Annotated in this window: 102 protein-coding genes, 2 tRNA genes and 5 pseudogenes (2 of these 109 cut by a window edge); 53 read left to right on the top strand and 56 right to left on the bottom strand. The window is 52.8% G+C overall.

What is annotated here, in order from left to right:
- On the bottom strand, window positions 1-1,512 hold the 5' portion of the coding sequence (locus tag JDW22_RS03840) for a DUF2339 domain-containing protein (protein ID WP_200521777.1). 1,800 nt of this gene lie to the left of the window's left edge; the window shows 1,512 of its 3,312 coding nt (coding positions 1-1,512); its start codon is at window positions 1,510-1,512; its stop codon lies beyond the left edge, outside the window.
- Between the two features lie 205 nt (window positions 1,513-1,717).
- Here JDW22_RS03840 and JDW22_RS03835 point away from each other — a divergent pair, with 205 nt between their 5' ends.
- From JDW22_RS03835 to JDW22_RS03820, 4 genes are all read left to right on the top strand, one after another.
- The gene (locus JDW22_RS03835; protein WP_200521776.1) at window positions 1,718-1,891 is read left to right on the top strand and encodes a hypothetical protein; all 174 of its coding nucleotides are present in this window, start codon (window positions 1,718-1,720) and stop codon (window positions 1,889-1,891) included.
- A gap of 33 nt (window positions 1,892-1,924) precedes the next feature.
- On the top strand, window positions 1,925-2,959 hold the full coding sequence (gene pyrC / locus JDW22_RS03830) for a dihydroorotase (protein WP_200521775.1): 1,035 nt from the start codon (window positions 1,925-1,927) through the stop codon (window positions 2,957-2,959).
- Between the two features lie 121 nt (window positions 2,960-3,080).
- Window positions 3,081-4,295: a pyridoxal phosphate-dependent aminotransferase gene (locus JDW22_RS03825; protein WP_200521774.1), complete on the top strand. Its 1,215-nt coding sequence runs from the start codon at window positions 3,081-3,083 to the stop codon at window positions 4,293-4,295.
- Between the two features lie 128 nt (window positions 4,296-4,423).
- Entirely contained in the window at window positions 4,424-4,564 is a 141-nt protein-coding gene (locus JDW22_RS03820; RefSeq protein ID WP_200521773.1) for an entericidin A/B family lipoprotein, read from the top strand.
- A gap of 204 nt (window positions 4,565-4,768) precedes the next feature.
- On the opposite strand, the gene recO is transcribed toward JDW22_RS03820, so the two are convergent.
- Complete coding sequence (gene recO, locus JDW22_RS03815; protein WP_407929577.1) at window positions 4,769-5,512, bottom strand: DNA repair protein RecO; 744 nt, start codon at window positions 5,510-5,512, stop codon at window positions 4,769-4,771.
- A 268-nt stretch (window positions 5,513-5,780) separates the two neighbouring features.
- Between recO and JDW22_RS03810 the strand changes: the two genes are divergently transcribed.
- The 11 genes from JDW22_RS03810 to JDW22_RS03760 all read left to right on the top strand — a co-directional run bounded on the left by JDW22_RS03810 (window position 5,781) and on the right by JDW22_RS03760 (window position 14,631).
- On the top strand, window positions 5,781-7,043 hold the full coding sequence (locus JDW22_RS03810; RefSeq protein ID WP_200521771.1) for a lipoprotein-releasing ABC transporter permease subunit: 1,263 nt from the start codon (window positions 5,781-5,783) through the stop codon (window positions 7,041-7,043).
- Window positions 7,036-7,725 (top strand): lipoprotein-releasing ABC transporter ATP-binding protein LolD, encoded by a 690-nt coding sequence (gene lolD, locus JDW22_RS03805; protein WP_003794493.1) that lies wholly within the window; start codon window positions 7,036-7,038, stop codon window positions 7,723-7,725. Before JDW22_RS03810 ends, lolD begins: the two co-directional genes overlap by 8 nt.
- A gap of 95 nt (window positions 7,726-7,820) precedes the next feature.
- Window positions 7,821-7,896: transfer RNA gene (locus tag JDW22_RS03800), tRNA-Thr, on the top strand.
- Window positions 7,897-7,913: 17 nt separating this feature from the next.
- Window positions 7,914-7,989: transfer RNA gene (locus JDW22_RS03795), tRNA-Thr, on the top strand.
- A 209-nt stretch (window positions 7,990-8,198) separates the two neighbouring features.
- Window positions 8,199-9,884, top strand: a complete 1,686-nt coding sequence (gene pilB / locus JDW22_RS03790; RefSeq protein ID WP_200521770.1) for a type IV-A pilus assembly ATPase PilB — start codon at window positions 8,199-8,201, stop codon at window positions 9,882-9,884.
- Window positions 9,885-9,907: 23 nt separating this feature from the next.
- Window positions 9,908-11,191 carry a type II secretion system F family protein gene (locus tag JDW22_RS03785; protein ID WP_003794498.1) on the top strand — a complete coding sequence of 428 codons (1,284 nt, stop codon included), beginning with the start codon at window positions 9,908-9,910 and terminating at the stop codon, window positions 11,189-11,191.
- Between the two features lie 10 nt (window positions 11,192-11,201).
- Window positions 11,202-12,035, top strand: coding sequence for a prepilin peptidase (locus JDW22_RS03780; protein WP_200521769.1), 834 nt, complete (start codon window positions 11,202-11,204; stop codon window positions 12,033-12,035).
- A 1-nt stretch (window position 12,036) separates the two neighbouring features.
- On the top strand, window positions 12,037-12,645 hold the full coding sequence (coaE, locus tag JDW22_RS03775; RefSeq protein WP_200521768.1) for a dephospho-CoA kinase: 609 nt from the start codon (window positions 12,037-12,039) through the stop codon (window positions 12,643-12,645).
- 40 nt (window positions 12,646-12,685) lie between these two features.
- The gene (zapD, locus tag JDW22_RS03770) at window positions 12,686-13,447 is read left to right on the top strand and encodes a cell division protein ZapD (protein ID WP_200521767.1); all 762 of its coding nucleotides are present in this window, start codon (window positions 12,686-12,688) and stop codon (window positions 13,445-13,447) included.
- Between the two features lie 26 nt (window positions 13,448-13,473).
- Complete coding sequence (gene pncC / locus JDW22_RS03765; RefSeq protein WP_003794506.1) at window positions 13,474-13,950, top strand: nicotinamide-nucleotide amidase; 477 nt, start codon at window positions 13,474-13,476, stop codon at window positions 13,948-13,950.
- 60 nt (window positions 13,951-14,010) lie between these two features.
- Entirely contained in the window at window positions 14,011-14,631 is a 621-nt protein-coding gene (locus JDW22_RS03760; protein WP_200521766.1) for an L-threonylcarbamoyladenylate synthase, read from the top strand.
- 73 nt (window positions 14,632-14,704) lie between these two features.
- On the opposite strand, the gene JDW22_RS03755 is transcribed toward JDW22_RS03760, so the two are convergent.
- From JDW22_RS03755 to gdhA, 5 genes are all read right to left on the bottom strand, one after another.
- Window positions 14,705-15,151, bottom strand: a complete 447-nt coding sequence (locus JDW22_RS03755; RefSeq protein WP_200521765.1) for an META domain-containing protein — start codon at window positions 15,149-15,151, stop codon at window positions 14,705-14,707.
- A gap of 60 nt (window positions 15,152-15,211) precedes the next feature.
- A complete protein-coding gene (locus JDW22_RS03750) occupies window positions 15,212-16,216 on the bottom strand; it encodes a hypothetical protein (RefSeq protein WP_235964724.1) in 1,005 nt (334 codons plus the stop codon).
- Window positions 16,217-16,304: 88 nt separating this feature from the next.
- Window positions 16,305-17,636 (bottom strand): UDP-N-acetylmuramoyl-L-alanine--D-glutamate ligase, encoded by a 1,332-nt coding sequence (gene murD, locus JDW22_RS03745; protein WP_200521764.1) that lies wholly within the window; start codon window positions 17,634-17,636, stop codon window positions 16,305-16,307.
- Window positions 17,633-18,475: a hypothetical protein gene (locus JDW22_RS03740; protein ID WP_200521763.1), complete on the bottom strand. Its 843-nt coding sequence runs from the start codon at window positions 18,473-18,475 to the stop codon at window positions 17,633-17,635. Before JDW22_RS03740 ends, murD begins: the two co-directional genes overlap by 4 nt.
- Before the next feature lie 114 nt (window positions 18,476-18,589).
- Window positions 18,590-19,930, bottom strand: a complete 1,341-nt coding sequence (gene gdhA / locus JDW22_RS03735) for an NADP-specific glutamate dehydrogenase (protein ID WP_200521762.1) — start codon at window positions 19,928-19,930, stop codon at window positions 18,590-18,592.
- A 259-nt stretch (window positions 19,931-20,189) separates the two neighbouring features.
- Between gdhA and JDW22_RS03730 the strand changes: the two genes are divergently transcribed.
- Window positions 20,190-21,506: a replication-associated recombination protein A gene (locus tag JDW22_RS03730; RefSeq protein WP_200521761.1), complete on the top strand. Its 1,317-nt coding sequence runs from the start codon at window positions 20,190-20,192 to the stop codon at window positions 21,504-21,506.
- Between the two features lie 338 nt (window positions 21,507-21,844).
- Here the strand turns inward: JDW22_RS03730 and JDW22_RS03725 are convergent, their stop codons facing one another.
- The 8 genes from JDW22_RS03725 to metZ form a co-directional block, all read right to left on the bottom strand.
- Complete coding sequence (locus tag JDW22_RS03725) at window positions 21,845-24,304, bottom strand: heavy metal translocating P-type ATPase (RefSeq protein WP_200521760.1); 2,460 nt, start codon at window positions 24,302-24,304, stop codon at window positions 21,845-21,847.
- A 183-nt stretch (window positions 24,305-24,487) separates the two neighbouring features.
- A complete protein-coding gene (locus tag JDW22_RS03720) occupies window positions 24,488-25,360 on the bottom strand; it encodes a peptidyl-prolyl cis-trans isomerase (protein WP_200521759.1) in 873 nt (290 codons plus the stop codon).
- A complete protein-coding gene (locus JDW22_RS13860; protein ID WP_268884207.1) occupies window positions 25,357-25,488 on the bottom strand; it encodes a hypothetical protein in 132 nt (43 codons plus the stop codon). The genes JDW22_RS03720 and JDW22_RS13860 overlap by 4 nt, the downstream gene beginning before the upstream one ends.
- Window positions 25,488-25,757 (bottom strand): BolA family protein, encoded by a 270-nt coding sequence (locus tag JDW22_RS03715; RefSeq protein WP_200521758.1) that lies wholly within the window; start codon window positions 25,755-25,757, stop codon window positions 25,488-25,490. Before JDW22_RS03715 ends, JDW22_RS13860 begins: the two co-directional genes overlap by 1 nt.
- Window positions 25,757-26,047, bottom strand: a complete 291-nt coding sequence (locus tag JDW22_RS03710; RefSeq protein WP_200521987.1) for a YciI family protein — start codon at window positions 26,045-26,047, stop codon at window positions 25,757-25,759. The genes JDW22_RS03715 and JDW22_RS03710 overlap by 1 nt, the downstream gene beginning before the upstream one ends.
- A gap of 4 nt (window positions 26,048-26,051) precedes the next feature.
- Window positions 26,052-26,597 carry a septation protein A gene (locus tag JDW22_RS03705; RefSeq protein WP_200521757.1) on the bottom strand — a complete coding sequence of 182 codons (546 nt, stop codon included), beginning with the start codon at window positions 26,595-26,597 and terminating at the stop codon, window positions 26,052-26,054.
- Window positions 26,598-26,698: 101 nt separating this feature from the next.
- Window positions 26,699-26,905, bottom strand: coding sequence for a DUF2788 domain-containing protein (locus JDW22_RS03700; RefSeq protein ID WP_200521756.1), 207 nt, complete (start codon window positions 26,903-26,905; stop codon window positions 26,699-26,701).
- Window positions 26,906-27,019: 114 nt separating this feature from the next.
- Window positions 27,020-28,195 carry an O-succinylhomoserine sulfhydrylase gene (gene metZ, locus JDW22_RS03695; RefSeq protein ID WP_200521755.1) on the bottom strand — a complete coding sequence of 392 codons (1,176 nt, stop codon included), beginning with the start codon at window positions 28,193-28,195 and terminating at the stop codon, window positions 27,020-27,022.
- Between the two features lie 108 nt (window positions 28,196-28,303).
- On the opposite strand from metZ, the gene iscX reads away from it, so the two are divergent.
- Both iscX and mutY read left to right on the top strand, forming a co-directional pair.
- Window positions 28,304-28,501 carry a Fe-S cluster assembly protein IscX gene (gene iscX / locus JDW22_RS03690; protein ID WP_003794547.1) on the top strand — a complete coding sequence of 66 codons (198 nt, stop codon included), beginning with the start codon at window positions 28,304-28,306 and terminating at the stop codon, window positions 28,499-28,501.
- Window positions 28,502-28,709: 208 nt separating this feature from the next.
- The gene (gene mutY, locus JDW22_RS03685) at window positions 28,710-29,756 is read left to right on the top strand and encodes an A/G-specific adenine glycosylase (RefSeq protein ID WP_200521754.1); all 1,047 of its coding nucleotides are present in this window, start codon (window positions 28,710-28,712) and stop codon (window positions 29,754-29,756) included.
- Window positions 29,757-30,128: 372 nt separating this feature from the next.
- On the opposite strand, the gene JDW22_RS03680 is transcribed toward mutY, so the two are convergent.
- The 3 genes from JDW22_RS03680 to aceE all read right to left on the bottom strand — a co-directional run bounded on the left by JDW22_RS03680 (window position 30,129) and on the right by aceE (window position 34,863).
- Complete coding sequence (locus tag JDW22_RS03680; protein WP_200521753.1) at window positions 30,129-30,596, bottom strand: DMP19 family protein; 468 nt, start codon at window positions 30,594-30,596, stop codon at window positions 30,129-30,131.
- Window positions 30,597-30,800: 204 nt separating this feature from the next.
- On the bottom strand, window positions 30,801-32,087 hold the full coding sequence (gene aceF / locus JDW22_RS03675) for a dihydrolipoyllysine-residue acetyltransferase (protein WP_200521752.1): 1,287 nt from the start codon (window positions 32,085-32,087) through the stop codon (window positions 30,801-30,803).
- A gap of 91 nt (window positions 32,088-32,178) precedes the next feature.
- On the bottom strand, window positions 32,179-34,863 hold the full coding sequence (gene aceE, locus JDW22_RS03670) for a pyruvate dehydrogenase (acetyl-transferring), homodimeric type (protein ID WP_200521751.1): 2,685 nt from the start codon (window positions 34,861-34,863) through the stop codon (window positions 32,179-32,181).
- 285 nt (window positions 34,864-35,148) lie between these two features.
- Here aceE and JDW22_RS03665 point away from each other — a divergent pair, with 285 nt between their 5' ends.
- Window positions 35,149-36,600, top strand: a complete 1,452-nt coding sequence (locus JDW22_RS03665; RefSeq protein ID WP_200521750.1) for a TrkH family potassium uptake protein — start codon at window positions 35,149-35,151, stop codon at window positions 36,598-36,600.
- Between the two features lie 219 nt (window positions 36,601-36,819).
- Window positions 36,820-37,020 (top strand): hypothetical protein, encoded by a 201-nt coding sequence (locus JDW22_RS03660; protein WP_200521749.1) that lies wholly within the window; start codon window positions 36,820-36,822, stop codon window positions 37,018-37,020.
- A 168-nt stretch (window positions 37,021-37,188) separates the two neighbouring features.
- Here the strand turns inward: JDW22_RS03660 and JDW22_RS03655 are convergent, their stop codons facing one another.
- From JDW22_RS03655 to JDW22_RS03630, 6 genes are all read right to left on the bottom strand, one after another.
- Complete coding sequence (locus JDW22_RS03655) at window positions 37,189-37,806, bottom strand: riboflavin synthase subunit alpha (protein WP_200521748.1); 618 nt, start codon at window positions 37,804-37,806, stop codon at window positions 37,189-37,191.
- A 169-nt stretch (window positions 37,807-37,975) separates the two neighbouring features.
- Complete coding sequence (locus tag JDW22_RS03650) at window positions 37,976-38,293, bottom strand: hypothetical protein (protein WP_200521747.1); 318 nt, start codon at window positions 38,291-38,293, stop codon at window positions 37,976-37,978.
- A gap of 71 nt (window positions 38,294-38,364) precedes the next feature.
- Entirely contained in the window at window positions 38,365-39,174 is an 810-nt protein-coding gene (locus JDW22_RS03645) for an NUDIX domain-containing protein (RefSeq protein WP_200521746.1), read from the bottom strand.
- A gap of 417 nt (window positions 39,175-39,591) precedes the next feature.
- On the bottom strand, window positions 39,592-40,899 hold the full coding sequence (locus tag JDW22_RS03640; RefSeq protein ID WP_200521745.1) for a homoserine dehydrogenase: 1,308 nt from the start codon (window positions 40,897-40,899) through the stop codon (window positions 39,592-39,594).
- 225 nt (window positions 40,900-41,124) lie between these two features.
- On the bottom strand, window positions 41,125-41,466 hold the full coding sequence (locus JDW22_RS03635) for a helix-turn-helix domain-containing protein (protein ID WP_200521744.1): 342 nt from the start codon (window positions 41,464-41,466) through the stop codon (window positions 41,125-41,127).
- Window positions 41,463-42,806 carry a type II toxin-antitoxin system HipA family toxin gene (locus tag JDW22_RS03630; RefSeq protein ID WP_200521743.1) on the bottom strand — a complete coding sequence of 448 codons (1,344 nt, stop codon included), beginning with the start codon at window positions 42,804-42,806 and terminating at the stop codon, window positions 41,463-41,465. The genes JDW22_RS03635 and JDW22_RS03630 overlap by 4 nt, the downstream gene beginning before the upstream one ends.
- Window positions 42,807-42,943: 137 nt before the next feature.
- Here JDW22_RS03630 and JDW22_RS03625 point away from each other — a divergent pair, with 137 nt between their 5' ends.
- From JDW22_RS03625 to JDW22_RS03590, 8 genes are all read left to right on the top strand, one after another.
- Window positions 42,944-43,306: an Mth938-like domain-containing protein gene (locus tag JDW22_RS03625; protein ID WP_200521742.1), complete on the top strand. Its 363-nt coding sequence runs from the start codon at window positions 42,944-42,946 to the stop codon at window positions 43,304-43,306.
- Window positions 43,307-43,592: 286 nt separating this feature from the next.
- A complete protein-coding gene (rlmN, locus tag JDW22_RS03620; protein WP_200521741.1) occupies window positions 43,593-44,693 on the top strand; it encodes a 23S rRNA (adenine(2503)-C(2))-methyltransferase RlmN in 1,101 nt (366 codons plus the stop codon).
- Entirely contained in the window at window positions 44,686-45,483 is a 798-nt protein-coding gene (pilW, locus tag JDW22_RS03615) for a type IV pilus biogenesis/stability protein PilW (RefSeq protein ID WP_003794592.1), read from the top strand. The genes rlmN and pilW overlap by 8 nt, the downstream gene beginning before the upstream one ends.
- Complete coding sequence (locus JDW22_RS03610) at window positions 45,483-46,325, top strand: helix-turn-helix domain-containing protein (protein WP_003794594.1); 843 nt, start codon at window positions 45,483-45,485, stop codon at window positions 46,323-46,325. Before pilW ends, JDW22_RS03610 begins: the two co-directional genes overlap by 1 nt.
- Before the next feature lie 32 nt (window positions 46,326-46,357).
- Window positions 46,358-46,543, top strand: a complete 186-nt coding sequence (locus JDW22_RS03605) for a hypothetical protein (RefSeq protein WP_200521740.1) — start codon at window positions 46,358-46,360, stop codon at window positions 46,541-46,543.
- 18 nt (window positions 46,544-46,561) lie between these two features.
- On the top strand, window positions 46,562-47,824 hold the full coding sequence (gene ispG / locus JDW22_RS03600; protein WP_200521739.1) for a flavodoxin-dependent (E)-4-hydroxy-3-methylbut-2-enyl-diphosphate synthase: 1,263 nt from the start codon (window positions 46,562-46,564) through the stop codon (window positions 47,822-47,824).
- A 15-nt stretch (window positions 47,825-47,839) separates the two neighbouring features.
- Window positions 47,840-48,256 (top strand): hypothetical protein, encoded by a 417-nt coding sequence (locus tag JDW22_RS03595; RefSeq protein WP_003794599.1) that lies wholly within the window; start codon window positions 47,840-47,842, stop codon window positions 48,254-48,256.
- 452 nt (window positions 48,257-48,708) lie between these two features.
- The gene (locus tag JDW22_RS03590; RefSeq protein WP_200521738.1) at window positions 48,709-51,051 is read left to right on the top strand and encodes a DNA internalization-related competence protein ComEC/Rec2; all 2,343 of its coding nucleotides are present in this window, start codon (window positions 48,709-48,711) and stop codon (window positions 51,049-51,051) included.
- 49 nt (window positions 51,052-51,100) lie between these two features.
- On the opposite strand, the gene folP is transcribed toward JDW22_RS03590, so the two are convergent.
- On the bottom strand, window positions 51,101-51,943 hold the full coding sequence (folP, locus tag JDW22_RS03585) for a dihydropteroate synthase (RefSeq protein ID WP_200521737.1): 843 nt from the start codon (window positions 51,941-51,943) through the stop codon (window positions 51,101-51,103).
- A 124-nt stretch (window positions 51,944-52,067) separates the two neighbouring features.
- Between folP and JDW22_RS03580 the strand changes: the two genes are divergently transcribed.
- Complete coding sequence (locus JDW22_RS03580) at window positions 52,068-52,568, top strand: cytochrome b (protein ID WP_200521736.1); 501 nt, start codon at window positions 52,068-52,070, stop codon at window positions 52,566-52,568.
- Here the strand turns inward: JDW22_RS03580 and JDW22_RS03575 are convergent.
- Window positions 52,546-52,743: a hypothetical protein gene (locus JDW22_RS03575; RefSeq protein WP_200521735.1), complete on the bottom strand. Its 198-nt coding sequence runs from the start codon at window positions 52,741-52,743 to the stop codon at window positions 52,546-52,548. The two genes, JDW22_RS03580 and JDW22_RS03575, sit on opposite strands and share 23 nt — an antisense overlap.
- A 198-nt stretch (window positions 52,744-52,941) precedes the next feature.
- Here JDW22_RS03575 and tilS point away from each other — a divergent pair, with 198 nt between their 5' ends.
- The 4 genes from tilS to JDW22_RS03555 all read left to right on the top strand — a co-directional run bounded on the left by tilS (window position 52,942) and on the right by JDW22_RS03555 (window position 58,006).
- The gene (gene tilS / locus JDW22_RS03570; protein WP_235964722.1) at window positions 52,942-54,300 is read left to right on the top strand and encodes a tRNA lysidine(34) synthetase TilS; all 1,359 of its coding nucleotides are present in this window, start codon (window positions 52,942-52,944) and stop codon (window positions 54,298-54,300) included.
- 512 nt (window positions 54,301-54,812) lie between these two features.
- The gene (gene htpX, locus JDW22_RS03565) at window positions 54,813-55,661 is read left to right on the top strand and encodes a protease HtpX (RefSeq protein ID WP_200521734.1); all 849 of its coding nucleotides are present in this window, start codon (window positions 54,813-54,815) and stop codon (window positions 55,659-55,661) included.
- A gap of 282 nt (window positions 55,662-55,943) precedes the next feature.
- On the top strand, window positions 55,944-57,425 hold the full coding sequence (gene ccoG / locus JDW22_RS03560) for a cytochrome c oxidase accessory protein CcoG (RefSeq protein WP_200521733.1): 1,482 nt from the start codon (window positions 55,944-55,946) through the stop codon (window positions 57,423-57,425).
- A gap of 2 nt (window positions 57,426-57,427) precedes the next feature.
- Complete coding sequence (locus JDW22_RS03555) at window positions 57,428-58,006, top strand: FixH family protein (protein WP_200521732.1); 579 nt, start codon at window positions 57,428-57,430, stop codon at window positions 58,004-58,006.
- Between the two features lie 452 nt (window positions 58,007-58,458).
- On the opposite strand, the gene pepN is transcribed toward JDW22_RS03555, so the two are convergent.
- Both pepN and JDW22_RS03545 read right to left on the bottom strand, forming a co-directional pair.
- The gene (pepN, locus tag JDW22_RS03550; RefSeq protein ID WP_200521731.1) at window positions 58,459-61,167 is read right to left on the bottom strand and encodes an aminopeptidase N; all 2,709 of its coding nucleotides are present in this window, start codon (window positions 61,165-61,167) and stop codon (window positions 58,459-58,461) included.
- 130 nt (window positions 61,168-61,297) lie between these two features.
- The gene (locus JDW22_RS03545) at window positions 61,298-62,149 is read right to left on the bottom strand and encodes a PHP domain-containing protein (protein WP_200521730.1); all 852 of its coding nucleotides are present in this window, start codon (window positions 62,147-62,149) and stop codon (window positions 61,298-61,300) included.
- Between the two features lie 195 nt (window positions 62,150-62,344).
- Here JDW22_RS03545 and JDW22_RS03540 point away from each other — a divergent pair, with 195 nt between their 5' ends.
- A complete protein-coding gene (locus JDW22_RS03540) occupies window positions 62,345-62,647 on the top strand; it encodes a hypothetical protein (protein ID WP_200521729.1) in 303 nt (100 codons plus the stop codon).
- A gap of 153 nt (window positions 62,648-62,800) precedes the next feature.
- On the opposite strand, the gene JDW22_RS03535 is transcribed toward JDW22_RS03540, so the two are convergent.
- The 5 genes from JDW22_RS03535 to JDW22_RS03515 all read right to left on the bottom strand — a co-directional run bounded on the left by JDW22_RS03535 (window position 62,801) and on the right by JDW22_RS03515 (window position 67,333).
- Window positions 62,801-62,992, bottom strand: coding sequence for a hypothetical protein (locus JDW22_RS03535; RefSeq protein ID WP_200521728.1), 192 nt, complete (start codon window positions 62,990-62,992; stop codon window positions 62,801-62,803).
- A 42-nt stretch (window positions 62,993-63,034) separates the two neighbouring features.
- Window positions 63,035-63,235, bottom strand: a complete 201-nt coding sequence (locus tag JDW22_RS03530; protein ID WP_200521727.1) for a hypothetical protein — start codon at window positions 63,233-63,235, stop codon at window positions 63,035-63,037.
- Entirely contained in the window at window positions 63,204-64,421 is a 1,218-nt protein-coding gene (locus JDW22_RS03525; RefSeq protein ID WP_200521726.1) for a sugar transporter, read from the bottom strand. The genes JDW22_RS03530 and JDW22_RS03525 overlap by 32 nt, the downstream gene beginning before the upstream one ends.
- Before the next feature lie 528 nt (window positions 64,422-64,949).
- Window positions 64,950-65,972 carry a 2Fe-2S iron-sulfur cluster-binding protein gene (locus JDW22_RS03520; RefSeq protein WP_200521725.1) on the bottom strand — a complete coding sequence of 341 codons (1,023 nt, stop codon included), beginning with the start codon at window positions 65,970-65,972 and terminating at the stop codon, window positions 64,950-64,952.
- Window positions 65,973-66,385: 413 nt separating this feature from the next.
- Window positions 66,386-67,333: a dihydroorotate oxidase gene (locus JDW22_RS03515; RefSeq protein WP_200521724.1), complete on the bottom strand. Its 948-nt coding sequence runs from the start codon at window positions 67,331-67,333 to the stop codon at window positions 66,386-66,388.
- Window positions 67,334-67,531: 198 nt separating this feature from the next.
- On the opposite strand from JDW22_RS03515, the gene yccS reads away from it, so the two are divergent.
- A complete protein-coding gene (gene yccS, locus JDW22_RS03510) occupies window positions 67,532-69,754 on the top strand; it encodes a YccS family putative transporter (protein ID WP_200521723.1) in 2,223 nt (740 codons plus the stop codon).
- Here yccS and JDW22_RS03505 read toward each other — a convergent pair.
- Window positions 69,735-69,938, bottom strand: coding sequence for a hypothetical protein (locus JDW22_RS03505; RefSeq protein ID WP_200521722.1), 204 nt, complete (start codon window positions 69,936-69,938; stop codon window positions 69,735-69,737). The genes yccS and JDW22_RS03505 overlap by 20 nt on opposite strands.
- Window positions 69,939-69,971: 33 nt before the next feature.
- Here JDW22_RS03505 and JDW22_RS03500 point away from each other — a divergent pair, with 33 nt between their 5' ends.
- The 4 genes from JDW22_RS03500 to JDW22_RS03485 all read left to right on the top strand — a co-directional run bounded on the left by JDW22_RS03500 (window position 69,972) and on the right by JDW22_RS03485 (window position 73,964).
- The gene (locus JDW22_RS03500) at window positions 69,972-70,340 is read left to right on the top strand and encodes a hypothetical protein (protein WP_200521721.1); all 369 of its coding nucleotides are present in this window, start codon (window positions 69,972-69,974) and stop codon (window positions 70,338-70,340) included.
- 336 nt (window positions 70,341-70,676) lie between these two features.
- On the top strand, window positions 70,677-71,045 hold the full coding sequence (locus tag JDW22_RS03495; protein WP_200521720.1) for a TIGR02328 family protein: 369 nt from the start codon (window positions 70,677-70,679) through the stop codon (window positions 71,043-71,045).
- Window positions 71,046-71,289: 244 nt separating this feature from the next.
- On the top strand, window positions 71,290-72,204 hold the full coding sequence (locus JDW22_RS03490; RefSeq protein ID WP_200521719.1) for a bestrophin family protein: 915 nt from the start codon (window positions 71,290-71,292) through the stop codon (window positions 72,202-72,204).
- Window positions 72,205-72,335: 131 nt separating this feature from the next.
- Window positions 72,336-73,964 (top strand): malolactic enzyme, encoded by a 1,629-nt coding sequence (locus tag JDW22_RS03485; protein ID WP_200521718.1) that lies wholly within the window; start codon window positions 72,336-72,338, stop codon window positions 73,962-73,964.
- A 408-nt stretch (window positions 73,965-74,372) separates the two neighbouring features.
- On the opposite strand, the gene JDW22_RS13610 is transcribed toward JDW22_RS03485, so the two are convergent.
- The 5 genes and pseudogenes from JDW22_RS13610 to JDW22_RS03460 all read right to left on the bottom strand — a co-directional run bounded on the left by JDW22_RS13610 (window position 74,373) and on the right by JDW22_RS03460 (window position 78,774).
- On the bottom strand, window positions 74,373-74,540 hold the full coding sequence (locus JDW22_RS13610) for a VENN motif pre-toxin domain-containing protein (protein WP_289005368.1): 168 nt from the start codon (window positions 74,538-74,540) through the stop codon (window positions 74,373-74,375).
- A gap of 43 nt (window positions 74,541-74,583) precedes the next feature.
- The gene (locus tag JDW22_RS13605) at window positions 74,584-74,964 is read right to left on the bottom strand and encodes a hypothetical protein (protein WP_200521717.1); all 381 of its coding nucleotides are present in this window, start codon (window positions 74,962-74,964) and stop codon (window positions 74,584-74,586) included.
- Between the two features lie 341 nt (window positions 74,965-75,305).
- Window positions 75,306-75,461: pseudogene (locus tag JDW22_RS13600) on the bottom strand (hemagglutinin repeat-containing protein); the annotation flags it as partial.
- Window positions 75,462-75,873: 412 nt separating this feature from the next.
- Window positions 75,874-77,277 carry a TolC family protein gene (locus JDW22_RS03465; RefSeq protein ID WP_200521716.1) on the bottom strand — a complete coding sequence of 468 codons (1,404 nt, stop codon included), beginning with the start codon at window positions 77,275-77,277 and terminating at the stop codon, window positions 75,874-75,876.
- A gap of 69 nt (window positions 77,278-77,346) precedes the next feature.
- Window positions 77,347-78,774: an HlyD family type I secretion periplasmic adaptor subunit gene (locus JDW22_RS03460; RefSeq protein ID WP_200521715.1), complete on the bottom strand. Its 1,428-nt coding sequence runs from the start codon at window positions 78,772-78,774 to the stop codon at window positions 77,347-77,349.
- Between the two features lie 234 nt (window positions 78,775-79,008).
- On the opposite strand from JDW22_RS03460, the gene JDW22_RS13595 reads away from it, so the two are divergent.
- The 10 genes and pseudogenes from JDW22_RS13595 to JDW22_RS03400 all read left to right on the top strand — a co-directional run.
- Window positions 79,009-79,878 (top strand): hypothetical protein, encoded by an 870-nt coding sequence (locus JDW22_RS13595; protein WP_235964719.1) that lies wholly within the window; start codon window positions 79,009-79,011, stop codon window positions 79,876-79,878.
- Window positions 79,865-80,092 (top strand): hypothetical protein, encoded by a 228-nt coding sequence (locus JDW22_RS03445; protein WP_200521714.1) that lies wholly within the window; start codon window positions 79,865-79,867, stop codon window positions 80,090-80,092. The genes JDW22_RS13595 and JDW22_RS03445 overlap by 14 nt, the downstream gene beginning before the upstream one ends.
- Window positions 80,059-80,994 carry a hypothetical protein gene (locus JDW22_RS13590; protein WP_235964701.1) on the top strand — a complete coding sequence of 312 codons (936 nt, stop codon included), beginning with the start codon at window positions 80,059-80,061 and terminating at the stop codon, window positions 80,992-80,994. The genes JDW22_RS03445 and JDW22_RS13590 overlap by 34 nt, the downstream gene beginning before the upstream one ends.
- Window positions 80,984-81,298, top strand: coding sequence for a hypothetical protein (locus JDW22_RS03430; RefSeq protein WP_200521712.1), 315 nt, complete (start codon window positions 80,984-80,986; stop codon window positions 81,296-81,298). The genes JDW22_RS13590 and JDW22_RS03430 overlap by 11 nt, the downstream gene beginning before the upstream one ends.
- A 46-nt stretch (window positions 81,299-81,344) precedes the next feature.
- Window positions 81,345-81,836 (top strand): hypothetical protein, encoded by a 492-nt coding sequence (locus JDW22_RS03425; RefSeq protein ID WP_200521711.1) that lies wholly within the window; start codon window positions 81,345-81,347, stop codon window positions 81,834-81,836.
- A gap of 2 nt (window positions 81,837-81,838) precedes the next feature.
- On the top strand, window positions 81,839-81,994 hold the full coding sequence (locus tag JDW22_RS03420; protein ID WP_200521710.1) for a hypothetical protein: 156 nt from the start codon (window positions 81,839-81,841) through the stop codon (window positions 81,992-81,994).
- A gap of 206 nt (window positions 81,995-82,200) precedes the next feature.
- A complete protein-coding gene (locus JDW22_RS03415) occupies window positions 82,201-82,656 on the top strand; it encodes a hypothetical protein (RefSeq protein WP_200521709.1) in 456 nt (151 codons plus the stop codon).
- Window positions 82,653-83,144 (top strand): hypothetical protein, encoded by a 492-nt coding sequence (locus JDW22_RS03410; protein ID WP_200521708.1) that lies wholly within the window; start codon window positions 82,653-82,655, stop codon window positions 83,142-83,144. Before JDW22_RS03415 ends, JDW22_RS03410 begins: the two co-directional genes overlap by 4 nt.
- Window positions 83,095-87,957, top strand: coding sequence for a calcium-binding protein (locus tag JDW22_RS13855; protein WP_200521707.1), 4,863 nt, complete (start codon window positions 83,095-83,097; stop codon window positions 87,955-87,957). Before JDW22_RS03410 ends, JDW22_RS13855 begins: the two co-directional genes overlap by 50 nt.
- A 395-nt stretch (window positions 87,958-88,352) precedes the next feature.
- Window positions 88,353-88,721 (top strand): annotated as a pseudogene (locus JDW22_RS03400) (transposase); the annotation flags it as partial.
- 39 nt (window positions 88,722-88,760) lie between these two features.
- Here the strand turns inward: JDW22_RS03400 and JDW22_RS03395 are convergent.
- From JDW22_RS03395 to JDW22_RS14065, 5 genes and pseudogenes are all read right to left on the bottom strand, one after another.
- A protein-coding gene (locus JDW22_RS03395) for an IS1 family transposase (protein WP_456237522.1) occupies window positions 88,761-89,473 on the bottom strand; the annotation gives its coding sequence in 2 pieces (ribosomal slippage) (window positions 88,761-89,257 and window positions 89,257-89,473; 714 coding nt in all).
- A gap of 222 nt (window positions 89,474-89,695) precedes the next feature.
- Window positions 89,696-91,834: a type I secretion system permease/ATPase gene (locus JDW22_RS03390; protein WP_200521706.1), complete on the bottom strand. Its 2,139-nt coding sequence runs from the start codon at window positions 91,832-91,834 to the stop codon at window positions 89,696-89,698.
- A 331-nt stretch (window positions 91,835-92,165) separates the two neighbouring features.
- A complete protein-coding gene (locus JDW22_RS14150) occupies window positions 92,166-92,465 on the bottom strand; it encodes an IS1 family transposase (RefSeq protein ID WP_200521705.1) in 300 nt (99 codons plus the stop codon).
- A complete protein-coding gene (locus tag JDW22_RS03380) occupies window positions 92,411-92,692 on the bottom strand; it encodes an IS1 family transposase (protein ID WP_200521704.1) in 282 nt (93 codons plus the stop codon). Before JDW22_RS03380 ends, JDW22_RS14150 begins: the two co-directional genes overlap by 55 nt.
- Window positions 92,693-92,847: 155 nt before the next feature.
- Window positions 92,848-93,024, bottom strand: a pseudogene (locus tag JDW22_RS14065) (IS1/IS1595 family N-terminal zinc-binding domain-containing protein); the annotation flags it as partial.
- A 406-nt stretch (window positions 93,025-93,430) separates the two neighbouring features.
- On the opposite strand from JDW22_RS14065, the gene JDW22_RS13565 reads away from it, so the two are divergent.
- From JDW22_RS13565 to JDW22_RS03340, 3 genes and pseudogenes are all read left to right on the top strand, one after another.
- Window positions 93,431-98,620: a calcium-binding protein gene (locus JDW22_RS13565; protein WP_235964696.1), complete on the top strand. Its 5,190-nt coding sequence runs from the start codon at window positions 93,431-93,433 to the stop codon at window positions 98,618-98,620.
- Between the two features lie 181 nt (window positions 98,621-98,801).
- A pseudogene (locus JDW22_RS03345) lies at window positions 98,802-98,969 on the top strand (tRNA-guanine transglycosylase); the annotation flags it as partial.
- A gap of 183 nt (window positions 98,970-99,152) precedes the next feature.
- Window positions 99,153-99,488, top strand: a pseudogene (locus JDW22_RS03340) (ShlB/FhaC/HecB family hemolysin secretion/activation protein); the annotation flags it as partial.
- A 332-nt stretch (window positions 99,489-99,820) separates the two neighbouring features.
- Here the strand turns inward: JDW22_RS03340 and JDW22_RS03335 are convergent.
- From JDW22_RS03335 to JDW22_RS03325, 3 genes are read right to left on the bottom strand one after another with little or no spacing between them, the layout of a single operon-like run.
- A complete protein-coding gene (locus JDW22_RS03335) occupies window positions 99,821-100,549 on the bottom strand; it encodes an AAA family ATPase (RefSeq protein ID WP_200521703.1) in 729 nt (242 codons plus the stop codon).
- A gap of 34 nt (window positions 100,550-100,583) precedes the next feature.
- Window positions 100,584-102,809: a Mu transposase C-terminal domain-containing protein gene (locus tag JDW22_RS03330; RefSeq protein ID WP_200521702.1), complete on the bottom strand. Its 2,226-nt coding sequence runs from the start codon at window positions 102,807-102,809 to the stop codon at window positions 100,584-100,586.
- Between the two features lie 4 nt (window positions 102,810-102,813).
- Window positions 102,814-103,053 (bottom strand): helix-turn-helix domain-containing protein, encoded by a 240-nt coding sequence (locus JDW22_RS03325; protein WP_200521701.1) that lies wholly within the window; start codon window positions 103,051-103,053, stop codon window positions 102,814-102,816.
- 331 nt (window positions 103,054-103,384) lie between these two features.
- On the opposite strand from JDW22_RS03325, the gene JDW22_RS03320 reads away from it, so the two are divergent.
- Window positions 103,385-104,176, top strand: a complete 792-nt coding sequence (locus JDW22_RS03320; RefSeq protein ID WP_200521700.1) for a S24 family peptidase — start codon at window positions 103,385-103,387, stop codon at window positions 104,174-104,176.
- A 229-nt stretch (window positions 104,177-104,405) separates the two neighbouring features.
- Here JDW22_RS03320 and JDW22_RS03315 read toward each other — a convergent pair whose 3' ends face one another.
- From JDW22_RS03315 to trpS, 9 genes are all read right to left on the bottom strand, one after another.
- Window positions 104,406-105,161, bottom strand: coding sequence for a hypothetical protein (locus tag JDW22_RS03315; RefSeq protein WP_200521699.1), 756 nt, complete (start codon window positions 105,159-105,161; stop codon window positions 104,406-104,408).
- Window positions 105,162-105,192: 31 nt separating this feature from the next.
- Window positions 105,193-105,483 (bottom strand): DNA translocase FtsK, encoded by a 291-nt coding sequence (locus JDW22_RS03310; RefSeq protein ID WP_200521698.1) that lies wholly within the window; start codon window positions 105,481-105,483, stop codon window positions 105,193-105,195.
- Window positions 105,484-105,597: 114 nt separating this feature from the next.
- On the bottom strand, window positions 105,598-108,492 hold the full coding sequence (locus JDW22_RS03305; protein ID WP_200521697.1) for a DNA translocase FtsK: 2,895 nt from the start codon (window positions 108,490-108,492) through the stop codon (window positions 105,598-105,600).
- A 656-nt stretch (window positions 108,493-109,148) separates the two neighbouring features.
- Window positions 109,149-109,400: a recombinase RecA gene (locus tag JDW22_RS03300; protein ID WP_200521970.1), complete on the bottom strand. Its 252-nt coding sequence runs from the start codon at window positions 109,398-109,400 to the stop codon at window positions 109,149-109,151.
- Window positions 109,401-109,604: 204 nt separating this feature from the next.
- Entirely contained in the window at window positions 109,605-110,183 is a 579-nt protein-coding gene (gene pth, locus JDW22_RS03295) for an aminoacyl-tRNA hydrolase (RefSeq protein WP_200521696.1), read from the bottom strand.
- Between the two features lie 284 nt (window positions 110,184-110,467).
- Window positions 110,468-112,483: an LTA synthase family protein gene (locus JDW22_RS03290; RefSeq protein ID WP_200521695.1), complete on the bottom strand. Its 2,016-nt coding sequence runs from the start codon at window positions 112,481-112,483 to the stop codon at window positions 110,468-110,470.
- Between the two features lie 97 nt (window positions 112,484-112,580).
- A complete protein-coding gene (gene serB, locus JDW22_RS03285; RefSeq protein WP_329610692.1) occupies window positions 112,581-113,507 on the bottom strand; it encodes a phosphoserine phosphatase SerB in 927 nt (308 codons plus the stop codon).
- 234 nt (window positions 113,508-113,741) lie between these two features.
- Window positions 113,742-114,689, bottom strand: coding sequence for a thioredoxin-disulfide reductase (gene trxB, locus JDW22_RS03280; protein ID WP_200521694.1), 948 nt, complete (start codon window positions 114,687-114,689; stop codon window positions 113,742-113,744).
- A 123-nt stretch (window positions 114,690-114,812) separates the two neighbouring features.
- Window positions 114,813-115,343 carry the 3' portion of a tryptophan--tRNA ligase gene (gene trpS, locus JDW22_RS03275; protein ID WP_200521693.1) on the bottom strand. 477 nt of this gene lie beyond the right edge of the window, so the window shows 531 of its 1,008 coding nt (coding positions 478-1,008); the start codon falls outside the window, past its right edge — the gene reads right to left on this strand; it ends in the stop codon at window positions 114,813-114,815.

The raw sequence follows: 115,343 nt of genomic DNA, 5'->3' as shown, positions 1-115,343 counted from the left end.
GCCCAGCGCCGAAACCGCCGTCGCGTGTTGCCAATGCGCCACCATCTGATATTGCATGGAAAACGCTGCCACCGCCGTGCCAAACAGCAACGTGCTGTCCAAGCCGCGAATATGGCTGGCATAGACGGCAAACGTTGCCATGATGCGTTCCAGCGGCGCATCGTTCGGAATGCGTTTCAGGCTGCCTGACAACGGCTGCTGCGCCAAAGTCCGCCGCGCGAAAAAGCACGCCACCGCCGTGTACAGCAGCCAGTGATACAGCAAAAACGGCTCGGTTGTCGCAAAATGCGCCGCCGTGTAATCGCGCAGCCCCCAAGACAGCGCGATGGCAAACGTGCCCGCAAAGCCCGTGATGTTCAGCCCGCGCCACGCCTTGTGCCACGCAATCCACGCCACCGCCGTGTTGAGCAACGCCAAATAACTAAACAAAACCAAATAGTTGCCCGAGCCATCCGACGTTAAAACCGGCGCAGCCAAGCCGCCCACCAGCGCAAATTGCGCCATGATTTTGGCATCGCGCCGCACTGCCAACGCCGCCATCAACGCCACCGCGCTCAGCATCGCGGCAAACACCATCGGCGCGGGTGCAATGCGGTGCAGCTTCAACGCCGCCAGCGCGGTTAAATACATCACGCCAAAGCCAAACCCTTGCAGCACCAAGCCGTATTCGCGGTTCTTGGTGTGCAATTTTTCGCCCGCCAACGCCGCCGCAATCCCCGCGCCAAACACGGCTAAATATTTGAACCACAACGGCAAATGGCTGCCCACATAGCGCAGCAAAAACGCCAAGCCGAAAAACAGCACCACCACGCCGATTTTCAACAGCGGATTGCCGCGCACAAACCACGCGATAAGCGGGTTGGGGGCGGCTTCGGCTTCATTGTTTTGCCAAGCGGTTTCAGGCTGCCGATGGGGCAGGGGGGATTGAGATTTTTTGCGAACAGGCGTTTGGGCGGCGGTTGCCGTTTCAGGCTGCCGATGGGCGGCGGAAGCGGGTTGCGCCGTAGATTGAGAAAGGGACGGGGCGACGGCGGGGCGGTTATCCAACGTGTCTAAATTGAATTCGTCGTCTTGATTTTCAGGCTGCCCAAGGGCGGCGGGCGCGTGAACGGTTGGTTGAATAGTTTGCTGAACGGTTGGTTGAACGGCAACCGGCGCAGGCTGCGTTTCAGGCTGCCTTGCGGTTTGCCGCGGCACGGCTAAATGGTTTTCAGGCTGCTCATTTTCAGGCTGCCTAAGGGGTTCGCGCGTGATGGCGTTTTCAGGCTGCCGCAACAAAGCCTGAATGGTTTGGTTTTGCTGATTGATGCGCTGGTGCAAAATGTCCAGCTCGTTTTGTAAATCGCGCAGCTTGTTGTCTTGCTGCTTGCGCGCTTGCTCGTGTTGGTTGTCGCGCATCCGATTTTGCAGCCACACCGCGCATAAAATCAAAAAGGCGGTTACGCCCGAATGAAAATCGGCCGCTTGGCCCACAACCAGCGCGGGCAACACCGTGAACAACAAGAAATTCATAGCAAACCGCCTGTTCTTTTTGTTGATGCGAATGAAGCGCAATTATAGCCGCAAGCACAGGAGTTCGGCAGCCTGCGTAGCGCAGCGGAGTTGCGAAGCTAAAACCAGAAATGCCGTGTGTGAATTTAGCTAAGATTGCCGCCTGCGCGGGAATGACGGCGGGTGGAGATATCGGGCGTTTTACAAAGATTTCAGGCTGCCTCAAATGGCGTGGCGACGGCTCGTCGCCAAAATGCCGAATAAATCAAGCCAAGCCAATCATCCCGCAATACGCTTTTCAGGCTGCCTTGCGCAAACGAAATCCCGCCAACAAGCCCCGCACAAATTGTTAAAATCGCATCCGTCCCCCAGCCGCCCCAAACCCCAAAAGGCAGCCTGAAATCCCCAAAATCCACTCGTCAAAGGAACGCCCATGCAAACCCTTACCCTTATCCAACCCGACGACCTCCACGTCCACTTCCGCGACGGCGCAGCCTTGCAATCCGTCGTGCCGCACACCGCCCGCCAAATGGCGCGCGCGCTGGTGATGCCGAACCTTAAACCGCCCGTTACCACAGTAGAACAAGCGCTTGCCTACCGCGCCCGAATTCAGGCTGCCGTGCCGCAGGGCAATCCGTTTGAGCCGCTGATGTCGCTCTATCTCACCGACCACGCCACGCCCGAGCTGGTGCGCCAAGCCAAAGCCGCAGGCATCGTCGCCTTCAAGCTCTACCCCGCAGGCGCAACCACCAATTCCGACAGCGGCGTAACCGACCTGTTCAAGCTCTTGCCCGTGTTGCACGAAATGGCGGCGCAAAACATCCTGCTGCTGGCGCACGGCGAAGTAACCGACCCCGCCATTGATATTTTTGACCGCGAAGCCGCCTTTATCGAGCGCGTGATGCAGCCCGTGATGGCGCAAGTGCCGCAGCTCAAAATCGTGTTTGAACACATTACCACCGCCGAAGCGGCGAAACTGGTGAGCCAAGCGGGCGACAACATCGCCGCCACGGTAACCCCGCAGCATCTGATGTACAACCGCAACCACCTGCTGGTGGGCGGCGTGCGCCCGCATTTTTACTGCCTGCCGATTATCAAGCGCGAAAGCCACCGCCAAGCGCTGATTGCCGCCGTAACGGGCGCGGCATCGCACAAATTCTTCTTGGGCACCGATTCTGCCCCCCATGCCCAAACCGCCAAGGAAAACGCCTGCGGCTGCGCGGGGATGTTCAGCGCGGCGCACGCCATCGAGCTTTACGCGCAAATTTTTGAAGACGCAGGCGCGTTGCACAAGCTGGAAGCCTTTGCCGCCCGAAACGGCGCGCGCTTTTACGGGCTGCCTGAAAACACCCGCACCATCACGCTGGAAAAACGCGAACAGCGCGTACCCGACAGCTTCGCCTTCGGCGATGCGCGCGTGGTGCCGATGTGCGCGGGCGAAATCCTGCGCTGGACGCTGGCGGCATAGCCCCAAGGCAGCCTGAAAACGGATAAGCGCGTTTCAGGCTGCTGTTTGAAGCATCTTTCCAAGCCATGCAAAACCGAGTACATTCATCTTTTCCTTAACCCCTCTTAACGAAAGCGCCATCATGGAACACTTCCCCAAATCCCACCGCTTAGAAAACGTCCGCTACGAAATCCGCGGCCCCGTGTTGCAAGAAGCCATGAAAATGGAAGAAGCAGGGCACCAAATCATCAAGCTCAACATTGGCAACCCCGCGCCCTTCGGCTTCGAAGCCCCCGACGAAATTGTGATGGACATCATCCGCAACCTGCCCACCTCGCAAGGCTATTGCGACAGTAAAGGGCTGTATTCCGCCCGCAAAGCCATCGTGCAATATTACCAATCGCATGGCATCCGCAATTTAGACGTAAACGACGTGTATATCGGCAACGGCGTGTCCGAGCTTATTTTGATGACCATGCAGGCCTTGCTCAACGACGGCGATGAAATCCTGATTCCCGCGCCCGACTATCCGCTGTGGACAGCCGCCGCCACGCTGTCGGGCGGCAACGTGCGCCATTATCTGTGCGACGAATCATCCGACTGGTTTCCCGACATTGCCGACATCAAAGCCAAAATCACCGAAAAAACCAAAGCCATCGTCATCATCAACCCCAACAACCCCACCGGCGCGGTATACAGCCAAGCCGTGCTGGAAGAAATCGCCGAAATCGCCCGCCAACACAGCCTGATGATTTTCGCCGACGAAATCTACGAAAAAATCGTGTACGACGGCGCAATCCACCACCACATGGCAGCCGTTGCACCCGACGTGTTCTGCGTAACCTTCAACGGCTTGTCCAAAGCCTACCGCGTGGCGGGCTTCCGCCAAGGCTGGATGATACTCACGGGCAACAAAAAAGCCGCCGCGGGCTTTATCGACGGGCTGAACACCCTTTCTTCCATGCGGCTCTGCGCCAACACCCCCATGCAGCACGGCATCCAAGCCGCATTGGGCGGCTACCAAAGCATCGACGAGCTTATCGTTCCCGGCGGGCGGCTCTACGACCAAAGCATCATCGCCGCCGAAATGCTCAACGACATCGACGGCGTAAGCTGCGTGCGCCCCAAAGGCTCGCTCTACGTTTTCCCCAAGCTGGACATTCAAAAATTCAACATCCGCGACGACGTGCAATTTGCCCGCGATTTTCTCGCGCAGGAAAAAGTGCTCATCGTGCAAGGCACGGGCTTCAACTGGATACGCCCCGACCACTTCCGCGTGGTTACCTTGCCGCACCAAAGCCAAATTGAAGAAGCGATTGAACGCCTTGCCCGCTTCCTGCACGGCTATCGGCAATAAGCGTTTTCAGGCTGCCTAGGCGCGGGCGGTGCGCTTGCCAAGCCAAAGTGATTGCGTGGGCGCGGTAAAAAGCAGTATGATAGCGGCGCAGCGCTTGCTGTATAAATCCATTCTTAGGGAGACTAACCATGAAAAAACTCGTACTCATCGCCATCACATCCATGCTTGCCCTTTCCGCTTGCAACACCATTTCAGGCGCAGGCAAAGACGTGAGCGCAGCAGGCAACGCCGTAAGCCATGCCGCTCAGGATGTGAAAGACAAAATGTAAGACATTCGGCAGTTCGCAAAAACAAAACCGCCCAAGTTTATCGCTTGGGCGGTTTTGTATTGCATGGCTGCGGCATGATTGCTTTCAGGCTGCCTTTGCAAAACCCGCAACCAATGGAGCGTCGGCGGCTCGCCGACATGATTGCAACAAGTTCCATGTGATGAACGCACGATGATGGGTATTCAATGACAAGCCATCGCCGTTTCAGGCTGCCTTCAACCCCCGCTTCAACCCATTCAGCTGCTGCAACACCTTGCGGCTGTGCAGTTCGTCAGGCAGCTTGAAATCCAACAGCAGGCGCGTTGCCGCCCGCGCGCTCGCCCAATCCACCGCCGCGCGTTCATCGCCCGCGCCCAACGCCAGCAACACATCGCCGCGCACCAGCACCGCATCGCCCCAGCCGTCCGCGTCGCCATCGCCCACCGCTTGCACCGCCGTTTCAGGCTGCACCGCATACCAGCCCTCCGCCGCCACGCGCCGCCCATCCGCATCGCGCGCCCAATCAGGCGCAAAGCCCAGCAGCGTGAGCAAGCGCCATTCAAAGCAACGCAGCGCGCTGGCAAAATGCGGCGCGGTGCAAATTGCCCGCAACACATCGTGCAGCGCCGTAAACAATTCAGGCTGCCCATCCTCCCGCGCGGTCAGTTTCAACACCAATTCGTTCACATACAGCGCGCTCATCAGCCGCTGCCCGACCGGCTGCGCCCAACCGCCGCGCCATTCCGCCCGATGCACCGTTTTCAATTCCTCCTTGCCGAACCACGAAGCCGAAATCGGCACAAACGGCAGCAGCACCCCGCGCAGTTCCGAACCGCGCGTCCGTGCACTGCGCGCCAGCAGCGACACGCGCCCGAAATCGCGGCTGAACGCTTCCACGCGCAAGCTGTTTTCGCGCCACGGCAACGCCGTCAGCAAAAAAATCGGTTGATGATTCACGCGGCCAGACATACCCAAACCTGTTGCAACAAAAGCGCGGATTATAGTTGAGGCAGCCTGAAAACGGAAAACGATGTAGGCAGGTGCATAGAGCGGCATGGCAAGCGGTAACGAAACAGGCAGCCTGAAAACGCCAAGCAGTTTTTCAGGCTGCCTATCCGCTCCCGCCATTCAACAAACATCCCACGCATAAGCCTTCTGAAAATTCCTTAACATTTTTAATGATACAATCGCCCCCTTTTCATCCCCACCAACCCCAGCAAAGGCAGCCTGAAAACAAATGGCATCACTAGAAATATGGATTGGCTTGCGCTACCTACGCGCCAAAAAACGCAGCGGCTTCATGTCGTTTATCTCCGCAATCTCCATCGTGGGCATCGCGCTTGGCGTGATTGCCCTGATTACCGTCTTATCCGTGGTCAACGGCTTTCAAAAAGAAATTCGCGGGCAACTGCTCAACATCGCCCCACACGCCATGGTGAGCTATCTGCCCAGCGAAACCGATGCCGCCAGCGCGCCCACATGGCAGCAATTGCAAACCCAGCTTGCCAACAAAACCGAAATCATCGCCACCGCCCCCCTGTTATCAGGGCAAGCCCTGCTGGCGAACGCAGGCGAAGTGCGCGGCGTGCAACTGGATGGCATCCTGCCAGAGCAAGAGCGCAAAGTGGTGGATTACGCCAACAACCTAGAAGCAGGCAGCCTGAACGACCTCAAACCCGACGAATTTAACATCATTCTTGGCTCCGCCCTAGCTAAAACACTAGACGTAACCATCGGCAACAAAGTAACCGTCATCACCCCCGAAGGCAACGTAACCCCCGCAGGCGTAGCTCCACGGCTCAAACAGTTCAACGTAGTTGGCATTGTGAAAACAGGCGTAGAAGATGCCGACAACGTTAAAGCATTGATTCACCTAGAAGATGCCAAAAAACTCTATCGCCAAGACGAAAGCAGCGTGCTGTTGCGCCTGCGCCTTGCCGACCCGCAAAACGCCCCCGCCGTGATGCAACGGCTTATCCCCGAAAACCAGCGCAACACCATCTGGGTGCAAGATTGGACAGATAACAACCGCAGCTATTTTTCCGCCGTAGAAATGGAAAAACGGATGCTTTCCCTGCTGCTTACCTGCATCATTATTGTTGCCGCGTTTAACCTTGTCTCCTCGCTAGTGATGGCCGTAACCGAAAAACAATCCGACATTGCCATCCTGCGTACGCTCGGTTTGTCGCCACGCGGCGTGATGAAAATCTTTGTGGTGCAAGGCATGGTGGCAGGCATACTCGGCACGCTATTCGGGCTGGTTTTCGGCTTGCTGCTGGCGTGGAAAATCGGCAGCATCATCAAATGGATAGAAATGCAAACAGGCACGCATCTCATCTCCGCCAAAGTCTATTTTATTGACTACCTGCCCAGCGACATCCAAGCCCCCGATGTCATCACCGTTGTCCTGATTTCGCTGCTTTTATCCTTTCTTGCCACGCTCTACCCAAGCTGGCGCGCCGCCCGAACCCAACCTGCAGAAGCCCTACGCTATGAATAAGCCCATTATAGAAGCCCAACACATCGCCAAAACCTACCACGACGGCGCGCTCAACGTTGAAGTGCTGCGCGACCTCAATTTCAGCATCAACGAAAACGAAAGCGTGAGCATTATCGGCGCATCAGGCAGCGGCAAATCCACCCTGCTGCACATTCTAGGCGGATTAGACAAACCCGATTCAGGCAGCCTGAAAATCATCGGGCAAGACCTCAAAACACTCAGCCAAGCCAAACTCGGCGCATTGCGTAACCAAAATCTAGGCTTTGTGTACCAATTCCACCACCTGCTTGCCGAGTTCACCGCGCTGGAAAACGTGATGATGCCGCTGCTTATCGGGAAAACACCCCGCAAGGAAGCAGAAGCCCGCGCCACAGCCATGCTGGAAAAAGTTGGTCTTGCCCAGCGCATCCAGCACCGCCCAGCCGAGCTATCAGGCGGTGAACGACAACGCGCCGCCATCGCCCGCGCCCTTGTTAATCATCCCAAATGCCTGCTCGCCGACGAGCCCACAGGCAATCTAGACCGCAAAAATGCACGGCTCGTGCTAGACCTGATGCTGGAACTGCAAGCCGAGCTGGGCACAGCACTCATCGTCGTTACCCACGACGACGAACTCGCCCAACGCTTCAACCGCGTGCTCACCGTGCAAGATGGGGGCGTTTTCCCCTTTCAGGCAGCCTGAAAATAATTTATCAATAAAAAACAAAACTCTGATTGCCACGCCCCGTTCAATACTTGTCAAACTTAAAAATAGCCGTATAATGTGCGTCTTTCCGTGCCGGTGTAGCTCAGTTGGTAGAGCACCTGACTTGTAATCAGGGGGTCGCGAGTTCGATTCCTGCCGCCGGCACCACAATTCACTCCTTTAACGCCGGTGTAGCTCAGTTGGTAGAGCACCTGACTTGTAATCAGGGGGTCGCGAGTTCGATTCCTGCCGCCGGCACCAAATAAAAAAGCAGCTAAATTTAGCTGCTTTTTTTCATTTGTCGCACAAATAAAACGCTTTTCCCTAAAAAACTTTACATTTGCTAAGATAAAGCAACACTTAAAGCGAGATTTGGTATAATTGCCCGAGAAATTTTACAGTTTAATGCGCAAGGCAGCCCAAGATTTTCAGGCTGTCTAATTAAGCATAAAGAATAAACAGGAAGCAGTATGAGTATTGGTTTATTGCGTATTTTGGTACAGCAAAAACTTGTTCCACAAGAGAATATTGAAAAATATCAAGCAGCCGTAAAAGCAGAAAAACCCGTTATGCCCTTGCTTTTTGGCGACAAAGTCATTACGCCAGAATCGTTGGCAGAATTATGCGCCCGCTTGTTTAATTACCCTGTTTTGGATTTGAATTACTATCCGCGCAGCCGCGTAATTAAAGACGTGATGACATCGGAACAAATGAAAGAATTTCGTTGCATCCCATTGTTGAAGCGCGGACGTTCTTTGTATGTGGGCGTTTCCGACCCCACGCAAATCCAAAATGTGCAAAAACTGGCGTTTGCATCAGGCTTGCAAGTTGAGCTGGTGGTGGTGCGCGATGACCAATTAACCAATGTGTTGGACTGGTTTGGTCAAAGCAACAACGAATTGTTAAAAGAAATGGACGTTGCTGCCACGCAACTGGAAAACGGTCAAGCTCCCGCCATGATTGTGGATGGCGTGGAAGAAGAAGATGGGCCTGTTGCGCGGTTTATTCAAAAAATTCTGGCCGATGCGGTTCAATCAGGCGCATCCGATATTCACTTTGAATTTTACGAATTTATGGCGCGTGTTCGCTTTCGTGCCGACGGGCAGTTGCGCGAGGTGGTGCAACCACCGCTTTCTGTGCGCAACCAGCTGGCATCGCGTATCAAAGTGATGGCAAAAATGGATATTTCCGAAAAGCGTGTTCCACAAGACGGTCGTATCCAATTGCAATTTTCCAAAAACGCCAAAGCCATTGACTTTCGTGTGAACACCATGCCCTGCTTGTTTGGTGAAAAAGTGGTGATGCGTATTTTGAACTCAGACGCGGCTAGCTTGAATATTGACCAATTGGGCTTTGAAGACTTCCAAAAAGAACTGATTATGGAAGCCATCAATCGCCCATACGGCATGGTGTTGGTAACAGGACCAACAGGTTCGGGTAAGACGGTATCGCTTTATACTTGCTTAAATATTCTCAATACCGAAGATATCAATATTTCCACCGCAGAAGACCCCGCCGAGATTAACTTACCAGGGATTAACCAAGTAAACGTAAATGATAAGCAAGGCTTAACGTTTGAAGCGGCACTAAAAGCATTCCTGCGGCAAGACCCGGATGTTATCATGATTGGTGAGATTCGTGATTTGGGCACGGCGGATATTGCGATTAAAGCGGCACAAACGGGGCACATGGTGTTCTCAACCTTGCATACCAATAATGCACCCGCAACATTGTCTCGTATGCTCAATATGGGGGTTGCGCCTTTTAATATTGCCAGTGCGGTAAACTTGATTATGGCGCAACGCTTGGCGCGTCGTTTGTGCGTGGCGTGTAAACAACCGATGGAGCGTCCGCCCAAAGAAGCATTATTGGATGTGGGGTTTACGGAAGAAGATTTGGCAAAAGAATGGACTATGTATCGCCCTGTTGGTTGCGATGCTTGCAAAGGCAAGGGTTATAAAGGGCGTGCTGGTTTATATGAAGTGATGCCGATGACCGAAAAAATGAAAGAAATCATTATGAAGGGCGGTACGGAAGTAGATATTGCCAACATTGCCTACGAAGAAGGATTGGTGGATTTGCGTCGTTCTGGATTGTTGAAAGTTATGCAAGGCATTACTTCGTTAGAGGAAGTAATCGCAACAACAAATGAATAATTGTCTAAATTGAAGGAATTATTATGGCATCTCTAGCAAAACCTGCTAAAAAAGCAGCTCCTAAGAAATTAGTAGCAAAAAAGCCTGCTGCAAATGTTAAGAAAGTAGAAAAAGGCAATCGCTATCAGTTTGAAGGAAAAAGTCTACAAAGTGATTCGATTGTGCGCGGTGAGGTGGTGGCGAAAACAGAAGATGAAGCACGTCAGAAATTAGCCCGCCGCCAAATCAAAATCATCCAACTGACAAAAATGAAAAAACAACGCCAGAAGAAGATTACTTCTGCGGATATTGCAGTGTTTACACGTCAGTTATCTACTATGATGAAAGCGGGTTTGCCGCTGATGCAAGCATTTGATATTGTGGCGAAAGGTCATTCTAATGCAGCAATGACCAATTTGCTGCTGGATGTAAAAAATAGCGTTGAGCAAGGTAATTCCTTGGCAAGTTCTTTTTCACAACATCCTAAATATTTTGATAAATTTTATTGCAACTTGGTTGCTGCTGGCGAAGCGGGTGGTGTATTGGAAGGTTTGCTAGATAAATTAGCAACCTATATGGAAAAAACGCAAGCCATTAAGAAAAAAGTAAAAAGTGCGCTCACTTATCCGATTGCTGTGATTGTGGTGGCGATTGTTTTAATCTTGGTCATGATGATGTTTGTATTGCCATCCTTTAAGAAAATTTATGAGGGACTTGGTGCAGAATTACCAGGTTTGACGCAATGGATGATGAATTTGTCTGATTTTTTTGTAACTCAAGGATGGATAATTATTCCAATATTGATTGGTGCGATAGTTGGCTTAGTTCAATTTCATAAACGTTCTCCTGCATTCCAAAAACGAGTAGATGGATGGTTATTAAAAATGCCGATTTTTGGTGAAATTGTACGCAAAGCAACAGTTGCACGTTGGGCGCGTACAACAGCAACTCTGTTTACTGCGGGTGTGCCGTTGGTTGAAGTGTTGGATTCTGTTGCGGGCGCATCAGGCAATATTATCTACGAAGAAGCTACTTATGAAATCCGCGGTAAAGTAAATCAAGGTATTTCGCTCACATCTGGTATGCAAGCATCGGGCGTTTTTCCTAACATGGTGGTGCAGATGGCATCCATTGGTGAAGAATCAGGTGCGCTGGACGATATGTTAAATAAAGTGGCTGAATTCTATGAAGATGAGGTGGATGCGGCAGTAGCGACACTTTCATCCTTAATGGAACCCATCATCATGGTTGTTTTAGGCGGTATCGTAGGTGTAATTTTGATTGCGATGTATCTGCCATTATTCAGCATTGGTGATGCAATCGGTTAAGGAATAAACATTGGATATTATTATTGTCTTTGCTGTTATCTTTGGTCTAGCAGTTGGCAGTTTTCTCAATGTGGTCATTTATCGCTTGCCCGTGTGGCTGAATAATACGTGGACACGGGCAGCGAGAGAACATTTGGAACTGGAAGCTATTGAGCAGCCGACTTTCAACTTAATTACGCCGCCATCGCGTTGCGAAAATTGCGGGGCTGGCGTTAAGCCTTGGCAAAATATTCCTGTGATTAGTTGGTTGATTTTGCGTGGTAAATGCTATTCTTGTCATACACCGATTAGTATCCGCTATCCCTTGGTGGAATTGTTAACGGGCGTGTTGTTTGGGCTGATGGCATGGCAATATGGCTATTCGCTGGAAACCATCGGCGCGTGTGTGTTTACGGCATATGTGATTGCGATGACGTTTATTGATGCGGATACGCAATTATTGCCTGACGAGCTGACCTTGCCATTGATATGGTTCGGGTTGCTGTTTAACTTGAAAACAGGTTTTGTGTCATTGGAACAAGCAGTTATCGGTGCAATGGTGGGCTATATGAGCCTGTGGACATTGTATTGGGCATTTAAGCTGCTCACAGGCAAAGAGGGCATGGGCTATGGCGACTTCAAATTGCTGGCGGCAATCGGAGCGTGGCTGGGTGTTGCTGTTATACCGATTACCTTACTTGTTGCTTCGTTTGTGGGCATTGCGGCGTTTTTGGTCAAACGCATTGCGCGAAATACGCCGATGGCATTTGGTCCATGCTTGGCAATTGCGGGTTGGTTTGTGTTTTTATTTCACGGCTCGGTGGGCGATTTTGTGCGCTGGTGGCTGATGAAATCAGGCTTTTAAGATGACTGTTTGGATTGGACTAACAGGTGGAATCGGTAGTGGCAAAAGTCAAGTCGCTGCCGATTTTTCTGCTTTGGGCGTGCCGCGAATTGATGCAGATGCGATTTCGCGGCAGCTGACGCAAACAGCGGGCAGTATGGCATTGCAGCAGATTTGCCACCGGTTTGGTGATGATGTGCTCACGGTTTCAGGCTGCCTCAATCGTGCGTATATGCGCGAACGGGTGTTTGCGGACGTGCAGGCAAAGGCTCAGTTAGAGGCGATTTTGCATCCGCTGATTTTTGCGGAAATTGAGCGGCAGCAACAGGATTTTCAGGCTGCCTATGGTGTGGTGGAAATTCCGACTTTGGTGGAACATCCTATTTTTCAATCGCTTGTGGAACGGATTTTAGTGGTTACTTGCCCTGAAAATATTCGTGTGCAGCGTGTGATGACGCGCAATGGTTTGACAGAAGCCACTGTTCGCGCCATTATGGCTACCCAAGCGAGCGATGAGGCGCGTTTGCGTGTTGCGGATGATGTGATTGCCAATACAGGCAGTCTGCAAGATTTGCAGCAGGCGGTCGAGATGCAGCATCGCGCGTATTTAGCGTTGTTTCAGGCTGCCTGAAACGATGTTTTGCCAGTGAAACACAAGGAAAATCATATAGATGTTGAATTTTGACCACCCATTGACCGAGCGCGTTCGCAGCTTGATTCGCATTGAGCATTTGTTCAACCGCTTCAACCATGCCACCTCTGGCGATGATAAATGGTCGCACCATATTGCGTTGAGCACGTTGTTTGAGATTATGGAAAGCTCGTCGCGTGCGGAATTGAAGTTGGATATTTTGCAGGAGCTGGAACGCCAGCGGCAAAGTGAAAAATATCAAAATGATGTGCCGATGTTGGAGCGTTTAAACCAAACGGCGCAGAATTTGCAGGAAGTGCAGCAAAAATTTGGGCAGCATATTCGCGAAAATGAATGGCTGATGGCGGTGAAACAGCGCATATTGGTGGCGGGGGGGACCACGCCTGTTGAGCTGCCGAGTTATTATTTTTGGCAAAAGGTGGATGCGAGAAAACGCAGGCAGGATTTGCAGCGTTGGAGCCAATTTATGATGCCGACGTATCATGCCGTGCATTTGCTGCTGGAAATTTTGCGCAGCAATCAAATTGTTGTGCAATGCCATGCTGAGGCGGGGCATTATGAACACAGCAAAATGGAGCAAAACATTCATTTGCTGACAATTGAAATTCCGCAAAGTTTGGGGGCGTTGCCCGAGGTGTCGGCGAATAAGTATTTCACGCATATTCGTTTTGTGCGGGCGAGCCAAGAAGGGATGCGGGGCGAGGTTATCCCGCATGATATTGATTTTAAAATGATTGTGTGCAGTTTTGATGGTGATTCTGCCATACGGCAGGCAGCCTGAAAACGGCGTTGCGAACCGAGAACATCATGACACGACTTGAATACATCGCATCTGAATTGATTGCGCGTAAACAAAAAATTACCTGTGCCGAATCGTGCACAGGCGGGCTGCTGGCGGCGGAATTGACCAGCATTGCGGGCAGCTCGGCGTTTTTTGAGCGCGCGTATATCACATATTCCAACCAAGCCAAGGAGCAGCTGGTGAATGTGAACAGCGATACGCTGCGGCATTATGGTGCGGTGAGCGAGGAGGTGGTGCGCGAGATGGCGTTGGGCGCGTTGATTGCGGCGAAAAGCGATTATGCGTTGAGCATTTCAGGCATTGCGGGCCCTGATGGCGGCACGGCGGATAAGCCTGTGGGCACGGTGTGGTTTGGCTTTGCTACCAAGCAGCGCATTTGGGCGAAGCAGTATCATTTTAAGGGCGACCGCAAAATGGTGCGCGAACAGGCGGTGCAGTATGCGCTGGCGATTTTGGAACATTATTTAAAAACAACGAAATAGTTTTTCAGGCTGCCTAATATGTAAAGGCAGCCTGAAAACATTTTTTTTAAGGAATAAGCCATGTCTCAATTTTTTGCTATTCATCCCGAAAACCCGCAAGAACGGTTGATTAAACAGGCGGTGGAGATTGTGCGCAAGGGTGGGGTGATTGTGTATCCCACCGATTCGTGTTACGCGATTGGCTGCGCGCTGGGCGATAAGACGGCGATGGAGCGAATTTTGGCGATTCGCAAGATTGATTTGAAGCATCATTTAACGCTGATGTGCGCGGATTTGAGCGATTTGGGCACATACGCCAAGGTGGACAATAGCCAGTTTCGCCAACTGAAAGCGGCGACCCCCGGTAGTTATACGTTTATTTTGCAGGCGACCAAGGAAGTGCCCAATCGCACGCTGCATCCGAAGCGCAAAACGATTGGGCTACGCGTGCCTGATAATGCGATTGCGCTGGCGTTGCTGAAAGAATTGGGTGAGCCGATGTTGAGCAGCACGCTGATGCTGCCCGAGGATGATGAACCACTGACCGACCCGTATGAAATCCGCGACCGTTTGGAACATGCGGTGGATTTGGTGATTGACGGCGGCTGGTGCGGCACGGAGCCGACCACGGTGATTGATATGACGGATGGGGTGGAATTGGTGCGGCAGGGCAAGGGGGATGCGGGGTTGTTTGGGTTGTGATGGGATGAGCTGAACGATAAAAGGCAGCCTGAAAATGGGTTTAACCGTTTTCAGGCTGCCTTTTATAGGCGGACTACTGCGCAGGCGCGAATTTTATTTGCACGCCGTTTTTACCGCGCAAAATCAGCGTTTGCCCATTTACTTCATAGCGCGACACGCGCTTCATGGCGGTGGCGAACGCATCTTCTAGCTGATTGTTTTCGCACAGCATGATGGTGGAAGTCATCTCGCCCAGTTTCAGGCTGCCTGATGTGGCTTGGGCATGGAAGTTCATGTGGTTGCAGCCCATGTAGGCATAGGCGTTGGGCAGTTTTGTCCAATCCATTTTGGCGTTGGCGGGGATGTCGCCTTTAAAGCCGCTTAATTCGGTTAAGTGCCACACTTGGTGGATGGATGCGGGCGCAGCCGATTGCACGGCGGGCGCGGCTTGGGCTGGCGTGGCGGGCTTGGACTGTGCGGTGCTGTTGCACGCGGCGAGCAGCAAGGTTGCGCTGAATAATGTCATGGTTTTGGTTAGCATGATGTTTCTCCTTATTGATTGATGCTTTCAGGCAGCCTGAAAGCGGTGGGTTGAAATTTTTTACATCACTTTTTTCAACTGTTCTATTAAGCCAGTTAGCGTAGCGAAGGTGAGTTGATACATACTGCTTAGTGATTTGGCTTGCGCTTCATTTATGTTAGTAACCAACAGAATAAAATTGTCAGCAGGAATATTCAAGCGTTTTCTTAAATTCAAATATTTATCTAAATTTTGACGGTATTCTCCTGTTTTGCATTCAATCACAATGAGCTGTTTATTTTTTGGTAAAAATAACACGTCCAATTCGTGCAAATCTTCGTTGGTAAAACGAATTTTCGCGCTACGGGCGCAAGAGAAGTTGTAATTTTTACCATATTGTTTAGCTAGGGTAAGTATTTCGTTGAGTGCAAACCATTCTAACCATGTACCGTTAAAAAATTGACGAATGGGTGTTGCGGCTTGCAGTTTTAGGTGTATCAACTTGTCTTGTTTTTGGTAGGTATAACGAGAAAATAATGTATGGCTATAAAATTCACGACAGATGTTGTTGATTTGTTGCGCTTCTTTTTGACTGTATTTTTTTAAGTCTAGGTTTAAGCCACTATGGTTATTACGGTAGTTCCACGCAATTTTGTTGAGAATATCTTGGAATATGGCGAAGTTTTTGCCAATCTTTGCAGCAGCTTCGTCAAAATAACCACTCATATCTATGGCAGCGCAATCAAATTCGGGAGTAATTTGTTTATTTTTAAACCAATCAGTTAGCGGCTGGTGCTGCTCAATATTAGCAAGAATATTGGTGTCGGATAGTTTTACATTGTCCAAAGGGTTGCTTTGATTGTATTCCTGCGTTTGTTGCTGTTCGGTTGGTTCTTTATCTTGATTTTTCAAGACATTGAGTTCACGCACAGCGCTTGCCCAACGGTCAATAATGTGTTGGATAAATGGCGCAGTCTCGTACACCGTTACATCTTGCCCGCAGTTGGCACATTTTGTTGGCGGCATACTGCGATGAATAATGTGTTCACTAATGAATTTGCAATGATTACAACGATATACACCCATTTGGTATTTCCTTATTTAGTTGAGAAATTAGTGTGATTGAAGTTCGGACATCATAAAGTTAAACCTGTTTTCAGGCTGCCTCAAAGATTTACAGCTGCTCAAACGCTTCTTTAAACACTTGCGCGCGATGGGCGTAGCCTTTGAACATATCGTAGCTGGCGCAGGCGGGGGAAAGCAGCACAATGTCGCCTGCTTGTGCGGCGGCGTGGGCGGCGGCAACGGCTTGTGGCAGCGTGTCGCAGAACTGATACGGCACGTTACGCGCGGCGAGTTCGGCGGCGATTTTGGGCGCGTCCACGCCAATCAGGAACACGGCGCGGGCTTTGTCTTGCAACACGGCGGCAAGCGAGGCGAAGTCTTGCCCTTTGCCTTGCCCGCCTGCGATAAGCACGATTTTTTGCGGCAGCCCTGCAATGGCGGCAACGGTTGCGCCCACGTTGGTACCTTTGCTGTCATCAATGTACGCAATGCCGTCTTTTTCGCCGATTTTTTCTACGCGGTGGGGCAAGCCTTGGAAGGTTTGGATGTGTTGAACCAGCTCGCTGCGCGGGATGCCGATGGCTTCGCATAGGGCGATGGCGGCGAGCGCGTTGGCGGTGTTGTGGCTGCCTTGCAATGGGATTTGGCTTTGTACCATCAAGTCGCTATCTTGTTGTTTCAGGCTGCCTGAAACGGAGTCCAGCCAATAATCGGCGGATTGCGCGAGCGAGAAATAACGGGTTTGCTGCGCGGGGCGGTGCATGGCGCGGCAGAAAAGGTCGTCGGCGTTGAGGATTTGCGTGCGGCAGCCGTTGAAGATTTGGTCTTTGGTGCGGGCGTAGTCCAGCAGGTCGTCGTAGCGGTTGAGATGGTCTTCGGAGATGTTGAGGCAGGCGGCGGCGGCGGCGGCAAGGCAGGGCGTGGTTTCCAGTTGGAAGCTGGATAGTTCCAGCACCCACACATCGGCGCTTTTGCCTTGCCGTTGCAGCCATGCGTCTAACACGGGCGTGCCGATGTTGCCCGCGACAACGGTATCCAAGCCGCTTTGTTGGCAAAGATGCCCGACCAGGCTGGTGGTGGTGGTTTTGCCGTTGCTGCCGGTGATGGCGATGATTTGGTCGCGTTGGTGGCGCAGCAGGTCGGCAAGGATGGCAACATCGCCTGTTACCACGCCGCCGCGTTGTTCAAATTCGCGGATTTCAGGCTGCCTGCGGCTGATGCCGGGGCTGAGGATAAGCATGGTTCGGTCTGCCAACGCGGTTTTCAGGCTGCCTGAAAGGGCGGGGAAGCGGGGGAACAGCGCGGCGAGTTCGGCTTGGCGCTCGGCGGTGAGGTTTTCATCGTAGGCGGCGACTTGGCTTGCGCCGATGTGGTCAAGATAGCGGAGGATGGAGATGCCTGTGCTACCCAGCCCTGCCACGAGGATTTTTTGATTGTTCATTTGGTGCCTCTTGTGCGTTCGTATGAAATTACGCCTGCTTCGCCTGTGGGCATTTCTTCCATGCCCAGCTCTTCTTTGATGCTGCGCGGTTTTTCGCGCTTGGCGGGCGCGGGCGGTTCGGTTTCCTGAGGGGCGAGCTCTTGTTCGGCGGGGGCGATGCGCGGCTCGTCGGATTCGTTTGCGTTGCGCTCGTTTTCAGGCTGCGTGGGCGGTTTGGGTGGGGCTGCGGGCACGTCGTCGGGGCTGGGCACTTGGGTGAGCCATTTGCCCGCGCTGCTTTGCGAATAGGCAATGTCGCTTTGCGCTTCGTCGCTTACGCCGACGATTTGGGCGAGGATTTTGCGCGTTTTGGCAGCCTGAACCGCCTCGCTGCGCCATGTTACGCCGTCGGCCGGCACGCCGAGCACCACTTTGCCGCCCGCTTCCAGCGGGGTGTCGAGCGTGATGGGGATGCTTTTGCTTTCGGCTACGGCTTGGTTGCCATCGTTGATGTAGAGCGCGAGATTGATGTAAACGGTGGAAACGGTGAATTTGCCTTTGTTGGTGAGCGATACGCGGATATTCGGCTCGCCGGCGGCATAGGAAAAATCGCCCGCTTGGATGACCACATCTTCGCCTGTGCTGACGGAATCGTTTGCATCGCTGGCGGGCAAGGGCAGCAGCGGCGCGGAGGCTTCTAGGCTGATTTCGGGCAGGGCAACGGGCGAGGCGGTGTTTTGGATGCCCGCCGCGCCCTCGCTCACGGCTTGGATGAAGCGGTAGCCGCCGTAGCCCATTGCGCCGAACAGCACAACGGCGATAGCGGCGACGACTTTGGTGTAAACGGATTTTTCTGCCATGTTGGACTCGCTTTCAGGCTGCGTGGGAAAAGGGGATTTTAACAAACGCAAAGGCAGCCTGAAACCCGATTTCTGGGTTTTCAGGCTGCCTATTTGTTTGCAGGATGCTGCCGGTTATACCACCCCTTGCGCCAACATGGCATCGGCGACTTTGCGGAAGCCCGCGATGTTCGCGCCGTTCACATAGTTCACATAGCCGTCGGCGGCGGCGCCGTTTTCCACGCAGTTTTCATGGATGTTCGCCATGATGTCAAACAGGCGTTTGTCCACTTCTTCCGCGCTCCACGACAAGCGGATGGCGTTTTGGCTCATTTCCAAGCCCGATGTTGCCACGCCGCCTGCGTTGGACGCTTTGCCCGGCGCGTAGAGAATTTTGGCTTGGATAAACGCTTCCACCGCACCCAAAGTGGAGGGCATGTTCGCGCCTTCGGCAACGCATTGCACGCCGTTTGCCAGCAGGGTTTTGGCAGCGGCTTCGTCCAATTCGTTTTGGGTGGCGCAAGGCAGCGCGATGTCGCAGGGCACGCCCCACGGTTTTTGGTCGGCGAAGTATGCCAAGCCTTGTTCTTTGGCATACACCGACAGGCGTTCGCGGCGTTCGTTTTTCAGTTCCAGCAGCGCGGCAACGTGCACTTCGGTCATGCCGCTGTCGGGGAATTTCACAAAGCCGTTGGAATCGGACACGGTGAGCACTTTTGCGCCCAGTTGGATGGCTTTTTCGCAGGCGTATTGGGCAACGTTGCCGCTGCCTGAAATCACCACACGCTTGCCGGCAAACTGCTCGCCGCGTGTGTGCAGCATGGATTGGGCGAAATACACGCAGCCGTAGCCCGTGGCTTCGGGGCGAATCAGGCTGCCGCCGTATGCCAAGCCTTTGCCGGTGAGCACGGAAGCAAATTCGTTGCGCACGCGTTTGTATTGCCCAAACAGGAAGCCGATTTCGCGCCCGCCCACGCCGATGTCGCCTGCGGGCACGTCCAAATCTGCGCCGATGTGGCGGGAAAGCTCGGTCATAAAGGCTTGGCAAAAGCGCATCACTTCGGCATCGGATTTGCCTTTGGGGTCAAAATCGGAACCGCCTTTGCCGCCGCCCATGGGCAGGGTGGTGAGCGCATTTTTGAACACTTGCTCAAAGGCGAGGAATTTCAACACGCCCAAATCCACGGTGGGGTGAAAGCGCAAGCCGCCTTTGTAGGGCCCGATGGCGGAGTTCATTTGCACGCGGTAGCCGCGGTTTACCTGCACGTTGCCCTTGTCGTCCACCCAAGACACGCGGAACATCACCACGCGCTCGGGCTCGACGATGCGTTCCAGCAAGCCTTGCTGGGTGTATTTGGGGTTCTTTTCCAAAAACGGTTTCAGGCTGCCAAACACTTCTTCAACGGCTTGGTGGAACACGGCTTGATTGGGGTCGCGTTGTTTAATTGTTTGAAATAGCGTATTTAAATCGCTCATCGAGGTCTCCTTACTAGCAGGGTTGGAAAAGCTGCCACTATACTAGCGTTTAAAATTGTTTGCAATTTTTAACGATATGCTTACATTTGTTGATGATGTTGCGCGGCAGGGGCGGGCGCGGCAAAGGCAGCCTGAAAACGGGCAGCGCAGGCATCAAGCGATGCGCCGCGCTGCCTGTCGCTTATCGTTTTCAGGCTGCCTAACCTTGCCGCCCGCAATGTTAAAATAGCCGCTTTCAACCCAAAGGCAGCCTGAAACCATGTCTGACTTATTCTCCCAAGCCCCCAGCGCCCCGCTTGCCGAACGGCTGCGCCCGCACACGCTTGCCGAAGTGCTCGGGCAGGAACACCTGACGGGCGCGGGCAAGCCGCTTGCCGTTGCGCTGGCGAGCGGCGAGCCGCATTCGATGATTTTGTGGGGCAGCGCGGGCATCGGCAAAACCACGCTGGCGCGGATTGTGGCGCAGGGGTTTGACGCGCAGTTTCTGCCGATTTCCGCCGTGTTTTCGGGCGTGAAAGATATCCGCGAAGCCATCACCCAAGCCGAAATGGCGTGGCAGCGCGGCAAGCGCACCATTTTGTTTGTGGACGAAGTGCACCGCTTCAACAAAGCCCAGCAGGATGCCTTTTTGCCGCACGTTGAAAGCGGGCTGATTACCTTTATCGGCGCCACCACCGAAAACCCCTCGTTTGAAGTGAACGCCGCGCTGCTCTCACGCGCCCAAGTCTATACGCTCAAACCGCTCAACCCCGAATCGCTCGCCCAACTGTGCGACAAGGTTTTCAGGCTGCCTGAAAACGCCACCGTGCGCATCGCGCCCGAAGCGCAAACGCTGATTATCCAACACGCCGACGGCGATGCGCGGCGATTGCTCAACACGCTGGAACAAATCATCCGCGCCGCGCACACACAAAACATCGCCGAAATCGGCAGCGAGCTGGTGGCGCAAACGCTGGGCAGCCAGCTGCGGCGGTTTGATAAAGGCGGCGAAGCGTTTTACAACCAAATCTCCGCCCTGCACAAATCGGTGCGCGGCTCGCATCCCAACGCCGCGCTGTATTGGTTCACCCGCATGCTCGACGGCGGCGCCGACCCGCGCTACCTCGCCCGCCGCATCGTGCGCATGGCGTGGGAAGACATCGGGCTTGCCGACCCGCGCGCCATGCAAATCGCCAACGATGCGGCGGCGACTTTTGAACGGCTGGGCAGCCCCGAGGGCGAATTGGCGTTGGCGCAGGCGGTGCTGTATCTGGCGGCGGCAGCAAAGTCCAACGCAGGCTACACCGCGTTTAACCAAATGCGCCAGTTTGTGCGCGAACACGGCAGCGCAGCCGTGCCCGTGCATCTGTGCAACGCGCCCACCAAGCTGATGAAAGAACTGGGCTACGGGCGCGACTACCGCTACGCCCACGACGAACCCCATGCCTACGCCGCAGGCGAAAGCTATATGCCCGACGGCATGGACGAGCCCGATTTTTATCAGCCGACGAATAGGGGCTTGGAGATTAAGATTGCGGAGAAACTGGCTTGGCTGCGCGGGTTGGATGAAGCGGCGCAGGGCGAAGATGGCGAATAAACGTTTTAGCTTCGCAGAAGCTCGTAAACTCGCTTTCAGGCTGCCTTTGTTGGTTGAGGCAGCCTGAAAAAGGAGAACGCGATGAAACGAAAACCAAACCATGACGACACAGACCCGCTGTATCTGCGGGTTGTGCTGTTTTTATGCGGCTTAACGGTGGGCTGAGGGCTTTTGCTGCTGGGCATAGTTGTTGTAGGTCGGACATTGATGCCCGACAAACGCGGATATATTTATCTTAATGCGGCACAAAAACTAAAAACATCGGGCATAAATGCCTGACCTACTTGGGCTTTGTAAAGGTTTCAGGCTGCCTCTGATGATTTGAGGCAGCCTGAAATTCATTTGCGCAACCGCAACGCATTGCCCACCACAATCAGCGAACTCGCGCTCATGCCGATGGCGGCAATCCACGGCGTAACCCAGCCTGCCACCGCCAGCGGCACAACAATCAGGTTATACACGCTTGCCCAAATCAGGTTTTGGCGGATGACGCGGCGCGTGCGGCGGGCTTGGCGCAGCAGGCGAGGGATAAGCGCAAGGTCGTCTTGCAGCAGAATCACATCCGCGCCTTCGCGGGCAACATCCGCGCTGCCCGCCACCGCCAGCGATACATTGGCGGCGGCGAGCACGGGCGCGTCGTTGATGCCGTCGCCCAGCATCAGTACGCGCTTGCCTTGATTTTGCAGGGCTTGCACATAGGCGAGCTTGTCTTCGGGCGTGGCTTGGGCGCGGCGGTGGGCGATGGCGAGCTGGTCGGCAAGCTGGTTCACGGCGTTGGGGTGGTCGCCGCTCAAAACGTGGGTGGCGATGCCGCGCGCGTGCAATTCGGCGAGCATGGCGGCGGCGTGCGGCTTGGTTTCGTCGCGCAGGATAAAGGCAGCCTGAAAACCGTGTTCGTTGCCCAGTATGATGATGCTGCCCGTGGGCAAGCCGTCGGGCAGGTTTTCAGGCTGCCTTTGTGGCGCGCTGGGGGCGATTTGGGCAACAAAGTCGGCGCGCCCAATCGCCCATGTTTGCTGCGCGATTTGGGCGGTGATGCCTTGCCCTATATGGTTTTGCCGTTGCGTAACCGCCAGCGGCGCATCATGCGGCAGCCTGAAAAACGCTTGGGCGATGGGATGCTCGGATTGGTGTTCTAGGGCTTGGGCGATGGCAATCAGCTCGCCGGGGCAGCCTGAAAACGTGGTTTCATCGTATAACTGCTTGTCGGCAAAGGCGTAAATATGGCTAATCGCCAGCTTGCCTTGGGTGAGCGTACCCGTTTTGTCAAACACGGCATCGGTGATTTGCGCCAAGTTTTCCAACGCCTGCCCGTGCGCAATCAACACGCCTTCGCTGGCGAGCTTGCCTGTGGACGCAGCCAGCGCGGCGGGCGTGGCAAGCGAAAGGGCGCACGGGCAGGTAATCACCAGCAGCGACACGGTTACCCACAAGGCGCGGGCGGCATCGGCATACCACCACCACGCCAAAAAAGTCGGCACCGCCATGATAATCAGCGATAGCGTGAAGCCCGAGGCATAGCGTTCGGCCAGCTCGGCAAGGCGCGGCTTTTGCGCTAGGGCTTTGTCTAACAGCTTCACAATATGCGCCAAGCGCGTTTGGTTGCCCACTTCGGTGGCGCGGATGATGATGGGGCTGGCAACGTTGAGCGTGCCTGCGGTTACAAGGCAGCCTGAAAACTTGGCAACGGGCAGATGTTCGCCCGTGAGCATGGCTTCGTTGATTTCGCTCTCGCCACTTAACACCACGCCATCCACAGGCACGACTTCGCCCGCGCGCACCAGCAGCACATCGCCCACCGCCAGCGACACCACCGCCTCTTCTTCGCTGCTTTCATCGGGATAACGCGGCAAGCGATGGCAAAACGCAGGCACCAGCTTCACCAAACGCTCCGCCGCATCGCCCGCCTTGCGCCGTGCGCTGTGTTCCATAAACCGCCCCAGCAGCAAAAAGAACACAAACATGGCGATGCTTTCAAAATACAAGCCTTGCTGCGATTGCACCGCCAACGCGCCCACGCCTGCGATAAACGTGAGCGAAATCGCCAGCGCAACAGGCGTGTCCATGCCCGTGCGCCCGTTTTTCAAATCGCGCCACGCGCCTTGGTAAAACGGCAACGCTGCGTAAAACATGGCAGGCAGCACCATAAAAAACGCGCCCCAATGCAGCATGGCAAGGTAGGGCGGCTCAATGTCGCCGAAGAGGTAAGTGGGCAGCGCAAACATCATGGTTTGCATGCTGGCAAAGGCGGCGATGGCAAGGCGAATCAGCATGGATTTACGCTCACGCTGGGTTTGCGCTTCCATTTTTTGCGCGTCATACGGCGCGGCGGTGTAGCCCGTTTTTTGGATCAGCGACAAAATATTGGAAAGCTGCACGCGTGTTTCATCCCAGCGCACGCGGGCGCGTTGCGTGCTGTAATTCAGCTCCACTTGGCTAATGCCCGCTTGGCGCATCAGCCGCTGCTCAATCAGCCACACGCAGGCGGCGCAAGTGATGCCGCCCAGCATCAACGTGGCTTCGCGCTGGTTTTCAGGCAGCGTTTCCACAAATTCGGCTTGCACTTCGGGCAGGTCGTAGAGTTTGAGCTGCGCCATGATTTCATCGGGCGGCAACTCCGCTTTTTCGGCTTGGGCGGTGCGGTTTTTGTAGTAGCTGCCCAGCCCGGCATCGATGATGCCTTGGGCAACGGCTTGGCAACCCACGCAGCAGGTGGGCTGCTCTTGGTTGTTGTAAACAATGGGCAGATGGGTGTGTTCGGGGACGGGGAGTCCGCAGTGGAAGCAAGGTTGAGACATGGGGGGATAGAGAGTGTGTGGATGGTTTTTAAAAGGCAGCCTGAAAATGGGAAATAGGCGTTTCAGGCTGCCTTTGGGCTTGCGGATAACATCAAAGGCAGCCTGAAAACCTAATCTATCATCAATCAGTATCCGCCCAAAAAAACAGCCGCCCCACGCAGAGCGGCTTGTTTCATCATGTGATTACTGCGCGGGCACAATGCTGGCGTTTTGCATCAAATTGCCCACCGCTTCTTGCACACGCTCGTTGGCTAGACCGGCGCGCAAGCCTTCTTTGATTTTGTCTAACGGCTCAACGCTGATTTTGCGCTTGTCGTTGATGTAGTAAACCGCGTGTAGCTTGTCGCCTGAAATCGGCTTGCTGTATTGCCCTTTTTTCAGGCTGCCGATGGCTTGGTAGATGGTGGGGCGGGCTTCTTGCAAATCGCGCAGGGAAATATAGTCGCTAAACACGCTGCCGCCTGCTTTGATGTTGGGGTCTATGCTGTATTTGCGGGCGACTTCGGCGAAACTTTTTTTCGCTTTCAAATCGCGCTCGGCGGCTTTGATTTGCTCGGCGTTATCGGTGATGATTTCGCCGATTTGCACTTCGTCGGTGTTGTCGTAGCGCTGTTTGATTTCGTTGTAACGCTGTTGCACTTGGGCATCGGTTACGGGGTTTTTGTTGATAACGTTTCGCGCGTAAACCTGCATCAGCAGCTGGTTTTGGTAATCCGCCCATTGCTGTTTGAAGTCGGCTTGTTTGTCTGCGCCTTGGGCTTTGGCTTGCTTCATGCTTTCGCTTTCGGCATCTTTGTATTCTTTGCTTTTGTCTAAGCCTTGTTTTTTGGCGGCTTGCGTTACCACGGTTTCCACCACGGTTTGTTGCGCGATAAATTGGCGCAGCTCGGGGCTGTCTTGCACTTGCCCTTGGCTGCCGGCAACCACGGCTTGCACGCGGCGGTCCAGCTCGCTGCTGTCAATTTTTGTGCCGTTTACGGTTACCACGGTTTGGGCAAACAGGCTGCCCGAAATTAGGGCGGCGGATAGGGCGGCGGCGATATAAGTGGGTTTCATGGGGTTTCCTTTCGGTTGGGGGATGGGATATGCTCGGTTGTGAAGTGAACGGTTTTTGCTGCGCGGAACTTTGTTTCAGGCTGCCTTTGCGCTTGCGTTTGCGCGGCAGACGACGCTGTTCTGAGCATTAGGCAGCCTGAAAATACTCGTCAGGCGTTTGCGCGATGATGCTGAGCGCGTGGATTTGCTTGCTGGTAAACAGGTCTTGCAGCAGGGTTTGCACTTGTCGTTGCCGCGCTACGCGACTCATGCCGTTGAATGCGTTGCTCACCACCAAGATGGCGTAATGCCCGCCGCCTTTGTTGCCTGCGTGTCCGATGTGCAAATGGCTTTCGTCGGCAAACTCGTACACATCGGGGGCAAGCGGGGCGAGTCGGCTGGCTATTTGGTCGCGCATTATTTGGGGAACACTTGTTTAAAGGGGCGAATCAGCATTTCGGCATACACGCCTGCGTGCACATAAGGGTCTTCGCCCGCCCATGCTTCGGCGGCGTCCAAATCGGGGAAGTCGGCAACAATCAGGCTGCCGGACATCACGCTGGGGTTATCGGGCAGCGGGTTGGGGCCGGCGCAGAGCAGGCGGTTTTCCCGGTGCAACGCTTCCAAGCGTTCCAAATGGGCGGGGCGGGCGGCGGCGCGCGCTTCGCCGGTGTTTTCGGCATCGGTGGCTAGGAACATAAACAGCATGGGCTTACTCGCTTTCTTTGGGGAGGTGTTTGACAAGGTAAATGCCTTGCGCAATGGAAAAGGCAATGGAAATGGGCAGGTAGCCCCATAGTTTGAAGTTCATCCAAACGGGTTCGCGCTCGGCGGTAAAAGGGTAGGCAATGGCGAGGTTGAGCGCGCCGAGAAACAGGAAAAAGCCTATCCATGCGTAGCCGAGTTTGTGCCAAACGTGGTCGGGCAGGGTGAGCTCTTTGCCCAGCAGTAGGCGTAGACTGTTTTGCCCGCGCAGTTGCATGGCAACCATAATGATGGCGAGCAGCCACGGCAAAATGGTGGTTTTGAGCATGATGAAGGTGCGGTCGTTCAGCGCGATGGTTAAGCCGCCAAACACGACAACCAAAATAAAGCTGAGCCATTGGGTTGGTTCTAGCTTGCGGTGTTTCCAATAGGTGTAGCCTGCTTGGGCAACGCCTGTTACCACGGCAACGGCGGTGGCGAGAATGATGTTTTTGGTGGCGGTGTAGGTGGCGAAAAATAAAATGATGGCGATGAAATCGCTAAGTGCTTTCATGTGGCGGCTGGTGTGTTAAAAGGTGGCTATCATAACCGAAAATAGCGGGTTTGGGCGTAAAAGGTTGGGCTTGGCGGGGTTTTCAGGCTGCCTATTCTTGTTTACTCGGTAAGCAAGAAAAATTCTACCAACACGTTTTTAAACAAAAAGCCCATCACACCCAAGCCGAGCACAAAAAACAGGATAAACATCCCCCATTTGCCCGCTTTGGATTCTTTGCCCAGTTGCCATACGATAAAGCCGAGCATAATTACCAAACCGCCGATGCCCAGCCGCATACCCCATAGGGCGAATTGTTCTTCTGACATGATTGTTCCTTTGTGTGTGTGTGTTGAATATTTTTACGCTTTAGTGCATACGCACTATTATGAGGCAGCCTGAAAACGTGTTTGCAATGCGTTTCAGGCTGCCTTTAAGCCTTGTTATGCCGCCAATGCTTGCGCCAAATCATCAATCAAATCATCCGTATATTCCAAGCCAATGGACAAGCGCAGCAAGCCTTCGGTGATGCCTGCGGCTAATTTATCTTCGGGCGGCATTCTGCCGTGCGTGGTTGTCCACGGATGCGCGATGGTGGAGCGCACGTCGCCAAAGTTTGCTGTTTTGGAAAAAATATTCACGTTATCAATCACTTTCCAAGCCGCTGCCGTGTCGCCTTTCACTTCAAACGCCAACACCGTGCCGCCCGTGCTTTGCTGTTTTTTCACCAACGCCGCTTGTGGGTTTTCAGGCAGCCCCGAGTAATACACCTTGCCCACTTGCGGTTGCTGTTGCAGCCATTGCGCGATTTTCAGCGCAGAAGCCGCCGCCGCATCGGTGCGCAGCATCAAAGTTTCCATGCCGCCGAGCAGCATCCAAGCATTAAACGGCGAAAGGCTTAGCCCCATCGTGTTCACATACATGCCGATTTGGGTAATCAAATCCTGCTTGCCGCACACAATACCACCCAACACGCGCCCTTGCCCGTCAATGGATTTGGTGCCCGATTGCACGCTTAAATCCGCGCCCAAGCGCAGCGGTTGTTGCACCGCAGGCGAGCAAAAACAATTATCTACCACCAGCAACGCATTGATTTCATGCGCGATTTGCGCCAAGGCTTCAATATCCGCCACTTCGCCCAAAGGGTTGGACGGCGTTTCCAAGAAAAACATTTTGGTGTTCGGGCGGATTGCCTTGCGCCATTCGTTTGCATCGGTTTGCGAAACCAGCGTCACTTCAATGCCAAAGCGCGGCAGCGTGCCGATTAAGCCCGCCGTTGTGCCAAACAGGCTGCGGCTGCTGATTAAATGGTCGCCCGCGCTCAGAAAGGTGAGCAGGGCAGCCTGAATCGCGCTCATGCCGGTTGCCGTTGCCATGCCCGCTTCCGCGCCCTCCATAATGGCAACGCGCTGTTGGAACGCCGCCACCGTGGGGTTGTTGGTGCGCGAATAAGTGTAGCCCGCTTGGCGTTTGGCAAACACATCGGCGCATTCTTCCGCGCTGTCAAACATAAAACTGCTGGTTAAAAACAAGGCTTGATGATGTTCTTTAAACTGGGTTTGCGTTTTGCTGCCGCGAATCGCTAGCGTTTGCGGATGAAGTTTTTTGGCGTTATTCATGTTTGCATTCTTTTACAAAAACGGGAAACCGCTATTTTGCGCCTTTTCAGGCTGCCTTTCAATGCTTATAATTTGCCGTCTTAACACTCGTTTACAAGGACGCACACCATGAAATGGACCGACATCCAACGCATCGCCGAAGAACTTTACGACACCCACGGCGACAGCATCAACCCCGCCACCGTGCGCTTTACCCAGCTGCGCGATTTGATTTTGGCGCTGCCCGATTTTGACGACGACCCCAACCGCTGCGGCGAAAAAATCTTGGAAGCGGTGCAACAGGCTTGGATAAACGAAGCGGAGTAGGGCGGGCGCATACGGCAAACCGTGCGGCATAGCGATTGCCCAATCGCCCTGCGGATTGCCCCGCTGTTTTCAGGCTGCCTATCAAGGTTGAATAGGCAGCCTGAAAATTTGTTGTGCCCATTGCGAATAAAACCCGCAGCCGCCCAAACGCATCTTATCCTTTTTAACCCATAGGCAGCCTGAAACGCCGTTTCGTAAAGTTAAAACCATGTCCACATTCTCCACCCGCCTTATCCGATGGCAACGCCAACACGGGCGCAACAGCCTGCCGTGGCAAACGCGCGACCCCTACCGCGTCTGGCTCTCCGAAATCATGCTGCAACAAACCCAAGTGGCGACCGTGCTGGATTACTACCCGCGCTTTCTCGCCGCGTTTCCCACCGTGCAAGCCCTTGCCGCCGCCAGCCAAGACCAAGTGTTAAGCCTGTGGGCGGGACTGGGCTATTACAGCCGCGCCCGCAATCTACACGCCGCCGCGCAGCAAATCGTGCAACAACACGGCGGTGCATTCCCATCAACACGCGCCGAATTAGAAACCCTAAAAGGCGTAGGGCGCAGCACCGCCGCCGCCATCGCCGCCTTTGCCTACCACCAGCGCGAAGCCATATTAGACGGCAACGTGAAGCGCGTGCTCTGCCGCGTCTTCGCCCAAGACGGCGACCCCGCCAACAAAGCCTTTGAACGCCAACTGTGGGCGCTTGCCGAAAGCCTGCTGCCCAGCCAACCCGGCGATATGCCCGCCTACACCCAAGGCTTGATGGATTTGGGCGCAACCCTGTGCACCCGCAGCAAGCCCCATTGCCACGAATGCCCCATGCAAAGCCTCTGCCAAGCCCACGCCCAAAACCGCACCGCCGAACTGCCGCGCAAAAAATCCCCCGCCGCCGTCCAACAGCAAACGCTCTATTGGCTTATCATTGAGCAAAACCACGCCGTCTGGCTGCACAAACGCCCGCAGCGCGGCATCTGGGCAGGCTTGTGGTGCGCCCCCACATTCGACAGCCTAGCCGAGCTGCAACGCTTCGCCGCGCAGCACCGCATCCCATTCCACCACGCCACCGAACTGCCCGCCATCCAGCACCGCCTTACCCACCGCCAGCTAGAAATCATCCCCTATCGCATCGCCGCCGATTTAGGCAGCCTGAAAGCCGAAGGCTGCAACGAAATGCAAACCGCAACCGGCGAATGGGTAACGCCGCAAAAATTCGCGCAATACGGCATGCCCAAACCCTTGGCAAAATTATTGGCAGAGTAAGCAAGATAACCGTTTTCAGGCTGCCCAACAGGGTTGCCCATCAGCAGCCTGAAAACGCATCAAACACACATTTTGGCTTTTGCTTACGCCAACCCACGGTTCAGCCCAAGCTAAAATCTTATCCACAAAACCTGTGCATAATTCCCCGCCCGCCGCGCTGAAAAAATAAAAAAACCGTGTTAAATCATGGCTTATGTTAAGATTGCTGAAAAAATAAGCAAAACAATAAAAATTCAAAATAATCAAAAAGATAAAATAAAAAATTAACTGTCAAGCTGTGGGCAAAAATATTTTTCTTTACAAAAAACGCGCAATAATATTTCCCCAAACAGCAAAAAAGCAAACCGCAAAGTCCGCTGATTGCCCAACCATTTAGGCAGCCTGAAAATCCAACAGCGGCGCAAACGCATCAAAATGCCGCCGCACATGGTTATACACCTTCGAAAAAATCTCCTCGCACTCCATAAAATACCATTCGTCCAACGTCGCAAACTGCGGAAATGACTCGCGCACCGTTGCCGCATCGCCATGCTGCCCAATCGCCGCGCCCAGCTCGCGATACAAGCCCCGCGCCTGCAACACAATATCGGGCAACACAGGCACGCCCCACGCCGCAAGCTGTTCCGCCAGCTGGCCACACAACAATTCCTCGCCATAGCCCAGCGCGATTAACATCGCAAAACCCTCGTCCTCCGCAATCTTGTCCAAGCGCAAATACGCCAGCAACGCATTTTGCGCGTCCGACAAACGCGGCGAAGTGGTCGCAGCATGCTGTTCCAACTGCTCCAAACAATGCGTAAACAACCGATTCACCCGCGCCGCCGCAATTTTGTGTTCCATAGCCAATCCCATTAAAAAACAACGATTTTACTTTTTAGGAAGCCTGAAAACAATATGGCACAGCAACAGCAGGCTGCCAAATAGCATATTGAGTTGATGGACTGTACCCAAATTTCAGGCTGCCTCACCATAAGGCAGCCTGAAAACAAAAAACAGCCGGCTGCAAAAACAACCGGCTGTTATTCATCTATTCACATTAAAAGATTACAACACCACGCGGCGGAAATCTTTCAACAAGTTTGCCAAGAACACGGTAAAGCGCATACCTGCCGCGCCATCAATCACACGGTGGTCAAATGACAAGCTCAATGGGCACATCAAGCGTGGTTCAAACTCTTTACCATTCCAAACAGGTTTGATTTGAGATTTGCACACGCCCAAAATAGCCACCTCAGGCGCATTCACGATAGGCGTAAAGCCGGTACCGCCGATGCCGCCCAAGCTGGAAATGGTAAAGCAAGCGCCTTGCATTTCTTGTGGTTTCAATTTGCCTTCGCGGGCTTTTTTGCTCAATTCAGTCAATTCTTGGCTGATTTCTTTCAAGCCTTTTTTGTCCACATCTTTGATTACAGGCACAACCAAACCGTTTGGCGTATCTGCCGCAAAGCCGATGTTGTAGTATTTTTTCAATACTAAGTTATCGCCGTCCAAAGAAGAATTGAACTCTGGGAACGCTTTAAGCGCGGTAACAGACGCTTTAATGATAAATGCCAAAGGAGACACTTTCACGCCTGCTTTTTCCCATTCTTTGTTCAATGCTTTGCGGAATTCTTCCAGCTCGGTCATGTCGGCTTCTTCGTTCACGGTAACGTGAGGAATCATCACCCAGTTGCGAGACAGGTTTTGACCCGAGATTTTTTTGATGCGAGAAAGCTCTTTAACTTCCACTTCACCAAATTTGCTGAAATCCACTTTGGGCCATGGCAACAAGTTCAAACCGCCGCCCAAAGAAGCGCCTGCGCCGGATTGCAGCACGCCTTTAACGAATGATTTAACGTCTTCCGCAGTAATACGGCCTTTTTGACCAGAGCCTTTAACCGAACCCAAATCCACGCCCAATTCGCGTGCCAATTTGCGTGTTGAAGGACCGGCGTGTGCTTTGGAGAATGCCGCTTCGTTAACAGCAGAAGATACAGCAGGAGCAGGTTTAGCCGCAGGCGCAGGTGCTGCTGGGGCAGCAGGTGCAGGCGCAGCAGCGGCGGGAGCGGGCGCAGCAGCAGGAGCGGCTTGTGCGGGCACTTCTGCGGCAGCAGCACCCGTTTCAACCGTTAGAATCACCGAACCTTCGGAAACTTTGTCGCCCACTTTAATTTTCACTTCTTGCACTACACCAGCCGCATCCGCAGGCACATCCATCGTGGCTTTGTCTGTTTCCAGTGTAATCAAAGTTTGGTCTAATGCGATGGTGTCGCCCGCTTTTACTTCAACGGCAATCACATCTACATTATCGTGTCCGCCAATATCGGGGACTTTAATTTCTACAATGCTCATGAGTTTTCCTTGAATGAGTCTATTTAAGATTGAAAAATGGTTTTCAGACTGCCTGAAAACCGTGTTTCAGGCTGCCTGAATCAAACGCTAATTACAGATTCCAGCTCGCTTCGCGGTTAGCGTCAATACCGTATTTTTCAATGGCTTGTTGAACCACTTTCGCATCAACTTTGCCTTCTTTTGCCAAACCGCTCAATGCAGCAACCACAACGTTGTAGCGGTCCACTTCAAAGAATTTACGCAAGTTAGCACGGCTATCACTACGACCAAAGCCATCAGTACCCAACACGGTGAACGATTGACCAGCAGGGATGCCTGGGCGGATGCGTTCAGCAAAGGCGCGAACATAGTCGGTAGAGGCTACAACTGGACCAGTATGACCTTGCAATTGACGGGTAACAAATGGAACTTTTTGTTCTTTGGTTGGGTTCAAACGGTTGAAGCGTTCAACTTCCATGATGTCGCGGTGCATTTGGTTGAATGATGGGCAAGACCATACATTGGCTTCTACACCGAAGTCATCTTTCAACAATTGAGCGGCGGCAATCACTTCTTGCAAGATTACGCCAGAACCCAACAGTTGAACTTTCTTGTCGCTCTTACCGCCTTCTTGCAGCAAGTACATACCGTTCAAGATTTCTTGCTCAATGCCTTTGCGAGCAGGCATAGCAGGGTGAGCGTAGTTTTGGTTCATCACGGTTATATAGTAGAACACGTTTTCATGTTCCACATACATACGGCGCAAACCATCATGCAAGATAACAGCCAATTCGTATTGGAAGGTTGGGTCATAAGTGTGGCAGTTTGGAATCAAATCTGCTTGGATGTGGCTATGACCATCTTGGTGTTGCAAGCCTTCGCCGTTCAATGTGGTGCGACCAGAAGTACCGCCCAACAAGAAGCCGCGTGCATTCATATCACCTGCTGCCCAAGCCAAATCGCCAACACGTTGGAAACCGAACATTGAGTAGTAAATATAGAATGGGATGGTGGTGTAACGGCTGTTGGCGTAAGAAGTTGCAGACGCAATCCATGAAGAAATTGCACCAGGCTCGTTAATACCTTCTTGCAAGATTTGACCATCAGTTGATTCTTTGTAGAACATCAACTGTTCTTTATCTTGTGGAACGTAGTGTTGACCTTGGGTGTTCCAAATACCAATTTGGCGGAACATACCTTCCATACCGAATGTGCGGCTTTCATCAGGCACGATTGGCACAATGCGTTTGCCCAATTCTTTGTCTTTAATCAGCGTGTTCAAGATGCGAACGAATGCCATAGTGGTAGAGAATTCGCGATCACCGCTTGATTCCAATTGAGTTTGGAATGCGCTCAATTCTGGGATAGGCAAGGTTTCGTTGTTTGGATTGCGCGATGGCAAGTAACCGCCCAATGCTTTGCGCTGACCGTGTAGATAGTTGTATTCAGGCGTGCCTTCTGCAAAGCGAACGTATGGCAAATGACCGCTTTCAATTTGCTCGTCGGTTACAGGGATGCTGTGGCGCGTACGGAATTGTTTCAATGAAGGAACATCCATTTTTTTCGCTTGGTGAACGGTATTTTGTGCTTCACCTGCTGCGCCCATGCCGTAACCTTTAACGGTTTTAGTCAAGATTACAGTAGGTTTGCCGTTGGCGTGGTTCACGGCTTCGTAGTAAGCGTTGTACACTTTAACGGGGTCGTGTCCACCAAATTCTAGGTTGTAGATTTGTTCATCAGTCAAATCAGCAACCAATGCTTTCAATTCTGGGGTGTTGAACATGTGTTCGCGAATGTAGGCACCATCTTTTGAGTGGAAGTTTTGGTAGTCGCCGTCCACAATTTCTTCCATGCGTGCTTTCAATGCACCCGTGGTGTCTTTTGCCAGTATGGCATCCCAGCTACCGCCCCAAATCACTTTAATTGCATTCCAGCCTGCGCCACGGAAGATACCTTCGTATTCTTGCATGATTTTGCCGTTGCCGTTTACGGGGCCGTCCAAACGTTGCAAGTTACAGTTAATCACGAAAATCAGGTTGTCCAATTTTTCGCGCGCTGCCAATGCGATGGCACCTTGTGCTTCCGGCTCGGTCATTTCGCCGTCGCCACAGAAACACCATACTTTACGACCCGCAGTTTTAGTCAAACCGCGTGAATCCAAGTATTTCAAGAAGCGTGCTTGGTAGATTGCCATGAGCGGGCCAAGACCCATAGACACGGTTGGAAATTGCCAGAAATCAGGCATTAAATGTGGGTGTGGATAAGAAGACAAACCATCGGTAAAGGCTTCTTGGCGCAAGTTGTCTAGTTGCGCATCGCTCAAACGACCTTCAACATAAGCGCGGGCGTAGATACCTGGGGCAGAGTGCCCTTGCATAAATACCAAGTCGCCTTCTACGCCATCGCCTTTGGCTTTCCAGAAATGGTTGAAACCTACGTCATACAATGTTGCGGCAGACAGGAACGAACCGATGTGCCCACCAAGTTCCAAACCTTTGTGTTGCGCATTGATAACCATTGCCGCGTTGTTCCAGCGAACAGCGGCGCGGATGGCGTGTTCTAGATTATGGTCACCAGGCATAGCAACTTGCTTGCTTGTTGGGATGGTGTTTTGGTAAGGGGTATTGATACCTGCGGGTACATTTACGCCTTCATTTTTTGATGTGCCCAAAAGCTGTTCCAACAAGAAACGTGCGCGCTCAACGCCTTCGTTTTCCACCACTGAGCGAATTGCATCAACCCATTCCTTGGTTTCAATGGGATCGACGTCGTTTACTGCGTTGTAGGTTTGAGACATGGTGTCTATCCTTCCTGTTATGAAGTTAAAACTTCGGTTGTGAAATCGTCATTCAATGCAAAGATGCCGCGAAAAAGCATCCTTTCATGACACGAAAGAAAACACTAGAATTGTAGCGTTAATGGGGTTGAATAGCAAACTTGGGCAGCCTGAAAGTTTGTTTTGCGTCATAAAACGATGGATATATTTTTCAGGCTGCCCGAATGGGGAATTTTTGTTGCTATTGTGCTGTGAGGCGTGGCAAAATTTTCGCCTTTTTTAGCGGGCGCGATGGGCGTTGTTTTCATGAATAAGCTGGTTCCTACTTTTCATATTTTGTCCAAATTGGGCATGTTTTTTGCCTTGTTGATTTTGATACCGACGATTGTGTCGTATGTGTATGACGATGACGCATTTCCTGTGTTTTGGCACACGGCGGCGATTTCCGAATTATTGTTTTTCCTGATTTGGCTGTTATGCCGCAAACGGCAGCATGAATTGCGCCCGCGCGACGGGTTTTCGCTGGTGGTGATGCTGTGGCTGGGTTTTGCCTGCATTGCGGCGTTGCCGTTTTATTATTATTTCTCGGAAATATCGTTTACCGATGCATTTTTTGAAGCGATGAGCGGGCTGACGACAACGGGGGCGACGGTGATTTCGGATTTGGACGATTTGCCGCCGTCTATTAATTTTTGGCGGCACATGCTCAACTGGCTGGGGGGCATGGGGATTATCGTGCTGGCGGTGGCGATTTTGCCGATGCTGGGCGTGGGGGGGACGCAGCTGTTTAAGGCGGAGATTGCGGGGGTGCACAAAGACAAAACCTCGCCGCGCATTTCGCAAACGGCAAAACAGCTTTGGCAGTTTTATTTGGCTTGCACGCTGTGGATTGCGATTGCGCTGCATTGGGCGGGGATGAACTGGTTTGATGCGATGTGCCATGCGATGTCGTCTTTTGCGCTGGGGGGCTTTTCCACGCATGACAGCAACATTGCGTTTTTTAATTCGCCTGCGATTGAATGGGTGATTATTGGGGCGACGCTGTTGGGCGGCATCAATTTTGCCAACCATTTTGCGGCATTGCGGCAAAAATCGTTGCGCCATTATTGGCAGGATGAAGAAGTGCGCACCATGATTTTGCTGCTTTCAGGCAGCATTGTGGTGGTTGCTTTGTATTTGACTTATAAGGATTTTTATTCGCTGCCCGATGCGTTTCGGTATGTTACGTTTAATTATGTTTCCATTGGGTTGGCGAGTGGTTTTTCTAATGCGGATTTTGCCACTTGGCCTTTAATTGCTTCGTTGTGGATGTTTTTTTTGGCGAATATTTTGGCGAATACGGGCTCAATGGGCGGCGGCGTGAAATTGGTGCGAATTTTGGCGTTATCCAAAATTTTGAAGCGCGAGATGACGCTGTTGCAGCATCCGAATGCGGTTCATGTGGTGAAGGTGAACGGGCATAAGCTGTCGGACCATGTGGCGATGGCGATTGCGGCGTTTGTGTTTGTGTATTTTTGCACGGTTACGCTATTTACGTTTGCCTTGATGATTTCGGGGCTGGATTTGGTGAGCGCGCTCACGGCGGTGATTGCGTGCATTACCAATGCGGGTCCGGGGTTGGGCGTGGTTGGTCCGAGCCATGATTACACGGTGTTGAGCACGGCGCAAAAGTGGATTTGCGCGGTGGTGATGCTGCTGGGGCGGTTGGAAATTTTTACGGTGTTGATGCTGTTTACGCCGGCTTATTGGCGCAAGTGATGGCACGCTGTAAATGCGGTGGTTGTGCGCTTTTGGGGCGTGGGCGTGCGTTGTGCAAATCCAACATTGTTATTTGGCGCGCGGAATGTTTGCCGGGTTTCGTATAATTTTGCTAGACGGCAAATGTAAACATGGGCAGAATACGTTGGGTTGGCGTTGTCTGATGGTTTGAAACAACGTTCATTTTTTGTAAAACATATATCTGATGAGGTGAAACAAATGGCTCAATCTAAAATTGATGTTGGCGGCATGAGCAGCAAACAAGACGGCGACCGCTTGGTGGAAGCCACCAGCAATGTGGCGGGGGTGCGTTTTGTGAATGCGAACCATGAGGGCGGTTATGTGGTGGTTACGCATACGGATGATTTTGACCCTGCGGCTTATAAGGCTGCGGTGAATGCGGCCGGGTTTAGCGCGTAATGTTTGAATGATAAAAACGGTTTCAGGTTGCCTGAGACCGTTTTTTTGTTGGGGGTAGGGCAGCCTGAAATCTTATCTGTCCCGCTCGCAAAAAAACCGTTTGTCGGGATGGCAAACGGTTTTGTTTTTCAGGCTGCTTTTGGGTTGGGCGATGTTCCAACAACGTTTTCAGGCTGCCTTTCTCTGCGCCAGCACGCGTTCTACGGTATCCACGATGGCTTGCGTTTGCGCGTCAATTTCAATGTTGATGCTGTCGCCCGCTTGGCGGCTGCCAAATAGGGTGCGTTGCAGGGTTTCGGGGATAAGGTGGACGTTAAATTCGTGTGCGGTTACGTCGCCGATGGTGAGGCTGCATCCGTCTAGTCCGATAAAGCCTTTGGGTAGGATGTAGGCGGCAAGCTGTGGTGGCAGCCTGAAATAGAGGGTGCGGTTGTGTGCGCTGTGTTCTATGCGGCTGATGGGGGTGGTGGCGATGATGTGCCCGCTCATGGGGTGCCCGCCGATTTCGTCGCCAAAGCGGGCGGCGCGTTCTAGGTTTACGCTGTCGCCTGTTTTCAGGCTGCCTAGGTTGGTTTTGGCGAGGGTTTCTGCCATTAGGTCAAAGGTGGCTTGGTTGCCGTTGATTTGGGTGATGGTGAGGCAGCAGCCGTTGTGGGCGATGGATGCACCGATTTGTAGGTTGTGTGCCATGTGTTCGGGTAGGGCGACGGTGTGGCTGCGGAAGTCTGCGCTGGGTTGGTGGATGTGGACGATTTTACCTGTGCCTTGCACGATGCCTGTAAACATGGGGGTTCCTTGTGATGGGGTGGGGGATGGCGGGATTTTAGCATTTTTGTGGATGAGGTTTTAGGCGCTGGCTTGTTGGTGGGCGATTAGGCAGCTTGAAACGCAATCCAATCCGTAAAAAGCCGTTTGGTGCAACACCAAACGGTTTTGTTTTCAGGCTGCCTTTGGGCTACGGGGCAGCCTGAAAAGCCATTTGTTCCAGCGCGTGAACGAACGCGGTCAAATCGCGCTGCCATTGGGCGGGGTTGTTTTTGGCGAAATACAGCGAAATATGCGGGGCGTGTTCAACATGGCAGCCGTAGCTTTGCGCCAGCGGCAAAACGGCTAAATCGCCCATGCCTTCAAACGCCAACCGAATGGGGGTAGGCGCGGCGGGGTGGCGCAGCGGCCAAACGGCGGAGATGTCTAGTTCGTTGCCCTCGTGTTTGGCAATCTGCCAGTGATGCGCGGTAAGCAGGCGGGATAGGTCGTTGAGATGTCGTTGCATGGTAGTTCCCCAATATTGAGGCAGCCTGAAAACAGGTGAGACGGGTTTCAGGCTGCCTATGGTCGGATGATTCACGCCACGCCCATTTCATTATCGCCAACCACCGCCTGCACGCCATTCGCCCGCCACGCATCTTGCCAACACGCCACCACATCCGCACTCGCCGCCGCCACAATCGGCATTGCCGCGCCCGCGCGCAACACCTCCGCCAGCGCCTGCGCCATCGCGTTATCGTTCACGCGCCAAATAATCGCATCGGCATCTTGCGCCGCGTGAAACTGCGCCGCATCGTCCACCGCCAGCCACACGCTGGGGGCGTTTTCAGGCTGCCTATTGCGTTGCTGCCAAGCATCCAGCGGCATCCACACGGCTTCGTGCGGCGCTTCTGCCATCGCGTGCGGCGCAACAGTATGCGGCATAACGCGATATTCGCCCGAGGCATTGCTGCCCAGCAAACCCGTTTTCAGGCTGCCTGAAAATGCGCTGGGGATGGCTAACTGCGCCAGCAACGCCGTATTGGCGGGCAGCATCGGCGACACGGTGAAATCGCCCGCCTTTTGCCACGCCCATTGCTGTTGCTCGCGCGCTTGCAGTTTGCCGCGCCATTCATGCGCTGCCACGCGGAAAAAGCGCAGGTTCACATGGGCGTGTTCGTAGCGATAAAACTTCGCCAGCCACGGCGTGGCGTGGGTAATCTCAATGCCCAGCTCTTCCATAAACTCGCGTTGCAGCGCGGCAAATTCCGTTTCGCCCGCTTCCACTTTGCCACCCGCAAATTCCCAGTAGCCCGCATACGGCTTGCCTTCGGGGCGCGATGAAAGCAGAAATTCGCCGCGTTCGTTAAATAAAATGCCTGCAACAACGTGGATTTTAGGGGGCATGGGGATTCCTTTTTGTGATTATTGGAGGGCGATGGTGGGGCGATAAAGGCAGCCTGAAACGGCTAAAACAGCTTTTCAGGCTGCCTTATTGGTTCACAAAAGACTGTTTAGAAAACGGTTCACAAAAAACAAGCGCGTAGTGTGTGAACCTGTTTAGGCGCCATTTATTAAGCATCGCTAAACGGTGCGTGGCATAGCCATACACCCTACTTGTGCCGTTGTGATTTTGGCTGGCGATAGTTTGAAAAAGCGCGGATAGGACAATAGTTGGGCGATAAAGGCAGCCTGAAAACAGCTAAAACAGCTTTTCAGGCTGCCTATTTGTTCAAAAAAGACTGTTCACAAAATATTGTTCACAAGACGGTTTACAAAAAACAAACAGCGCGAAATCTCACGCTGCTTGTTTAACCAACACGGCTAGCCGTGCAAACTTTCCATCCGAATCATCACCACAGGCGCGGCAACGGTTTCTTGCGCTTCAATTTCCGCAATCGCCGCCTTGATGTTTTTCTCAATGGTGGAGTGCGTCAAAATCACAATTTCGGCGTGGGTGCTGTCCAGCACGCTTTTTTGAATCAACGCTTCAATAGAAATATCGTATTTTGCCAACACCGCCGCCACCGCCGCCAACACGCCCGCTTGGTCTTGCGTGTACATCCGCAGATAATAGCTGCTGGTGATTTCGTCGATGGACAAGAAATTTTGCGCTTGCACCTTGTCGGATTGGAAGCCCAGCAGCGGCACGCGGTTCTCGCTGTCGGCATCCAGCAGGCGGCAAATGTCAATAATATCCGCCACCACCGCGCTGGCAGTGGGCAACGCGCCCGCGCCCGCGCCGTAATACAGCGTTTCGCCCACCATGTCCGCTTTCACGCGCACCGCGTTCATCACGCCGTTCACATTCGCCAGCAAGCGGCTTTCAGGCAGCAGGGTAGGGTGCACGCGCAGCTCAATGCCTTTTTCGGTGCGGCGCGTGATGCCGAGCAGCTTGATGCGGTAGCCCAGTTCTTCGGCGTATTGAATATCGCGGCTGTCCAGCTTGCTGATGCCTTCCAGATAGCACGCGCCAAAGTTCACGGGCGTGCCAAATGCCAGCGCCGACATAATGGTGATTTTATGCCCTGCGTCGTGTCCTTCCACGTCAAACGTGGGGTCGGCTTCGGCGTAGCCCAATTCTTGCGCCTGCTTCAACACATCGGCAAACGCCGCGCCTTTTTCGCGCATTTCGCTCAAAATAAAATTGCTGGTGCCGTTGATGATGCCTGCGATGCTGTGAATGCGGTTTGCCGCCAAGCCTTCGCGCAGCGTTTTGATGATGGGAATGCCGCCTGCCACCGCCGCTTCAAAGTGAACCATCACATTATTTTGCTCGGCAAGGGCGAAGATTTTGTTGCCGTATTCGGCGAGCAGTTTTTTGTTGGCGGTAACAATATGTTTACCATTTTCAATGGCTTGCAACACGGCATCTTTGGCGATGTCTGTGCCGCCGTAAAGCTCTACCACAATGTCCACATCGTCGCGTTGCACCAATTCGGTGGGCTCGGTTACCACCGCCGCTTGTGGGCAAAGCTGCCGCGCCCGCACGGTGTTGCGCGTGCACACGGCGGTTACGCGTACTTCGCGCCCCAAACGCCTGCTGATTTCCGCCGCGTTGTCTTGCAGCACTTGCGCGGTGCCGCCGCCGACTGTGCCCAAACCCAAAATGCCAATGTTTACTGCTTGCATAAAAGTTGCCCCTATTGATTGAGAAAGTAATTGAAGTTATGAAAAATTTGAAAACGCGCGATGGTAAACCATTTCAGGCAGCCTGAAAACCGATAAGCGCGATAAATCCTAACAAATCAACCGGGTTGATGAATGGGATTTTTGAATTGGGCTTAATGGTTGGATACGGTGAAAAATGGTTTCAGGCTGCCTCAATCGCTTATCCCCAAAGGCAGCCTGAAAACGTTAAAACATCGCTTCCATCTCATCAAACCGCATCGGCACAAGGCTTAATGCCACGCCAAACGGCTTAAACGCCTTGTTGATGAGTTCCGCCGACACCGCGCGGTCGTTTTCCACATTGCTCAACGATGGAAGGGAAATGCCCACCAGCTTGGCAAACTGCGCTTGCTTTAAGCCCAGCATTTCAATGCGCAGGCGTTTGAGGGCTTGCCCTTGCGTGAGCTTGCCTTGCCACAGCTCGCGCAGGATTTGGTTGCGAAATTCGCTGCGCTGTTGGGCGGAGAGTGTGGTTTTGTTTTTGGTGGCGCGCGGTTGTTTGGGTGTGGGTGGTGTGGGTGTGGTCATAGCAAGCCCCAGCGTTGGAATTTTTCGGGTAGATAATCGTAGCCTAAGCCTGCCATTTCTAGGATGCGCGATGGCACGCCGCGTTGGCGCAGGTTGTGTTTTAAATCCAGCAGTTTTGCGGCGGTGGATTGCAGCTCTGCCAGCAAAGCATCGGGGTCGGCTAAATCGGCAAAGGATTGGGCGATGGCGGAGAAATCGTATTCGCCGCCGTTTTCCAAGGGTGCGCCCCAAGTGGTGCTGCGGATGATGCCCTCGGGGTCGGCTTTCATTGGCGCAAAATCGTAAACAGGGGCAAATTCTATGCTGCCTGCGCGGCGAATAAAGGCGGTGTTGCGCCCGTGGTTGTCACTGTTGCCAAACGCAATATTGAGCAAATCGCGCTGCAACCATTGGCTAATCCACGCGCCCGCATCAAGCTGAAAGCCTTGCGCCTGCACCAAATGGCTGTGTTGAATTTTGCGCACAATGGCGCGGAGAGTTTCGCCGTGGTTTAAATAGCTGCCTGCGCCGCGTTCCAACAGGGAATACACGCTTTCCATCGCCAGCCGCACGGTTTGCCCTTGCGCCTGCTCCACATCAAAGCGCGGCAACCACAAAGACGGATAATGCTCGCCTTCTTCCAGCTTCATCTGGCGGGTGTTGATGGTGGCAAAGCCCAACGCGGCTAATTCGTGATAAAAATAAAACTCGGCGCGCAAAATATCGCAATCAATCGGTGTGCGCTGGTTGCGCGGGTATTTCACCAAATAATACGCATCGGCAGATTTGCCATCCTGCTGATTATCAATCCACACTTCGCCGCTTGGCGTTTGGCGCAGCAGCAATTTGGGCGCTTCGCCGCCTGCGCCCGTTGCGCCGCCTGCAATTGCGCCGTGTTCCTGCGCGTATTCCAAAAAATCGGCTTGGCGGTTAATCGCTTCGGCAGCCTGAAAACGTCGTGTGGCGGCTTCGTGTGGCACGGCTTGTTTGATACGCACGTTGCCAATCGGCGCAATCGTGCCGCGTTGCAGCAAGGTGTAGTTTTGCTGGTTTTCAGGCTGCCTGCCAATGCCCAAATGCCGTATCCAATAACGGCGGCTTGCGCCCGCTGGGATGATGTCGTCCAAAAAGGTAAACGGCTGGTTTTGATAACCCATGATGTTCACAGGATAATTGAGCCCAAGCGCATAGCTATCGTCTTTTTCCCAGCAGAGAAAATCGCCGTTTTCGTCTTGGCAAAAGGCGTAGTCGTTTAGATAATCCAAATGCGTGCACACGAAATTTTCGTTAAACGATAATTCGGCGGCATCGTGCCATTGCTGATGATGGAAAATTTGGAGCGTCAGGTTTTCAGGCTGCATGGTAAATACGAAATGAAAAAATAAGAAACCCGAGTATTATAGTGAAAATTGGCGGATAATTTATAAAATTTTAAAAATTATTTTTCAGGCTGCCTTTTTCAGGCTGCCGCTGTTAGGAATATTTAGGAACATTAAAAATGCAATTTAACGACCAAACCCCGCTCGCCCCCATCGCCATCGACAGCTACACCGCAGGCGAAATCATCATCAACCAAACCGCCTACACGCATAATGTTCAATTGGGCGACAGTGTTGCCCCTTGCCCGCATGCCTCGCCGCACGATTTAACGCTTGCCGATTTTCAGGCTGCCTTAAACGCGGGCGCGCAAATTATTCTGGTTGGCACGGGCGCAAAGCAGCAATTCTTGTCGCCCAAGCTGGCGGCGCAATTATCCGCGCACGGCGCGGCGTTGGAGTGCATGACCACCGCCGCCGCGTGCCGTACTTATGCGCTGTTGGCCAGCGAAGGGCGCAGGGTTTGGGCTTGGCTGTGGGTGTAGCGCGGTTCAGCTATAGAGGCAGCCTGAAACGCGGTTCAGCGTGGTTCAAACGGCTTGCGCTGCGGTTATACCAATGCACATTCAAAATGAACGGCTGCGCCAGATAAACACCAATCAATCTGTTTGAGCTGCGCTGAACTGCGTTTCAGGCTGCCTTATCCCGCATCATCGGCAGCCTGAAAATCCAACGTTCAATTAGGTAAAAACCCAAAACCTTGTTAAAATGCGCCACTTTGCATTTTCAGGCTGCCTCAGCCGTTCATTATTCCAAAATCCAACGCACACTATGAAGACCAACCTACTCAACTACAACCTAAACGGCTTAACCGACCATTTCGCGCAAATGGGCGAAAAACCCTTTCGCGCCAAGCAAGTGATGCGTTGGATACACCAAAGCGGCGCGCAAACCTTCGACGAAATGACCGACCTTGCCAAAGCCCTGCGTGCCAAGCTGCAAGACAACGCCGTTATTGGCATCCCCGCCCTGATGGCGGCGCAAGAAAGCCGCGACGGCACGCGCAAATGGCTGCTGGACGTGGGCACAGGCAACGGCGTGGAAACCGTGTTTATCCCCGAAGCCGAGCGTGGCACGCTGTGCATCTCGTCGCAAGTGGGCTGCGCGCTGGAATGCACGTTTTGCTCCACGGGGCGGCAAGGCTTCAACCGCAACCTCACCGCCGCCGAAATCATCGGGCAGCTTTGGTGGGCAAACAAAGCGCTCGGCGTAACGCCGAAAAACGAGCGCGTGATTTCCAATGTGGTGATGATGGGCATGGGCGAGCCGATGGCGAATTATGACAACGTCATCACCGCGCTTTCCATTATGCTCGACGACCACGGCTACGGATTGAGCCGCCGCCGCGTAACCGTGTCCACATCGGGCATGGTGCCGCAGATGGACAGATTGAAAGACGACATGCCCGTTGCCCTTGCCGTGTCGCTGCACGCGTCTAACGACAAAGTGCGCGACGAAATCGTGCCGCTCAACAAAAAATATCCGCTCAAAGAACTGATGGCCGCCTGCAACCGCTATCTTGCCAAAGCCCCGCGCGATTTCATCACGTTTGAATATGTGATGCTGGATGGCATCAACGATAAGCCCGAGCACGCCCGCGAGCTGGTGCAGTTGGTAAAAGACACGCCGTGCAAATTCAATCTGATTCCGTTCAATCCGTTCCCCAATTCGGGCTACGAGCGGTCTAGCAACAAAAATATCAATATTTTCAAAGAAATTTTAATGGAAGCCGACTTGGTTACCACTGTTCGCAAAACACGCGGCGACGACATCGATGCCGCGTGTGGGCAGTTGGCGGGTCAGGTGCAAGACAAAACCAAACGCCAAGCAAAATGGCAACAAATTTATGTGGAGACCAATAATCATGTTTAAACAACGTTTATCACGCTTTGTGGTGATGTGCGCGGCAGCTTGCGTGCTTGCGGGCTGCGTGTCCGAAAATCCGCAGTTCACCGAATTTAAACCCGAAAGCAAAAGCGAAAAACGCAAAAATAACGCCCGCATCAAAACCGAGCTGGCGATTCAATACACCCAAAACCGCGACTATCGCTCGGCGGTGCAAGCCATTGATGGCGCGATTCAAGACGACCCCAACTTTGAAATTGCTTGGCTGATTCGCGCCCAAGTGTATCAACACCTGAAAGTGTACGACAAAGCCGAAGAAAACTTCCGCCACGCGCTGTCTATGAAGCCCGATAGCGCGGAAATCAACAACAACTATGGCTGGTTCATCTGCGACGCGCTCAAACGCCCCAACGATGCGATTGCCTATTTTGACAAAGCCCTAGCCGACCCCACTTACCCCAGCCCCGAAATCGCTAATATGAACAAAGGCATTTGCTCGGCGCGCGCGGGGCAAATTGCGATGGCAGAAACCTATTTTGAACGCGCCTTGCAGTTGAATCCTGATTTTGTGCCTGTGTTTAAAGAACGCGCCCGCGCGCATTTGCAACAGCATAAAAATGCGGTGGCAGATAAAGAGTTCCGCCGCTATCAAAGCCGCGTGGATAGATTAAGCGCGGATGATTTGCTGCTGGGCTGGAAAATCGCCAAAGCCAACAACGAAATGCAGGCTGCCTCTGAATACGAGGCGCAACTGCGCATGAATTATCCCTATTCCCCAGAATTGGAAGCCGTTGGCGGCAAAGGGGATGACGAATAATGAGCAAAGCGAAAAAACAAACCGAAGCCCCAACCACCAACAAAGCCACCGAATTAGGCATTTTGCTGCGCGCCAAACGCGAGCAAAAACAGCTTTCTATCGGCGAAGTGTCCGAACGCTTGAAACTGCCTGCGCGGCAAATTGAAGCCTTGGAAAATGGCGATTACAACAGCTTGCCCGAGCCTGTGTTTGTGCGTGGATTTTTGCGCAGCTATGGGCGGTTTTTAGATTTAGACGAATCCACGCTCAACGATGCGCTGGAAAACGTTGTGCCCAGCGAGAAAGTGCGCAAAGCCATTCAACACGATGGCAGCCTGAATTTTGCCAACGAAACGCCCAAACGCCCGTTCCCCACTTGGATTTTTGGCATTATCGGTGTCGCCATCATTGGCTTTGGCGTTTACAAATGGCAAACCAAATCGCAAACGGAACACGCCAACGCCAAGCAAGAAGCGGAAAGCAAACCGCTGATTGCCAGCGAAACCGCCAAGCCCGCGTTGGATAACCCCAATGTGGTGGTGAAACCGATGACCGCCAGCGACACGCAAACGCAAACCGCCACCCCAGCCAGCGCGCCCGCAGGCGTGGCAGGCGAATTGGTGATTAACGCGCGTTATCGCACCATGCTCACGGTTACCAACGCCAAGGGCGAAGTGTTGATTAACGAGATTGTGCCCGCGCGCAGCGAGCATCGTTTCCAAAATGGTGCGCCGTTTGAAGTGCGGCTGGGCTATGCCAGCGGCTCAACGGCAACGTTTGGCGGCGAGCCGATTGACATGAACGCCGCGCGTAAAAACGGCAAAACGGCGACCTTTACTGCTGGGGCTTCTGCGCCGCAGTAAAGTTTGCGCCGATAAGGCAGCCTGAAAAACTGTTGCGCTGTTGCTGGCGTGGGATGCGTTTTCAGGCTGCCTTTGCTGAAAAAGCCGTTCATCCGCGCATCCATAGGCAGCCTGAAAACTTGAAACGACCTTTTCCATTCAATCCGCATTATTCTCACCACCCTTTTCAGGCTGCCTTCTCCATCATAGGCAGCCTGAAACCCAGTTCAACCAAGTAAACATCACGCACACACACCATGAAACCCATCCGCCGCACCACCCATCAAGTTCAAATTGACCACATCACCGTGGGTTCAGACCACCCCGTTGTTATCCAATCCATGACCAACACCGACACTGCCGATGCGTCCGCCACCGCGCAGCAAGTGAAAGAGCTGGCAGACGCAGGTTCGGAAATGGTGCGGATTACCGTGAACTCGCCCGAAGCCGCCAGCCAAGTTGCCGAAATCCGCCAACGGCTGGACGACATGGGCTGCGCCGTGCCGCTGATTGGCGATTTCCACTTCAACGGCGAACGCTTGCTGGCGGAGTTTCCCGATTGCGCCCGCGCGTTGTCCAAATACCGCATCAACCCCGGCAACGTGGGCAAGGGCGCGAAAGGCGACGAAAAATTCGCCTATCTGATTCGCACCGCCGCCGAACACAACAAAGCCGTGCGCATCGGCGTGAACTGGGGTTCGCTCGACCAAAGCCTCGCCAAAAAAATGATGGACGAAAACCTTGCCACCGCCGCGCCGAAAACGCCCGAAGAAGTGATGAAAGAAGCGTTGATTGTGTCGGCGTTGCAATCGGCGCAAAAAGCGGTGGATTTGGGGCTGCCTGAAAACAAGATTATTTTGTCGTGCAAGGTGTCTAATGTGCAGGATTTGATTACCGTGTACCGCGATTTGGCGGCGCGTTGCCGTTACCCCTTGCATCTGGGGCTTACCGAGGCGGGCATGGGCAGCAAGGGCATTGTGGCGAGTACCGCCGCGCTGTCGGTGCTGCTGCAAGAGGGCATTGGCGACACCATTCGCATCTCGCTTACGCCCGAGCCCAATAGTTCGCGCACGCAGGAAGTGATTGTGGCGCAAGAGATTTTGCAAACCATGGGCTTGCGCTCGTTCACGCCGCTGGTTACGGCTTGCCCTGGTTGCGGGCGCACCACCAGCACGGTGTTTCAGGAATTGGCGCGCGATATTCAGCAATATTTGCGCGAGCAGATGAGCGTGTGGCGTTGGCAATACCCAGGGGTGGAGAATTTGAATGTGGCGGTGATGGGCTGCGTCGTCAATGGGCCGGGCGAAAGCAAGCTGGCGGACATCGGTATCAGTTTACCCGGTACGGGCGAAACGCCTGTTGCGCCTGTGTATGTGGATGGCGAGCGCAAAGTTACGCTTAAAGGCGACAATATGGCGGCGGAATTTTTGGCGATTGTGAAAGAATATGTGGAGGCGAATTATGGCGAGGGCGGCAAAAAACGCAGTCAAAACAAAATCATCCCGATTCAACCGTGTTAAAGAGGCAGCCTGAAAATGAAAAAAACGATTAGCGAGCAACAGGCAGACAACCGCGATTTGCGCGTTTTGCTGCTGCAACTGTATATGAAAAACAACCCGAAAATGGAACACCAAGTGTTTATTTACAGCTTTCGCGGGGTGTTGAACGCGCAAGCAAATCCGTTTCATTATGTGTATAGCGCGATACCGCCGAGCGTGCGCAAAAGCATTGTGCTGCAAAACTTGGCTTCGGGCGAGATGATGCAGGCGTTTATTTCGTCCATCCGCATGGAGGGCGGGCAAATGGGCTGGCAGATTGAGAACACGGTGATTTACGCCAACCGCAGCGGGGTGTTGATGCAGATTGGGCTGGACGGCGAGAAAACGGCGAAAACGGATAAATATCGCCAGTTCTTGAATTTGGCGCAGTCGTTTATGTATCAGTTTCAGTAGTGTGCCCGATAAACCGTTTCAGGCTGCCTTGCTTAGATGAGGCAGCCTGAAAAGTATTTTCAAGATGGAATTTTGGCGAGACCGGTAAGTGATGGGGCATTAGAGAATTGCCGATGTTGCCCATCTGAAACCTTTGCGAAACCGATAACCGATGGCGCGTCGGCGGCTCGCCGACAGGGTTTCAAACCGTAAGTCCTGTTGAACACGCTATTTGGGCGATGAGCCGTTGCCGCGCCATTTTAAGTTTCAGGCTGCCCTACACGCTGTTTTTATTTTGCATGACATTTAAGATTTCAGGCTGCCTCATCAGTTTGGCAAAGCCGCACTTGCCAACAACCAACGCAATCTCGTTCAACACGCGATTTTGGCAACAAACCATCGCTGCTCCATTTTAATTTTAACTCCGCCCAACGCCATTTCAGGCTGCCTCATCATCACACCCATCCCCCACCATGCCCGCATTCCTTTTCCCATCCACCCTTTATCTCGCCGCGTTGTGCCTTGGCATCATCGCCAGTTTCAGGCTGCCTGCTGTTGGGGCGTGGTGGCTTTGGGTGGCGGCGTTGTTGGCATTATCAACATGGGCGGTTTGCAGCGCGAAACGCCATCGCCTTGCCCAATTTCAGGCTGCCTTTGCGCTCGCTTGTGCGCTGGCGGGCGCGGCGTATGGCATGGTGCGCACGCAAAATGCGCTTAATCATCAATGGACTGTTGCCGATTCGGCGCAGTCCGTTTTATTGCGTGTGGCGGTTACGGGGCTGCCCGAGCGCGATGAGTTGGGCAGAACGCGCTTTGTGGGCATGGCACAGGCGGATGATGGGCGCTCGTATCGGCTGTTGTTTGCGGATTATGCGGCGCGGGATTGGCGCGTGGGCGAAGTGTGGCAGGTAAAGGCGCGGGTGAAGGCGGCGGTGGGGATGCGCAATGCGATGGGGTTTGACAGCGAAGCGTGGGCGTTGGCAAATGGTTTGGATGGCACGGCTTCGTTGGCAAAGGAGCGTTTCAGGCTGCCTCAGCAGGCGCGGTGGACGTGGTTTAACCGGCAGCGCGAGGCGGTGGTGCGCGCTTGGCAGGGCGCGGCGGCGCGTTATCCGCATGGGGCGGGGCTGATGCGCGCGCTGGCGGTGGGCGATAAAAGCGGCGTGTCGGCGCAAACTTGGGCGGCGGTGCGCCCGCTGGGGCTGAACCATTTGTTGAGCATTTCGGGCTTGCACGTGGGCATGGTGGGGTGGATGGCGGCTTGGCTGGCAACGCTGTTGCTGCGCGTGTTGCCGCGTGTACCGCAATCGCCGCGCGTGTGGGCTTCGGCGGCGGGCTGGGCGGCGGCGGTAGTTTATGCGGGGCTGGCAGGGTTTGATGTGCCTGCGCTGCGCAGCGTGTTGATGATTGGCGTGTTTGCGTGGGCATGGGCGCGGCAGCAGCGGGCGGGCTCGTGGCACACTTGGTGGACGGCGATGGCGGTGGTGTTGCTGTGGCAGCCTGCGGCGGCGTTGTCGGCGGGATTTTGGCTGTCGTTTGGGCTAGTGGGCGCGTTGATTTGGGCAACGGCGGGGCGCAAAACGCCGCGCGATGTGCTGGACTACATCCATAACGATGATTTCAGGCTGCCGCAATTAACGTGGCGCGACAAGCTGCGGCTGGCGGCGCAGGCGCAATGGGCGGCGACGCTGCTGGGCGGGGTGGCGACTATTGCGCTGTTTGGTTTGCTGCCTGTGTTTTCGCCACTTGCCAACGCGCTGGCGATTCCGCTGTTTTCGTGGCTACTCGCGCCGCTGGCGTTATTGGCATCCGCCTTGCCGTTTGACGCGCCCAAGCTGGCGGCGGCTTGGCTGGGCGAAAACGTGGTGGCGGCGATTCAATGGGCGGGGGCGCGGCTGCCCGAAATGGCGTTTGCCCACGCGCCTGCGCCGTTGCTGGCATTGGCGGCGGCGAGCGCACTGGTGTTGCTGTTGCCCCAAGGCACGCACCTCAAACCGCTGGCGTGTTGCGCTTTGGCGGCGTTTGCGCTGTATCGCCCGCCCCAGTCTGCCGCCCAAGGCAGCCTGAAAATCACCGTGTGGGATGTGGGGCAGGGCTTATCCGTGTTGCTGCAAACCCAGTCGCACAATATTTTGTATGACAGCGGCACCGCCTACGCCGCCGAAATGGCGTTGTTGCCCAACCTACGCGCCGCAGGCATCACGCGCTTGGATGCCCTTATCGCCTCGCACCACGACGACGACCACGATGGCGGTTTGCCCGCCGTGCAACAGCGTTACCCCGCCGCCGCGCTATGGGCAGGGCAGCCTGAAAACTACCCCCGCGCCCAATACTGCCAAAGCGGCAAAACATGGACGGCAGACGGCGTGTATTTTGAATGGCTCACCCTGCCGCGCACGCCCAGCACGCCCGACAACGACGCAAGCTGCGTGCTGCGCGCCATCGCAGGCAAACACGCGCTGCTGATTACAGGCGATTTGAGCGCGCGCGGCGAAGCGCAACTGCTCGCCCAGTACGGCGACGCGCTGCAAAGCGACGTGCTGATTTTGGGACACCACGGCAGCCGGTCATCCAGCAGCAGCGCGTTTATCAACCGCGTTGCCCCGCGCTGGGCGATTGCCAGCAGCGGCTTTGCCAACGCCTATCATCATCCGCATCCCGATGTCATCAACCGCCTCGCTGCGCATGGCGTAACCCTGCTGCGCACCGACACCCAGGGCGCGTGGGTGATTACGCTGGCAGGCGATGAAGCGAGCGTGGCGCAATTAGCGCGGGGGAAATATTGGTGGCAGAAAAAGCCGTTTGACGGCGCGTAAACGTTTTCAGGCAACAGCATAGAGGCAGCCTGAAAACCAACAATCCGCATCACCCCGCGCTTAACGCCTGCCACACCCGCAGCGCATCGCGCGTTTCCTTCACATCGTGCACGCGCACAATCTTCGCCCCCTGCCGCACGGCAAACAGCGCGGCGGCAACGCTGCCCGCCACGCGCTCGGCGGGCACTTCGCGCCCCGTTAGCGCGCCAATCATGCTCTTGCGCGACACGCCCACCAGCTGCGGCAAATCGTGCCGCAAGGGCAAACGGTTCAGCTGCTGCATCAGCGCGATGTTGTGCGCCAGCGTTTTGCCAAAGCCAAAGCCCACGTCCAACACCAGCCGCTCGGCGGCGATGCCCGCCGCAAGGCAAGCCGCCGCCCGCGCATCCAGATACTGCGCCACCTCCGCCGCGATGTCGCCGTATTGCGGATTGTTTTGCATGTTTTCAGGCAGCCCTTTCATGTGCATCAAACACACGCCCGCCCGCGACTGCGCCACAATCTCCACCGCGCCCGCATCCTCCAAGCCCTGCACATCGTTGATGATGTCCGCCCAGCCGCGTTCCAGCGCCGCCCGCATCACGCCGGCGCGGCGCGTGTCCAAGCTAACCGGCACATTCCAACGCGCCAGCTCCGCCAAAATCGGCTGCACGCGCTGCCATTCCGCCTCGGGCGGCACATAATCCGCATTCGGGCGCGTGGATTCGCCGCCAATGTCCAAAATATCCGCCCCGTCTTCAAGCAGCTGCTCGGCGTGCTTTAAGGCAGCCTGAACGCTTTGCGAATACGTTCCCCCGTCGGAAAACGAATCGGGCGTGATGTTGATGATGCCCATGATTTTGGGCGCGCTCAGGTCTAGCGTGAAACGGGCGGTTTGCCAAATGGTGTGCATGGTTACTCCTCAAAAAACGCGCATGATAGCGCAGGAAAGGCTGTTTTTCATGCCAAGAAACGGCGCGGCAAGCCGATTCGGCTATAATCCGCGCTTTTTTAACAACAAACGATAAGGAACACTCATGGATAACACCCAATACTACGGCGCGGTAAGCCGCTTTTTCCACTGGACGATGGCGGCGGCGTTTGCCTTTATGCTGTTTACGGCGATTCAATTCAAACAAGAAAATTACAGCTGGATGGGCGCGCACAAAACGACAGGCTTCGTGCTCACCATTTTGGTGGCGCTGCGCGTGATTTGGGCGGCGATGAACGCGAAAAACCGTCCGCACGGCACGCTGCCGGTGAAACTGGGACACGCTGCCATTTACGCGCTGATGATTGCCGTGCCCGCGATTGCTCTGATTCGTCAAGCAGGCTCAACGCGCGGCGATTTGGTTGTGTTCGGCATGACCATCATGCAAAAAGCCCCCGTGCAAGTGGACTGGATGACCAACTTAGGCAACGCGCTGCATGGCAAGCTCGGCTTTTTGCTGTTCGCGCTGGCGCTGGGGCATATCGTGATGGCGGTTGTGCATCAGGCGAAAGGCGAAAAAATCATCAACCGCATGATTGGAAAATAACTGAGGCAGCCTGAAACGGCTGTTGCGCTAGAAAACACGTTTTGCCGGCAAGCGAAGCGTGTTTTTTGTTTTCAGGCTGCCTAATGCTGCGCCAAGTCTTTACCTTTATACGTTGCGCCAACGCAATCTGCGTCCACACCGTTTGCTTGCCCGCGCTGCGCCAACAAAATTCCACATCCCTCAAATTTCGCTTGCGCAAAACCCCCCGCTTCACTATAATCCGCCGCAGATTTAAGCCCTACCCCCCAACCACCGGGGCTTAAATTTAGAAACGCCGCAAGCCCGCCCATCCCCGCTTGCGGCGTTTCGCCGTTTGTGCGTTTTATAAACGTAAAAAAAATGGGCTGTATTGGATAAGCAGTCATATCGCCCATTGGAACTTGACACAACATTTTTAGCGCTGAACTCCGTTTCAGGCTGCCTTGAACCCTCCTTTTTCTATTGCGAAACCATGCCGCTCACCCCCCAAGCCATCGCCCCGCACATCCCCGCGCATCAACGCATCTGCCTCGCCCTCAGCGGCGGCGTGGATTCCATCGTGCTGCTGCATCTACTCGCCGGTTTGCGCGCCAGCCACCCGTTCACCCTATCCGCGGTACACGTTCACCACGGCTTAAACCCCGATGCCGACCAATGGCTAGACTTTTGCCGCGAAGCCTGCGCCCGATTAAGCGTTCCGTTTGCCGCCGAGCGCGTGCGCGTCCGGCCCAAAGGGCAGGGCATAGAAGCCGCCGCCCGCGCCGCCCGCTATGCCGTGTTCGCCGCGCAGCCCTGCGATGTCGTCGCGCTGGCGCATCATCAAGACGACCAAATCGAAACCTTTTTCCTTGCCGCCCTGCGCGGCGGCGGCATCCGCGCCCTAGCCGCCATGCCGCCCAGCCGCGAGTGGCAAGGCAAAACCCTGCTGCGCCCGCTGCTGGCTTACAGCCGCGCTGAAATCGAAGCCTACGCCGCCGCGCACGGTCTCGCCCATGTGAACGACAGCAGCAACCAAGACCCCGGCCTGCTGCGCAACTGGCTGCGCCACCAAATGCTGCCGCAACTCGTTTTCAGGCTGCCGCACGCCGCCGCCCATATCCAAACCACCATCGCCACGCTGCAAGACGAACACGCGCTGTTAAACGAAATTATCGCCGAAGACTGGCAGCGCATCCACACGCCCGCTCGCCAATTCTCCCGCCCCGCATGGCAGCAACTCAGCCCGCTGCGCCGCCGCCAAATGCTGCACCGCTTCGCCCATGCGCACAACCTAGGCACGCCCGGCAAACGCAGCCTTGCCGACTTCGCCCGAGTGCTAGACCAAGCCGCCCACAGCGCCACATGGCAGCTGCCGCACGGCAAAGCGCTGTTGCACCGCCAAATCCTGTTTCCGCTGCCCAACCGTCTGTTCAGCAGCCTTGCATGGCAGCAGCCACAAATCGGCAGCCTGAAAACCATTGCCGCACAAGCAGACTTGACATGGCAGCCTGAAAACGATGCCGTGCGCACGCTTTCAGGCTGCCTCCGATGCGCCAGCAAACACGACAGCATCGCCCTGCCGCATGGGCGCGGGCATAAAAACGTGTTCCAACTGCTGCAAGAACACGGCGTTCCGCCCGCCCTGCGCCCCGCATGGGCAGTCATCGCCGACAGCCAAAACCGCTGCATTGCCGTGGCCAACATCCGCTCCGATGCCTGCCTGCAAGGCGCGATGCTGCACAGCGAAGTGTTGGCACGCTTTCAGGCAGCCTGAAAACGAAAATGCTCGCCGATGTTGCCAAGCTGAAACCTTTGGCAAACCTGCAACCGATGGCGCGTCGGCGACCCGCTTTAATAGAATAGGCTGAACGCTTTGCAAAACCCTAGTGGCAGCCTGAAAAACAAAAAATGCCGTCATTCCCGCGCAGGCGGGAATGACGTTGGATAAGTTGAAGCGTTTTATAAAGGTTTCAGGCTATTTTGATTGCGAGCCGCTGCCGTTTCCCTTTTAGATTTCAGGCTGCCTTAGAGGTTTTGCAAAGGGCTCAACCTGTGCCGTTTTAATACACCATTTGGTAACGAACTCTCGCCGCTCCATCGATTGCGTTTCAGGCTGCCTCAATCCATCCCGCTCTTTGCATAGTTTTTCACATCCCCCCACTTTGACAAACGCCGCATATCCATTACTATCCGCCCTTTTTACACCGCACCCGAACAAGCCACCCAAGGCAGCCTGAAACCCAAGGCGCCAACGAAGTTAAAACCACCACCCACAAAGGAACACACATGAAACGCATCGCCCTTTTTCTTGCCACCAACCTTGCCGTCATCCTCGTTATCAGCATCGTGTTAAGCGTGCTGGGCATCAACTCCCGCAGCGGCGGCATGGGACAAATGCTCGCCTACGCCGCCGTAGTCGGCTTCACCGGCTCCATCATCTCCCTACTGCTGTCCAAAACCATGGCGAAGCACTCCGTGGGCGCGCAAGTCATCACCACGCCGCGCAGCGAAGTGGAAGCATGGCTGCTGCAAACCGTGCAAAACCAAGCCCAGCAATGGAACTTGAAAACGCCCGAAGTCGCCATCTACCAATCGCCCGAACCCAACGCCTTCGCCACAGGCGCAACCCGCAACAGCTCGCTGGTTGCCGTGTCCACAGGCTTGCTCAACAGCATGACGCGCGACGAAGTGGAAGCCGTGTTGGCGCACGAAATGGCACACGTCGGCAACGGTGACATGGTAACGCTCACGCTGATTCAAGGCGTGGTGAACACGTTTGTTGTCTTCTTCGCCCGCATCATCGCCAGCATGGTGGCGCAAGGGCGCAACGACAGCGAATCGAGTAACAACGGCATCTATATGCTGGTGAACTTCGTGCTGCAAATCCTGTTCGGCTTCCTGGCCAGCTTTATCGTGATGTGGTTCAGCCGCCAGCGCGAATACCGCGCCGACGCAGGCGCAGCCAAACTGGTGGGCGCGCCCAAAATGATTGCCGCCCTGCAACGCCTGAAAGGGCACAGCAGCGACCTGCCGCAAGACATGACCGCCATGGGCATCGCCAGCGAAGCCAAAGATTCGCTGCTCAGCACCCACCCCAGCTTAGACAACCGCATCGCACGGCTGAAAATGATGTAACCATCCGCGTAAACCGTTTTCAGGCTGCCTATTGGGGATAACCGATAGGCAGCCTGAAAAGTTTGTAGGTCGGGCATTTATGCCCAACAAACGCTAATCTATTTTACATACGGCACAACCAAAAACGTCGGGCATAAATGCCCGACCTACTTATACGGTTTCAGCCCTATTTTTAGGCTACCTTTTGTCAAAAGCTATTCCCCCCGCAAACCCCATCAATCACATTTCCCCGTATAATCAAAAGCCACATAAAACCACCAAAAACCCCAAAAGGAACACACCATGCCATCTACCCCCCAAGGGCAGCCTGAAACGCCCCAGCCCGCGCCTAAACCCAATCCCAAGCCCGCCGCTAAGCCCGCAGTCAAAGAGCAAGTCATCCAATTTCACAGCAGCAAACGCATTCATCCCAAGCGCGCCATCGGCAAATTTGCCAACCTGCGTGTGTTGATGATTGTCGCCACCCAGCTTTTTTTCTACGGCATGCCGTGGATTATGTGGCACGGGCGGCAAGCCGTGTTGTTCAACATCGAAGAGCGCCATTTTTACCTGTTCAGCATGGTGCTGGAACCCGCCGATATGCTTTATCTGGCGGGCTTGATGATTGTATCCGCCTTCGGGCTGTTTTGGTGGACCACCATCGCGGGGCGGCTGTGGTGCGGCTATTCTTGCCCGCAAACCGTCTATACCGAAATCATGCTGTGGATAGACCACTTGGTTGAAGGCGACCGCAACAAACGCCTGAAACTGGACAAAGAACCGTGGCATTTCCACAAAATCCGCATCAAAGCGTTGAAATACCTCATTATCTTTATCGTTGCCGCGTGGACGGGGATTACCTTTGCAGGCTGGTTTGTGCCGATTCGCCAATTTGTGCCCGCCATTTTCGCGGGCACGGCAGGCAGCGTTGCGCTGGGCACTGCCGCTTTTTACGGTTTCGTAACCTGGCTGTTCGGGCATATTTTGCGCGAAAAAGTGTGCCTGCACATGTGCCCCTACGCCCGCTTCCAAAGCGCGATGTTTGACCACGACACGCTGGTAATTTCCTACGACGCGGAACGCGGCGAACCACGCGGCGCGCGCAAAAAAACCGCCAGCAAAGAAGATACCCAGCTGGGCGATTGCATCAACTGCACCATGTGCGTGCAAGTGTGCCCCACCGGCATCGACATCCGCGACGGCCTGCAATACCAATGCATCGGTTGCGCCGCCTGCATTGATGCCTGCGACGAAATCATGGACAAAATGGGTTACCCGCGCGGCTTAATCCGCTACACCACCGAAGCCGTGCTCAAACACGAATACACCGATGCCGATGTGAAAAAACGCCTGCTGCGCCCCAAAGTGGTGGGCTACGGCGTTGTGTTGCTGGTGGCGGTAATTGGTCTATGTGTGGGGCTAGCAACCCGCGCCACCGTGCAAATTGACGTGATTAAAGACCGTGGCGTGATGGTGCGCGAAAACAAAGAAGGCTTGCTGGAAAACAGCTACAACCTGAGCATCAGCAACGCCAGCGAACAAACGCAAATCATCCAAGCCAGCGTGTCGGGGCTGGACGACATCCGCCTCACAGGGCTGCCTGAAAACGGCATCAGCATCAAAGGCGGCGACATCATCACCATCCCCGTGCAAGTGGCAACGCAGCCTGAATACGCCGAAAAAGGCAGCCATCCCATCCAGTTCACTTTCAAATACCGCGTGGCAGGGCAGCCTGAAAACGAAGCGCGCGTGTTGCAGGAAAAATCCATTTTCATCGGAGAATAAGCATGACCGGTCCACAGCAAACCATCACGCCGCAGCCCACCAAACCCGCCCCGTGGTACAAACACCGCTGGCCGTGGATACTGATGAGCGGGCCTGCCGCCGTAGTCGTGGCAGGGTTTTACACCTTTTACCTTGCCAAAACCCACGCCGACGAAATGGTAACCGACGATTACTACAAAGAAGGCAAATACATCAATATGCAGATTGAGCGCGATGAAGCCGCCGCCCAACGCCATATTCAAGCGCAAGTGTTGTTTAACCAAGATGGCACCGCCGCCAAAATCTTTATCAGCGGCGATTTTGACAAAAACGTGCCCATGCAACTGCTGCTGCTGCATCCCGCCAAAAAAGCCTACGACCAAACCGTGCCACTGAAAGCCAGCAACGCGCCGCAATCGGGAGACAAAACCGAATACACCGCCACCTTCAACGCCTTGCCGCCCGCCGTGCATTGGTATTTGCGGCTGGAAGACACGCAAGGCAAATGGCGCGTGGAAAGCAAATGGGAGCCGAAAGCGGGCAATGCTGCCATGCTGATGCCGAAGTTTGATGAGATGGCGGCGAGTGGGGCAGGGCGGTAATTTGCTGATTAGAGGCAGCCTGAAAACGTGCGGTTCAACACGTTTCAGGCTGCTCATTCATTGCAACAGGCAGCCTGAAAATGCTTAGCCAGCGCACGGCTTGCCAGCAAGCCGTAGAAAGCGCGGATACAGTTTTCAGGCTGCCTCAGCATCCCGCCCGCGTTGAGGCAGCCAGAAAAGCAAAATAGAACGGCAGTGGCTCGTCGCTAACGGCTTATTAAACATCGCATCACGGGTTCGTCAAAATATCGGCGAGCCGCCGATGCGCCATCGGTTGCCGTTTTGCAAAGATTTCCGCCCGACAAACCAAACCGTTTGGTGTTAAGCCAAACGGTTTTTATTGGGCGGATAAGGTTTCAGGCTGCCTTTGCAAAAGCGATTAGGCAGCCTGAAAATGAGCGAAGCGAGTTTCAGCAAAGCTAAAACGTGCAGTTCAACATGTTTCTGGCTGTCTAGCCCAAAATTTTCTCCACAATTTCGCGCACGTCTTTGGACAAACTTTCCATGGCGGCGAGCTTGGCGAGTTCGTTGCGCATCAGGTTTTGGCGGTGCGGTTCTAGGCGTTTCATCAGGTTAAACGCGCGTGCCAGCCCTGCGGCGATTTGTGGGTTGAAGGCGTTGATTTCGCAGATTTTTTGCGCCACAAAGGCGTAGCCCGAGCCATCGGCGGCGTGAAAATGCGGGGTGTTGCGGGCGAATGTGCCGATGAGGGCGCGCACTTTGTTGGGGTTGGTGAGGGCAAACTGGGGGTGGTGCAGGGCAGCTTGAACTTGGGCGAGCGTGTCGCTGCGGCGGCTGGATGCGATGAGGCTGAAATATTTGTCCATCACAAGGGGTTGGTCGGCGAATTTGGCGGCGAAGCGGGCGAGCAGTTGGTTGCGTTTGTCATCGGGGTTGTGGTTGATGGCGGAGAGGATGCCCCATTCGTGGGTCATGTTTTTGCGTGCCATTTCGTCATAGTGTTCAAACACTTGCTCTATGGTGGCTTGCTCGTCGTAGCGACAGATGAGGTTGAAGCTGGCGTATTGCAGGGCGCGTTGGGCGGCATCTTCGGGGGTGTATTCGTACACGGCGATGTGTTTGCCGCGTTTATCGGCTTGCTCGGCTTCGCGGGCGTTGAGGGCGGCGGCAAGCAGTTCGCCGTGCAGGGCTTGGGCGAGGGCATCCAGCAGGGCTTCGCGGGCGGCGGTGGTTTGCACGGGGTTGATGTGGTCGCGCTCGCTCCATAGTTCGCTTTCGGCGGGGACTTTGAGCAGCAGGGCTTTGAAGGCGGGGTCTAGCGCGGTATCGCTGATGGCTTGGCGCAGGGCGTTGATGAGGGCGGTGGGCTGGGCGGGCGGTATGCCGTTTGCTAGCGCGGCTTCGTTGGCGGCGATGGCGCGGCGGTATAGGGTTTGCGCGGCTTCCCAGCGGGCGTAGGGGTCGGTGTCGTGGGCAAGCAGCAGGGCGAGTTGGTCGTCGGTGTAGTCAAAATTGAGGTGCACGGGGGCGGAGAAGCCGCGCAGCAGGGAGGGGGTGATGCTTTGGGCGGGCGTTTTAGGCTGCAACACGAAGGTTTGCTCGGCTTGGGTGAGGATTAGGACGGTTTCAGGCTGCCCTTGTGTGCCCGCTGTGTTGAGGCAGCCTGAAATATTGGTTTGACTATTTTCAGGCTGCCTAAACGCCACCTGCTCGCCGTGTTCGTTAAACAGGGCGGTTTTGACGGGTATCATCATCGGCTGTTTGGCGGTGGCGGGCATATCGGAGGTATCAGGCAGGGTTTGCTTGATGTGCAAAACGTAGTCGCCGTTGGCTTTCAGGCTGCCTGAAACGTCGAGCGTGGGCGTGCCGGCTTGGCTGTACCACAGGGTAAATTGGTCTAGGTTCACGCCGTTGGCATCCGCCATCGCGGCGCGGAAGTCGTCGCAGGTTACGGCTTGCCCGTCGTGGCGGGCAAAATAGAGCTTCATGCCGCGCTGGAAGCCCGCTTCGCCCAACAGGGTGTGATACATGCGCACCACTTCCGCGCCTTTTTCATACACGGTGGCGGTGTAAAAATTGTTCATTTCCACATAGCTGGCAGGGCGCACGGGGTGTGCCATCGGGCTGGCATCTTCGGCGAATTGGAATTGGCGCAGGGCTTGCACGTTTTCTATGCGGCGCACGGCGCGGCTGGCTCTATCGCCCGAAAATTCTTGGTCGCGGAACACGGTTAAGCCTTCTTTTAAAGACAACTGAAACCAGTCGCGGCAGGTTACGCGGTTGCCCGTCCAGTTGTGGAAGTATTCGTGTCCGATGACGCTTTCTACGCCTTCAAAGTCGGCATCGGTGGCGGTGTGCGCGTCCGCCAGCACATATTTGGTGTTGAAGATGTTTAAGCCTTTGTTTTCCATCGCGCCCATGTTGAAGTCGCCTACGGCAACGACCATGAACACGTCTAAATCGTATTCCAAGCCAAAGCGGGTTTCGTCCCAGCGCATCGCGTGTTTGAGCGATTGCATGGCGTGGGCGACTTTGTGGGCATCTTCGGCGCGGGTGTAGAACTGGATGGCGACTTCGCGCCCGCTTTGGGTGGTGAAGGTGTCGCGGTTGACGGCTAAATCGCCTGCCACCAGCGCAAAAAGGTAGGAGGGCTTGGCGAATGGGTCGTGCCAGATGGCGTAGTGTTGCCCGTTTTTCAGGCTGCCTGAATCGACCAGATTGCCATTGGACAGCAACACGGGGTATTGCGCGGCATCGGCGATGATTTTGGTGGTAAACACCGCCATGTTGTCGGGGCGGTCTAGGTAGTACGTTATTGTGCGAAAGCCTTCGGGTTCGCATTGGGTGTAGAGATTGCCGCCTGAGGCGTAGAGTCCGTTGAGGGTTTGGTTGGCTTCGGGGTTGATTTGGGTGGTGATGTGAAGCGTGAACGGCTCGGATGGCACGCGGTGGAGGGTGAGGCTTTCGGCGGTTTGGGTGTAGGCGGTTTCAGGCTGCGCTTCGCCGTTGAGCGATAGGGATAACAGCGTTGCGCTGCCATCAAGCGTGAGGCTTTGCGGGGCGTTGGGCTGTGGGACAACGTGTAGCTCGGCTTCTACGGTGGTGGCGGTGGGGGAGAGGTGGAAGGTGAGGTGTACTTGGGGGATGCGGTGGGCGAGGGGGCGGTAATCGGTGAGGTGTTTGACGGTTTGGGTGGACATGGTGGGGCTTTCTGTTGGGGATGTTGAGTGGAAAAGGTGATTATAGGGGATTGGGCGGCGGGCTGAATGGGTTTTCAGGCTGCCTTTGGCGTTGCGCGGTTACCCGTTTTAGCTTCGCAACGCCGCTTCGCTACGCAGGCTGCCGAAACGGCTGTTTGAAGTGTTCCCAAACGGGTTGGCAGATGCCCGGCAATTCGGGGCACGCGCCCAGCACGCCGCCGCTGTAATCGTGTGGGCGATGAAAATCGCTGCCTGCGCTGGCGAGCAAGCCGTGGCGCGCGGCGGCTTGGGCGTAGTTGAGGCGGTCGTTTGCGCTGCATGAGCCGTTGTGCACTTCCATGCCGTGCCCGCCGAGGGCGCGAAATTCGTCAAACAGGTTGCGCCGTGCGGTGGCGGAGAGGTTGTAGCGCATGGGGTGGGCGATGACGGTGATGCCGCCTGCATCTTGGATGGCGGCGATGGCGGCGGGGAGTTCCGCCCATTGGTGGCGCACGGATGCGCTTTTGCCATCGCCCAAATAGCGCGTGAAGGCTTGTTGTTTGTTGCGGGCGTGCCCTTGTTGCACCAGCCAGTCGGCGATGTGGGTGCGCGAGACCATTTCGGGGTTGGCGGCGAGGGCGAGCGCGCCTTCGGCTGCGCCTGAAATGCCGTGTTTAGCGAGCTTGGCGGCGATTTGGTGCAGGCGTGCTATGCGCCCTTGGCGCACTTGGGCGAGCAGGGTTTGCAGGCTGTTGTTGTGTTCGTCAAAGTCTAGCGCGACGATGTGGATGGTGCGGTGTCGCCATGTTACGGAGATTTCTGCGCCGTTGATAAACTGGATGCGGTGGCGGGCGGCTTCGGTGCGGGCTTCGGCAAGCCCGCCCGTGTGGTCGTGGTCGGTGAGGGCGAGCAGGCGGCAGCCGTTTTGTGCGGCGGCCTGCACCAGTTGCGTAGGCGTGAGTGCGCCGTCGGATATGGTGGAATGGGTGTGGAGGTCTATCATTTTGCATACTCGGTTTCAGGCTGCCGTAATCGTTTTTACATTGTCAATCAACCTATTATTCTTTACAGCAGGGATAAGGTTCTTTATGATGGCGCGGCTAAGTTTTTGAGAAACATTCTTAACAAGCGGTGTTTTCGGAGATTTGGCAAGGTTTTTATAACAACTGATTTTTAACGATTAAATGGAGTGTGAGAAATGAAAAAAGTATCTTTAACCGCTGTTGTGTTGGCTTTGGCAACGGCTTCGGCTTGGGCGCACGAGGGGCATGAGCATGGCGGGCATCATTTGAACAATTTGCCTGCCAGCTGCGAGGCGTATTTTAAACGCGCGGATGCGTGTTTTGCCAAGGCGGGCGAGTCGCCTTCTTCGTTTCATGCCACCAACACGATGGTTTTGAAGCATTCGCTGCACGATGCCACGCAGAAACAGCGCGAGGAGATGTGTGTTTACGCGGATACGCATTTTGGCGACATTGCGCAGAAGTTGAAGTGTGAGTGAGCGATTGCGGTAAACGGTAAACAAAGCTGCCCCGGATGGGCGGCTTTTTTGTTTTGCGCTGATTTTTGTTGGGCAGCCTGAAAGCCAATCTATCCGGTAAAAAAGCGTTTGGCAGCACGCGAAACGGTTTGCTTTTTTCAGGCTGCCTTTGGGCTATTTTTTCATTTTGGGGCGAAACGAGCGCTTGGCGTCAAAGCCTTTGCCGGCGATTTTGATGCGGTCGGGCAGCTGCTTGGGCGCGGGCAAATCGGCGCGGGCGCGGCGGTCAAAAATCAAAATCGGGTCTATGCCGTATTTGGCGACTTTGAAATCGTAGAAATCTTTAAATTTGCTGATGATTTTCATGGGGTTGTTCCGTTTCAGGCTGCCTTGGGGGTATCGGCATCGTTATTTGAGGCAGCCTGAAAATAATTGGGGCGGGGCGGCAAGCGTTTTTTTGGCGACGAGCCGTCGCCGCTCCATTAGGGCGTTGGTTTGATTGGACTGCGTTTCAGGCTGCCTTGTTGCGCGGAATAGGCAGCCTGAAAAGTATTTGCACGCGGGTTGGATTATGTTTTCAGGCTGCCTTGGGCGCATCCGTATCGCCATCGCTATCCGAGGCAGCCTGAAACCGCTTCTGCGTCCACACAAACAGCGCGAGTGCACACGCCGCCAACGCCGCGCCCACCCAGCCCACGCTTGCTAGCCCCAGCGTGGGCGCGCGCATCACCATGCCGCCGAGCAACGCGCCGCCGCCAATGCCCACGTTGTAGCAAGCGGAGTAGATGGAATTGGCAACATCGGCGGCATCGGGCGCATAGCGCATCACGTGCCCAATCATGCTCAAACTCACGCAGGCGATGCCGATGCCCCATGCGAAAATCAGCGCAAACAGCGCGGCGGGGTTGTGCCCTAGTGGTTGCAACAGCAGCAGCGACAGCAGCACGATTGTGCCCGAGACAAGCAGCGTGGGGTTGGGATGGCGCGGATAAAAGCGGGCAAACAGCATGCTCGCCACCATGCCCGACACGCCGAACAACAGCAGCACCCAAGTGGTCATTTGCTCCGAAAGCTGCGTGATGGTGAGCGCGTAGGGTTCAATGTAGCTGTATGCGGTGAAATGCGCGGTTGCCATCATGATGGTGAGCGCGTATAAGCCGAGCAGGTGCGGGCGTTTTGCCAGCAGCGGCAGGCTCTCGAGCGAGCCTGAATTTTTGCTTTCCAAGCGCGGCAGTATTTTCATCAGCAACAGCATCACGCCAATGGCAAGGATGCCAATCAGGGCAAAAGTAGCGCGCCAGCCCAACGCTTGCCCAATGATGCGCCCCAACGGCAGCCCCAACACGGTTGCCATCGCCGAACCCAGAGACATCCAGCCCAAGGCTTGCTGCCGTTTGCCGCGCGGGGCAACGCGCATCACCAGCACGGCGGTAATCGCCCAAAACAGCGCGTGGGTAAGCGCAATCATCACGCGCGAAACCAGCAACACGGGAAAGCTCCACGCGGCAACCGACAGCGCGTGCCCCGCGATAAATACGGCAAACAAAATCAGCAGCAGTTTGCGCCGTTCCATTGGGGCAAACAGCAGCATCAGCGGCAGAGAGGAAAGCGAGACTATCCATGCGTACACGGTAATCATCATGCCCGTGTCGGCGGCGGATTGGTTGAAGCCTTTGCCGATGTCGGTGAGCATGGCAACGGGGATGAATTCGGTGGTGTTGACCACAAAGGCGGCGATGGCAAAGGCGAGCACGCGCAGGTAGGCGATGTGGGTGGCGGATTTTTTGGTGAGCATGGTGGGGGGGGGATGTTTTTAGGTGAGGGGGATTTTTGTGAAATGGTGGGGGCAGCCTGAAAAATGGGTTGGGGCTTTGTGGTTAGCTTTGAGTGTAGCTTTAACCATGCGTCTTGTGCCGACGGGGCACTTACTTTTCTTTGCTTCGCCAAAGAACAGCAAGCAAAAGAAAGGCGACCCCGACGTGCAGGTTTGGCTACGCCAAACTTCCCGAAGGCTGCATCCTTTTTTCGGCGCGTGCGAACTAGCCGCACTTCGTGCGTCGTCGGACAAGCACACGCTTTTTCCCGAAAAAAGAATGCTCCGTTCGGCTGAACGTAGGGGAGAGGGGTGGCAGTAGTAAGCAGATGCGATGGGTTAGGCAGCCTGAAATTCAATCTATCCAGTAAAAAATCGCTTGGCAGAACACCAAACGGTTTTGCATTTTCAGGCTGCCTACAATTTTTGCAAACGCCAAAGGCAGCCTGCGTAGCGAAGCGGAGTTGCGAAGCTAAAATAAGTTAGCCGAAACAGCATGGGCAACCCTTTTCAGCCTGCCTCAACCGTTCTGGCTACATACGGCGTAAACGCATCGCTGTAAAACGCGGTTTCGGGCAGACCGCGCTGTTCAACAAACGCCTGCTTGCTGCCGCGTATCATGTCCATTGAGCCGCAGGCGTAAACCTCGTAGCCCGACAAATCGGCGTAATCCTGCAAAACGTGTTCCGTGATGTAGCCGCGCGCGCCTTGCCAAGCGTCGTCGGCGCGGGACAGCACGGGCGTGTAACGCGCGTTGGGCAGCTGATACAGCAATTCGCGCAGGGCGGCTTCGTCATACAAGCCAGCGGCATCGCGCGCGCCGTGGTAGAGGTGTACGCTGCGGCTGGGCTGGGTGTCGCGCAGGTGTTGCAGCAGCGATTTAATCGGCGCAAAGCCTGTGCCCGTGGCAATAAAAATCAAAGGTTTATCGCTGTTTTCGTTAAGCGTAAACGCGCCCAGCGGCGCACGCACGCGCAGCACGTCGCCCACTTTCAGGCTGCCTGAAAACAGCGCGGGCGAAAACACGCCGCCCTCGCGCAGACGCACATGAAACTCCATCACGCCGTTGTCGCTGGGCGCGTTGGCAAGCGAATAGCTGCGCACCGTGCCTTTATACAAAATATCGGCATATTGCCCCGCGTAAAATTTAAACGGCGGCGATTTGGGCAACACCAGCCGCAGCAGCGCCATTTTGCCGCGCACATCAATATGCGCCACCCGCGCGGGCATGGTGCGCGGGGCAATGGCTTTCGCGCCCTCGTAGGCGGGCAAATCCAGCACCACATCGCCTTGCGCGTGGCAGGCGCACAGCAGCACCATGCCCGCCGCCGCGTCTTCATCGGTGAGCGCGCAGTCGTCATACTCGCCCATTTGCACTTCGCCCGACACCACTTGGGCAACGCACGTTCCGCACATACCGCTTTGGCAGGCGTTGGGCAGGTTGTAACCTTGGCGCAACGCGGCTTCTAGGATGGTTTCATCGGCTTGGGTTTCAAATTGGGTTTGGCTGGGGGTGAGGGTGATTCGGGACATGGCGGGCGATAACGGGGCGGTTAATGGGTTGAATGAAAAGGCGCGATTTTAACACGCGGCGGGGGGTTAGGCAGCCTGAAAACCTTTGCCAAACCTGTAACCCATGGAGCGTCGGCGACGAGCCGTTGCCGTTCCATTGTGGTTTCAGGCTGCCTTTGCGCATTCACATCAAGGTAGCCTGAAAACGCTAAACAGGGTGGGGACAAATGGCTTGCCCATCAAAATATAGTGTGCGAACCATGGTGGGCAAACGAGTTGTCCACCCTACGGCTTGCCGGCAAGCCGTGCGCTGGCTAAAAATACGCAGGCAGCCTGAAATGAAAATACCGTTTCAGGCTGCCTTTGCCCCACGCGCATCAAGGCAGCCTGAAAACCACAAATCCGTTTTCAGGCTGCCTCACCCCATCCCCGCATCAATCCAAGGTTTTCAACTTGCCTTTAAAATCGTCAATTTTGCAGTAGCCTTTGCCCGCCATAATATTGCGCAACTCGCGGGTTAAACGGTCAAACACCGCCACGCCCTCTTGATGTAACGCCGTGCCTACTTGCACCATGTCCGCGCCGCACAAAATATGCTCAAACACGTCCACGCCGCTTTGCACGCCGCCTGTGCCGATGATTTGGATTTCGGGTTTCAGCCGCTGGCGGAAGGCAAACACGTTTGCCAGCGCGGTGGGTTTCAAATATGCGCCGCCGATGCCGCCCAAGCCGTGTTTGGGCTTAATCAGCACCGTTTCGCTGTGCGGGTTCACCAGCAAACCGTTGCCGATGCTGTTCACCGAGTTGATGTACGCCAGCGGATAGCGGTTCAAAATCGCCGCCATTTGGTCAAAATGCACCAAATCAAAATACGGCGGCAGCTTCACGCCCAAGGGCAGGCGCGTGAATTGCGCGAACACGGTATCCAGCACGCGCGCCACGGTTTCAAAGTCGTAGCCCGTTTGCGGTTTGCCGACCACGTTGGGGCAGGATAAGTTCAGCTCGATGATGCCGTTGAAGTCGGATTGGTAAATCTGCTGCATCAGCGCCACGTCGTCTTCCGCGCTAAACCCCGAAATGGATACGAAATAGGTTTTTTCAGGCTGCTCTTGCTGCGCTTGCGAAACGTAGCTCAAATAATAGGGCAGTCCGAAATTGGGCAGGCCCATGGAATTGATGCTGCCCCAAGCGGTGTCGCGGTAGCGCGGTTCGGGGTTGCCCTCGCGCGGCGATACGGTGGCGGATTTGGTAACGAAGCTGGCGGCGGATGAATTTTGCATCGCGTCCAAATCGGCGCGGGTGTAGTCGCATACACCTGCCGCGTTCATGATGCAGTTGGCAAAAGCGCGCCCTGCGATTTGGGTGGCGGTGTTGGGGGTCATATGGCTTCCTTTGCATAAAAATTTGATTTTAAAGGAAACGATGGTTTTCAGGCTGCCTATGTTTGCCTGCCATGTTTTAAATCAAATAGAGGCAGCCTGAAACGGGGGGAGTTACATTTTCAGGCTGCCTACTCGTGTTGTTTAGCGTTAAAATACTTACCTTTTTTAACACGCTTTCTATTCGTCTCCATTCCCGCCATGAAAACCCCCGCCATTAACACAAAAATCATCAACACCCTGCCCGTGTTAATCAGTGCCAGCTTGTGCGCCTATTTTGTATGGCGGTTTAACAAGGAGCAATACTTCGCCGCGCTGATTCTCGGCATCATCGCAGGCGGCTTGGTGGATTTGGACAACGGGCTCACGGGCAAGTTTAAAAACGTGATGTTTGCCGTGATGGCGTTTTCCGTCAGCTCCCTTTCGGTGCAGTTCACGTTTAACAACCCCATCGCCCTGCCCATCGCGTTCACCGCCATTGCGTTTGTGTTCACCCTGTTTGGCGCGGCGGGCACGCGCTATCGCACCGTCTCCTTTGGTACGCTCGCCGTTGCCATCTACACCACGCTCACCCACGACCCGCACGCCGCGCCCTATCTCAACACGCTGCTCATCATCATCGGCACGCTGCTTTACACGCTGTTTACCCTGCTCGCGCATCTTGTGTTCCCCCATCGCCCCGTGCAAGAAAACATCGCCCAAGCCTACGATGCCCTTGCCGATTACCTGAACAGCAAAGCCAGCTTTTTTGACCCCGATGAAATCGGCGAACACGACCAACAGCAAATCCAGCTAGCCATGACCAACAGCCGTGTTATCAGCAGCTTCAACCTTTGCCGCAACGCGCTGTTTTACCGTATGCGCGGGCAGCACCGCCATCCGCGCACCGCCAAAATGCTGCGCTATTACTTTATCGCCCAAGACATCCACGAGCGGATGTCCGCCAGCCATATGCACTACCAAACCTTCACGCAGCAAATGAGCCACACCGACCTAATCTACCGCATCCAACGGCTCATCCGCCTGCAAGCCCAAGCCTGCCAACAATTTGCCCAAAACCTGCGCCGCAACACCGAATACACCGACTTCCCCAAACTCGCCCGCGCCACCCAAGGTGCGATTCAATCGCTGGATTACTACGCCGCGCACGACACAGGCAACGGCGCATCGCCATACAGCGTGCAACGCCTGCTAGACAACCTTTCCCGCATCAGCCAGCAATTTGCCCAGCTTGGCAACCCCGATGTGCGCGACCTCACCACCTCCACCGAGCAAACCCGCATCCAAGCGTTGGACAACAACAATTTCAAAACCGCATGGCAAATTTTTAAACAACAGCTTACGCTGCAATCGCCCGTTTTCCGCCATTCCGTGCGCATGGCGGTGATTGCCTGCGTGTGCTGCATTGTGGTGCACATCATCAGCAGCCAGCACCTGAACGACAACGATTTAAGCCTCGGCTATTGGATATTGCTCACCGCCGTGTTCGTGTGCCAGCCCAACTATTCCGCCACCAAAAGCCGCCTGCTGCACCGCATTATCGGCACACTCGGCGGCGTGTTGGTCGGCTCTATTTTGCCCGTGTTCGCGCTTACGCTGGTGGACAAGCTCGCCATCGCGGTGATTTTTGTGAGCCTGTTTTTCTACTCGCGCACCAACAAATATAGCTATTCCATCTTTTTCATCACCATCCAAGCGATGATGAACTTTGCCATTATGGGCTTTGATGTGGCAGGCTTTTTTGTGCCGCGCATTATTGACACCATTCTTGGCGCGTTGATTTCAGGCGTTGCCGTGTATTGTCTGTGGCCCGACTGGAAATACATCTCGCTGGAAAAAACCAGCACCGAAGCCATCCAAAGCAACGCGGGCTACCTTACCGCCGTGTTGGACGAGCTGCAACACGGCATCCGCGAAGACATCGCCTACCGCGCCGCCCGCCGCACCAGCCACGACAAAGCCGCCGCGCTATCCAGCGTGTTGTCGGATATGTCCGGCGAAGCCGACAAACACCGCGACAAACTCGACGACGGCTTTATGCTGCTGAAAATCAACTATTCCCTGATTAGCTACATTTCCGCGCTGGGCGCATACCGCGACAAAGTGCAAACCGACAGCGAAGCCACGCAGCAATTTCTCGCCATGTTTTACCCCGCCGCCAACCACGTTGCCCATATTTTGCAAACCATCGCCGAAAGCAGCGAAAGCCATTTTCAGGCTGCCTTAAACGCGCTGGATACGCAACTGGCGCAATTACAAGCAGCCGCCGAACGCGACCCCCACGCCATCCAAGCCCAAGTGCTCACCCGCCAGCTGAGCATGATGCGCGAACTCTTGCCCGAGTGTTACACCGCGCTGCATCGCCAACTAGACCGCGCGCAAAGGCACACGCCGCAGCCGCCGGTTAGCATTCAGGCAGCCTGAAAACAGAGTAGGGCAGCCTGAAAACGCCATGGCGCGGCAACGGCTCGCCGCTAAAAAACGCTTTGAACCAGACGGCATGGCTTGCCCAAACCACGGCAGAGGTTTTCAGGCTGCCGATAACCGGTAAACACCGATAAATCTCGCCCAAAGGCAGCCTGAAAACCACACATCCCCTGCGTGCCACACTAAACCCATCCCCACCTCCAAAGGAATCCCCATGTACATCCCACAAAAAATCAAAACCCTAATCTGGCTCGTTCTCATCGCCATCGCCCTGTTTGGCGCGTACCAAATCCCCGCCGTGCGCACCCTTGTGAACCGCACCGCCGCCAAGCAAGGCATAGACATCGACAAAAACTCCCCCGAAGCGCAAATCCGCCGCCTCAAAGGCAGCTACGACGACCGCGACGACAGCGAAATCCAAAAAGAAAACCTTGACCGCAAAGTGCAGCAATTCCGCGATTACGGCAAAGAGCTCACCCCCAACGCCGGCAGCGCGCCGAGCAACGGCCATGTGCGCATCAAAGAGGGCAGCTATTCCGACCAAACCGACCAACGCCGCCACGGCAAAAGCAGCCGTCATTGATTAGGCTTAGCGCAAAGCACGCAAACACGTTTTCAGGCTGCCTTAACGTGTGCAAACTAAGGCAGCCTGAAATCCATTTCCCACTCCACAAACCACCATGATAATCCGAAAAAAACCAACACCCTCGCCCTGCTGTTCGCATGGCGCGGCACCATCTTCCCCAAAGTCCTGCCCGCCATGCTGCTGCTGTCGAGCGTGTCGCTCTTGCTGGGCAGCGCCGTCAAAGCCAACCTTGGCTGTTCAACGGCTGAAACGACAGGCAACCTGCATATTTCGATGTGCAGGCTGCTTTTCCATTACCCAAAAGCAGCCTGCACTTTTTACGGAGACTCCATCATGCGCCTATGGCATCAAACCCTTATTCCCCAACTCCCACGTGCCCAACTGCTCGGCCAACACCGAGAATGCGCCGCCCTGCGCGGTAACGGCTGGGGCCGGCCGCACGCCACCGTGAACTACGTCTTCACCCACAGCCCCTATCTGCTTTATGCCTATCACGTCCTCATCATGGACGAAATGCAGCGGCGCGGCTACCGACCTGATCCCGCATGGCACGATAAAAACCATCGCGGCAACACCTGCCCGTCGTATCCCGATTTGGCGGAAGAACCTATCGGCAGCCCGATTTATGCCGAACACGATGATGATTACCTTGCCGAATGCTTGGCGAATCTGCGTAGTAAAGGTATTGAAGTGCAAGGATAGGCAATGAATGGCGACCAATTCAGATCCTGCATCCCGTCCCGTCTGCTGATGGCATCAGAATTGACTTGTTCGGCTGCCGGAGAAAGCGCGTAGGGTGTGCAGCCTCGCTGCGCACGCCGTTTGATTTGATACCGTTATCCCAAAGGCAGCCTGAAACCCAAAACAGCACATCAGCAGCTCACAATTTAATTTTCAGGCTGCCTCAATAAAACCAAAACCCATCCCCCACACTTTACAAACCACCATGATAATCCGCAAAAAAACCAACACCCTCGCCCTCCTATTCGCATGGCGCGGCACCATCTTCCCCAAAGTTTTGCCCGCCATGCTGCTGCTGTCGAGCGTGTCGCTCTTGCTGGGCATCGGCGCGCACAACCATTGGTTTCACCTGCCCACCCCGCCCGTGGTCGGCTTCACCATCTTCGGCATCGTCCTCTCCCTATTTCTCGGCTTTCGCAACAACGCCAGCTACGACCGCTGGTGGGAAGGGCGCAAACTCTGGGGGCAACTCATCGCCACCCAACGCCACCTGATACGCGAAAGCCAAATCCTGCCCAACGCCCGCCGCGAGCTCATCCTGCGCCAAGTTATCGTGTTCACCCACCTGCTGCGCGACCGCCTGCGCTACCAAACCGCCCACCCCGAGCTATTCCTAGAATACGGGCAAATGCAAGCCGACCAAATAGAAGCCTTCGCCACCCACATCAACCCCCCGCAATACGCCCTAGAACACATCCAATACGACCTCATCCAAGCCCATCGCCAACACGAAATCAGCGACATCACCTACACCCATCTTTCTGCCCACATCAACACGCTGGGCATGATACAGGCAGGCTGCGATCGCATCGCCAGCACCCCCGTGCCCTTTGCCTATTCCGTGCTGCTGCACCGCGCCATCCACAGCTTCTGCATCATGCTCCCCTTTGGGCTGGAAGCCGCGCTCGGGCTGTGGACACCACTGATGGTGGCATGGCTGGTGTATATGTTTCTCGGGCTGGATATGCTCAGCGCCCAGCTGGAAGACCCGTTCGGCCGGCAAGACAACAACCTGCCGCTCGATTCGCTGGTGCGCCTCGTGGAGCGCGAAATCCTGACCGCGCTCAACGTCGCCCAAGTGCCGCCCGCTTTGCAACCGCACAACGGGCATTTGACCTAACCGCGCCAACCCAAAGGCAGCCTGAAAACGGGTTTATACGTTTTCAGGCTGCCTTAACATTCCACTACCCCAACCCACGCTATAATCCCCCGCCAATCGGCAAATCCCATCATCCCCACAAGGAGCAACCCATGAAATCCGCATACGAAATCCTCAATAACCCCTTTCTCAACAAAGGCACCGCTTTCACCCACGAAGAACGCCAACGCCTCGGGCTCACAGGACTCCTGCCCCACGCCGTGCAAACCATAGACCAGCAATCGCAACAAGCCTACGCGCACTACAACCAAAAGCCCACGCTGCTGGAAAAACGCCAATTCCTGATGGAAATTTTCAACACCAACCGCACCCTGTTCTACCACCTGTTCGGGCAGCACATCGTAGAAATGATGCCGATTGTGTACGACCCCGTTATCGCCCAAAGCATTGAACAATATAGCGAATTGTTTGTGAACCCGCAAAACGCCGTTTACCTGTCGCCCGACAACCAAGCCGACATCGCCGACATCCTCACCCGCGCCGCAGACGGGCGCGACATCCGCCTGATTGTCGCCACCGATGCCGAAGGCATCTTAGGCATCGGCGATTGGGGCTGCAACGGCGTGGACATCGCCGTTGGCAAACTCATGGTCTATACCGCCGCCGCAGGCATACCCCCCGAAAGCGTGCTGCCCGTAGTGCTCGATGTCGGCACCGACCGCCAAGCCCTGCTGGATAATCCGCTCTATCTAGGCAACCGCCAAAAACGCCTGCGCGGCGAAGCGTATTACCAATTTGTCGATGCCTTTGTGAACGCCGCCGAGCGCGTGTTCCACCAACCCTATCTGCATTGGGAAGACTTCGGGCGCAGCAACGCCGCCAACGTGCTGCACACCTACCAAGACCGCATCGCCACCTTCAACGACGACATCCAAGGCACAGGCATCATCACGCTGGCCGGCATACTCGGCGCACTTGCCATCAGCAAAGAAAAACTTGCCGACCAAACCTATGTATGCTTTGGCGCAGGCACGGCAGGCTGCGGCATCGCTCACCGCGTGTACACCGAAATGCTGCACCAAGGGCTGCCTGAAAACGAAGCCCGCGCCCGCTTCTATCTGGTGGACAAACAAGGCTTGCTGTTTGACGACATGGATGATTTAACCCCCGAGCAACGCCCGTTTGCCCGCCGCCGCAGCGAATTTGCCAACGCCAGCGAGCTCACCAACCTCACCGCCGTGGTCAAAACCATCAAGCCCACCATCTTGGTCGGCACCTCCACCCGCCCCAACACCTTCACCCAAGAAATCGTGGAAACCATGACCGCGCACACCGCGCGCCCCATCATCTTCCCATTGAGCAACCCCACCAAGCTCGCCGAAGCCGCCGCTGCCGACCTAATCGCATGGTCGCAAGGCAAAGCCCTCGTGGCAACAGGCATTCCCGCCGACCCCGTGTTCTTCAACGGCGTGCACTACACCATCGGGCAAGCCAACAACGCGCTCATCTACCCCGGTTTGGGCTTGGGCGTACTCGCCGCCAATGCACGGCGCGTGAGCGATGAAATGATTTCCCGCGCCGCCCATTCACTCAGCGGCTTGGTGAACCCCGATGTTGCCGGCGCGGCGGTGCTGCCCCCTGTTGCGCAATTAACCGAGTTTTCGCAAATCGTGGCGCGTGCCGTGGCGCAATGTGCATTGGAGCAAGGGCTGAACCGCGAACCTGTTGCCGATATTGGCGCGGCGATTGATGCGATTCGCTGGACGGCGGAATATCGCTAATCGCGCTTAATGGTTGGTTAAAATAAAATAAGATAGGGCGACAACATTCGCCGTGTACGAATCGTACATAAAATGCGTTTCAGGCTGCCCTTAGCGTGTTCTAGGGCAGCCTGAAATTTAAATAACGGAGCGGCGACGGCTCGTTGCCAAATGGTGTGTCCAATAGGGTTTTACGGGTTGGGAATATCGGTTGCCGGTTTTGCATAGATTTCAGGCTGCCTTGGCGATTGCTGAGTGTAGTTACACACACATTTTGTCACTATTTTGCTACCATTTTGTCATTGCGCAATGACAAAACTGCTGTAAAATCATAGAATGTGTTGTTTGCAAATTTCATCACCACATTCATGATGTACCTCATCAATTTCAATCAGTTGTTTTGATGTCAGATAATTATTCTCCACAGCATTACTGTGCATTCAGGCTGCCTTGTGTGGCATTCGTGCTGCTATTGTTAATCGCCGCACCCGTTGCTGTTCCAAGAAGGTTTGTTATTGCGCTTACGGTTTCTTTCTGTTCTGCCGTCAATGCGCTACGGTCTATTTCTCCATACAGCCAGGTGTTGATTACTGGCACAGCTGCTTCCGCACCGCCTGCGCTAATGGTTACTGCTAGGGCATTATTGTCTCCTGCCGCTGCAACCGCTGCACTCAATACCGCATGAGCTAAAGATATGGGCAGATGAGCCTTCGGTATTTTTACTTTTGAAGTATTGCCCAATCTTATAGGAGATCATGGGCGAAGCAGTTGCCGCTGCAATACCTGCCGCGCTTTGTGTCGGTGTGATTAATTCTGCGGCTATGCTGTTGAGTAGCACTTGTCCGCGCTGCCAGTTGGCAACTTGGCTATCGTATTCCGTTTGGCTGATTTCACCTTTTTCCAGTTGTTTTTTTAAACCGTCCAGATGTTGATTGATTTCGGTATTGGCTGCCTGAATAGGCAGCGGTGTCTGTTGCCGTTTCCGTATACGCTTTGGCTTGGGTTTCGGCTGCCCGGGCATTGAGGGATTCTTGTCCTAATGTCCTGCCGCTGACGGCAATCTCGGTATCCACCCCCAGGATTTCGCCTTGATAGGCGCTATGGTTATGCAGGTCTCTGAATGTGAGCATGTCGGTACTGAATCGGTTTTTGCAGTTGTCTTCTACACTTGGCGTACTGGTGATAAGGCCGCTTTTAAGGTCTGTATGTGCGCCGGCATAGATGCCGCTTTGTTCGGTAACGGCTTCGTGCTCGGCCCTGATGTTGCTTTGGCTGTATGTAATTACCGTTGATACTTGCGCCGTAGCCTGCGGTTATCTGCAGGCTGCCGTTTTGCTATTTGCCATGGTAGGCGGCGGTGTTTTACACACGTTCTATGTTGAGGTTTCGGCTGTCCGCGTCCGCCCGGATGCCTTTGCCGATCACTTGCGCACCTCCGAGTGAGGTGTCGCCACTTCGAATGACGGTTTGGCTGCCCTTGTCGCCAATATGGGTATGCCGGTGGGTGTGGCTTTCGTCATCGCCACAGCTTTGCCAATATTGCCGCCAACACTAATGCCTAAGTTTGCACTATTGCCCAACTGCGCGACAGCCCTGCACCGGAAGCCTGCAGTAGGTTTTACCGCCGGCATGAATGCTGTTGTTGCTACGGTAGTCACTAAAGCGCGGCTCGGTTTCCACAACGGGCGGTCGGGAATGATGAACAGGAGAAGTAATGAAGGAGGTGGGACAAGGCAGTTCATGGGGAACTTTGTCATCATGTCCACATGAATTTACATTTGAATTTGCATTTAATTTAAATGTGTTTTTAACTGTGTTTTATTTAAAGGCAATGAGAATGTGAAAGTATCGGACCAATCCCAAAGCAGCCTGCATTTTCGAAACGGGGTGCAGGCTGCTTTGGGGGATTTCATAACCGTTTCAGTCTGCTTTATTCCGCAAATACCGTTTCCAACCCCAATCCGCTCTCTTTCACCAAGCGCAAATAAGCCAGCATGAATTTATACCGTGCCTGAGCCAGTTTCTGTTCTGCTTGGGCGACTTCCTGCCGCGCCCGTATCACTTCCAGCCGGTTGCGAATGCCGTATTGTTGGCCGGTTTCGGTCGATTTCAGTTTCAAACGGCTGCTTTCCAAAACCCGTTCTTGCGCCATGATTTGGTAACGCGCCGCACCGCTTTCGGTGTAAGCCTGGCGCACGGCGAGTTTGATGTGCCGCTCGGTTGCGGTCAGCTGGGCGCCGGCGGCTCCGTATTGCGCTTCGGCTTCATGGATTTTGCCCGACAATTCTCCGCCGGTATAAAGCGGCATATTCAGCTGTACGCCGACGCTCATCCCTTTGCCCCGATAGTGGTAGTCATTATTCTGTGCAGATGAAGTGTAGAGATTATTCTGATAGCCGACATGGGCGGAAACGGTGGGATAGCGGCTGTTCTGCGCCGCCCGAAGCGCCTGTCCGCTGCTTTGCAGGGCAAGCTGCTGCATCCGGTATTCATGATTGTTGGATAAGGCAATGCGCTGCCATTCATCCAGACTGTAGCGCTCCAGCTTGGGCAGATAGCGCGCCAGCAGGTTGGCGGTATCGATGGCCTCGATTTGTTTGCTGTCCAGACCGGTATAGTCGTTCAGCTGGTTTTCATAGGTTTGTTTCTCGGCCAATACGGCGATTTCTTGGGCCAGGGCATTGTCGTAACCGGCTTTGGCTTCGTGAATATCCAGCGCGGTGGCAGCCCCTTTATTGAATAAAGCCTGCGCCTGCCTTACCTGCTGCGCATAAGCCTCTTTTTCCGCCGCATGGGCGGCAACGGTGTCTCGGCTGAGTAAAACGTTGAAATAACTTTCGGCGACTTTCAACAGCAATTCTTCGCGTGCCGCATCGAAACGCTGTTCTGCAGCCTGCGTATCGAACCTGCTTTGGCGGTATTGTGCAAATTTGGCAGCGTCAAATAAGGTTTGCCCCACCTGCACGCTCCATCCCTGTGTTTCGCGGGTGGAAGAAATCGATGGCGGCTGGCGCTGGTAGCTGGCATTGGCGGATACATGGGGAAGGAATGCGGCCTTGGCCTGTTGCTGCCGTGCGCGCACTGCATCACGCTGGTAATGGGACGCTTGAAAATCAGCCGAATGTTGCTGCGCCGCCCGCCATGCTTCAGGCAGCGTAAAAGCCGAAACGGATGGGGAAAGGGATAGGGGCAAGGTAAAAATCGAAACGGGTAGGATATATTTAGAAAAATAGGATTTCATAGCCGAAAATAGTTCATGTGGCAAATAGGGCGTCAGTGTCAGGCAAACGGAAATACCGTAATCTTGCATTATCATTATATTGGGCAATGCCATCCGGGCAATGGTTTCAGGCAGCCTGCATGCCCGAACCGGCGGATAACAAATACCCAGTGCGGCATCCGCCTATCGCTCCCTAAAGCTTTCGTCCAGTTTGGTTTGCAATGGGCTTAACAGATAATCCAGCACCCGCCGTTTGCCGGTTTTAATCTCCGCCGTAACATTCATGCCCGCCGTCAGATTCACCGTTTTGCCGTCAATATTCAAGGTATGTTTGTCCAGCGACACCACCGCCGTATAGACCAAACCCAACTGCTCGTGGCTTACCGCATCATGGCTGACACTTTTCACCTTGCCCGTCAGATAACCGTAGCGCGTATAGGGAAAGCTCTCAATCTTCACCACTGCATCCTGCCCCGGTTCCACAAAACCGATGTCCTTATTCAACACCAAAACTTCCACATCCATTTTGTCGTCATCGGGCGCAACTACCATCATCTTTTGGGCAGCCTGCACCACCCCGCCCACCGTATAGGTGGCCAATTCCTGCACCGTGCCGTCCGCAGGCGACTGTATCGTCATCAGCTGCTGCCGCTGCTTTGCCTTATCCGTCTGGCCGCGGTATTGGTCAATCTGCTCGTTTGCCTGGCGCAGCGCATCCAGCGTATCGCGTTTCAGGTTCTGCGTATTCAACACCCGATTCTGTTCCGCCTGTGCAATGGCCGCCTGAATCTGCCTCATCTGACCGCGCGTACTTTCCAAATCGTTCTGATTGCTGACCGATTTGCTCTGCTGCTCCAAAAAAGCGTGTTCGGAAATAAAATTGTCGGCCCGCAAACGGCGGTAGTCTGCTGTTTTCTGCTGCTCGATCGCCCCCACCGAAACCAGCTTCTGCTCCTGCGCCTTGGCCGACTGCAATTCCGCCTGATGGCCGCGCAAAGCCGACTGCAGTTGCGCATCCTGCGCCGCCCAAGCCTGATACTGATTCTGCGCCAATATCTGCGCCGATTGCACATCGGCATCGGAGAGGCCTAAAGACCGTGCCTGCGCCGTATCAATATGCGGCACGGTACGGCTTTCCAATGCCGCCAATACCGCCTCATAACGCAGTTTGGACAATTGGGCAGCCTGCAAAGCCTGCTCCGACTGTACCACATCGCTATCCGAGCCCACGGCTTCCAATTCCGCCAACGTTTCGCCCTGCTTCACATGCTGCCCGTCGCGCACATGCACCGCCTTCACCACCGCCGTTTCCAGCGGCTGGATGGTTTTGCTGCGCCCGCCTGACACCGTTTTACCCGAAGCCGCCGCCACAATATCGATTTTGCCGAACCAAGACCACAGCAAAGCCAAAAGCGCAAACGCCATAATAAAACGCGCCGCCCATTTCGGAGCGGCAGAGACCGGCGTATCGGTCAGTTCCAAATGCGCGGGCAAAAACGCCAGTTCTTCCGCCGTGCGTTTGGGCGGTTCCAACTGGTCGCGCACCGCCCAAACATTGCGCCATACGGTGATGTAGCGGGAAAGAAAGGATTTCAGGACGGAAAAAAACATAACGGATATAACCTTGGCAAATAGGAATAGGAAACAATATAAATATGTAAAGGAATTTTAACGGAAAGCGCGCCAGCTGTTAAGGGAAAGACGGGAATATTGACAAAAAATATCCAAGTCGTTACAAATATTCATTATTTTACTGCATAACGCAATGCTGAAGTGCAGGCTGCTTTTGAGATACGGAAAGATTCGGCAAAAAGCAGCCTGCACATACCAACACAGGAACAACCCATGTTTACCACATACGATTTACGCAATTTCCTAGAAGGCTTGGCCATCCTGTTCGCCATCGGCTATTGGGGCACCATGCTGCTGTTGCTTTGGTTTCTCGTCCGCTTTGCCTACAAAAAGCCCAAACGGAACGCCGGCAAAATCCTTTCAGGCAGCCTGACCGCCGCCGTTATCCTGCTGCTGTTTGTTTGGATAATTCCCAAACAATTCGGCCCGAGCAAAGAAGAAATACAAGCACAAGAAGAATGGGACAGAAAATATAAAGAAGCCGAAGCCGTGTTTAACGAACAATGCAAAACGGCAGGGGAAAAGATTTACCGGACGGTGGACAATGTGGAAGGGATTATGCTGTTGAAAGTGATACCAGAGAGTACAGTTTCGGCAGATGCAAGAAGCCATGACCCAATGTGGAAATATGCTGCCTTACAATTAGAATTTCCTAATAAAAAATTCATTGGATCATTTTTATCAAAGTATACATATGTAGATGTTGAACAAGATAAAAAAATTATTCGATATTTCGTTAGAGAAGATAGGGAGCTTGGCGAAAAAGTAATTACTAAACCAGCACGTTATGCAGTTAACTACGAAGTAAATATGGACCCCATATTTCGAAATCATTGGATAGCAGGTGCGAGTATTCAAATTATAGATAGAGAAAAAAAGGAGGTTATTGCTGAAAAAACATGGTTTATTTTTGAAAAAGGATTAGGAGGGAAAGGAGGAGGTAGAATGCCTTGGTTGTTTGCCATAGCCTGCCATGACCCTGTTTCTCCAAGAAAGCAACTAAACTATCATGATAGAATGAGTTCAAGATTCGTTCCTAATGTTCTTAAACCCAGACAGGAGACTCAAAATGTCAAAAACTAATATCCAAAATACCAACCTCCCCAATGCGGCAATCCTTTTGGAGTTTGCCAGCGTGCAGCGAGCCGCCCGCCGCCCCGATATCCCGCCCAGACAGCCTGAAAAACCGTTTGCCCGTGCAGACCGCTTTTCAGGCTGCCTTGTTTTTCAGGCTGCCTGCACATACCAACACAGGAACAACCCATGTTTACCACAAACGATTTACGCCATTTTCTAGAAGGATTGGCCATCCTATTCGCAATCGGCTATTGGGGTACCATGCTGCTGTTGCTTTGGTTTCTCGTCCGCTTTACCTACAAAAAGCCCAAACGGAATGCCGGCAAAATCCTTTCAGGCAGCCTGACCGCTGCCGTTATCCTGATACTGTTTGTTTGGATTATTCCCAAACAATTCGGCCCGAGCAAAGAAGAAATACAGGCACAAGAAGAATGGGACAGGAAATACAAAGAAGCCGAAGCCGTATTTAACGAACAATGCAAAACGGCAGGAGAAAAGATTTACCGGACGGTGGACAATGTGGAAGGGATTATGCTACTTAAAATACCTCAAGAAGATATTTTCTCACATGGTTCAGACCCGACTTGGCAGGATGCTGCACTCGGAGCAGTAAATGGTAAAAAATCATCATTTATCAATATGTTTTTACAGTATAAAGCCATACCAAATGACGGTAATTCAATTATAAAATTTACTAATGAAGAAAAAATATATGAAAACCATACCTATTATAAGGGATATAACTTCGTAGATATTAAAAAAAATACTGGACAAGTCATTCGTTATAATAGGATACTAGAGAATAATGATTTATTAGACAATGTAGAATCTAATATTCATCCAGAAAAACCTGCACGATATGCAGTTACTTATGAAACGGAAGTCTATCCGAACTATTGGATAGCAGGCGCGAAAATTATAATCTTAGACACTCAAACGGACGAGATTATTGCAGAAAAAAATTGGTATATTTTTGATAGAGGGCTTGGCAGTAAATCAGGGGCTCGCACACCTTGGTTATACGCAGATACTTGCGGACATTTAAATGCTAGTCAATCAGAAATACGTCTTTTCGTAGATAAAGTTTTACAACCCAAACAGGAGACTCAAAATGTCAAATGATATCCCAAATGCAGCAACATTGTTAGAATTTGCCAACTTACAGGTGGCAGCGGAAGCTTTATATGTCTTAGATAAAGACAAAATTAAAGATATTCCACTTGGTAGCACTAATCATATTAAAGGAGAGATTAAACCTGAATTGTTACAATTTGGTAACAACCGCACCAGTAAATTCACGGCCACCCAAGCCGAAGAGTTCGCTCAAAAATGGGAAATCGTCTCCCACATTGCCAACACCGGCACAGGCTTTTCCGGCACACCGTCTCGGCAACTAAAAATCTTGCGGGATTGGTGTAGAACTTAGGGCTAATCTACGTCAGCCCCTTTTATATTTGTAAAGGAATTAACTTATGAATAGCATTAAAACCCACATAGACAGTAAACAGTTTACTGATCTTTTTAATCAAAGATATGTAAAGTCATTGAATGAAATTAGGAAAAGTAATCCTTTTTCTAAAATGATAATTAATATATCAAACATAAAAGATTTGTTGGACAATAATGAAGATGGATATGTTAATGATTGTTATCAAATAGATAATAATTTTTTAATTTGGATACCTTTTCCACCTGGCCCTATTGATTCCTATGATCCATATTATCTAAATAAATATCTTCTTTTTACAGAGAGATTTATTGCTCGCGTTATGATGGACGGTAAGGAATCTATTGTCGTGGACGTATCTGGAAATAAAATACATCCAGCCGATGCTGATATAGAAAAAATAAAAGATATTGTTTTTGAGTTTATTAATAGTAAGGAGCTAACTACTGGATATATACAGTTTGAACTAGTTATGGATCGCAATCAAACAAGTTTTACTATTTTAGGAATGGAATAATCATGGAAAAGATATTTATTATTAACGAAACTAACTCTATTAATGATATTATCAATTATTTAAGAGGTAAAAAAATTAATTTTAGCGTAGGAAATGATTATTTATTACATGCTGGAACTATTAATGGAGACTGCACAATTATGAAAAGTCTGACATAAAATTCAAACAAACCTTTACCTTTAACGGCGTGGGTGTCGGTTTGGACAATAACGGAAAAGAAATATCTCGCGAAAATTGAATTATCAGATGACATGATCTTATAATACAAATTGCAAAATGATAATAGAAAGGAATAATATATTTTAAGCCAACTTAAATTAAAAAATCTATTTTATATCGTTTTAAACTTATTAGGAGCTAAATAATGGCATTTGTAAATGAACGGATTACTCCAGAAGACCGCGAGAAATATTTTCCAAAATATGAAATTTTGGAGAGATATTATCCTAGAGATTGGACAATAGATAAAGATAGGGAAAGTATTTTATTTCTTCGTAGCCGAGAAAGAGAGGATATGTATTCAGACGAGTTAAGAGATAAATATGGTGAATATAGAAGGCAGGTGGATGTTTTTATCTACCAAAACTGTATCATGGAGATAGAGATTATCCGACCATTAGATTTTGTTTATCATTTTAATATTGATAAATTTATTATTGGTAAAGTTAATATTTTAAATAATATAGATTATAATGAAACTCTATTTAAGGAAATATTTACCGAAGCAATGTCTATTAATAGGGGTTTTGGCATTTATATGAGTCCTGATCATTTAAATAGATTAAAATTTGAAATTGATTTTTCGGAGATGAAATTATGAAATCATACACAGAAAAAGAAATGAATAATGCATTAGATGAATTGCATAGACGTACAGCCGGTCTAGAAGGGCATGAATTGCGTTCTGCATTAACTCAATTCATAAATGAGCAGCCTGTTTATTCGGAAGGTAAGATAACTGTTTTATGGTCTGGTGTTTGGAATCAAGCAGAATATATAGCTGGACATTCAAGTGAATTTAAAGATATTAGGATGCTTAATAAAACATTGGCCAATGATATTTTAAGTTCCGATGCATTTAATGCTCTAGTAGCCAAGTCATTTGGAGTTAGTTTTGAAGAGTTTAATGATATAAATTTAGATAGAAATAGCCCCTTAGGAAAACTTAAAACCGATTATCTATTTGACGGTAAAAAAGGTTTATGGGCACAGATTTCCCGCCGGTTCGCCCTACGAAACAACTGGCGAGGTGCGGATTATGGCCAAAAACCCGCGGGTCGATTCTGTTTTAGTAGCTACGGAAATTGAGACGCTACTTGAGGAAAGGAAGGTTACTAAAATAGACGGTAGCTCTCTAGATGAAATTATAGCTTCCAAAAATCCAAAAGAATATATTGTTTCCAGCGCTGCTTATCGTACTGCTTTGGCTGATACAGAAAATAGTAAATTTATCCAGAGATGGATGGATATAGGTGATGATAGCGGTTTAAAAAGACTACTTAATAACAGCAGCCAATTAGATTTAGAAAGAGCAAATGAAGCTATTGAGGGCATTTCTAAAACCTTTGGAATACCTGTTTCTTCCTCAGTCTGGGGAAAGCTTTCCAACTTAGGAAATAAGGCGAAGAAAACACTTCCTGTGATAGGCTGGGGCTTTACTCTTCTTGCTGTAATGTCTGTATCGCAGGAAGCAAAAGCTGCCGAAGCACGTGGCGATACGAAACGTGCAAAAGAATTGTGGGTTGAGTTTGTTGCAGGTGAGCTGGGTTCGGAAATTGCCAGTACCGCAGCCGGTGTCGCAACAGGTGTACTTGGTGTTTTCCTACTAGGATTATCAGCTCCTGTAGCTGCAGTGGCCGGTATTGCGGTCGGCATTGTTTCTGGTATCTATGGTGAAGATTTGGGTAAAGAATTTGCTAAATTAACCAGAGATATGGACAACAACCAGCGCATGGACTTGCTGGACCGCATGAGCACGCTCGCGTTCGGACAGGATTTCAATGTTGCCGACCTTCCCGCCGCATTGGAAAAGCATGCGGTTAAACTGAATATAGGCGATATTTCTTTGGAAAATCTGATTGCCAAAGCACAAACGGATATTGCCTACCGCTATGCTTTGCGTGAACTGACTCCCTTTGTTGCAGAAGGTGCGGATTATTCCGCCTATAACACAGACGGTTCATTGGATCTGCTCGGCCAGGACAACCCAAACGGCATGAGTGCCGAATATATTAAAAGCCGTGCGGAAATGCTGCTTTTGCAAATGCGCTATCTCAAAAACGGTCTGAAATTGGGACGCGATTTGACTGACGACATCACGCAAGGCGATTGGGATTATTTGGATTATGGGAAGCATCCGTTTGCAGGCAATCCTGACCGGCCTTTGGAATTTTCCATAGACGGTGATGGCATCAGCACAGATGACCACCGTATCGCATTTGGCAGCAGCAATGACGATATAATTGAAGGAAGTGGAAAATCTGACCGTTTATTCGGTGCAGAAGGCAACGACACGCTCAAAGGCGGCGCAGGCAGCGACTATATGGAAGGCGGCCAAGACTACGATACCTACCATATCCAAGATAACGACACCGTATCCGACAGCGATATGCGCGGCAGAATCCTTTTCCCGAATAAGGTTCCCGCTACCGAAACATCAGAAGAAACCATTCTCGGCTATGACGCCGTTCCTTCTTTCTTCACTAAATCAAAAAACGATGCCAACAAATGGGAAGCGCCGAATCCCAAAGGCGAATATTATCCTTTCTCCGCAGAACAAAAAGACAACGATCTGATTATCCGGCGCGGTTCTGATTCCGTTACCGTTAAGGATTACTTCACCCTCGCCGCCCACACCAAAGATTCCGGCGGCTCGCTGTGGTCCGGTTTGGGCATCCAACTGATAGACAAACCGGCAGGCGCGGCTCAGGTTTACCGCTCGGTTGAGAAGTTCGCTTCAAAACCCGTCAAACTGAACAATTTCCAAATCCGCGCCAATCCGGCCGAAAACGTCATGATTCAAGGCAATGACGGCGTAGACATCGTGATGCCTTTCTCGGCGAAATCGGTTATGGTCGATGCGGCGGGCGGCGACGATGTGGTTTACGGTCTGAAAAGCGGCGGCAACGTGCTTTTGGGCGGAGAGGGCAGGGATATGCTGCTGGGTGCCAATTATGGTGTGCGCGATGCAGATGCCGGCATCGATATGCTGGTGGGCAATGCGGATTCCGATTTGATTGACGGCATGGGTGGCAAGGACATTATCTACACCGGCGACATCAACGAGCATTTGAGCGAAGAAGCCAGCGGAGAAAAAGGCGACTGGGCCTTGGGACATTCGGGCGACGACCTGCTTTACGGCAGCCGCGGCAGCGATTTCCTGCAAGGCGGCGCAGACAGCGACAAGCTTTACGGCGGTGCGGGCGACGATGTGTTGTTGGGCGACGGCGACGTGCAGTTCGACAGCAAATGGCGTTATGTGGGGTCAATCTCTTCCTCTGAAGCCTTCCTGACGGGTCCGGGTGGAGGAAACGAAACGGTGAAGATTGACGGCGGCGGCATTGGTTTGGAACACGAAGTCACCGGCGGCGGATACGAAACCGACAAATGGCAGGAGCGTTCGCGCTTCCCGCATGCCGATATGCACCGTTGGAAATTGGCAATCGACCGTCAGAAGGGGGATTACCGGCTGGATGATGCCCTAATCCGCAAAAATACCGCTTTGGCGGAAAACGGCGCGGCGGATTATCTTTACGGCGGTGCGGGCAACGACCTGGTGATCGGGCAGACGGGCGACGATTTCCTGTTTGGCGAGAAAGGTGACGATATTTTGTGGGGTGATGACAACCGCGATTTGTCCGTTGCCGGCAACGACTATTTGGACGGCGGCGAAGGCAACGATACGCTGTACGGCGGTTTAGGTGATGACACTTTGGCAGGCGGCACCGGCAACAATACGCTGGACGGCGGCAAGGGTTTCGATACCTATGTCATCACCCACAAAGAGTTTGCTCAAACCGCCGCAACTCCTACTGAGAAAAAAACACACAACATCATCCGCGATGCGGATGGAAAGGGCAGGATATTGGTTCAGGACACTGATTTGGGCAACCTGAACTGGCAGTTTGACCAAAAAACCGGCAAATGGTCGGCCAAAGGGAAGGATATTTTCCTGGAACGGAACGGCAGTGATTTGCTGGTGCAAAACAAAGACGGCATTGCCGTTGCTGCCGTTACCGGTTTCCAAAACGGCCATTTGGGCATTACTTTGCCCGGCTTCACAGCACAGACAGACAAACCTAAATCTGGGCCTGTGCCGATGCCACAACCTGTTCAGCCACAACCTGTTCAACCACAACCTGTTCAGCCACAACCTGTTCAGCCACAACCTGTTCAGCCACAACCTGTTCAGCCACAACCTGTTCAGCCACAACCTGTTCAGCCACAACCTGTTCAGCCACAACCTGTTCAGCCACAACCTGTTCAGCCACAACCTGTTCAACCGCAACCTGTTCAGCCACAACCTGTTCAGCCACAACCTGTTCAGCCACAACCTGTTCAGCCACAACCTGTTCAACCGCAACCTGTTCAACCGCAACCTGCTCAGCCAGTACCCGTTCAGCCAGTACCGACCACCCAAACCATTATCGAGGGCGGCAGCGGCAACGAAACCCTCCATGCCGCCCTTTCAGGCAGCCTGATCAAAGCGCGCGGCGGCAACGATTGGGTATACGGCGAAAACGGTAACGATACCCTAATCGGCGGTACGGGCAACGACAAACTCTACGGCGGTAATGGGGACGATACCTATGTGTTTGCCAAAGGCCACGGTTCAGATTCTGTGACGGATTATCAGGGCAAACAGACTTTCCGCTTCGACGATGTCAAAGCGGGAGAAGTGAAGTTCCGCCAAGAGGGATACAACTTGGTTCTGTTCGGCTACAACGGCAGTGATTCCGTTCAAGTGAATAATTATTTCGCAGGTACGGAATATAGAAATATCACATTCCAGTTTGCCGATAAAACCGTTACGTTGGACAATCTGATGCAGAACGGTTTGGCCTTACAGGGCACTGAAGCCAATGAAACCATTAACGGTTGGTCGGGCAGAAACGAGCTGTACGGCCATGGTGGCAACGATACCCTGAACGGAGACAATCAGAGCGATATCTTGGACGGTGGTGCAGGCAACGATACGTTAACCGCTTATGCCGGCAACGATACCCTCATCGGCGGTGCGGGCAACGACAAACTCTACGGCGGTAATGGGGACGATACCTATGTGTTTGCCAAAGGCCACGGTTCAGATTCTGTGACGGATTATCAGGGCAAACAGACTTTCCGCTTCGACGATGTCAAAGCGGGAGAAGTGAAGTTCCGCCAAGAGGGATACAACTTGGTTCTGTTCGGCTACAACGGCAGTGATTCCGTTCAAGTGAATAATTATTTCGCAGGTACGGAATATAGAAATATCACATTCCAGTTTGCCGATAAAACCGTTACGTTGGACAATCTGATGCAGAACGGTTTGGCCTTACAGGGCACTGAAGCCAATGAAACCATTAACGGTTGGTCGGGCAGAAACGAGCTGTACGGCCATGGTGGCAACGATACCCTGAACGGAGACAATCAGAGCGATATCTTGGACGGTGGTGCAGGCAACGATACGTTAACCGCTTATGCCGGCAACGATACCCTCATCGGCGGTACGGGCAACGACAAACTCTACGGCGGTAATGGGGACGATACCTATGTGTTTGCCAAAGGCCACGGTTCAGATTCTGTGACGGATTATCAGGGCAAACAGACTTTCCGCTTCGACGATGTCAAAGCGGGAGAAGTGAAGTTCCGCCAAGAGGGATACAACTTGGTTCTGTTCGGCTACAACGGCAGTGATTCCATTCAAGTGAATAATTATTTCGCAGGTACGGAATATAGAAATATCACATTCCAGTTTGCCGATAAAACCATTGACAAACCGGACATCGCCCATTATGCCAATGCTGCTAACAATCTGATTCAGACGATGGCAGTATTCGGAAACGGCAGCAGTGCGGGAGCGGGTTTAACCGATACTGCCGTGCAACCTGTGCAACCGTTGCTGGCAACGTCGTCGGTATAAAGCCGATATAAATAAGGCAGGATAAACCACCTATATTAAAAAAACAGCAGCCAAAAATAATCTTGGCTGCTGTTTTTATTCGGGCAATTCAGTAAGGGCTATTTCACAGAAAGGCTAATAACCAGCGTGGTTTCACGCTATCCTCGGATATGCAGCACGTAAACAGCAAGTGACTCGCCCTACCTCGCTAAAAACGTTTCGAAAAGGAAGGAAGTTTTATCTATAGTCGATTAAAATTGCAATGATACGGCGTTGGCTCGCCTTGACGTACTACCTGTACGCCTTGCGGCTCGCCGCCTTGTCTCATTTTTATTTTAATCGACTATATTTTGTAATCATCCCACTGTATTTTTTAAGGGGCTGACGTAGATTAGCAGTTATGCCAGGCTACGAAAATGAAGATAACCAATTGTAAATTAAGCAAGAGAGTTCAAAAGAAACTACTTGAATTTTTTGTACTCCAAGTTACCGCCCGTTCCGCTGCCGATATTTTGGGCATTCAGCTCAACTCCGCTATTCTGTTCTACCGCAAAATTCGTATGGTTATCAGCCATTATCTGGTCTTGGTTGCCTATGAGGTTTTTGAGGGCCCTGTCGAGTTGGACGAAAGCTATTTCGGCGGACGGCGTAAAGGCAGACGCGGTCGCAGTGCAGCAGGAAAAGTGGTTGTCTTTGGCATTCTGAAACGCAACGGACGGGTCTATACCGTGGTCGTAGATAATGCCAAGTCTGATACTTTGATGCCTGTTATTAAAAAGAAAATCGGTGGTGTCCTAAAAAGTATGCTGCCTATTTTTTAATCATCACACATAACCATTATTTACATAATGAAACACTAAATCAAAAACCTTGAAATGGTAAAACTCGCTCTTTGAAAAACAACACGACCGCCGTATGGCACGAGCGCAACGATGTCTTAACCGATAATTATTTCCTTCAATACCTACCGTAAACGCTTTACCTTTTATATGCTCGTTTATATGCTCGCAATCGGCAAATGCCTTAGCAAAGCTTTCCCAGTGGTCGCTAACAATGCGCTCGCAGGTAATATTCAAACGTTTCAATTCTGCTTTGAGAGACAAAGCAGTGTGCAAATCTCGTTTACCCCATACGAAAGAGACTATTTCTCCACTCTCTCGTTCGTAAGCATATTGTAGCCAAACTTTGTTTTTCTTATTTCCGATAAATGTATGAAATTCATCAATTTCTAATTCAGAATAGTGTTGCTTTTTGGAACTATGAATATAGTTGCTGCGTGCAATAGTGCGTTGGACTTTACCTTTGCTGTAACCTGTTATGGCACAATATCGCGAATGCCACAGCGGCGAGCAATCATTAGTTTAATCTTATTGTCAGCTTCAGAATGGCAGCCTTGATAAGTCAAATTATGGTCGCTAATAAACTGTCTGCCGCAGTTTTTGCACAGATAGTTTTGTTTGTAGTAGCTTTTCACGCCGTTTTTCTTTATGCTTGCGCTGCGGCATCTAGGACAATAGAGTGGTATGGATATGTTCACACCTTAATCATACAATTCTTTGCTTTGATGCCGCTTGATTTTTTCGGGTAGCATACTTTTTAGGACACTACCGAAAAAGAAGTGCAGGCTGCCTGAAAAGACAGAAAAAGTCTTTCAGGCGGCCTGCACTTTGGTTTCGTTTCAGCCGGCAAACTCAGTAAACGACGGTCTGAAAACGCAGAACATTACGAAAAAGCAGCCTGCACTCCCATCCCCCGCCTTCTACCCGTTCTGCAAATCATACAGATAGCGGTAATATCCGTTCGGCTTCGCCAGCAATTCCTGCTGCGTTCCCGCTTCCACAATCCTGCCTTTGTCCATGGCAATAATCCGGTGTGCCGTTTTAACGGTGGACAGACGGTGGGCGATAATCAGCACCGTCCGGTTGGCGCAAATAGCCTGCATATTTTGCATAATGGCGCGTTCGCTTTCATAATCCAGCGCGCTGGTGGCTTCATCAAAAATCAAAATGCGCGGATTGGTAATCAACGCACGGGCAATAGCGATGCGTTGCCGCTGTCCGCCCGATAAACCGCTGCCCTGTTCGCCAACAACGGTATCGTAACCTTCGGGCAACTCCATAATAAATTCATGTGCCCCAGCCAATTGGGCAGCCTGAATAATCCGTTCCAACGGCAAGCCCGTATCGGTTAGCGCAATATTGTCGCGGATGCTACGGTTCAGCAATACATTCTCCTGCAACACCACGCCCACTTGGCGGCGCAGCCAAGCTGGGTCTGCCAACGCCAAATCATTGCCATCCACCAACACACGACCATTTTCAGGCGTATAAAGCCGCTGCACCAGCTTGGTCAGCGTAGATTTACCCGAGCCAGACCGCCCCACAATGCCCAACACCTCGCCCGAGCGTATCGCCAAATTCAAATCCTGCAAAATCAGCCGCCCATCGGCTTTATAACGGAAATCAACGTGTTCAAACACAATATCGCCGCGAATATCAGGCAATACCAAGCGGGAAGACGTGCTTTCCGTAGGCGCATTTAAAATATCGCCCAAGCGAGCAACAGAAATGCCCACCTGCTGAAAATCCTGCCAAAGCTGCGCCAGCCGAATCACGGGCGCAGCCACCTGCCCCGAAAGCATATTAAACGCAATAAGCTGTCCCACCGTGAGCTTGCCCTCTATCACCAATCTTGCGCCTATCCACAAAGTCGCCACGGTAACCAATTTCTGTATAAGCTGAACACCCTGCTGCCCAATCACCGCCAACTTGGTTACCTTAAAACCAGAAGCCACATAAGCCGCCAACTGGTTATCCCACTTGCGCGTCATCTGCGGCTCAACCGCCATCGCTTTTACTGTACCAACAGCAGTAATACTTTCCACCAAAAACGACTGATTATCCGCATTGCGTGCAAATTTATCATTCAAGCGCGTTCGCAAAATTGGGCTAATAAATGCCGACCAAAAAGCATAGGCAGGCAAAGATGCCAAAACCACCAAAGTCAAGCTAGAACTGTAATACCACATTACCGCCAAAAAAATAAACGAAAATGCCAAATCCAACACCGAAGTCAACGCCTGCCCCGTTAAAAAATTGCGAATCTGCTCCAACTCACGCACCCGCGCCACCGTATCGCCCACACGGCGCGTTTCAAAATACGCCAACGGCAATGCCAACAAATGGCGAAATAACCGCGCACCCAATTCCACATCAATGCGCGAAGTAGTATGCGCAAAAATATAAGTTCGCAAACCACCTAACACAATCTCAAACAGGCTAACCACCAACAAAGCAACCGCAACCACATCCAAAGTAGAAAAACCACGATGTACCAACACCTTGTCCATCACCACTTGAAAAAACAGCGGCGTAATCAGCGCAAAAAGCTGCAATACCACAGAAACCAGCAAAACTTCCAAAAAAATGCGGCGATATTTAATAACCGCAGGAATAAACCAAGTGAAATCAAACTTGGCTAACGAGCCCAATATAGAAGCACGCGAAGCAACCAATATCAGCTTGCCCGAATAACGATGCGCAAATTCTGCGCTATTTAATATAATTGCTTGCTGAGTATTCAAATCCTGAATCAGATATTTGCCACCATCCGCACCGCTATGCTCCACTTTCGCCAAAATAAAATGCTGCCCATCATCGCACCACACCAAAGCAGGCAGCGAAGCCATATGCAAACGCGCCAAAGGCTGGCGCACAATTTTAGCTTTCAATTCAAGCTGTTTAGCAGCCAACAACCATTCAGTTTCGCTTAAATCGCCATTTGGGCTGCCTGAAAAGCGATGCATAATATCGGCAGGATTAGCCGCAATGCCATGAAAATGGGCAAGGATAATAAGGGCAGATAAAGCAGGTTTAGGGTTAGGCGTAGTTTGAGCCATTGCGGTTAGATGTAAACACAAATTAACAAATCTGGCTGAAATTTTAACAAAGGCGCAGAGTGAGTGCAAATTTCGTTTTCAGGCTGCCTATCACTAAAGCTCAAAGGCAGCCTGAAAACCAAACAAACCTTTACCAAATTCATAATATTGACGGCTTGAAAACTGATAAAACACGATCGTTCGTTTAGCAGAATCGATGACACCATTCTCAATCCCAATCATAAAAGCATCCAGTAAACACATTTGACAAAAGCAAAAAATGATTTTATGCTTTTTTGAATTAAGAAAATCGGTAGTGTCCTAAAAAGTATACTACCTATTTTTTTAATCATCACACATAACCATTATTTACATAATGAAACACTAAATCAAAAACCTTGAAATGGTAAAACTCGCTCTTTGAAAAACAACACGACCGCCGTATGGCACGAGCGCAACGATGTCTTAACCGACAATTATTTCCTTCAATACCTACCGTAAACGCTTTACCTTTTATATACTCGCAATCGGCAAATGCCTTAGCAAAGCTTTCCCAGTGGTCGCTAACAATGCGCTCGTAGGTAATATTCAAACGTTTCAATTCTGCTTTGAGAGACAAAGCAGTGTGCAAATCTCGTTTACCCCACCCCATACGAAAGAGACTATTTCTCCACTCTCTCGTTCGTAAGCATATTGTAGCCAAACTTTGTTTTTCTTATTTCCGATAAATGTATGAAATTCATCAATTTCTAGTTCAGAATAGTGTTGCTTTTTGGGACTATGAATATAGTTGCTGTGTGCAATAGTGCGTTGGACTTTACCTTTGCTGTAACCTGTTATGGCACAAATATCGCGAATGCCGCAGCGGCGAGCAATCATTAGTTTAATCGGTGGTGTCCTAAAAAGTATGCTGCTTGTTTTTTTTAGTAATTTAAATTAGCCAAATTCCGCTGTTTTAACAGGAAATTTTGTACGATAGAAATGTCGTTATTGGCTTGACGTTTTATGTCAGCATACTTTTTAGGACACCACCGTTTAATCTTATTGTCAGCTTCGGAATGGCAGCCTTGATAAGTCAAATTATGGTCGCTAATAAACTGTCTGCCGCAGTTTTTGCACAAATAGTTTTGTTTGCAGTAGCTTTTCACGCCGTTTTTCTTTATGCTTGCGCTGCGGCATCTAGGACAATAGAGTGGTATGGATATGTTCACACCTTAATCATACAATTCTTTGCTTTGATGCCGCTTGATTTTTTCGGGTAGCATACTTTTTAGGACACTACCAAGCTGAATATAAAATAGGCTAAATAGGTTTTTTAAGTAATATTTGTTAGTTTTGAGGATTTAAAAATGCACAAGTTTATAGACATAATCATGTGTACTATAATTTACAGTGTAACTGTATTTTATTTCATAGATTTGGTAAGAACGATCGATTCGGATTTGTTTATTTCATTATTAGCAGGATGGGTAATCACAATGATATTACATTATTTTCCCAGTCAAAAAACAAGGAATGATGGAGGTGATAGCGGAAAATAATGGATTAACTTCTTATACTGTAAGCTATTCAAATCTTAAGACATAATTTTCAACTTTATTTATAGGTATAAATATCATGAGCAAAGATAACAATACAAACAATCCTTCATTTCTACAATTCTTAGAAAAGAATCATCCACATATTTCGGCAATGATAGGTGCTGCTGCGACATTAACAAAAGAAGCAAGCGAAACAACTGGTTGGATAAGAGCAGGTGTAAGCGCAACTCGATTGAATGGTGTAATTGCAGCAGCGTATTTAGGTTATAACATTGGAACAGCTCTTAACGAAGAGTTTGGTATAAGCGATTGGCTTTTTGATAAATTATTCAATGATTATGACAACCTAAATCACGATGGCAAATATTACCAATACGACCCACTAACCCTAGATTTGGACGGAGACGGCATAGAAACCATCGCCACCAAAGGCTTTGCAGGCAGCTTATTTGACCATAACCGCGATGGCATCCGCACCGCTACGGGTTGGGTTGCTGCCGATGATGGTTTGCTTGTGCGCGATTTAAACGGTAATGGCAAAATTGACAACGGCGGCGAATTGTTTGGCGATAATACGCTGTTGAAAAATGGCAACACCGCCGCGCATGGCTATGCCGCTTTGGCAGATTTAGATGATAACGGCGATGGCAAAATTGATGCTTCCGATGCAGCATTTGCCGATTTGCGCGTATGGCGCGATCTCAATCAAGACGGCGAAAGCCAAAGCAACGAATTGCTAACCTTGCAAGATTTGGGCATTCAATCGCTTAACACCGCATATAAAGACAGTAATAAAAACCTAGGCAATGGCAACACACTAGCCCAAACAGGCAGCTACACCAAAACCGATGGCACAACCGCCGATATGGGCGATTTGCTCTTGGCGCACGATGCTTTGCACAGCCGCTTTACCGATAAAGTTGAATTAACTGCCGAGCAAGCACGGGCAGCAAATTTAAGCGGTATCGGTCGTTTGCGCGATTTACGCGAAGCGGCAGCATTGTCTGGCGATTTAGCAAACGTGTTGAAAGCGTATTCCGCAGCAGAAACCAAAGAAGCGCAATTGGCATTGCTGGATGCTTTGGTGCATGAATGGGCGGAAACAGATAGCAAATGGGGTAAAAAACCGATTACATTGTCGTCCAGCTGGGTGCGAACTGCTAATGAAGGTGTTGCATTAACACCTGGTCAAGCCAGCAAACTCAAAGGAAATGAAATGATTTTTCTTTCTGATGAAGCTAAAGCTGCGATTGATGCAGCACGCGATCGCATTGCTATTTTGGATGCGTTCTCAGGGCAAGATTCCAGCACGCTGTATTATATGAGCGAAGAAGATGCGCTCAATATCGTAAAAGTAACCAACGATACCTACAACAGCCTTGCCACCAATATCTATCAAAGTCTGCTGTTGCAAACACGTTTGTTGCCTTATATAAATCAAATTGGCTTCAAAATTGAAAATGAGCAATTTGTATTAGATTTTACAGCAGTAATCGCTGCATTTAATCAAGTGCATGAAAGCAACCCACAAAAAGCATTTGTAGATTTAGGCGAATTATTAGCCTATGGCAAGCTTAACGATTGGGCTGAAGGTCGTCTATTGCTAGCGCAATACATCCAAGAAGCACAAAAAAATGGTGCATTGGATAGCTATGTGGCAGCATTAGGCAATAATGCGATTACATTATTAAATGCAACCAAAGGCACAGATAAAGATGATGTGTTACAGGATTTGGAATGGACGAGTAAAAAAGATGTCCGTTTGTCTGCTGGTGCTGGCAACGATACGTTAATTGGGGGCATGGGCAATGATGATCTTTACGGCGGTGCCGGCAACGATACGCTTATCGGCGGCGCTGGCAATGATTATCTTTCCGGTGACGATGATGCCGATACCTATGTGTTTGCCAAAGGTCATGGCAGCGATAAGGTTTATGATTCGTCAAAACAATCTACCGTGCAATTTACCGATGTGAATTTTGCCGATGTGAAATTCCGTAGGGAAGGTAGCAATCTTGTTTTATTTGGTTACAACGGTGATGATTCTGTCCGTTTGCTGGATTATATGAACAGTAGTAGTTGGAATGACAGCGTATTCCAATTTGCTGATAAAACCGTAACTACCGCCGATTTGATGAAAAATGGACTTGTGCTACAAGGTAACGATAGCAATGAGTCCATCTATGGCTGGTCTTACCGTAATGAAATTTATGGCGCAGCTGGTAACGATAAAATCGTAACCTATGATAGTGATGATGTTTTAGATGGCGGTGCCGGAAATGATGATCTTTACGGCGGTGCCGGCAACGATACGCTTATCGGCGGCGCTGGCAATGATTATCTTTCCGGTGACGATGATGCCGATACCTATGTGTTTGCCAAAGGTCATGGCAGCGATAAGGTTTATGATTCGTCAAAACAATCTACCGTGCAATTTACCGATGTGAATTTTGCCGATGTGAAATTCCGTAGGGAAGGTAGCAATCTTGTTTTATTTGGTTACAACGGTGATGATTCTGTCCGTTTGCTGGATTATATGAGCAGTAGTAGTTGGAATGACAGCGTATTCCAATTTGCTGATAAAACCGTAACTACCGCCGATTTGATGAAAAATGGACTTGTGCTACAAGGTAACGATACCAATGAATCCATCTCTGGCTGGTCTGGTCGCAATGAAATTTATGGTGCGGCTGGTAACGATACAATCGTAACTTATGGTGCCGATGATGTTTTAGATGGCGGTGCTGGCGATGATAAGCTTGACGGCGGTGCTGGCAACGATACGCTTATCGGTGGCGCTGGCAATGATGATCTTTACGGCGGTGCCGGCAACGATACGCCTATCGGCGGCGCTGGCAATGATTATCTTTCCGGTGACGATGATGCCGATACCTATGTGTTTGCCAAAGGTCATGGCAGCGATAAGGTTTATGATTCGTCAAAACAATCTACCGTGCAATTTACCGATGTGAATTTTGCCGATGTGAAATTCCGTAAGGAAGGTACCGATCTTGTTTTATTTGGTTACAACGGTGATGATTCTGTCCGTTTGCTGGATTATATGAGCAGTAGTAGTTGGAATGACAGCGTATTCCAATTTGCTGATAAAACCGTAACTACCGCCGATTTGATGAAAAATGGACTTGTGCTACAAGGTAACGATACCAATGAATCCATCTCTGGCTGGTCTGGTCGCAATGAAATTTATGGTGCGGCTGGTAACGATACAATCGTAACTTATGGTGCCGATGATGTTTTAGATGGCGGTGCTGGCGATGATAAGCTTGACGGCGGTGCTGGCAACGATACGCTTATCGGTGGCGCTGGCAATGATGATCTTTACGGCGGTGCCGGCAACGATACGCTTATCGGCGGCGCTGGCCATGTTTTTCTTTTCGGTGGCGATGATGCCGATACCTATGTGTTTGCCAAAGGTCATGGCAGCGATAAGGTTTATGATTCGTCAAAACAATCTACCGTGCAATTTACCGATGTGAATTTTGCCGATGTGAAATTCCGTAGGGAAGGTAGCAATCTTGTTTTATTTGGTTACAACGGTGATGATTCTGTCCGTTTGCTGGATTATATGAGCAGTAGTAGTTGGAATGACAGCGTATTCCAATTTGCTGATAAAACCGTAACTACCGCCGATTTGATGAAAAATGGACTTGTGCTACAAGGTAACGATAGCAATGAGTCCATCTATGGCTGGTCTTACCGTAATGAAATTTATGGCGCAGCTGGTAACGATAAAATCGTAACCTATGATAGTGATGATGTTTTAGATGGCGGTGCCGGAAATGATGATCTTTACGGCGGTGCCGGCAACGATACGCTTATCGGCGGCGCTGGCAATGATTATCTTTCCGGTGACGATGATGCCGATACCTATGTGTTTGCCAAAGGTCATGGCAGCGATAAGGTTTATGATTCGTCAAAACAATCTACCGTGCAATTTACCGATGTGAATTTTGCCGATGTGAAATTCCGTAGGGAAGGTAGCAATCTTGTTTTATTTGGTTACAACGGTGATGATTCTGTCCGTTTGCTGGATTATATGAGCAGTAGTAGTTGGAATGACAGCGTATTCCAATTTGCTGATAAAACCGTAACTACCGCCGATTTGATGAAAAATGGACTTGTGCTACAAGGTAACGATACCAATGAATCCATCTCTGGCTGGTCTGGTCGCAATGAAATTTATGGTGCGGCTGGTAACGATACAATCGTAACTTATGGTGCCGATGATGTTTTAGATGGCGGTGCTGGCGATGATAAGCTTGACGGCGGTGCTGGCAACGATACGCTTATCGGTGGCGCTGGCAATGATGATCTTTACGGCGGTGCCGGCAACGATACGCTTATCGGCGGCGCTGGCAATGATTATCTTTCCGGTGACGATGATGCCGATACCTATGTGTTTGCCAAAGGTCATGGCAGCGATAAGGTTTATGATTCGTCAAAACAATCTACCGTGCAATTTACCGATGTGAATTTTGCCGATGTGAAATTCCGTAAGGAAGGTACCGATCTTGTTTTATTTGGTTACAACGGTGATGATTCTGTCCGTTTGCTGGATTATATGAGCAGTAGTAGTTGGAATGACAGCGTATTCCAATTTGCTGATAAAACCGTAACTACCGCCGATTTGATGAAAAATGGACTTGTGCTACAAGGTAACGATACCAGTGAATCCATCTATGGCTGGTCTGGTCGCAATGAAATTTATGGTGCGGCTGGTAACGATACAATCGTAACTTATGGTGCCGATGATGTTTTAGATGGCGGTGCCGGAAATGATGATCTTTACGGCGGTGCCGGCAACGATACGCTTATCGGTGGCGCTGGCAATGATTATCTTGTAGGCGGTGATGGTAGCGATACCTATGTATTCAACCAAGGTTTTGGTCAAGATACGGTTTATGATTACGGCAGTGGCGATAAGAATGTTTTGCAATTCAATGGCATTAATGCTGCTGATATTTCTGCTCAAAAATCAGGTAGTGATTTGCTTCTAACTGCGGCAGATGGTAATAGAGTGAAAGTGCAAAACTATTTTTATGGTACTAGTTATGGTGTTGAATCGTTTGTATTTAGCGATGGTACGGTAAACCGCGCTGATATAGATGCTTATTTTGCCAAGGCAAGCAACAACCTTGTGCAATCTATGGCTTCGTTTGGCGTGCAGAATGAGGCTACTTCTGCTTCTGTATCAGACAATACAGTTATGAACTTGCCTGTTTTGACTGCACCAGCCGTGTCATAATGATTTAATTGTTGAAATATTAAGAACCTGTATTAACACAGCATAGCCTATGTCAATACAGGTTCTAATATTTTGGATTGCTAAAAAATTTACATTTACACTTCAAATAAATTTTCAAAAGATAAAGAAAAAGTTAGGTAATTTATTGCTAGACCTTTTCTGATTTAATAGAGAAACACCCATGCTCAACTTCACCCTCCACAAAAAAGACGGCTATGCCCGCCGCGCCACGGTAGAACTCAACCACGGCAAAATAGAAACCCCCGTGTTCATGCCCGTGGGCACATACGGCTCGGTCAAAGCTATGACCTCGCAAAACCTGCACGACATCAACGTTAAAATCATCTTGGTGTTGAGAAAGGGGGCGTTGTTTACACTTTTTCGGACTATCCAGCTTCCGTTTTTTGATTGCATAATAGTTTGGCAGATTTTACTGCTTATCAAGAACCATGTAGTCTTTACCGTACCTTACCTAGCTGAAAAACCTACCAGTTTAGTCTGTATCCGAAAAGCATAAGCCCCCTTACCCCCATTAGACCGTCCCGCCATTGGCGGACGCTACATCGTACGCGGTTTTGATGGTGAAATGAGCCTATCTGCCGAACGTGGTTGGTATTGGCGCAACGAGATGGCATGGCAATACCGCGCAGGACATCAAATTTATGCTACCCTCGATGCGGGGCACGTTGCAGGTGCATCTGCGCAATACCTTGTAGGCAAGAACCTAATGGGTGCTGCTGTTGGCGTACGGGGACAGTTTCAAAAAGGATTCAGCTACGATGTGTTTGCTGCCAAACCCATTCACAAGCCCAAATACTTTGCCACTGCTAACAAAGTGTATGGGTTTAATGTGAGTTGGGCGTTTTAAATAATTGGGTTTAAATGGGCAGTTAAGATGATTTAAAAAAACGTTTAATGTGGTTTTAAAGATAAGAACTTGTAAGGCTTAAAAATACGGTGGTGTCCTAAAAAGTATGCTGCTTGTTTTTTTAGTAATTTAAATTAGCCAAATTCCGCTGTTTTAACAGGAAATTTTGTACGATAGAAATGTCGTTATTGGCTTGACGTTTTATGTCAGCATACTTTTTAGGACACCACCAAAAATACAATTCAAAAAGCAAAAAAAAAAAACATGAAAATATGACCTGTAGATTTCTGCCAACTTAATGGCTGTACAGTTAATCAGATCAGCTCTGCGGTTCATATCCTAATGTTACGCTTGGGGCTTTCGCCCTTGTAAAACTCAAAACCGCCTAGGCTTTTCAGGCTGCCCAGCTCCACCGCATCAAGGTTATTCATCGCCGCCGCCTCGGCAAGGTTTACCAAATTCACCGTAACCCGCCGCACGCTGCCGTGTGCCAGCTCCACCAAATGCCGCAGCACATCATCGCCCAGCCGCACATTCGGCGCATAAGCCTCCGCCAGCAGCCGCGCATCCTCCAAGCTCACCGGCTGCGCGGGAATCCAGCTCAACACCCGCCCGTGGAAGCGCTCAAAGCGTTTGAGCTTATTGGGCATCTGCTCCTCGCCCACCAGCAATATCGGCGACTGGCTGCCTTCATACACATCGCGCACCAGCTCCACCATGCCGTTTTTGCCCACCAGATAATCCGCCTCGTCCAAAATCAGCGGGCGCTGCGTGGCAGCAAGTTGCTCGCAAATCGCATCCAAACACGCGGCAGCGGTTTTGGGTGCAGCCATGCCCATTTCAAAACACAGCTTTTCCAGCAGCGTTTTTTTGCTCCACGCGCTGCGCAGTTGCACATAATAGGCTTGCGTTTTGTTGGCAATCGCCACCGTTGCCGTGGTTTTGCCAAAGCCCGATGGACCATACAACACGCCCAAGCCGGGTAAACCATCCTGCCGATTCACCAGCCGCGCCATCGCCACGGCCACCAAAGATAAATTATTGATATTGGCTATTTTCATAGCGTTTACACTCCTGTTTGTTTCATCAAAAACCTCAACCAAATTTCAGCATCTGTTCCAGCTCCGCGCATTCGCGCATCACCAACTGCCCTTTCGGGCTTTCACACCATGCCAAAAAACCTTGCTGCGCCGCGCTCAAAGCCTCATACGGCAAGGCTTTCAGTCGGTTATACGCCGCATACTGCGCATTCGGTAGCGTCGGCACTTGCCAATCCTCCGCCTCCGCTGTTGCTGCCACCTTTTCAGGCTGCCGCCCCAGCTTCAACACCTTGCCATCGCCAGCCGCCCCATCCGATACCCGCACCATCGCCGCCATTGCCGCCTCCCCTTGCGCTTTTAGCTGCGCCCCATCCAGCCGCAAGCCCCCCAAATCCACGCTGCTGGCGTGTTCCAACACCGGTGCAGGTCGCGCCGCCTCCACAATCGCCTGCTTGTCCGCCAAGCGTTTAATCTGCGTATCCACCCGCTTATCCTTCGCCTTATCCAGCATGGATTTGGGGAAGTAATCCGCGTTGTGTGCCTGCCAGTCGGCGCGGCAGATATACCGCCCGTTGTCGTCAAACAGCCAAACGTGCTCGCCGTTATCCGTGCGGTAGGCAACGTGCAGCCGCTCGCCGTGGTATTCCGCCAAATCCCGATGCGCGTAATAGCTGCCGTGCAACCGCACCCGCTCACGCTGAACGGTGCACAGTTTGCGCGGCAAAAACAGATAATGCCGCTCGGCATCGTCCACCCGTTCCACCTTCGCCCCCTGCGCCAGCTTCAATGCCCACAGCTCGTTCGGTGTCATGTTCCGCTTCTTGCCGCCGGTATCCAGCACTTTGGGCAGGCTGCGGTGTGGGCGGTTGTTGTATTCATTTACCCTGTCTTGGCAAAAGCGGCGGAATTCCTGCCAATCGGGCAGCATATTGGCAGACAGGCTGGCAATATTCACCAGCGCGGGCACGCCTTTTAAGCTGATGTTCCGCTTCGCCAGCGCACGGCTGGCTTTGTGCACCCTGCCGCCCGCTTCGGCATCCATATCCTTGCCGATATAGCTTTGCAGCATCTTCGCCCCTTCCACCCACACCGTGCGGTGCAGCCGCTCAATCACCCCGCGCGCCTGCGAGCTATACGGCGCAGAATGCACCAGCGTGGTGCCGATACGCCCCATCAAGCCCGTTGCCGCATCGCCCATCATCGCGTTTTTATAGCCCTTGCCGTTGTCGGCATACAAAACCGCAGGGATGCCGCACAGCGTGCAGGCATTGCTCACCGCATCCAGCACCGCCAGCTGGCTTTCCGCCAAATCAATGCTCCACCCCACAATCTTGCGCGTGGCAATATCAATAACGGTTGTGATTTCAGGGCGAAACGGCTTGCCGCTATCGGGGTGCAACACTTCCGCATCAAAGGTATGCCCGTCCGCGCTGTAAATCTCCGCAGGGTCAAGGTGAATAAACTCGCGCTCGGTATAACCTTGCAAGGTTTTAAGCTCGCGCTTGCCCAAACGCCCGTCTTCGCGGCACACATTGCCCAGCTTGTCGCTCAAAAACCGCCGCACCTGATGAATGCTCGGCAGCTTCGCCAAAGGCTGCCGCGCCTGCCAATCCGCCGCAAAGCGGTTATAGGCAGCCTGAACGCTGGGTTTTTGCGGCTGGCGGTAATACGCCAAAAAACAGCCTGCCCATTCAGGCTGCCGCATATTGGGCTGCTTCACTTTCGCCATCAGGCGGTTTTCATCGCGCTGGGCAAACCAGCGTTTAATCGTGCGGCTACTGGGAATGCTCGCCCCGCCGCCGCGCTTATCGTTGGCTAGACGCAACATTTGCGCGATAGCTGCGCCGCTGGGGTGCTGCGCCATCGTCAGCAGCGTGGTAATCGCCGCTTCCTTGCTCACGTGCGTTTCGGACATCAACGCTTCCACCTTATGCAACACCCCCAGCCGTGCGCCTGCTTGGTTGCGTTGTGCTTGCGTGCTGCTGGCTAAATCGTCTGTATCGTGGGTTTTCAGGCTGCCTGAAACGGTTTCCGATAGCGCAGGTAATAGCTCGGGCTGGGTTTGCGTGAGCAGGCGGGCAGTTTCGCGTTGGCGGAGTTGGGCAAGCAGGGCAGGCGGGAGGGCGTAGATTTTCTTAACACCACCGCGTCCGCCTTTGGCGGGGGCTTCGGTGAATGCCCAGCCTTCACGTTTCGCTTTTTGCTGAATACCACGAGCCGTAGTAGGTAATTCTTCCAAACTCATTTCTAAAAGTTCGGAAACCGAATAACTGTTTTCCATACTTTTACTCCGCATATAGATGTGCCCAACGCGGGCGAATGCGTCTGCCGTCCACCGTCCAGCGTTCAGGAAATAATTCATGCAACGGTTTATTCAAAAAACGTGCAATCGCTTTTTCACCAGCTAAACTGGGTTTACGCAACGCCAATCTCACGGTAGATGAATCAATTTTCGCTTCTCGCGCAACGTCCTCTAATGTGTATCCAGCCATGCGTAGCCGTGCTTTAATCAACTCTGGGTGCATAAAAATCCTTTCTGCAAATTCCTTTCGTTAAATAAAAAATGACTCAATCGGCAACCCGACAATTTCAGGCTGCCTGTTCAATCATCTCCAATCTCGCAGGACAAGAACCTGCGATTTCTTTGCTTTCCAAATTGTTAAAGAACAAAATCAGCAAATTTCGGTACAATGTTTAAAACTCCCGTTTGCGATTTCTAAACATTATAACCAAAGAACAGAATTTCGCAACTTAATTTCATACTTTGCGAGCCTAATTTTAACTATCTAATTGTTTTTATTTAAAATTTAATTTCTGTACTTTGTTCGCAACATTACCATTAAGTTAGGAACTAATATGTATCCCAAATTAAGCATTGCCGAGCTTTTGGAATGGCAGAAAGAACATCATTTAGATTTGCCTGCGACTGACAGGGGAATTGCCTTAAAAATACAAAGAGAAGATTGGGAATTTGAAGAAGTTGCAGGGAAAGGGGGAAAAGGCGGAATAAAAAGAATTTACACCCTGCCCGACTATCTTATTGATGAAATTAAAGAAAAAGGCTTGTCGCATCTGCTCACGGGCGAAAAATCCAGCGATGCCGCCCAGCCCAAGCCGCGCCGTTCGCCGCCTGCCACGCCTGCCGTGGGTGTGCCATTTTTCATGCGCGCCATGGTGGCAGAATACGCCGATTGGGCAGCGGCGCAGCATACCGATGCCATTGTGCCCGTGCGTTATCATGTAAACGTGTTTGGCAGCGCAGGCAACGGCTATCAGGTTAATGAGCCAGTGGACACTGAAGCCATGTGGTTTCGCGCCTCGTTCTTTGACTACTTGGGCGTGCCACCCTCGCACTGCTTCTGCACCCGCGTGCGCGGCGACAGCATGCACCCCACGCTGATTGACCGCGGCACCGTGCTGTGGAAAATGCAAAACGGCTACACCCGTGAAGGCATCTACCTGTTCCGCCAAGTGGACGAGCTGCGCATCAAACGCTTGCAGCGCACCAGCCGCAGCGTGTACCGCATCATCAGCGACAACAGCAACAAAGACATCTACCCCGTTGAAACGCTGGATTTAGCGGAGCTAGGGGAATATGACTTTGAGATTTACGGCTTCTACCTATGGGATTGCGGCATAAAAGAATAAGCGCTCATCATTCCTGCTAGGTTTTTAATCGTTCTATGACAAAAACTGCGTGAAAGTGATGGTTTTTTGCTCACTTTTTCGCGGTTTTTCTCATTTTTTAGCGGCGGTGGGATTATGGGGTTTGTGTTTGATTGGATTAGCATTTTTGCAAGATTAGCCGCTCACGCAGCTATGACAAAACTATCACTCCCCCACACTGAGGCAGCCTGAAATCTGTGCAAACAAAAATTTAGGGCGCGCCGGTGTTGCTTGCGGCTTCGCTGGCGGCGGGGGATGCGCATTGCGCCAAATCGGTGCAGTAAAACGGGTAGGTGCCTGACAGGGCTTGGCGATAGACGGTGATTTCTTCGGGCGCGCTGCAGCTGTCGGCGAAAATGACGAGCTGGGGCAGGTCGGCGCGGTGTTCGGGGTTTGCCCAGATGTGGTAGGCGCTAGGTTGGTAGTCGCTGGGTTTGTGGGATTTGGCTTCGCACGATGTGGGTTTGATTTCTTCGGGCTGGCGGACGGCATCGGGCGGGGGAAAGCCTGCGGGCAGGGAGTATTGATTGCTGTCGCCGCCTAGGTTGTAGCGTTTGCCGCTGCTTTTGGCTATTTGGATTTGGTCGGTGTGGTTGTAGGTGAAGTCGTTGGGGCTGGGCGGCAGGCGTTTGATGTAGAGCGCGGTTTGGGTTTGGTCGTAGGCGAGCATTGCTTCAAACTGCGCGTCGCGCTGTTCTTCGCTTTGGTTGCGGTAGTCAAACACTTTCAAGCCCCACGCGGCTTCCAGCTCGGCGGCGGAGAGGTCAAACAGGCAGCTGCTGCCCAGCTCGCCGCGAATTTGTTGCAGCAAGTCGTCGGTGGTTTGAACGCGTTTCAGGCTGCTGCATGATTTGCCCGCGCTGGTGCTGCTGGCAACGGCAACGGAAGAGGCGGCGCTGGGCGAGTGGGATTGGGGGTGGCAAGCAGTTAGGGCTGCGAGGGTTAGGAGGGTAAGGGGTGTTTTCATGGTGGCTTGGAATGGGTTTCAGGCTGCCTATTTAATCGGCGCTTTTGTGTACCAAGATTTTGCGCTTACCACTAACGTTGTCGGCGGCAGAGACGATGCCTTCGGCTTCTAGCTGGTCAATAATAGCAGCTGCTCTGAAGAAACCAATGTTTAGATGGCGTATCAAGGATGAAATGGTGACTTTTTGAGTGCGTACGATAACTTCAACGGCTTGGTCAAACAGCGGGTCTTGTTCATTGCCGCCGTCGTTGCTATCAAGGCTACATTCGGCTTGTTCGGTGGAGAGGATTTCTTCCACATCGGTATTGAGAGATTTAGACATAAAAATTTCCTTTCTAATTTTTCAGGCTGCCTTTTAGGCGTTCAATTAACCCATCAAAGGCAGCCTGAAAACGCAGTAAACAGCCTTGCCGTCGTTTTCAGGCTGCCTATGCAATCAATCGGCGCTCTTGCGTGCCAAGATTTTGCGCTTGCCTGTGTGGTCGGCAGGGGAAACGATGCCGTCGGCTTCCAGCTGGTCAATAATGGTGGCGGCTTTGTTGTAGCCAATGCGCAGATGGCGTTGCAAGGATGAAATAGTGGCTTTTTGCGTGCGGATAATGACTTCGACGGCTTGGTCAAACAGCGGGTCTTTTTCGCTGCTGCCGCTGCCGTTGGGGCTGCCGTCAAAGTTGAACTCGGCTTGCTCAGGCGACAGGATTTCTTCTACATAATCGGGTTCGCCAAATTGCTTCAAATAATCCACTACGCGGTGCACTTCTTCGTCTGCCACAAACGCGCCATGCACGCGCTGCGGATAGCCTGTGCCCGGCGGCAGGAACAGCATATCGCCTTGCCCCAGCAGGTTTTCTGCGCCCATTTGGTCTAACACGGTGCGGCTGTCGATTTTGCTGGACACTTGGAACGCGATGCGGGTGGGGATGTTGGCCTTGATTAAGCCGGTGATGACGTCCACGCTGGGGCGTTGCGTGGCCAAAATCAGGTGTATGCCGGCGGCGCGGGCTTTTTGCGCCAAGCGGGCGATGAGCTGCTCAATTTGTTTGCCCGCCACCATCATCAAATCGGCGAACTCGTCCACCACCACCACGATAAACGGCAGTTTTTCCAACGGCTCGGGGTCGTTGGGCGTGAAGCTGAACGGGTTGGCGATTTTTTCGCCTCGCGCGGCGGCTTCGGTGATTTTTTCGTTATAGCCCGCCAGGTTGCGCACGCCCACATGGCTCATCAGGCGATAGCGTTTTTCCATTTCGTTTACGCACCAATTGAGCGCGTTGGCGGCGTGTTTCATATCGGTTACCACGGGGGCGAGCAGGTGCGGGATGTCTTGGTACACCGAAAGTTCCAGCATTTTCGGGTCTATCATAATCAGGCGCACGTCTTCGGGCGTGGCTTTGTAGAGCATGGACAAAATCATGCTGTTTACGCCCACCGATTTGCCCGATCCTGTGGTGCCCGCCACCAGCAGATGCGGGGCTTTGGCAAGGTCGGTTACCACGGGCTCGCCCGTGATGTCTTCGCCCAGCGCAAGGGTGAGTTTGCTGTGGCTGCTGGCAAACGCGGGCGAGTCAAACACTTCGCGCAGGCGGATGGTTTGGCGTTTGGGGTTGGGCAATTCCAGCCCCATGCAGGTTTTGCCTGGGATGGTTTCCACCACGCGGATGGCGGTTACGCCTAGGCTGCGCGCCAAATCTTTTTCCAAATTGGTTACCGAGCTGCCGCGCACGCCCACGTCGGGCTCGATTTCGTAGCGCGTAATCACAGGGCCCGCGTAGGCATCCAGCACTTTGACTTTCACGCGATACTCGCCCAGCTTTTCTTCTATGGTGATGCTGTTTTCCAGCAGTTCTTCTTGCGATTGCACGGCTTCGGGGTTGTGTTGCGCGGGGGAAAGCAGGCTGAGCGGGGGCAGCACATAGCCTTGGTCGGGGTCGATTTCAGGCTGCTCTTGTTGGGCGTAGTAGGCGGCGAAGTCGGCTTCGGTGAGGCTTGCTTCGCTTGGGTTTGCATGGCGGGCGGGATAGTTGGCTGCATCGGGCGCGCAGAAGCGGCCGGCGAATGCTTCGGGTTCTTCGGGCTTGCGGGTTTCGGCGGCTTGCGCTTGGTAAAAATTGGCGGGTTCTATGATTTCGGGCGCGGGCAGCGGGCTGGGCTCAACGATGGTGGGCGCGGGGATGGCAACGCTGGCGATGGGTGCAGAGGCAGCCTGAAATGCGACTTGGCTTTTTTCAGCAACAGGCAGCGGCAGGCGGTTGGCTTGGGTAGTGAAACGGGGGGCATTTTCGGCTTGATGTTTGCGCGCGGCGGGGGTATCGGTGTGGGAGAGGTTTGCCCAGATTTCGCGCTCGGGGATGGTTTTCAGGCTGCGTTTGTCGTCAAACGTGCTTGCCCACGGTTGCGGCTCGGGCAGGGGGGCGAGGTTGCCGGCAAGGGCGTTTTGCTCGGCTTGTTGTTTTAACCGGCGGGCGGTTTGCTGTTTGGCGAGGCTGTCTTGGATGTCGCTGAAATCGATGGTTTCCAAATTGGCGGCGGGCAGGATGATTTCGGTTTCGCCGGGGTTTGGATTGTGCGAAAGCGCGCTTTGTTCGTTTTCAGGCTGCGTTTGGCTGGCGGCGATAAAGTTGTTTTCCAGCAGGCGGTTTACTTCGTCTTGCGGGGTGCGGTTGTCTTCGATGACGGTTACATCGGGGGCGACGGGGTTTTCGCTTGCGCTTAGGGTGTGATGGTGCAGGCGGGTGGCTTCTTGCGCGGTGATGATTTCGGCGGCGCGGGCGGGCTGGGTTTCAAGCTGCGCGTGCGGTTGGGCATAGGTGTGCAGGGCGCTGAAATCTAGGTGGATTTCTTCGTCTTGCGGGTTTTCAGGCTGCGTTTGCGGTTCGTGCGGGTGGTTGTGTTCGGCGGTTTCGTTGGGTTCGGCGTGCTGGAAGCGGTGGTCAATCAGGATTTCGGGCTGCTCGGCGGCTTGGGTGGCAGCGGCGCGCAGCATGTTGCGGGTGGCTTCTTCCAGTGTGATGACGTTTTCGGGCTGTTGCGCGGGGGGTGTTTGCTCGGCGGCGGGCGCGGAGGCTTCGGCGGCATCGTCGATAAGGGTGAAGGCGATGCCGTTGTTGGGGAGGGTGGGCGCGGGTTGGGCTTCCGGCTCGGGTTCGATTTCTACGGGGAGTTCCAGCTGCTCGGGCTGCGGTTCGGGTTGGTAGCCGTCGATGATTTTGTAGCGCGGTTGGTTTTTTTGGTGTTGTTCAAGCTCGGCTTGCCATTGGCGTTCGCTTTGGGTTTGTTTGTAAACAAGATAGACGAGGGCGGCAATTAAAATCAGGATGAGGATGAAGTACATGATATTTAAGAGAGTTGCGATGTGTGGAAAGGGCGGATTTTACAGGGTTTCAGGGGGATTTTGTAGGGGTTGGGGGGTGGGATGAGGCTGGGTGAAATGAAGTTTGACGAAGTTTGAATGGATTTTGTTGGAAAGGGCGTTGCTCCGCACATCATGCTTTGGTTTGGTGCTTTGTGGTTAGCATTCGTTTGGCTTTAACCATGCGTCTCATGCCGACGGGGCACTTCCTTTTCTTTGCCTCGCCAAAGAAAAGGAAGCAAAAGAAAGGCGACCCCGACGTGCAGGTTTGGCTACGCCAAACTTCCCTCACTGCGCATCCTTTTTTCGGCGCGTGCGAACTAGCCGCGCTTTGCGCGTCGTCGGACAAGCGCATGCTTGTTCCCGAAAAAAGGATACTGCGTTCGGCTGGACGTAGGGGAGGGGCAGTAGCATTCAACATTTGCGATGGATTAGGCAGCCTGAAATTCAATCTATCTAGATTTAGTAAAAAACCGCATGGTAGAACACCAAGCGGTTTTGTTTTTTCAGGCTGCCTCATTCTCCAAAGGCAGCCTGAAAATCTAAATGATGGATTGGGCGACGAGCCGTCGCCGTTTCATTGTGGGCGTGTTAGCGGCAGCCTGAAACGGTTGTTTGAATGCGGTTTGAACTTCGTTTCAGGCTGCCTTATTACCTTGCTGTGCCTGCGCCCAAGCCACGGCGGCGGTGATGGCGGCTTTGGCTTGTGGGCTGTTTTTCCAGCAGCTTGAACCTGTGATTGCCGCGCCCTGCTGCAAAATATCGGCGGGGTTTGCCGCAGCCAGCTTGGCTACATCGTCCAAGCCCATTTGTTGTAAGCGTTGCAGCACGGTTTTGCCCACGCCTTTGACGGCAAGCAGACCGGCGGTTTCGGTGTTGGTGAGGGGCATGGTTTTTCTTTTGTGGTGGCGGGTGGATGGGAGGGCAGCCTGAAAAGCTAAATGGCGATGTTGTTTGGCGGATTGGGCGACGAGCCGTTGCCACTCCATTGTGGGAATGTTAATGGCAGCCTGAAACGCTGGTTTGGAAGCGGTTTTCGCTTCGCTAAACTGGGTTTCAGGCTGCCTTACCGCTGTTATTTGCTGTGCAAATTTTTATATTGATTTGCTGTGCAAATGGCGCACGGTTTTTTCCAAATCGCCTGCCATGATGTCGGGCATGGCTTGGAGCGATTTGGCGATGGCGTTGTCGATGAGTTCGCGCTCGGCGGCGGGCGGTTTGCTGAGCACGAAGCCGACCACCAGATTGCGCTCGCCGGGGTGTCCGATGCCGAGGCGCAGGCGGTAGAAGTTGGGGGTGCCCAGTTTGGCTTGGATGTCTTTTAAGCCGTTGTGCCCGCCGTTGCCGCCGCCGAGTTTGTAGCGGATGTGTCCGCAGGGGATGTCTAGTTCGTCGTGGACGACGAGGATTTCTTCGGGTTGGATTTTGTAGAACTGGGCAAGCGCGGCGACGGCTTTGCCCGATAGGTTCATGTAGGTGTCGGGTTTGAGCAGCCACACGTCGCCTTGGGGCTGGGCGACGCGGGCGATGTCGCCGTGGAATTTTTTTTCGTTTTTAAACGTGGCGTGCCATTGGTAGGCGAGTTCGTCTAAAAACCAAAAGCCTGCGTTGTGGCGGGTGTGTTCGTATTCGGCGGTGGGGTTGCCAAGCCCGACGATGAGTTTGATGTTCATGGGGGTCCTTTGGGGGATGTTGGGGCAGCCTGAAAACGGGGGGATGGGGGATGGGTTTTCAGGCTGCCTCTGTTGTATGGAATAAGGGGGGTATTAAGCCAAGCCATTTAGGCAGCCTGAAAACGGGTGTTTACTGCTTGGTTGGCTTTGTCGTCAAGTCGCCGACGCTCCATTTTGGCTTTTCAGGCTGCCTTTGACGGTGTGCGCAGTAAAGCTGCACACCCTACGATTGGGTTTTCAGGCTGCCTTGCTTGTTTACCAAATCAACAAGCGCAGTCCCCGCGCTATTTTGTCCCTGCCACGATGCGGTTGAGCTGCCATTCTAAAAATGGGCTGTTGGCGATGGCTTGTTGGATGATTTGTTGGTCGGCGGGGCTGGGGGTGCTGGGTTGCGGGTTGGCAATCAGGGTGTCGCCGTTTTGCCATGTGCGGTATTGCTGGTTTTTGGTGTTGTAAAAGCCGTTGTCGGTGAGGATGACTTCGGGGTTGTAGCCGTAGCCGCAGAACGGGTTGTCGGCGGTTTCGGCGGGGGCGGTGAGGTTGCAGCCTGTTTGGTAAAACTGAGCTTGCGACAGGCTGAGCGCGTACAGCGTGGGGACGATGTCTTTGTGCGAGCCTGCGCGCTCGGGTTGGTATTGCGCCCCTGCGCGGTATTCTGGGGGAACGTACAGGTAAAACGGCACGCCGTGCCCCAGCGCGGTGTCTTGCAAGGCGGGATAGCTGATGGCGCGCATGTTGTGGTCGCCCGTGGCGGCGATGATGGTGTGTGGGCTGGTTTGTTTCACTTGGCTGACGAAGTTGCCCAGTTGGTCGTTGCTGTATTTGTAGGTGTTGAACACTTCGTTGAGGGTGTCGCCTTGGGCTAGGCTGGATAGGCGGCTTTGCTCTTGGGCGGTGAGGTGGAAGTTTTGGCGTTGATGCGGGGCGGGCAGTTGGTAGGGTGGGTGGTTGGTGATGGAAAGCAGCATGATAAACACGGGCTTGCCGTCTTGCTCGGCGCGTTTGAGTTCATCGGCGGCGTAGCGGAACATGTATTCGTCGGGGATGCCCCATGTGGCGGAAACGGCTTGCGGATAGCGGGTTTTGATGGTGTTTTCGTCAACGATTTCGTCTGCGCCCAGATGACGGATAAAGTTGTCAAAATCGCGCCAGCCGCCGTTGCCTGCGGTGATGTACACAATGCGATAGCCCGCTTGTTTATAGGGCGTGAACAGGTTGGTGGGGAAGGGTTTGTTTTTGGCGAGCGATTGGCTGATGTTGTTGCGCGGCGAGCGGATAAAGAAGCGGTGCAGGCTGTCGCTGGTGCCGTCGCCCTCGGAAACGAATTTGTGGTACACCCAATCTTGCTGAAAATGGGTTTTCAGGCTGCCTAATAGGTTGCGCTCGGGGTTGTCGAACGCGAGCAGGTGCGCGCTCATGCTTTCCATCACGGCGAAGACTACATTGGGCTGATGTTGCTCTACGGCGGGGTTTTTCGGCGTGGTGTGGAGAAATTGGTTTAAATCGGCGTTGGTGGTTTTGCCGATAAGCTGGCTGATGATTTTCGCGCCTTCGGCTTCGGACACGGGGGCGAAGTGGTTGCTGTTGCGGTAGTCGTTCCACGCCCAGCTCAGCGAAGTGAGCGCGTTGGGCACGAGCTTGTTGACTTGCTGCACGGCGGAAATATACACGGCGGATTGGCGCAGCGGGAACTTGCCAAACGAGCCGCGGATGCCGATGGCCAGCGCGATAATCGGCAACAAAACGGCGGCAAACCACACGCCTTTGCCCGCGGCGGCTTGCGGGTTGATGCGGCGGGTGCTGCGTTTGAGCAGCCATGCGAACAGCGCGATGGCGGCGGCTAAGCCGATGAAGCCGCGGATAACGGGGTAGTCCGACCACATGGTTTTGACCACGGCGCGGGTGTCTTCATCAAACAGACCGAAGATGAATACGTCAAACTGGCGGTCGTACACGGTGAAATAAAACCAGTTGCCGATAGCGGCGGCAAAGACGACGGCAAACAGCGCGGCTAAAAAGGCAGCCTGAAAACGCTGCCACAGGCGGGCGGCGGCGGGATGCAGCAGGCTGAGTAGTCCCAGCAAAAAAGGCAGGGCGACGGCGATGCTGGCGACTTTGATGTCAAACAGCAAGCCTTTGGTGAACAGCGCGGCGGTTTCCAGATGGGGCTGGCTGCGGATGCTATCGGGCACGAAATGGCGGAACATCAGCCAGCGCTCGGCGGAGAACAGGATAACGATGCTTGCCCAAAGGATGAGCAGTTGGCGGATTTGGCTGCGGTAGTAAGCGAGGCGGGTCATGGTTTCAGGCTGCTTTTGATGGTTAAGAGATGGGGGATGACGTTATGGGTGTTTTAGCTACGCTGAACTTCGTTTCAGGCTGCCTTAACATGCGAAATCATGTAAACAACCGCCGCACCGCTTCCCAGCCGTGATGGCTGATGGCAATGGACACCGCCGCTTGGGTTTTGGGCTTGGCATGATACGCCACGCCAAAGCCTGCGGCTTGCAGCATAGGGATGTCGTTTGCGCCATCGCCAATCGCCAAAACTTGCTCGCGCGTGGCGCCGAGGGCTTGGCGGTGTTGGTTGAGCAAATCGGCTTTGGCTTGCGCATCAATCACGCTGCCCAGCACCTTGCCCGTGAGCTTGCCATCCACAATTTCAAGCTGGTTGGCAAACGCCCAATCCAGCCCCAAGCGGGATTGCAGGCGGTCGGTGAAATAAGTGAAGCCGCCCGATACCAGCAAAAATCGGATGCCGTGCGCTTGGCAGTCGCGGATAAAGTCTTCCGCGCCTTCTGAGAGCGCGAGTTTGTGTTCATACACTTCGGCAAGCCGGTTTTCAGGCTGCCCTTGCAGCAGAGCGACGCGATGGCGCAGCGATTGTTCAAAGTCCAATTCGCCTTGCATGGCGCGTTCGGTGATTTCGGCGATTTGGTCTTTGAGCCCCGCGCTCGCGGCGATTTCGTCAATGCACTCAATGGTGATTAAGGTGCTGTCCATATCGCTGACTACCAGTTTTAACGCGGCAAACGGCGTGTCGGGGATTAGGGCGTAGTCAATTTGCTGTTGCTGAAATTCAGCGGCGGCTGCGGCGGGCAGACGGGGGTAATCGCCATGAGTGGGCAGGCGAAGGATGTCGTTAGGCAGCGTGGCGGGCAGGTCAAAATAGTGGCGGCTGATGGGCAGCGCGGCGCGGGCGAGGTGGGGCGATTGCAGGATAAGGGTTTGGGGCATGATGGGTAGAAGGGATTGCGGGGATGAGGCAGCCTGAAATCTAACATGGAGCGGCGACGGCTCGTCGCCAAATAGTTGATTCAACATGATTGGGTTGATTGAAAATAGGTCGGTAAGCTGCTGACGCTCCATCGGTTGCAGGGTTGGCGAAGGTTTCGGATTTTGGGGAATAGGCAACCTGAAAAGGGATAGGGCGTTTCAGGCTGCCTTTGGGGTTGGCAAACAAGGGCGCATGATTTTTTGCCATGCACTCTACGCCGTATATTTAAAACGCTAAGGCAGCCCGAAACCGCAAAAATGGTTTTCAGGCTGCCTGTGCGCTTATGCCTGACTATCCAGCCAGCGTTCCGCATCCAACGCCGCTTGGCAACCGCTTGCCGCGCTGGTAATCGCTTGGCGATACACATGGTCTTTCACATCACCCGCCGCCCACACGCCGTCCACATTGGTTGCGCCTGTGTTGCCATCATTGCCGCCGCGCGTAATCAGGTAGCCCGTGGCATCCATGTCCAGCTGCCCTTTGAAGATTTCGGTGTTTGGCTGGTGCCCGATGGCGATGAACACGCCTTTTACTGCGATGTCTTCGCTGCTGCCATCGTTGTTTTGCAAGTGCGCGCCGGTTACGCCCGCGTCGTCGCCCAAAATTTCGGCAAGCTGGGCATTGGTTTTCAGGATGATTTTGCCTTCGTCCACGCGCTTCATCAGTTTTTCTACCATGATTTTTTCTGCGCGGAACGTGTCGCGGCGGTGGATTAGGGTAACGCTGCGGGCAATGTTGGCCAGATACAGCGCTTCTTCCACCGCCGTGTTGCCGCCGCCCACCACGGCAACATCTTGACCTTTATAGAAAAAGCCATCGCAAGTGGCGCAAGCGGATACGCCGCGCCCTGCAAACGTTTCTTCGCTGGGCAAGCCCAAATATTTGGCGGATGCGCCTGTTGCCACGATGAGCGCGTCGCAGGTGTATTCGCCCATGTCGCCTTTGAGCGTGAACGGGCGGCGTTGCAAATCCACGCTGTTGATTTGGTCAAACACGATTTGCGTGCCAAAGCGTTCAGCGTGTTTCAAAAATTGCTCCATCAATTCAGGACCTTGCACGCCATCGGGAAACGGAGGGTAGTTGTCCACTTCGGTGGTGGTCATCAACTGCCCGCCTTGCGCCATGCCTGTGATGATAACGGGCTGCAAATTGGCGCGCGCGGCGTAGATGGCGGCGGTATAGCCTGCGGGGCCTGAGCCGAGGATGATGAGTTTATGATGTTGAGCCATTTTGTTTTTCCTTATGAATGTGAGGTTTAGGGTTTCAGGCTGCCTATTGCATTAGCCAAAGGCAGCCTGAAAATGGGGCAAGCATGGGCAAAAACAAGCGCACTGCCTAGCAGGAGCTTAACACTATTTCAGCGTGCGAATGCCCACCGCGTCTTTGGCTTCTGCCAGCAGTTCTTTCGCTTCGGCGCGGGCTTTGGCTGCGCCCGCTTGCAAGATGTCTTCGATGCGCGAGGGGTGGGCAATCAAATCGTTGTACACATCGGTTTTGTCGTCTAACTCTGCGCCGATTTTGGCAGCGAGCAGTTTTTTGGCTTCGCCCCAAGCCAAGCCCTCGTTGAGCATTTTTTCAAATTCGCGCGTTTCTTCTGGCGTGCTGAATGCTTGGTAGATTTCAAACAGCGGGCTTTCGTCTTTTTGCTTGGGTTCGCCCGGCTCTTTGAGGTTGGTTACGATTTTGTTCACCGATTTTTGCCGTTGCTTGGGCGTTTGAAACAGCGGGATGGTGTTGCCGTAGGATTTGGACATTTTGCGCCCGTCCAGCCCCACCAGCAGTTGCACGTTTTCATCAATTGCGGCTTCGGGCAACACGAAAATCTCTTTGCCAAAGCGATGGTTAAAGCGTTGGGCGATGTCGCGCGCCATTTCAACGTGTTG

The organism is Kingella bonacorsii, from assembly GCF_016623605.1.
Lineage (GTDB): Bacteria > Pseudomonadota > Gammaproteobacteria > Burkholderiales > Neisseriaceae > Kingella_B > Kingella_B oralis.
Note: the sequence above shows the minus strand (reverse complement) of the source record. Positions and strands in the feature narration are given on the sequence as shown.

Coding starts and splice junctions, on each gene's coding strand:
- JDW22_RS03420 (WP_200521710.1), top strand. CDS start 81,839: ATGGAAAAGATATTTATTATTAACGAAACTAACTCTATTAATGATATT.
- JDW22_RS13605 (WP_200521717.1), bottom strand. CDS start 74,964: ATGCCCGGGCAGCCGAAACCCAAGCCAAAGCGTATACGGAAACGGCAA.
- JDW22_RS03755 (WP_200521765.1), bottom strand. CDS start 15,151: ATGCTAACCAAAACCATGACATTATTCAGCGCAACCTTGCTGCTCGCC.
- JDW22_RS03750 (WP_235964724.1), bottom strand. CDS start 16,216: ATGGGTGTATATCGTTGTAATCATTGCAAATTCATTAGTGAACACATT.
- ccoG (WP_200521733.1), top strand. CDS start 55,944: ATGCCATCTACCCCCCAAGGGCAGCCTGAAACGCCCCAGCCCGCGCCT.
- JDW22_RS03330 (WP_200521702.1), bottom strand. CDS start 102,809: ATGGAAAACAGTTATTCGGTTTCCGAACTTTTAGAAATGAGTTTGGAA.
- JDW22_RS03290 (WP_200521695.1), bottom strand. CDS start 112,483: ATGACCCGCCTCGCTTACTACCGCAGCCAAATCCGCCAACTGCTCATC.
- murD (WP_200521764.1), bottom strand. CDS start 17,636: ATGAACAATCAAAAAATCCTCGTGGCAGGGCTGGGTAGCACAGGCATC.
- JDW22_RS03665 (WP_200521750.1), top strand. CDS start 35,149: ATGAATAAGCTGGTTCCTACTTTTCATATTTTGTCCAAATTGGGCATG.
- JDW22_RS03820 (WP_200521773.1), top strand. CDS start 4,424: ATGAAAAAACTCGTACTCATCGCCATCACATCCATGCTTGCCCTTTCC.
- recO (WP_407929577.1), bottom strand. CDS start 5,512: ATGTCTGGCCGCGTGAATCATCAACCGATTTTTTTGCTGACGGCGTTG.
- JDW22_RS03445 (WP_200521714.1), top strand. CDS start 79,865: ATGTCAAAAACTAATATCCAAAATACCAACCTCCCCAATGCGGCAATC.
- JDW22_RS13590 (WP_235964701.1), top strand. CDS start 80,059: ATGTTTACCACAAACGATTTACGCCATTTTCTAGAAGGATTGGCCATC.
- JDW22_RS03315 (WP_200521699.1), bottom strand. CDS start 105,161: ATGAAAACACCCCTTACCCTCCTAACCCTCGCAGCCCTAACTGCTTGC.
- JDW22_RS03635 (WP_200521744.1), bottom strand. CDS start 41,466: ATGACCACACCCACACCACCCACACCCAAACAACCGCGCGCCACCAAA.
- aceE (WP_200521751.1), bottom strand. CDS start 34,863: ATGTCTCAAACCTACAACGCAGTAAACGACGTCGATCCCATTGAAACC.
- JDW22_RS03320 (WP_200521700.1), top strand. CDS start 103,385: ATGTATCCCAAATTAAGCATTGCCGAGCTTTTGGAATGGCAGAAAGAA.
- JDW22_RS03495 (WP_200521720.1), top strand. CDS start 70,677: ATGCGCCTATGGCATCAAACCCTTATTCCCCAACTCCCACGTGCCCAA.
- JDW22_RS03760 (WP_200521766.1), top strand. CDS start 14,011: ATGTCTCAATTTTTTGCTATTCATCCCGAAAACCCGCAAGAACGGTTG.
- JDW22_RS03580 (WP_200521736.1), top strand. CDS start 52,068: ATGGATAACACCCAATACTACGGCGCGGTAAGCCGCTTTTTCCACTGG.
- JDW22_RS03810 (WP_200521771.1), top strand. CDS start 5,781: ATGGCATCACTAGAAATATGGATTGGCTTGCGCTACCTACGCGCCAAA.
- JDW22_RS03700 (WP_200521756.1), bottom strand. CDS start 26,905: ATGTCAGAAGAACAATTCGCCCTATGGGGTATGCGGCTGGGCATCGGC.
- JDW22_RS03525 (WP_200521726.1), bottom strand. CDS start 64,421: ATGCTCACCAAAAAATCCGCCACCCACATCGCCTACCTGCGCGTGCTC.
- pilW (WP_003794592.1), top strand. CDS start 44,686: ATGTTTAAACAACGTTTATCACGCTTTGTGGTGATGTGCGCGGCAGCT.
- JDW22_RS13565 (WP_235964696.1), top strand. CDS start 93,431: ATGAGCAAAGATAACAATACAAACAATCCTTCATTTCTACAATTCTTA.
- JDW22_RS03300 (WP_200521970.1), bottom strand. CDS start 109,400: ATGCCCCTCACCAACACCGAAACCGCCGGTCTGCTTGCCGTCAAAGGC.
- JDW22_RS03680 (WP_200521753.1), bottom strand. CDS start 30,596: ATGGAACACAAAATTGCGGCGGCGCGGGTGAATCGGTTGTTTACGCAT.
- JDW22_RS03485 (WP_200521718.1), top strand. CDS start 72,336: ATGAAATCCGCATACGAAATCCTCAATAACCCCTTTCTCAACAAAGGC.
- JDW22_RS13595 (WP_235964719.1), top strand. CDS start 79,009: ATGTTTACCACATACGATTTACGCAATTTCCTAGAAGGCTTGGCCATC.
- JDW22_RS14150 (WP_200521705.1), bottom strand. CDS start 92,465: ATGGGGTGGGGTAAACGAGATTTGCACACTGCTTTGTCTCTCAAAGCA.
- JDW22_RS03660 (WP_200521749.1), top strand. CDS start 36,820: ATGGCTCAATCTAAAATTGATGTTGGCGGCATGAGCAGCAAACAAGAC.
- JDW22_RS03410 (WP_200521708.1), top strand. CDS start 82,653: ATGAAATCATACACAGAAAAAGAAATGAATAATGCATTAGATGAATTG.
- JDW22_RS03640 (WP_200521745.1), bottom strand. CDS start 40,899: ATGCAAGCAGTAAACATTGGCATTTTGGGTTTGGGCACAGTCGGCGGC.
- JDW22_RS03305 (WP_200521697.1), bottom strand. CDS start 108,492: ATGTACTTCATCCTCATCCTGATTTTAATTGCCGCCCTCGTCTATCTT.
- htpX (WP_200521734.1), top strand. CDS start 54,813: ATGAAACGCATCGCCCTTTTTCTTGCCACCAACCTTGCCGTCATCCTC.
- JDW22_RS03430 (WP_200521712.1), top strand. CDS start 80,984: ATGTCAAATGATATCCCAAATGCAGCAACATTGTTAGAATTTGCCAAC.
- mutY (WP_200521754.1), top strand. CDS start 28,710: ATGTCCACATTCTCCACCCGCCTTATCCGATGGCAACGCCAACACGGG.
- pilB (WP_200521770.1), top strand. CDS start 8,199: ATGAGTATTGGTTTATTGCGTATTTTGGTACAGCAAAAACTTGTTCCA.
- JDW22_RS03500 (WP_200521721.1), top strand. CDS start 69,972: ATGTACATCCCACAAAAAATCAAAACCCTAATCTGGCTCGTTCTCATC.
- JDW22_RS03535 (WP_200521728.1), bottom strand. CDS start 62,992: ATGAAAATCATCAGCAAATTTAAAGATTTCTACGATTTCAAAGTCGCC.
- JDW22_RS03425 (WP_200521711.1), top strand. CDS start 81,345: ATGAATAGCATTAAAACCCACATAGACAGTAAACAGTTTACTGATCTT.
- JDW22_RS03540 (WP_200521729.1), top strand. CDS start 62,345: ATGAAAAAAGTATCTTTAACCGCTGTTGTGTTGGCTTTGGCAACGGCT.
- yccS (WP_200521723.1), top strand. CDS start 67,532: ATGAAAACCCCCGCCATTAACACAAAAATCATCAACACCCTGCCCGTG.
- serB (WP_329610692.1), bottom strand. CDS start 113,507: ATGTTGAATCAACTATTTGGCGACGAGCCGTCGCCGCTCCATGTTAGA.
- JDW22_RS03490 (WP_200521719.1), top strand. CDS start 71,290: ATGATAATCCGCAAAAAAACCAACACCCTCGCCCTCCTATTCGCATGG.
- JDW22_RS03465 (WP_200521716.1), bottom strand. CDS start 77,277: ATGGCATTGCCCAATATAATGATAATGCAAGATTACGGTATTTCCGTT.
- lolD (WP_003794493.1), top strand. CDS start 7,036: ATGAATAAGCCCATTATAGAAGCCCAACACATCGCCAAAACCTACCAC.
- pyrC (WP_200521775.1), top strand. CDS start 1,925: ATGCAAACCCTTACCCTTATCCAACCCGACGACCTCCACGTCCACTTC.
- JDW22_RS03520 (WP_200521725.1), bottom strand. CDS start 65,972: ATGTCCCGAATCACCCTCACCCCCAGCCAAACCCAATTTGAAACCCAA.
- trxB (WP_200521694.1), bottom strand. CDS start 114,689: ATGGCTCAACATCATAAACTCATCATCCTCGGCTCAGGCCCCGCAGGC.
- JDW22_RS03590 (WP_200521738.1), top strand. CDS start 48,709: ATGCCCGCATTCCTTTTCCCATCCACCCTTTATCTCGCCGCGTTGTGC.
- JDW22_RS03555 (WP_200521732.1), top strand. CDS start 57,428: ATGACCGGTCCACAGCAAACCATCACGCCGCAGCCCACCAAACCCGCC.
- JDW22_RS03460 (WP_200521715.1), bottom strand. CDS start 78,774: ATGTTTTTTTCCGTCCTGAAATCCTTTCTTTCCCGCTACATCACCGTA.
- JDW22_RS03655 (WP_200521748.1), bottom strand. CDS start 37,806: ATGTTTACAGGCATCGTGCAAGGCACAGGTAAAATCGTCCACATCCAC.
- JDW22_RS03630 (WP_200521743.1), bottom strand. CDS start 42,806: ATGCAGCCTGAAAACCTGACGCTCCAAATTTTCCATCATCAGCAATGG.
- JDW22_RS03785 (WP_003794498.1), top strand. CDS start 9,908: ATGGCATCTCTAGCAAAACCTGCTAAAAAAGCAGCTCCTAAGAAATTA.
- JDW22_RS03720 (WP_200521759.1), bottom strand. CDS start 25,360: ATGAAACCCACTTATATCGCCGCCGCCCTATCCGCCGCCCTAATTTCG.
- JDW22_RS03380 (WP_200521704.1), bottom strand. CDS start 92,692: ATGATTGCTCGCCGCTGCGGCATTCGCGATATTTGTGCCATAACAGGT.
- JDW22_RS13855 (WP_200521707.1), top strand. CDS start 83,095: ATGGCCAAAAACCCGCGGGTCGATTCTGTTTTAGTAGCTACGGAAATT.
- JDW22_RS03645 (WP_200521746.1), bottom strand. CDS start 39,174: ATGCCCCCTAAAATCCACGTTGTTGCAGGCATTTTATTTAACGAACGC.
- JDW22_RS03740 (WP_200521763.1), bottom strand. CDS start 18,475: ATGGCAGAAAAATCCGTTTACACCAAAGTCGTCGCCGCTATCGCCGTT.
- JDW22_RS03530 (WP_200521727.1), bottom strand. CDS start 63,235: ATGGCGATACGGATGCGCCCAAGGCAGCCTGAAAACATAATCCAACCC.
- JDW22_RS03705 (WP_200521757.1), bottom strand. CDS start 26,597: ATGAAAGCACTTAGCGATTTCATCGCCATCATTTTATTTTTCGCCACC.
- metZ (WP_200521755.1), bottom strand. CDS start 28,195: ATGAATAACGCCAAAAAACTTCATCCGCAAACGCTAGCGATTCGCGGC.
- JDW22_RS03625 (WP_200521742.1), top strand. CDS start 42,944: ATGCAATTTAACGACCAAACCCCGCTCGCCCCCATCGCCATCGACAGC.
- JDW22_RS03610 (WP_003794594.1), top strand. CDS start 45,483: ATGAGCAAAGCGAAAAAACAAACCGAAGCCCCAACCACCAACAAAGCC.
- JDW22_RS03310 (WP_200521698.1), bottom strand. CDS start 105,483: ATGTCTAAATCTCTCAATACCGATGTGGAAGAAATCCTCTCCACCGAA.
- JDW22_RS13860 (WP_268884207.1), bottom strand. CDS start 25,488: ATGCTCAGAACAGCGTCGTCTGCCGCGCAAACGCAAGCGCAAAGGCAG.
- pncC (WP_003794506.1), top strand. CDS start 13,474: ATGACACGACTTGAATACATCGCATCTGAATTGATTGCGCGTAAACAA.
- JDW22_RS03390 (WP_200521706.1), bottom strand. CDS start 91,834: ATGGCTCAAACTACGCCTAACCCTAAACCTGCTTTATCTGCCCTTATT.
- JDW22_RS03650 (WP_200521747.1), bottom strand. CDS start 38,293: ATGCAACGACATCTCAACGACCTATCCCGCCTGCTTACCGCGCATCAC.
- rlmN (WP_200521741.1), top strand. CDS start 43,593: ATGAAGACCAACCTACTCAACTACAACCTAAACGGCTTAACCGACCAT.
- aceF (WP_200521752.1), bottom strand. CDS start 32,087: ATGAGCATTGTAGAAATTAAAGTCCCCGATATTGGCGGACACGATAAT.
- JDW22_RS03545 (WP_200521730.1), bottom strand. CDS start 62,149: ATGATAGACCTCCACACCCATTCCACCATATCCGACGGCGCACTCACG.
- JDW22_RS03730 (WP_200521761.1), top strand. CDS start 20,190: ATGTCTGACTTATTCTCCCAAGCCCCCAGCGCCCCGCTTGCCGAACGG.
- zapD (WP_200521767.1), top strand. CDS start 12,686: ATGTTGAATTTTGACCACCCATTGACCGAGCGCGTTCGCAGCTTGATT.
- JDW22_RS03825 (WP_200521774.1), top strand. CDS start 3,081: ATGGAACACTTCCCCAAATCCCACCGCTTAGAAAACGTCCGCTACGAA.
- folP (WP_200521737.1), bottom strand. CDS start 51,943: ATGCACACCATTTGGCAAACCGCCCGTTTCACGCTAGACCTGAGCGCG.
- JDW22_RS03325 (WP_200521701.1), bottom strand. CDS start 103,053: ATGCACCCAGAGTTGATTAAAGCACGGCTACGCATGGCTGGATACACA.
- coaE (WP_200521768.1), top strand. CDS start 12,037: ATGACTGTTTGGATTGGACTAACAGGTGGAATCGGTAGTGGCAAAAGT.
- JDW22_RS03835 (WP_200521776.1), top strand. CDS start 1,718: ATGGCGTGGCGACGGCTCGTCGCCAAAATGCCGAATAAATCAAGCCAA.
- pth (WP_200521696.1), bottom strand. CDS start 110,183: ATGAACATCAAACTCATCGTCGGGCTTGGCAACCCCACCGCCGAATAC.
- JDW22_RS03725 (WP_200521760.1), bottom strand. CDS start 24,304: ATGTCTCAACCTTGCTTCCACTGCGGACTCCCCGTCCCCGAACACACC.
- JDW22_RS03415 (WP_200521709.1), top strand. CDS start 82,201: ATGGCATTTGTAAATGAACGGATTACTCCAGAAGACCGCGAGAAATAT.
- iscX (WP_003794547.1), top strand. CDS start 28,304: ATGAAATGGACCGACATCCAACGCATCGCCGAAGAACTTTACGACACC.
- JDW22_RS03515 (WP_200521724.1), bottom strand. CDS start 67,333: ATGACCCCCAACACCGCCACCCAAATCGCAGGGCGCGCTTTTGCCAAC.
- JDW22_RS03710 (WP_200521987.1), bottom strand. CDS start 26,047: ATGCTGTTTATGTTCCTAGCCACCGATGCCGAAAACACCGGCGAAGCG.
- ispG (WP_200521739.1), top strand. CDS start 46,562: ATGAAACCCATCCGCCGCACCACCCATCAAGTTCAAATTGACCACATC.
- JDW22_RS03595 (WP_003794599.1), top strand. CDS start 47,840: ATGAAAAAAACGATTAGCGAGCAACAGGCAGACAACCGCGATTTGCGC.
- JDW22_RS03335 (WP_200521703.1), bottom strand. CDS start 100,549: ATGAAAATAGCCAATATCAATAATTTATCTTTGGTGGCCGTGGCGATG.
- pepN (WP_200521731.1), bottom strand. CDS start 61,167: ATGTCCACCCAAACCGTCAAACACCTCACCGATTACCGCCCCCTCGCC.
- JDW22_RS03715 (WP_200521758.1), bottom strand. CDS start 25,757: ATGCGCGACCAAATAGCCAGCCGACTCGCCCCGCTTGCCCCCGATGTG.
- gdhA (WP_200521762.1), bottom strand. CDS start 19,930: ATGAGCGATTTAAATACGCTATTTCAAACAATTAAACAACGCGACCCC.